The sequence below is a fragment of the Paenibacillus sp. FSL R5-0486 genome (assembly GCF_037975155.1).
In the GTDB taxonomy this organism is placed as follows: Bacteria; Bacillota; Bacilli; order Paenibacillales; family Paenibacillaceae; genus Paenibacillus; species Paenibacillus amylolyticus.
Window position 1 is genome coordinate 6,286,184 of sequence record NZ_CP150237.1, and the last position, 115,343, is coordinate 6,401,526.

The 115,343-nt window shown below is 48.6% G+C and carries 89 protein-coding genes, 13 tRNA genes, 4 rRNA genes and 1 other annotated feature (2 of these 107 running past the window's edge); of the genes, 5 read left to right on the forward strand and 101 right to left on the reverse strand.

Translation table 11 applies throughout. The features are described from left to right. The 13 genes from MKY01_RS27905 to ppc form a co-directional block, all read right to left on the reverse strand. Positions 1-11,746, reverse strand: the 5' portion of a protein-coding gene (locus MKY01_RS27905) for a non-ribosomal peptide synthase/polyketide synthase (RefSeq protein WP_339284377.1). The gene continues 7,139 nt to the left of window position 1, outside the view; the window shows 11,746 of its 18,885 coding nt (coding positions 1-11,746); the start codon lies at positions 11,744-11,746; the stop codon falls past the left edge of the window. Between the two features lie 85 nt (positions 11,747-11,831). Next, positions 11,832-13,565: an ABC transporter ATP-binding protein gene (locus MKY01_RS27910; RefSeq protein ID WP_339284379.1), complete on the reverse strand. Its 1,734-nt coding sequence runs from the start codon at positions 13,563-13,565 to the stop codon at positions 11,832-11,834. Beyond that, positions 13,562-15,388: an ABC transporter ATP-binding protein gene (locus tag MKY01_RS27915; RefSeq protein WP_339284381.1), complete on the reverse strand. Its 1,827-nt coding sequence runs from the start codon at positions 15,386-15,388 to the stop codon at positions 13,562-13,564. The genes MKY01_RS27910 and MKY01_RS27915 overlap by 4 nt, the downstream gene beginning before the upstream one ends. Further along, positions 15,378-18,656: a non-ribosomal peptide synthetase gene (locus MKY01_RS27920; protein WP_339284383.1), complete on the reverse strand. Its 3,279-nt coding sequence runs from the start codon at positions 18,654-18,656 to the stop codon at positions 15,378-15,380. The genes MKY01_RS27915 and MKY01_RS27920 overlap by 11 nt, the downstream gene beginning before the upstream one ends. Positions 18,657-18,808: 152 nt before the next feature. Next, positions 18,809-33,871 carry an amino acid adenylation domain-containing protein gene (locus MKY01_RS27925; protein WP_339284386.1) on the reverse strand — a complete coding sequence of 5,021 codons (15,063 nt, stop codon included), beginning with the start codon at positions 33,869-33,871 and terminating at the stop codon, positions 18,809-18,811. Positions 33,872-34,541: 670 nt separating this feature from the next. Beyond that, positions 34,542-35,825 carry a diaminobutyrate--2-oxoglutarate transaminase gene (gene ectB, locus MKY01_RS27930; RefSeq protein ID WP_017692123.1) on the reverse strand — a complete coding sequence of 428 codons (1,284 nt, stop codon included), beginning with the start codon at positions 35,823-35,825 and terminating at the stop codon, positions 34,542-34,544. 1,202 nt (positions 35,826-37,027) lie between these two features. Then, complete coding sequence (gene glmS, locus MKY01_RS27935; protein ID WP_036668148.1) at positions 37,028-38,860, reverse strand: glutamine--fructose-6-phosphate transaminase (isomerizing); 1,833 nt, start codon at positions 38,858-38,860, stop codon at positions 37,028-37,030. A 702-nt stretch (positions 38,861-39,562) separates the two neighbouring features. Continuing rightward, a complete protein-coding gene (glmM, locus tag MKY01_RS27940) occupies positions 39,563-40,903 on the reverse strand; it encodes a phosphoglucosamine mutase (protein WP_017692121.1) in 1,341 nt (446 codons plus the stop codon). A 73-nt stretch (positions 40,904-40,976) separates the two neighbouring features. Further along, complete coding sequence (locus MKY01_RS27945; protein ID WP_076328833.1) at positions 40,977-42,470, reverse strand: CdaR family protein; 1,494 nt, start codon at positions 42,468-42,470, stop codon at positions 40,977-40,979. Then, on the reverse strand, positions 42,463-43,299 hold the full coding sequence (gene cdaA, locus MKY01_RS27950) for a diadenylate cyclase CdaA (protein WP_017692119.1): 837 nt from the start codon (positions 43,297-43,299) through the stop codon (positions 42,463-42,465). Before cdaA ends, MKY01_RS27945 begins: the two co-directional genes overlap by 8 nt. Positions 43,300-43,614: 315 nt before the next feature. After that, complete coding sequence (locus tag MKY01_RS27955) at positions 43,615-44,229, reverse strand: zf-HC2 domain-containing protein (protein ID WP_036614042.1); 615 nt, start codon at positions 44,227-44,229, stop codon at positions 43,615-43,617. Between the two features lie 136 nt (positions 44,230-44,365). After that, positions 44,366-44,932 carry an RNA polymerase sigma factor SigW gene (gene sigW / locus MKY01_RS27960; RefSeq protein ID WP_036614044.1) on the reverse strand — a complete coding sequence of 189 codons (567 nt, stop codon included), beginning with the start codon at positions 44,930-44,932 and terminating at the stop codon, positions 44,366-44,368. A gap of 260 nt (positions 44,933-45,192) precedes the next feature. After that, the gene (gene ppc, locus MKY01_RS27965; RefSeq protein ID WP_127546705.1) at positions 45,193-47,985 is read right to left on the reverse strand and encodes a phosphoenolpyruvate carboxylase; all 2,793 of its coding nucleotides are present in this window, start codon (positions 47,983-47,985) and stop codon (positions 45,193-45,195) included. 577 nt (positions 47,986-48,562) lie between these two features. Here ppc and MKY01_RS27970 point away from each other — a divergent pair. Next, on the forward strand, positions 48,563-48,910 hold the full coding sequence (locus MKY01_RS27970; protein WP_076328832.1) for a WGxxGxxG family protein: 348 nt from the start codon (positions 48,563-48,565) through the stop codon (positions 48,908-48,910). A gap of 235 nt (positions 48,911-49,145) precedes the next feature. Here the strand turns inward: MKY01_RS27970 and MKY01_RS27975 are convergent. The 19 genes from MKY01_RS27975 to MKY01_RS28065 all read right to left on the reverse strand — a co-directional run bounded on the left by MKY01_RS27975 (position 49,146) and on the right by MKY01_RS28065 (position 56,986). Then, positions 49,146-49,216: transfer RNA gene (locus MKY01_RS27975), tRNA-Gly, on the reverse strand. A gap of 11 nt (positions 49,217-49,227) precedes the next feature. Next, positions 49,228-49,301: transfer RNA gene (locus tag MKY01_RS27980), tRNA-Pro, on the reverse strand. Positions 49,302-49,316: 15 nt separating this feature from the next. Further along, positions 49,317-49,393, reverse strand: a tRNA-Arg gene (locus MKY01_RS27985). An 8-nt stretch (positions 49,394-49,401) separates the two neighbouring features. Continuing rightward, positions 49,402-49,476: transfer RNA gene (locus tag MKY01_RS27990), tRNA-Gly, on the reverse strand. 10 nt (positions 49,477-49,486) lie between these two features. Next, positions 49,487-49,567: transfer RNA gene (locus tag MKY01_RS27995), tRNA-Leu, on the reverse strand. Between the two features lie 6 nt (positions 49,568-49,573). Next, a tRNA-Lys gene (locus tag MKY01_RS28000) sits at positions 49,574-49,649 on the reverse strand. A gap of 9 nt (positions 49,650-49,658) precedes the next feature. Continuing rightward, positions 49,659-49,733, reverse strand: a tRNA-Gln gene (locus MKY01_RS28005). 9 nt (positions 49,734-49,742) lie between these two features. After that, a tRNA-Val gene (locus MKY01_RS28010) sits at positions 49,743-49,818 on the reverse strand. A gap of 7 nt (positions 49,819-49,825) precedes the next feature. Continuing rightward, positions 49,826-49,897, reverse strand: a tRNA-Glu gene (locus MKY01_RS28015). Positions 49,898-49,907: 10 nt separating this feature from the next. Then, a tRNA-Thr gene (locus MKY01_RS28020) sits at positions 49,908-49,980 on the reverse strand. Between the two features lie 3 nt (positions 49,981-49,983). Next, positions 49,984-50,059: transfer RNA gene (locus MKY01_RS28025), tRNA-Asn, on the reverse strand. Positions 50,060-50,143: 84 nt separating this feature from the next. Beyond that, positions 50,144-50,260: ribosomal RNA gene (gene rrf / locus MKY01_RS28030) — 5S ribosomal RNA — on the reverse strand. Between the two features lie 73 nt (positions 50,261-50,333). Beyond that, positions 50,334-53,259, reverse strand: a 23S ribosomal RNA gene (locus tag MKY01_RS28035). Between the two features lie 205 nt (positions 53,260-53,464). Further along, positions 53,465-53,540, reverse strand: a tRNA-Ala gene (locus MKY01_RS28040). Positions 53,541-53,562: 22 nt separating this feature from the next. After that, positions 53,563-53,639: transfer RNA gene (locus MKY01_RS28045), tRNA-Ile, on the reverse strand. A 36-nt stretch (positions 53,640-53,675) separates the two neighbouring features. After that, positions 53,676-53,792: ribosomal RNA gene (rrf, locus tag MKY01_RS28050) — 5S ribosomal RNA — on the reverse strand. Positions 53,793-53,950: 158 nt separating this feature from the next. After that, a 16S ribosomal RNA gene (locus tag MKY01_RS28055) occupies positions 53,951-55,503 on the reverse strand. The 16S, 23S and 5S rRNA genes sit together here with 13 tRNA genes alongside, the layout of an rRNA operon. A gap of 479 nt (positions 55,504-55,982) precedes the next feature. Further along, the gene (locus tag MKY01_RS28060; protein ID WP_017692114.1) at positions 55,983-56,213 is read right to left on the reverse strand and encodes a hypothetical protein; all 231 of its coding nucleotides are present in this window, start codon (positions 56,211-56,213) and stop codon (positions 55,983-55,985) included. A gap of 155 nt (positions 56,214-56,368) precedes the next feature. Next, the gene (locus MKY01_RS28065; protein ID WP_282320146.1) at positions 56,369-56,986 is read right to left on the reverse strand and encodes a stage II sporulation protein M; all 618 of its coding nucleotides are present in this window, start codon (positions 56,984-56,986) and stop codon (positions 56,369-56,371) included. A 122-nt stretch (positions 56,987-57,108) separates the two neighbouring features. On the opposite strand from MKY01_RS28065, the gene pdaB reads away from it, so the two are divergent. Continuing rightward, positions 57,109-57,885 carry a polysaccharide deacetylase family sporulation protein PdaB gene (gene pdaB / locus MKY01_RS28070; protein ID WP_036607219.1) on the forward strand — a complete coding sequence of 259 codons (777 nt, stop codon included), beginning with the start codon at positions 57,109-57,111 and terminating at the stop codon, positions 57,883-57,885. Positions 57,886-57,983: 98 nt separating this feature from the next. Here pdaB and MKY01_RS28075 read toward each other — a convergent pair whose 3' ends face one another. Next, on the reverse strand, positions 57,984-58,616 hold the full coding sequence (locus MKY01_RS28075; RefSeq protein ID WP_047841115.1) for a KinB-signaling pathway activation protein: 633 nt from the start codon (positions 58,614-58,616) through the stop codon (positions 57,984-57,986). Between the two features lie 125 nt (positions 58,617-58,741). Here MKY01_RS28075 and gerD point away from each other — a divergent pair, with 125 nt between their 5' ends. Continuing rightward, positions 58,742-59,491: a spore germination lipoprotein GerD gene (gene gerD / locus MKY01_RS28080; protein ID WP_076254717.1), complete on the forward strand. Its 750-nt coding sequence runs from the start codon at positions 58,742-58,744 to the stop codon at positions 59,489-59,491. A gap of 88 nt (positions 59,492-59,579) precedes the next feature. Here the strand turns inward: gerD and MKY01_RS28085 are convergent, their stop codons facing one another. The 4 genes from MKY01_RS28085 to MKY01_RS28100 all read right to left on the reverse strand — a co-directional run bounded on the left by MKY01_RS28085 (position 59,580) and on the right by MKY01_RS28100 (position 63,469). Beyond that, complete coding sequence (locus tag MKY01_RS28085; RefSeq protein WP_282320145.1) at positions 59,580-60,680, reverse strand: Mrp/NBP35 family ATP-binding protein; 1,101 nt, start codon at positions 60,678-60,680, stop codon at positions 59,580-59,582. Between the two features lie 79 nt (positions 60,681-60,759). Further along, positions 60,760-61,515 carry an N-acetylmuramoyl-L-alanine amidase CwlD gene (gene cwlD / locus MKY01_RS28090; protein WP_036607212.1) on the reverse strand — a complete coding sequence of 252 codons (756 nt, stop codon included), beginning with the start codon at positions 61,513-61,515 and terminating at the stop codon, positions 60,760-60,762. Positions 61,516-61,583: 68 nt separating this feature from the next. Beyond that, complete coding sequence (gene sat / locus MKY01_RS28095) at positions 61,584-62,753, reverse strand: sulfate adenylyltransferase (protein WP_282320144.1); 1,170 nt, start codon at positions 62,751-62,753, stop codon at positions 61,584-61,586. 23 nt (positions 62,754-62,776) lie between these two features. Next, the gene (locus MKY01_RS28100; RefSeq protein WP_076320297.1) at positions 62,777-63,469 is read right to left on the reverse strand and encodes a phosphoadenylyl-sulfate reductase; all 693 of its coding nucleotides are present in this window, start codon (positions 63,467-63,469) and stop codon (positions 62,777-62,779) included. 202 nt (positions 63,470-63,671) lie between these two features. Here MKY01_RS28100 and MKY01_RS28105 point away from each other — a divergent pair, with 202 nt between their 5' ends. Continuing rightward, positions 63,672-63,863 carry a hypothetical protein gene (locus tag MKY01_RS28105; RefSeq protein ID WP_100528519.1) on the forward strand — a complete coding sequence of 64 codons (192 nt, stop codon included), beginning with the start codon at positions 63,672-63,674 and terminating at the stop codon, positions 63,861-63,863. Between the two features lie 399 nt (positions 63,864-64,262). On the opposite strand, the gene rpsI is transcribed toward MKY01_RS28105, so the two are convergent. From rpsI to MKY01_RS28400, 59 genes are all read right to left on the reverse strand, one after another. Then, a complete protein-coding gene (gene rpsI, locus MKY01_RS28110) occupies positions 64,263-64,655 on the reverse strand; it encodes a 30S ribosomal protein S9 (protein WP_017692105.1) in 393 nt (130 codons plus the stop codon). Between the two features lie 19 nt (positions 64,656-64,674). Then, a complete protein-coding gene (rplM, locus tag MKY01_RS28115; protein WP_024633564.1) occupies positions 64,675-65,112 on the reverse strand; it encodes a 50S ribosomal protein L13 in 438 nt (145 codons plus the stop codon). Positions 65,113-65,317: 205 nt separating this feature from the next. Then, positions 65,318-66,091, reverse strand: coding sequence for a tRNA pseudouridine(38-40) synthase TruA (gene truA / locus MKY01_RS28120; protein ID WP_076216861.1), 774 nt, complete (start codon positions 66,089-66,091; stop codon positions 65,318-65,320). Positions 66,092-66,250: 159 nt separating this feature from the next. After that, positions 66,251-66,616 (reverse strand): 50S ribosomal protein L17, encoded by a 366-nt coding sequence (gene rplQ, locus MKY01_RS28125; RefSeq protein ID WP_017692102.1) that lies wholly within the window; start codon positions 66,614-66,616, stop codon positions 66,251-66,253. A 34-nt stretch (positions 66,617-66,650) separates the two neighbouring features. Then, on the reverse strand, positions 66,651-67,595 hold the full coding sequence (locus tag MKY01_RS28130) for a DNA-directed RNA polymerase subunit alpha (RefSeq protein WP_017692101.1): 945 nt from the start codon (positions 67,593-67,595) through the stop codon (positions 66,651-66,653). A 136-nt stretch (positions 67,596-67,731) separates the two neighbouring features. After that, positions 67,732-68,127: a 30S ribosomal protein S11 gene (gene rpsK / locus MKY01_RS28135; protein ID WP_017692100.1), complete on the reverse strand. Its 396-nt coding sequence runs from the start codon at positions 68,125-68,127 to the stop codon at positions 67,732-67,734. 19 nt (positions 68,128-68,146) lie between these two features. Continuing rightward, positions 68,147-68,515, reverse strand: coding sequence for a 30S ribosomal protein S13 (gene rpsM, locus MKY01_RS28140; RefSeq protein ID WP_036607200.1), 369 nt, complete (start codon positions 68,513-68,515; stop codon positions 68,147-68,149). 20 nt (positions 68,516-68,535) lie between these two features. After that, entirely contained in the window at positions 68,536-68,649 is a 114-nt protein-coding gene (gene rpmJ / locus MKY01_RS28145; RefSeq protein ID WP_003333770.1) for a 50S ribosomal protein L36, read from the reverse strand. Positions 68,650-68,801: 152 nt separating this feature from the next. Further along, the gene (gene infA / locus MKY01_RS28150) at positions 68,802-69,017 is read right to left on the reverse strand and encodes a translation initiation factor IF-1 (RefSeq protein WP_017692098.1); all 216 of its coding nucleotides are present in this window, start codon (positions 69,015-69,017) and stop codon (positions 68,802-68,804) included. Between the two features lie 3 nt (positions 69,018-69,020). Further along, a complete protein-coding gene (locus tag MKY01_RS28155; RefSeq protein ID WP_282320141.1) occupies positions 69,021-69,329 on the reverse strand; it encodes a KOW domain-containing RNA-binding protein in 309 nt (102 codons plus the stop codon). 10 nt (positions 69,330-69,339) lie between these two features. Beyond that, complete coding sequence (gene map, locus MKY01_RS28160) at positions 69,340-70,092, reverse strand: type I methionyl aminopeptidase (protein WP_076320288.1); 753 nt, start codon at positions 70,090-70,092, stop codon at positions 69,340-69,342. 3 nt (positions 70,093-70,095) lie between these two features. After that, positions 70,096-70,740, reverse strand: coding sequence for an adenylate kinase (locus MKY01_RS28165; RefSeq protein ID WP_036607188.1), 645 nt, complete (start codon positions 70,738-70,740; stop codon positions 70,096-70,098). Between the two features lie 90 nt (positions 70,741-70,830). Continuing rightward, complete coding sequence (gene secY / locus MKY01_RS28170; RefSeq protein WP_017692094.1) at positions 70,831-72,129, reverse strand: preprotein translocase subunit SecY; 1,299 nt, start codon at positions 72,127-72,129, stop codon at positions 70,831-70,833. Further along, the gene (rplO, locus tag MKY01_RS28175) at positions 72,129-72,569 is read right to left on the reverse strand and encodes a 50S ribosomal protein L15 (RefSeq protein WP_017692093.1); all 441 of its coding nucleotides are present in this window, start codon (positions 72,567-72,569) and stop codon (positions 72,129-72,131) included. Before rplO ends, secY begins: the two co-directional genes overlap by 1 nt. Before the next feature lie 43 nt (positions 72,570-72,612). After that, complete coding sequence (gene rpmD, locus MKY01_RS28180) at positions 72,613-72,798, reverse strand: 50S ribosomal protein L30 (RefSeq protein ID WP_017692092.1); 186 nt, start codon at positions 72,796-72,798, stop codon at positions 72,613-72,615. Positions 72,799-72,811: 13 nt separating this feature from the next. Then, positions 72,812-73,309 (reverse strand): 30S ribosomal protein S5, encoded by a 498-nt coding sequence (rpsE, locus tag MKY01_RS28185; protein ID WP_017692091.1) that lies wholly within the window; start codon positions 73,307-73,309, stop codon positions 72,812-72,814. Between the two features lie 27 nt (positions 73,310-73,336). Beyond that, complete coding sequence (gene rplR, locus MKY01_RS28190) at positions 73,337-73,705, reverse strand: 50S ribosomal protein L18 (RefSeq protein ID WP_017692090.1); 369 nt, start codon at positions 73,703-73,705, stop codon at positions 73,337-73,339. A gap of 117 nt (positions 73,706-73,822) precedes the next feature. Continuing rightward, a complete protein-coding gene (rplF, locus tag MKY01_RS28195) occupies positions 73,823-74,365 on the reverse strand; it encodes a 50S ribosomal protein L6 (RefSeq protein WP_017692089.1) in 543 nt (180 codons plus the stop codon). A gap of 30 nt (positions 74,366-74,395) precedes the next feature. Further along, entirely contained in the window at positions 74,396-74,794 is a 399-nt protein-coding gene (rpsH, locus tag MKY01_RS28200; RefSeq protein WP_017692088.1) for a 30S ribosomal protein S8, read from the reverse strand. Between the two features lie 32 nt (positions 74,795-74,826). After that, positions 74,827-75,012 carry a type Z 30S ribosomal protein S14 gene (locus MKY01_RS28205; protein WP_013312154.1) on the reverse strand — a complete coding sequence of 62 codons (186 nt, stop codon included), beginning with the start codon at positions 75,010-75,012 and terminating at the stop codon, positions 74,827-74,829. Between the two features lie 73 nt (positions 75,013-75,085). Then, positions 75,086-75,628, reverse strand: coding sequence for a 50S ribosomal protein L5 (gene rplE, locus MKY01_RS28210; protein WP_017692087.1), 543 nt, complete (start codon positions 75,626-75,628; stop codon positions 75,086-75,088). A 32-nt stretch (positions 75,629-75,660) separates the two neighbouring features. Then, on the reverse strand, positions 75,661-76,014 hold the full coding sequence (rplX, locus tag MKY01_RS28215) for a 50S ribosomal protein L24 (protein ID WP_017692086.1): 354 nt from the start codon (positions 76,012-76,014) through the stop codon (positions 75,661-75,663). Positions 76,015-76,053: 39 nt separating this feature from the next. Next, a complete protein-coding gene (gene rplN / locus MKY01_RS28220) occupies positions 76,054-76,422 on the reverse strand; it encodes a 50S ribosomal protein L14 (protein WP_017692085.1) in 369 nt (122 codons plus the stop codon). Positions 76,423-76,457: 35 nt separating this feature from the next. Further along, positions 76,458-76,724 (reverse strand): 30S ribosomal protein S17, encoded by a 267-nt coding sequence (rpsQ, locus tag MKY01_RS28225; RefSeq protein ID WP_017692084.1) that lies wholly within the window; start codon positions 76,722-76,724, stop codon positions 76,458-76,460. 48 nt (positions 76,725-76,772) lie between these two features. Further along, entirely contained in the window at positions 76,773-76,970 is a 198-nt protein-coding gene (gene rpmC, locus MKY01_RS28230; protein WP_017692083.1) for a 50S ribosomal protein L29, read from the reverse strand. Continuing rightward, positions 76,960-77,394 carry a 50S ribosomal protein L16 gene (gene rplP / locus MKY01_RS28235; protein ID WP_017692082.1) on the reverse strand — a complete coding sequence of 145 codons (435 nt, stop codon included), beginning with the start codon at positions 77,392-77,394 and terminating at the stop codon, positions 76,960-76,962. Before rplP ends, rpmC begins: the two co-directional genes overlap by 11 nt. Positions 77,395-77,396: 2 nt before the next feature. Continuing rightward, positions 77,397-78,062 (reverse strand): 30S ribosomal protein S3, encoded by a 666-nt coding sequence (gene rpsC, locus MKY01_RS28240; protein WP_036607182.1) that lies wholly within the window; start codon positions 78,060-78,062, stop codon positions 77,397-77,399. A gap of 15 nt (positions 78,063-78,077) precedes the next feature. Then, complete coding sequence (rplV, locus tag MKY01_RS28245; protein WP_036607180.1) at positions 78,078-78,410, reverse strand: 50S ribosomal protein L22; 333 nt, start codon at positions 78,408-78,410, stop codon at positions 78,078-78,080. A gap of 35 nt (positions 78,411-78,445) precedes the next feature. Further along, positions 78,446-78,724, reverse strand: coding sequence for a 30S ribosomal protein S19 (gene rpsS / locus MKY01_RS28250; RefSeq protein WP_017692079.1), 279 nt, complete (start codon positions 78,722-78,724; stop codon positions 78,446-78,448). Between the two features lie 71 nt (positions 78,725-78,795). Continuing rightward, positions 78,796-79,626 (reverse strand): 50S ribosomal protein L2, encoded by an 831-nt coding sequence (gene rplB, locus MKY01_RS28255; protein WP_017692078.1) that lies wholly within the window; start codon positions 79,624-79,626, stop codon positions 78,796-78,798. A gap of 30 nt (positions 79,627-79,656) precedes the next feature. Further along, complete coding sequence (rplW, locus tag MKY01_RS28260; protein ID WP_017692077.1) at positions 79,657-79,947, reverse strand: 50S ribosomal protein L23; 291 nt, start codon at positions 79,945-79,947, stop codon at positions 79,657-79,659. Then, a complete protein-coding gene (gene rplD, locus MKY01_RS28265) occupies positions 79,947-80,570 on the reverse strand; it encodes a 50S ribosomal protein L4 (protein WP_017692076.1) in 624 nt (207 codons plus the stop codon). The genes rplW and rplD overlap by 1 nt, the downstream gene beginning before the upstream one ends. A 25-nt stretch (positions 80,571-80,595) precedes the next feature. After that, positions 80,596-81,219 carry a 50S ribosomal protein L3 gene (rplC, locus tag MKY01_RS28270; RefSeq protein WP_017692075.1) on the reverse strand — a complete coding sequence of 208 codons (624 nt, stop codon included), beginning with the start codon at positions 81,217-81,219 and terminating at the stop codon, positions 80,596-80,598. 46 nt (positions 81,220-81,265) lie between these two features. After that, positions 81,266-81,574 carry a 30S ribosomal protein S10 gene (gene rpsJ, locus MKY01_RS28275; protein ID WP_017692074.1) on the reverse strand — a complete coding sequence of 103 codons (309 nt, stop codon included), beginning with the start codon at positions 81,572-81,574 and terminating at the stop codon, positions 81,266-81,268. Between the two features lie 436 nt (positions 81,575-82,010). Next, positions 82,011-83,201 (reverse strand): elongation factor Tu, encoded by a 1,191-nt coding sequence (gene tuf / locus MKY01_RS28280; RefSeq protein WP_017692073.1) that lies wholly within the window; start codon positions 83,199-83,201, stop codon positions 82,011-82,013. Positions 83,202-83,296: 95 nt separating this feature from the next. Then, on the reverse strand, positions 83,297-85,375 hold the full coding sequence (fusA, locus tag MKY01_RS28285; protein WP_036607177.1) for an elongation factor G: 2,079 nt from the start codon (positions 85,373-85,375) through the stop codon (positions 83,297-83,299). A 49-nt stretch (positions 85,376-85,424) separates the two neighbouring features. Next, the gene (rpsG, locus tag MKY01_RS28290) at positions 85,425-85,895 is read right to left on the reverse strand and encodes a 30S ribosomal protein S7 (protein ID WP_017692071.1); all 471 of its coding nucleotides are present in this window, start codon (positions 85,893-85,895) and stop codon (positions 85,425-85,427) included. An 87-nt stretch (positions 85,896-85,982) separates the two neighbouring features. Continuing rightward, positions 85,983-86,405, reverse strand: coding sequence for a 30S ribosomal protein S12 (gene rpsL / locus MKY01_RS28295; RefSeq protein ID WP_017692070.1), 423 nt, complete (start codon positions 86,403-86,405; stop codon positions 85,983-85,985). A 150-nt stretch (positions 86,406-86,555) separates the two neighbouring features. Continuing rightward, positions 86,556-86,807 (reverse strand): ribosomal L7Ae/L30e/S12e/Gadd45 family protein, encoded by a 252-nt coding sequence (locus tag MKY01_RS28300; RefSeq protein WP_036607175.1) that lies wholly within the window; start codon positions 86,805-86,807, stop codon positions 86,556-86,558. A 204-nt stretch (positions 86,808-87,011) separates the two neighbouring features. Further along, the gene (rpoC, locus tag MKY01_RS28305) at positions 87,012-90,626 is read right to left on the reverse strand and encodes a DNA-directed RNA polymerase subunit beta' (protein WP_036607173.1); all 3,615 of its coding nucleotides are present in this window, start codon (positions 90,624-90,626) and stop codon (positions 87,012-87,014) included. 112 nt (positions 90,627-90,738) lie between these two features. Next, on the reverse strand, positions 90,739-94,284 hold the full coding sequence (rpoB, locus tag MKY01_RS28310) for a DNA-directed RNA polymerase subunit beta (RefSeq protein ID WP_047841125.1): 3,546 nt from the start codon (positions 94,282-94,284) through the stop codon (positions 90,739-90,741). Positions 94,285-94,696: 412 nt separating this feature from the next. After that, a complete protein-coding gene (locus MKY01_RS28315; RefSeq protein ID WP_339284390.1) occupies positions 94,697-95,299 on the reverse strand; it encodes a class I SAM-dependent methyltransferase in 603 nt (200 codons plus the stop codon). A 96-nt stretch (positions 95,300-95,395) separates the two neighbouring features. Further along, positions 95,396-95,755: a 50S ribosomal protein L7/L12 gene (gene rplL / locus MKY01_RS28320; RefSeq protein WP_017692065.1), complete on the reverse strand. Its 360-nt coding sequence runs from the start codon at positions 95,753-95,755 to the stop codon at positions 95,396-95,398. 72 nt (positions 95,756-95,827) lie between these two features. Further along, positions 95,828-96,331 carry a 50S ribosomal protein L10 gene (gene rplJ / locus MKY01_RS28325; RefSeq protein WP_047841127.1) on the reverse strand — a complete coding sequence of 168 codons (504 nt, stop codon included), beginning with the start codon at positions 96,329-96,331 and terminating at the stop codon, positions 95,828-95,830. Positions 96,332-96,354: 23 nt separating this feature from the next. Further along, positions 96,355-96,502: a sequence feature (ribosomal protein L10 leader region), on the reverse strand. Positions 96,503-96,570: 68 nt separating this feature from the next. Beyond that, on the reverse strand, positions 96,571-97,263 hold the full coding sequence (gene rplA / locus MKY01_RS28330) for a 50S ribosomal protein L1 (protein WP_017692063.1): 693 nt from the start codon (positions 97,261-97,263) through the stop codon (positions 96,571-96,573). A gap of 94 nt (positions 97,264-97,357) precedes the next feature. Next, positions 97,358-97,783 carry a 50S ribosomal protein L11 gene (gene rplK / locus MKY01_RS28335; RefSeq protein ID WP_017692062.1) on the reverse strand — a complete coding sequence of 142 codons (426 nt, stop codon included), beginning with the start codon at positions 97,781-97,783 and terminating at the stop codon, positions 97,358-97,360. 68 nt (positions 97,784-97,851) lie between these two features. Further along, on the reverse strand, positions 97,852-98,385 hold the full coding sequence (gene nusG, locus MKY01_RS28340) for a transcription termination/antitermination protein NusG (protein WP_036607165.1): 534 nt from the start codon (positions 98,383-98,385) through the stop codon (positions 97,852-97,854). Positions 98,386-98,406: 21 nt separating this feature from the next. Continuing rightward, a complete protein-coding gene (gene secE / locus MKY01_RS28345) occupies positions 98,407-98,598 on the reverse strand; it encodes a preprotein translocase subunit SecE (protein WP_017692060.1) in 192 nt (63 codons plus the stop codon). 17 nt (positions 98,599-98,615) lie between these two features. After that, the gene (rpmG, locus tag MKY01_RS28350; RefSeq protein ID WP_072735843.1) at positions 98,616-98,765 is read right to left on the reverse strand and encodes a 50S ribosomal protein L33; all 150 of its coding nucleotides are present in this window, start codon (positions 98,763-98,765) and stop codon (positions 98,616-98,618) included. A 304-nt stretch (positions 98,766-99,069) separates the two neighbouring features. After that, on the reverse strand, positions 99,070-99,714 hold the full coding sequence (sigH, locus tag MKY01_RS28355; RefSeq protein ID WP_017692059.1) for an RNA polymerase sporulation sigma factor SigH: 645 nt from the start codon (positions 99,712-99,714) through the stop codon (positions 99,070-99,072). Between the two features lie 171 nt (positions 99,715-99,885). Continuing rightward, positions 99,886-100,407, reverse strand: coding sequence for an NYN domain-containing protein (locus MKY01_RS28360; protein ID WP_036607162.1), 522 nt, complete (start codon positions 100,405-100,407; stop codon positions 99,886-99,888). Between the two features lie 5 nt (positions 100,408-100,412). Then, positions 100,413-101,159: a 23S rRNA (guanosine(2251)-2'-O)-methyltransferase RlmB gene (gene rlmB, locus MKY01_RS28365; RefSeq protein ID WP_017692057.1), complete on the reverse strand. Its 747-nt coding sequence runs from the start codon at positions 101,157-101,159 to the stop codon at positions 100,413-100,415. A gap of 43 nt (positions 101,160-101,202) precedes the next feature. Beyond that, the gene (locus tag MKY01_RS28370; RefSeq protein ID WP_076254727.1) at positions 101,203-101,682 is read right to left on the reverse strand and encodes a Mini-ribonuclease 3; all 480 of its coding nucleotides are present in this window, start codon (positions 101,680-101,682) and stop codon (positions 101,203-101,205) included. Further along, complete coding sequence (cysS, locus tag MKY01_RS28375; protein ID WP_017692055.1) at positions 101,679-103,079, reverse strand: cysteine--tRNA ligase; 1,401 nt, start codon at positions 103,077-103,079, stop codon at positions 101,679-101,681. Before cysS ends, MKY01_RS28370 begins: the two co-directional genes overlap by 4 nt. A 42-nt stretch (positions 103,080-103,121) precedes the next feature. After that, positions 103,122-103,781: a serine O-acetyltransferase gene (gene cysE / locus MKY01_RS28380; protein ID WP_036607155.1), complete on the reverse strand. Its 660-nt coding sequence runs from the start codon at positions 103,779-103,781 to the stop codon at positions 103,122-103,124. A gap of 538 nt (positions 103,782-104,319) precedes the next feature. Continuing rightward, entirely contained in the window at positions 104,320-105,777 is a 1,458-nt protein-coding gene (gltX, locus tag MKY01_RS28385; RefSeq protein WP_036607153.1) for a glutamate--tRNA ligase, read from the reverse strand. A 33-nt stretch (positions 105,778-105,810) separates the two neighbouring features. Continuing rightward, positions 105,811-106,287 (reverse strand): 2-C-methyl-D-erythritol 2,4-cyclodiphosphate synthase, encoded by a 477-nt coding sequence (gene ispF / locus MKY01_RS28390; RefSeq protein WP_017692052.1) that lies wholly within the window; start codon positions 106,285-106,287, stop codon positions 105,811-105,813. Beyond that, on the reverse strand, positions 106,284-106,979 hold the full coding sequence (gene ispD / locus MKY01_RS28395; RefSeq protein ID WP_076320294.1) for a 2-C-methyl-D-erythritol 4-phosphate cytidylyltransferase: 696 nt from the start codon (positions 106,977-106,979) through the stop codon (positions 106,284-106,286). Before ispD ends, ispF begins: the two co-directional genes overlap by 4 nt. Positions 106,980-107,061: 82 nt before the next feature. After that, positions 107,062-108,147, reverse strand: a complete 1,086-nt coding sequence (locus MKY01_RS28400) for a PIN/TRAM domain-containing protein (protein ID WP_047841132.1) — start codon at positions 108,145-108,147, stop codon at positions 107,062-107,064. Positions 108,148-108,320: 173 nt separating this feature from the next. Between MKY01_RS28400 and MKY01_RS28405 the strand changes: the two genes are divergently transcribed. After that, on the forward strand, positions 108,321-108,716 hold the full coding sequence (locus MKY01_RS28405; RefSeq protein WP_017692049.1) for a hypothetical protein: 396 nt from the start codon (positions 108,321-108,323) through the stop codon (positions 108,714-108,716). A gap of 126 nt (positions 108,717-108,842) precedes the next feature. Here the strand turns inward: MKY01_RS28405 and pssA are convergent, their stop codons facing one another. The 5 genes from pssA to MKY01_RS28430 form a co-directional block, all read right to left on the reverse strand. Beyond that, on the reverse strand, positions 108,843-109,574 hold the full coding sequence (pssA, locus tag MKY01_RS28410) for a CDP-diacylglycerol--serine O-phosphatidyltransferase (protein ID WP_017692048.1): 732 nt from the start codon (positions 109,572-109,574) through the stop codon (positions 108,843-108,845). 45 nt (positions 109,575-109,619) lie between these two features. After that, the gene (gene disA, locus MKY01_RS28415; RefSeq protein WP_047841130.1) at positions 109,620-110,696 is read right to left on the reverse strand and encodes a DNA integrity scanning diadenylate cyclase DisA; all 1,077 of its coding nucleotides are present in this window, start codon (positions 110,694-110,696) and stop codon (positions 109,620-109,622) included. Between the two features lie 13 nt (positions 110,697-110,709). Next, entirely contained in the window at positions 110,710-112,077 is a 1,368-nt protein-coding gene (gene radA, locus MKY01_RS28420; protein ID WP_036671578.1) for a DNA repair protein RadA, read from the reverse strand. Between the two features lie 272 nt (positions 112,078-112,349). After that, the gene (locus tag MKY01_RS28425) at positions 112,350-114,812 is read right to left on the reverse strand and encodes an ATP-dependent Clp protease ATP-binding subunit (protein ID WP_036607223.1); all 2,463 of its coding nucleotides are present in this window, start codon (positions 114,810-114,812) and stop codon (positions 112,350-112,352) included. A 185-nt stretch (positions 114,813-114,997) separates the two neighbouring features. Beyond that, a protein-coding gene (locus MKY01_RS28430; protein WP_036607140.1) for a protein arginine kinase crosses the window boundary here: on the reverse strand, positions 114,998-115,343 show its final stretch. The gene runs 725 nt beyond the window's last position; the window shows 346 of its 1,071 coding nt (coding positions 726-1,071); the start codon falls outside the window, past its right edge; its stop codon occupies positions 114,998-115,000.

Consider the following 115,343-nt stretch of genomic DNA (forward strand, 5'->3'; position numbering starts at 1 on the left):
CCTGCAGAACCAGTCCCCATACGGTCTGCATGAATGTATTAAGCGTCACCTGATGCTGGCGCGCCACCCGCTCGATTTGCCCAGTCAGTTCCTTGCTGAGTTCCACATCGATCTCAGCTGCTTCAAAAGCGCCCTGCTTCAGCCCTGTTTTCTCCCGAGGCAGCTTGGTCTGCTGATCATAACCCGCCAAATACTCGGACCAGTAACGCGAAGCTTTCGCGGCATCTTGAGCTTCCAGCCATTCGATATACCGAGAGTACGAGGTAACCGGAGGAAGCTCCAGCGTCCGTTGCTCCTGGAACGCGAAGTAGGTGTCGAACACTTCCTTGATCATTAAGGACATGCACCAGCCGTCCAACAAAATGTGATGGTGACTCCAGATCACTTGGTAGGACTCGTCGCCCGTACGCAAAACTGTAACGCGCATCAGAGAGCCTTGGGCCAAATCGAACTTGTTCGCTTTATCCGCGCTGACAAAATCTGCCATTGTCTTCTCCGGGTGTTCATCTCTTGCCGAGCGAATATCTTCAAAGTACACTTCACACTTCCGCTCGCGGAATACCACTTGAATAGGCTCGTCTCTCCAGCCGGTAATAAAATTGGTCCGCAGCGCCTCATTTCGCTGTACCAGCGTATCCAATCCGCGGGTGAAGGCTTCCACATTCAGGCTTCCATACAGATCGAAGGTCACCTGTTCGAAGTAAGCTTCCGAATCGGCATCCAGCAAGCTGTGGAACAACATCCCTTTTTGCAGCGGAGTCAGGGTGTATACATTCTCCAGTTGGCCGAGTGCCGCCGTATGTTCGGACAGCCGCTCCAGTTCCTCCACCGTCACATCTTGAAGCAGTACGTCACTAGGCGTAAGCTCCGGCCGCTCTTTCGATACGCAATGGCTGATGACTTCACGCAAACTCGATTGAAGTAGGGTGCCCAGGCGCTCAACCGTCTCCCGTTGATACTGGGTTTCCCCATAACGGATCGTAAGTTCCAACACGCCTTCCGATACCACACCGTTGATATCGAGGACATAATTCATCACAGCATTCGGGCTTGAATCGGAGCCCGGACTGAACGGAGACGGCTGCGAGCCGCTGCTTTCGTAATCCTGGTCGAACTGACCCAGATAGTTGAAACTGATCTCCGGCTCTAAAGCAAAGCGCTCGCCGTCATGCGGCGCCGACAAATAACGCAGGATGCCGTAGCCGATTCCTTTGTTCGGAATGCGGCGCAAGCTTTCTTTCACCTGTTTCACCTGATGACCGAGAGCCTGGACGTGACCCGGCTCCAGAACGACAGGGAATTGGCTTGTAAACCAGCCTACCGTCCGCGTAATGTCCACATCCGGCAAAAGTTCTTCCCGACCGTGGCCTTCGAGATTCACCAGCACGCGTTCCCGACCGCTCCAAGCTTGTATCGCGAGGCCAAGCGCAGCAAGCAGCAAATCGTTCATTTCCGTATGGTAAGCACGGTGTGCCTGCTTCAGCAGCTGTTCGGTTTCCTCCGCCGTCCAGCGGACGGTCACGAGCCTGCTGTCCTTCAGCTTGGATGTGCCTTGTTCAAAATCTTTCGGAAGCGGCTCATAGGTCAATTGCTCGATATGCTGCCAATACGCTCTCTCGATTTCCATCGCCGGTCCGTTCGCATAATCAGCGAGCTGTTTCGCCCACGTTTGGAATGAGTCCGTTTTGAGCGGCAGACGGATCAGCTTCCCTTGCAGCGCCTGCTCATAGCCGGCAGCAAAATCCTCAAGCAGAATCCGCCAGGATACGCCGTCTACGACCAAGTGGTGGATCGCGATCAGCAGATGATCTCCATCCGCACAACGGAACAAGCCGAGCTTCAGCAAAGGCCCTGCCTGCAGGTCAATGCTGCGCTGAAGCTCGTTCGCCTTGGCTTCGATCGCCTGCGCGCAGTCCGTCATTCCGCGGAAATCGATCACTTCTAGGCTGTAGAGCTCGCCGTCACTTTCCTCGATGGCCCGGTTCCATGCCGCATACCCGCTCTCGGTCCAGCTGAAGACGAGGCGCAGCGCATCGTGATGCTCGGCCAGCTTCCGCACGGCCTGACGAAGCGCCGCTTCGTCATAGCCTTCCTCCCGGTACAGCATCACCGCCTGGTTAAAGTGGTGCAGCTCGGCGAACGACTGCTCGAAGAACCAGCGCTGAATCGGCGTCAGCCCCGTCTCTCCCGTAGCTGCCCCCTGATCGGCGCGTCTTAAGACCGACTGGAGATACGGGCTTAATTCCGCTACGGTCGGATATTTGAACAAATGCTTAATTTCCAGCTTGTACCCGGCCTGATGTAGCCTGGACGACACCTGGATCGATTTAATTGAATCCCCGCCGAGTTCGAAGAAATTGTCCATCACGCCGATCGGACGACCCGTTCCCAGCACCTTTTGCCACACCGCAACCAACGTCTGCTCCGCCGCCGTCCGGGGCGCCACGTATTCCGTTCCAACGAGCATACTGCTTTCCGGTGCGGGCAGCGCCTTGCGGTCAAGCTTCCCGCTGTGTGTGAGGGGCATCCGCTCCAGCTGCACGAAGTAGGACGGAATCATGTACGCAGGCAGATCCTCCGCCAGCGCGCTTCGCAGCTCGCTCGCCGCAAGCGGCTTGTCCGCCACGAAGTACGCGCAGAGCTGCTTCTGACCGGCTTCGTCCTCTCTGGCGATGACAACCCCCTCTTGTACGGACGCCGCTTTCAGGACCTGCGCCTCCACCTCGCCGAGTTCGATCCGGTACCCGCGGATTTTCACCTGATGGTCGATCCGGCCCATATACTCGATGTTGCCGTCCGGCAGCCATCTGGCCAGATCGCCCGTCCGGTACATCCGCCCGCCCGGCGCGAACGGACACTCTACGAATTTCTCCGCGGTCAGCTCGGGACGGTTCAAGTAGCCTCTAGCCAGACCTTCGCCCGCGATGCACAACTCGCCCGGCACGCCGATCGGCTGCAGCGCTGTCGTCCCTTCCTTGACAATATGCAGCCGGATGTTCGAGATCGGCTTGCCGATCGGCACCGATACATACGCCTCTTCCGGTCCGCAATCGTAGTACGAGACATCAACCGTCGCTTCCGTAGGCCCATAAAGGTTGATCAGCTGCGCTTGATTCACGGATGACGAAATCCACTGCCAGAACCGGCTCACATGCGACGTCGCCAGCGCTTCCCCGCTTGCAAACACCCGTTTCAGCGAAGACAGCTTGTTACCCAGATCTTCGCTCGGCTGACGCTCGACATATTCGAGGAAGGCGTGCAGCATCGACGGCACGAAGTGCATCGTGGTGACGGCTTGCCGTTCGATCGTATCCAGAATCGTCTCGGGATTCTTCTCTCCGCCCGGCGGCAGCAAGCAAACTTTGGCCCCCGTCCAAGCCCACCAAAACAGCTCCCACACGGAAACGTCGAAGGTGATCGCCGTCTTTTGCAGAATCGTATCCCTGGAGTCGATCGGGTATGCATTCTGCATCCACAGCAGCCGATTGATCACCGGACGGTGCTCCACCATGACGCCTTTGGGCTTGCCTGTCGAGCCCGATGTGTAAATGACGTAGGCCAGATGCTCCGGTCCGCTGGCCAGCTCCAGATTCGAGCCGTCTTCGTCATACGCGGATGGATCGTTCAGATCGACGAGCGATAGATCACCAAGTGGCTCGGTCCCAGCAAATGACGCGCTTTCCCGCAAATGGCTTTGAATCAGCAGCAGCCTAGCGCACGAATCTTCGAGCATGTAGCGGATACGCTCCTGCGGGAATTGCGGGTCGATCGGCACGTAGGCGCCCCCGGCCTTCAAGATCGCATAGATGCCGACAATCATCTCCAGCGAGCGCTCGGCCATGATCGCGATCGGCTGATCGGCCTGCGCGCCAGAGGCACGCAAGGATCGCGCCAGCCGGTTCGCCCGCTCGTTCAACTCCCGGTAAGTCAGGCGGCTGTCCTCATAGACAACGGCCACCTGCTCCGGCGTTCGCTCTGCTTGCTCCTCGAACAGCTCGTGGATTGTTCTCTCTCTCCACGACTCATCCGCTTCCAAGCTTGGACCCTCTGAGGCGGATTGCTTCGCCAGAGCCGAAGACGACACGGCAAACCCGACCAGCAAATCATGCTTTTCGCTGTCCTTCAAGATGTTCAAATCCGAGATCCTCGCACCCGGCTGAGCCAGGATCGATGCCAAAAGTTGCTCGTAATGACCCGCCAGCCGTACCATCGTTTCCTGTCTAAACAACGAGGTAGCGTACTCGATCTTGCAAACCAGCTCGTTACCCTCTTCCACGATATCCAGGCTAAGATCAAACTTTGCTCTCTTTTCCTCGATGTCAAACAGCGACCATTGCAAGCCTTCCAGGGCTAAATCCAGGCTTTCGTGCTTTTGCAAAGAAAACATGGTGTCAAACAGCGGATTCCGGCTTAAATTCCGGCTCACCTGAAGAGCTTCTACCAGCTCCTCGAACGGATAGTCCTGGTGCTCGTAGGCTCCAAGCGTCGTTTCCTTCACATCCTGCAAGTAATCCAGGAACGTCTGCTCTGCCGTCGGACCCAAGCGAAGGGCCAGCGTATTGACAAACATGCCGATAATCGGTTGCAGGTCGGCGTGAGAACGAGCGGCAATCGGAGTGCCAACTACGATATCTTCCTGTCCCGCGTATTTATGAAGCAATACGGAGTAAGCAGCCAGCAGAAGCATGTACAGCGTCGCCCCCGAATCTCCGGCAAGCCGTTTTAGAGCTTCGCTTTTCTCCGCATCCAGCGCAAACGTGAGCGTTTGACCGTCAAACTGCCGGACGGCTGGGCGGGAAAAGTCGAGAGGCAGCTCAAGAACCGGAAGCTCGGAGCTGAATACCCCGCGCCAGTATTCCTCCTGCCGTTTGATACGCTGACATTGCTCGTCGGATTGCTGCCAAACGGCGTAATCCTTGTATTGAATCCGCAGCTCCGGCAATTCTTCCCCATTGTAAAGCCCCACAAATTCGCGTAGCAGCACGTCCATGGAAAGACCGTCGGAACCAATATGATGCATATCCAGCGCAAGCAGGAATTTCTCTTTCTCAAGTATGATCAGCAGAGCGCGCAGCAAAGGCGGCTGGGTCAAGTCAAAAGGCTGAATGAAGCCTTCCAGAATGGCCGCGACCTGATCTTTGCTTGCTTGAAGCTTCTCGACCTTGAAATCTACGAGCGGATGAATACGCTGAACCGGCTCTCCATTCACGATTTCAAAACCCGTGCGCAGCATATCGTGTCGGGCCACCAAAGTAGTCAGCGCCTTTTCCACTTTGGCCTCGTTCAAATTCCCTTTCAATTGCAAGGCGCTCGGAATGTTGTAATTCAGCTCCGAGCTATCTAGCTGGTGCAGGACATACAGCCTTTTTTGCGCAGAGGAAACTGGATAGTACGCTTTCTCTTCCGCTTTTGGAATCGAGCTGTGCTGTGATTCTTCCAAGCTGGCAATAGCTTCTGCCATAGATTCCACCGTCATATAGCGGAACACATCGCGCAGCGGAAGTTCAACGTTCATTTCCTTCCGAATCTTGCTGACAAGATTTGTCGCCCGCAAGGAATGCCCTCCGAGCTCGAAGAAATTGTCCAAGACTCCAATGCCGGAGTAACCCAGCACTTCCTCCCAGATCTGCACAAGCTGGGACTCAATAAGGTTACCAGGGGCTACGTATTCGATGCCCGTTTGCAGGCTACCTTGCGGCTCCGGCAGCGCTTTGCGGTCCACTTTGCCGTTAGACGTCAGCGGCATGCGCTCCAGCTGCACGAAATACGACGGGATCATGTATCCCGGCATTCCCTGTGCCAGCGAGGTTCTCATTTCGCTGACTGTCAGCGTCCGGTCTGCAACAAAGTAGGCAACAAGTGCCTTCTCTCCCTCGTTGTCCTGACGGGCGAGCACCACCGCTTCTTCCACGCCCTCCACGTTCAGAAGTTGCGTCTCGATTTCGTCCAGCTCGATCCGGTACCCGCGGATTTTGACCTGATGGTCGATCCGGCCGAGGTATTCAATGTTGCCGTCCGGCAACCAGGCCGCCAAGTCGCCTGAGCGATACAGTTTTTCCCCCTCCGCAAACGGGGAATCAACGAACTTTTCCGCCGTCAAATCCGGTCGATTCAGGTATCCTCTTGCCAGGCCTTCACCGGCCACGTACATTTCGCCTGCTACGCCGATCGGAACAGGACGACGGTTTTCATCCAGAACATACACGCTCAGCGTGGGGATCGGCTTGCCGATATTACTCTTTGCCGCCTCCATCTCTATCCATGTAATTTCCTTATACGTCACGTGAACCGTCGTCTCGGTAATACCGTACATATTGATCAGCTTTGTCTCCGGGTACTTCGTCTTGAAACCCTTGAGCAACAGCGGGCTGAGTGCTTCGCCGCCGAAGATGACGTTGCGAATCCGCAAATTGTACGGATGGTCCGCTAAAACCTCACGCAGCAGTTGGTAGAAATATGTTGGCGTCTGGTTCAAAATCGTGACCCGTTCGCGGCTCAGCAGTGCCAAGAACTCGGCTGGATTTTTCGCCGTAAGCGGCGGTACGATAACCAGCTTTCCTCCACTCAGAAGTGCTCCGTACATCTCCCAGACGGAGAAATCGAAGCAGAACGAGTGGAATAACGTCCACGTGTCGGACGCCCCAAAGTCGAACAGGTTCTTGTCGTTGAACAAAAGGCGCACGACGTTTTTATGCTCAATCAACGTGCCTTTCGGTTTGCCGGTCGTTCCCGATGTGTAGATGACATAAGCCAAGTTACCCGGGCCAGAAATTGGTTCCAGATTCGAAGCGTCCAGTGCATCAGCGGAGTCCGCCCCTTTGTCGCCCCAAACGAAATCGTCCAATTCAAGGCGCGTTCCTGCGAAATCGGTCTTCTCATGCAAATGCTTTTGAATCAGCAATAACGGTGCGCCCGAATCCTCAATCATGAAGCGGATGCGTTCCTCCGGGTAGTCGGGATCGACAGGCACGTAGGCTCCGCCCGCTTTGAGAATCGCCAGAATGCCGACGACCATATCAAGTGAACGTTCGGCCAGAATCGCTACCAACTGATCCGCTTCGACTCCTGTCTCCCGCAGCTTACGCGCAAGGCGGTTGGATCGCTCGTTCAGTTCGTGGTAGCTCAGCTGCCGCTCATTCATGACGGCGGCCACGTTATCCGGGTAAAGCTTCGCCTGCTCTTCGAACAAGCCATGAATCGTCTGCTGACGCGGGTAGTCTGCCTCCGAATCATTAAAACCGCGCACCAGTTCACGGATTTCCTGCTCGGTTAGCATTTCCAGCGAAGCAATATCCCCTTCCGGCGCTGCTGCGATAGTTTCGAGTAGGTTGTCATAATGTCTGGCGAACCGCTCCGCGGTCTCCTGTTTATACAAAGCCGTAGCGTACTCCAACCGGCATTCGAGCTGGCCATCCAGTTCCGAAATGTCCAGAAGCAGCTCGAACTTAGACGTTCGGTTTTCCAACGGATAAAACGATTGCTCCAGCCCCTCGATGACAATTTGCTCATTCTCCGTATTTTGCAGGGAGAAGAACGTATCAAAGAGCGGATTCCGGCCGGTCGCGCGCGGAATATGAAGACTTTCCATCAAATCTTCGAACAAATAATTTTGGTGTTCAAAAGCCCCGAGTGTGATTTCCTTCATTTCTTCCAGGTACTTAAGGTACGGCTTGGAACGCTCCGGATGGCTGCGAATGGCAAGCGTGTTGATAAACATACCTACGATTGGCTGCACTTCTTCCTGCGTTCTTCCGGCAATCGGCGTTCCCACGATCAGATCTTCCTGACCCGAATATTTATGCATAAGGATCGAGTACGCAGACAACAGCACCATGTACAGGGTCGTGCCCGTCCGTGCGGCCAGTTCTTTCAGCTTTTCCGTCCGTTCTTTCCCAATATCAAACTTCACGGTCCGGCCGTCAAAACTTTGCACCGCAGGCCGCGGGAAGTCCGTCGGCAGTTCCAATACAGGCAACTCGCCCGACAGCTGTTCCAGCCAGTACTCCTTCTGCGGCTGAATCAACTGCCCGTAGGCTTCGGAATGCTGCCAAACGGCATAATCTTTGTATTGAATACGCAACGGAGCCAGCTCCTCACCACGATACAGGCGGCTGAACTCGTCGAAAAGCAATGCTGTCGAGATGCCATCCGAGACGATGTGATGCATATCAAACAACAGGATGTGGCGATCCTCGGTGACTTCGATCAGGCCGATGCGAAGAAGTGGCGGCTTGGTCAGATCAAACGGGTGATAGTATGCTTCCACCACATGGTCCACTTCTAGCTCGCTCGCCTGGAAATAGTCTACAGCAAACTCCACCTCGTCATAGATGCGCTGCACAAGCTCGCCTTGAACCTGCTCGATCCCGGTACGCAGCGTCTCATGACGCTGAATCAACGCCCGGAATGCGTACTCTACGCGCGTGCGGTCCAGCTTGCCTTCGAGAAGAATCGCCGCCGACATATTGTAGCTACGCTCGCCCGCGTCAAGCTGGCGCAGGACGTACAGACGCTTTTGCTCGGATGAAACCGGATAGTACTCGGTCTCTGCCGCCTTTGTAATCTCATAGGTTTCCTGCTGCTTTAAACCGCTAATTCTTTGGGCAAGCTGTTCGATCGTGGTGTAGCGGAAAACGTCCCGCAGCGGAACCTCGACTTGTAGCTCTTTTCGAATCTTGGAAACAAGCGCGGAGGCCCGCAAGGAATGACCACCCAGGTCAAAGAAATCGTCTTGGACTCCAACTCGCGCAATACCCAGCACCTGCTGCCAAATAAGAGCAAGTCTTGTTTCCAGCGTTGTGCGAGGAGCCACATACTCACGGCCGGCTTCTATCTCTCCGGTCGGCTCAGGCAGCGCTTTACGGTCAATCTTGCCGTTCGGTGTGAGCGGAAGCTGATCAAGAGACACCAACCGGGCCGGAACCATATGCGCAGGCAGCTCTTGTTTCAATTGGGACAGCAGATCGCTCAGTTGCAAGGAAACATCCCCCGCCACGTAACCGCACAAATACTTTTGCCCCTGCTCATCCGTACGGTCAGTCACCACAGCCTGCTTGACCCCCGGGAAACTGAGCAGGGCCGTTTCAATTTCGCCGAGTTCGATCCGGAACCCGCGAATTTTCACCTGATAGTCGATCCGGCCGATGAAGTCAACGTTGCCGTCTTCCAGCCAGCGGGCCAAATCTCCTGTCCGATACAGACGTTCTCCAGGCACAAACGGGCTGTCTGCAAACTTCTCGGTGGTTAGGTCCGGACGGTTCCAATACCCGCGCGCCACCCCGGCGCCGCCGATGACAAGCTCCCCCGGAACCCCTACAGGAACCGGCTTTAACCCGGCATCTACAATGTAAAACCGGGCGTTCAGCCAGGCTTTGCCGATCGGCACATGACCCAACGATGGCAGCTTGTCCAGCGGCTCATCGTAAAAGCTGCTGTCAATGGCCGCTTCGGTAACGCCGTAGCTGTTGATGATGCGGAATTGTCCGCCGAATCTTTCCTGCAGCAATCGGTAATCGGTGACACTGCAAGCATCCGAGCTGGTAATCAGCAAATGCATGGAGCTGACGTCCAGCCCTTCTTCATAAATATGCTGCATGAACGGCAGGATAAGCGCAGGCGTCGATTCAAATACCGTAATGTTTTGCTCCCGAATCCAGCCGTATAAGCGGTTCGGATCAATCCGGTCATCCTTTGGCACAATTACCATCGTTCCTCCGTTATACAGCGTCCGCGCGATGTCTCCAACGAACACGTCAAACGAGAAGCTCGCCAGTTGCAACAACCGCACCGGGAACTGATCCAACCGGTACTCACGGCGGTACGCATCCGCCGTATTCACGAGACTACCATGCTCGATCATGACTCCTTTTGGGCGTCCCGTCGTACCGGAGGTGTAAATCACATAAGCCAAGTCATGTGGGGCACTGTCAGCGGATTCAAATTCCTCGGCTGAGGTATCCCCGTTATACATCTGTTCATCGTCCATCGCATAGACAGCTTGAAGCTTCAGCCGGTCATCGGCCAGCCAACCTCCGGCCCCCTCCAACAGATGACGCTGCGTAAGCAACACCGATGCTTCGCTATCGCTGAGCATGTACTCAATCCGCTCCGCCGGATAATCGGGGTCCAGCGGTACATAAGCTCCACCGGCTTTCCATACGGCGAGCACACCGACCAGAAGTTCCACCGAACGTTCTGCCCAGATCCCCGTAATCGTCTCCCTCCCCACTCCCTGTTCACGAAGGAGCGCAGCCAGCCGCTCAGCGCGTTTGTTCAATTCGCCGTAAGTCAGCTTTTTGTCCATGTAAACAACTGCCGGGTGATCCGGAATGTCTCGGGCAAACTTTTCGACATACCGATGAAACGCTATTCCCTCGCTCAGTGCTGCCACCGGCGGGTTAAACACGTCCAGAATACGGTGTCTCTCCTCATCGCTCAACAGAGAAATCTCGCGCACCCGCAGTTCGGGAGTCTCAAGAAACTGGTCCAAAACGGTTACATACTGTTCCATAATGCGATCAATCTCGGTCGTCTCGAACAGGCCGGTACGATAGGAAGCATGAAGAATGACATGGCCTTCATTCAGCATATGGTCGAAGCGCAGCAGTAGATCGTCCATCTCGTGTCTAGCAAAGTGAGCCTCCAGACGTACCTTGATTTCTTCGTACTCCACGATTTTCAAAGGTAGATATTCCAGAGACGTGCGGAACAACTCCGAAAGATCGTTGCGGCCGTGTTGTTCGCGTAAATCCTGAATCAATTGGTTATAAGGATATTTCTGATGCCGCAGATCCGCTGTATTTTCCTTGGAAACCGTTTGGATCAAGGAAAGCACGGACCCAACTGGATTCAGACTAATCCGCGTAGCCACGGTGCTGACGAACATACCGATCGTTTCTTTTTCCTTCTTGCTGGTGCGATTGGCAAACACCGTGCCGACTGGAACATCGGTGCTGTCGGTCAGCTTATACAATAAGACGTACATGGCGGACAAAAATAACGTATATAAACTAACCTGATATTGTTCGCTAAAAGCCAGAATGCGGTCATAGCGGGAACCATCCAAAGTGATGGAACGTTTATTCGATTCGCTGCCAATCGAGAATGGCGGAACCGATTTAATGCCGCTCGTTTCAGGCAAAGTGTTGTACTTGGTCAGCCAGTATTCCTTGCCTTTTTGATAACGCTGCGATTGCTCATATTCATGCTCAGTTGAAATATAATCCAGATAGGATGGGGCCTGGTAACTGCTGAAGATGCCATTGCGCAGTTCCAGGTATTTTTCCATCACCGCATGCAGCAAAGCAGTGACGGACAAGCCATCGGCGATAATATGATTTATAGTCAAATTAAGCCATACTTGGCCGTTCGCAAAATGGATCATCGTAAATTGATAGAGGTGTTCGTCGAACACACTCGCCGGTTTTTCGGTTACTTCTTTCACCCAAGCATAGAATTGTTCGGTTGTGCCTATTTCGAGGTGGCTTATCCTGGTTTGGACATTCTCCAGCTCTTCGAACCACTGCGTTGGATTTTGCATATCCCCGCTAATGCGGATTCGGAAAGCGTCATAGGTTTTGACAATCTCTGCCGCCGCTTGCTCAAGCAGCTTGGTGTCGATCTCGCCCGTAATCTGGTAGGTCGCGGAAAGCATCGTGATGGATGTGCCCGGATTCATAATTTCCATGAACCATATCCGGCGCTGGGCTTGCGTTAATCCATATTGCTTGTTCGTATTCTCTCTCACATCGACACACTCCCGTATTAGAGATTGTTTGTAGATAGGCTTTATACCTGAATATCAGCAGGAAGCCGCCCGCCGAAAAGCGGGTCTAGCCGTACAGCCGCGCGTAGTAACCTCCGAGCGCCAGCAGTTCCTGATGGCGGCCCCGTTCCACGACCGTTCCTTGATTCATGACCGTAATCAAATCCGCATGTTCCACAGTGCTGAGACGGTGGGCAATCAGAATGGTGGTGCGCCCCTTCATCAATACGTTCAGAGCTTGCTGTACCCAATGCTGGGATTCGTTATCCAATGCAGAAGTCGCTTCGTCCAGCAGTAGAATCGGGGCGTTTTTGAGAATCGCCCGGGCGATCGCAATTCGCTGCCTTTGTCCACCTGACAATGACGCTCCCCTCTCTCCCACCGGCGTTTTATACTGTTCAGGAAGTTCCTGAATAAAATGGTGAGCGTACGCCGCTTTGGCCGCTTCCACCACTTCTTCATCCGTTGCATCCGGGTTGCCATAGCGGATATTTTCCTCAATCGTGCCGGTAAACAAAAACGGTTCCTGCGGAACGTATGCAATCTGCCTGCGGATTTCTTCCAGCGTGTAATGGCCGAAAGGTTTACCCTGAAGCAGGATATCTCCGCTGTCCACAGGATAAAAACCGAGCAGCAGCTTGATCAGCGTACTTTTGCCGCTGCCGCTGGCTCCCACGATCGCAGCGACCTGACCAGGAAACACCTGCATGGACATGTCGACAAGCACCTTTTTATCTGTCTGATAGGAAAATTCCACATCGCGAAACTCCACCGCAGCCTCCGATACAAGCTCGCTATGAGAAGATCCCAAACGCTCCGGTTCCTCTTCCTCGCTTAGTACCTCTTGAATCCGGTGAGCACCCGCGAGCGAATTTTGGGTCATCGACAGAACCATCCCCAGGTTCAACAAGGCGTGCGTCAGATTCACTTGCAAAACTGCCAGAGCGGCGACACTTCCCATTCCCATCAATCCGTAAGCATAAAGAAGACTGCCGATGACGATGATGCCGCAGAACGTGACGTAGCTGATAAAATGGTTCACCGCAGCCTGCATACCGTTCTTTTTCGCCGTTTGCCGAAGCGTTTGCGTCATTTGCTCGTTCAACGCCTCGTACTGGCCGTAAATCGTGCGGATGCGAAACAGCTTCACAATTTGAATGCCGCCCATAAAATCTTTAAATTTTTCGGTCATTTTACCGAGCGTACGCAAGCCTTGTTCGGACAAAGCGCGGATATCCCGTGCAAATTTCAGGCTGACCAGAGAGGACAGCAGCAGAATGACGAAGGATACGCCAGCAAACCGCCAATCAATCACCGCCATAGAGACAATGGAGCCGATGCAGAAGACAACTTGAAGCAGCAAAACGAAGTAAACCTGCGAGAATGTAAACTCAACGGTCGTTACGTCGTTGTTCACTCGCGACAGCAAGTCCCCATGGTGGTTCTGCTCCAGGAATCTCGGCCGCACCCGGCACAGCTTGTCATAAAGACGTTTGCGGATATTCAGCACAGTCAGCTCGACACTGCGCTGGTATAAGTAAATGAACCAGGGAGAAATTATATTTTCCAGGAACAGGGCCGCGCCCAAAATAACAAAAGCTTCTACCATCAGGGACGTATCTCGGGACACGGCGAAATCAACCAAGTTATGTACGACCAAGCTGAAGGCGATCAGAAACAATGTCTGGGTGAGCGCCGTTACAGCAAGGCCAATCGCGTACTGGGTTTTGCGCTTGCGGTTCATAAACGTCAGCAAGTAGCCGAGTTCTTTCACTTGTGATAGCCTTCCGCCCTTTTTCATGTGTACGACACCTCCCTGCGTTCGGCAGACTCGGTAAACTCCTGGTAATACGACTGGGCGTACAGTCCCTTCCTCTCGAGCAATTGTTCATGAGTGCCCTTTTCGACAATACTTCCTTGTTCCATAACCCAAATTTCATCGGCGTTTTGTACCGTAGAAAGCCGGTGGGCAATAACCATGGTCGTTCTCTTCTTCATCAATACGCCCAACGCTTCCTGAACCGCGCTTTCCGACTCCGGATCAAGTGCCGATGTGGGCTCGTCCAACAGCAGAACGGGAGCATCCTTCAGAAACGCCCGAGCCATTGCAATGCGCTGGCGTTGCCCACCGGACAAAAACCCGCCGCGCTCTCCGACATACGTCTGGTAACCGTCCTCAAGCTGCATAATGAAAGAATGAGCCTGAGCGGCTTTGGCGGCTTCGATAATCTCGTCCATCGACGCTTCTTGCCGCCCATAGCCGATATTTTCGGCGATCGTACCGCTAAACAAATATGAATCTTGGGTTACCACGGAAAAATGTGACCGAAGCTGCTCCGGATCTGCACCGTGGATCAGGCTTCCGAACACGCGGATCTCGCCCTGATCCTCCGGAAGTGGATAAAAGCCGCATACCAGCTTAAACACCGTACTCTTCCCTCCGCCGCTCGCTCCGACAAGTGCAATCGTCTTGCCTTCCGGCACCGAGAAGCTAACATTCCGCAGAATCGGGGAACTCTCTTCATACCCGAAGGTTACGTTCTGAAACTGGATGGGGGCGGCGCTCGCTTTTGGAAGCAAACGGCCATTTTCCGTTTCGGTCGGCTGCTCGACGATTTCGGAGACCCTTCTCAGGGCACCGGTCATTTCGAACGTGCGCGTAATGAGCTCGGGAATATGCTCCAGCGGCTCCAGACACAGATTAAGCAAGTACAGGAAGGCGATCAGTTCTCCCGCGCCTAGCTGCCCGTTGTAGATCAAATAGCTTCCGTAACTGACGGCGAAAATGATCGGGCTAATCATCAGCGTAGAAAGCAGCGGGTTGACCCAGGCTTCCCGCTTTTTCACGGCCAGCTTTTTTTGAGCCGTCAATTGTAGCAGCACTTGGTAGGAGCGAGATAACATACCGGATAGCAGGTAGCTTTTTACAATAGGCATCCCCCCAAGCGTATCCTGGAGGTTGACGTTCATTCGGCCCATGTTCGCCTGGGCTTCCTCCGTCAACTGTTCCAACTGCTTGCCGATCCATTGGGAAACCAGCAGTGCTACGGGAAATAACAGCAGGCTGTACAGCATCAGCTCCCATTGGAGATACATCAAATAAGCGAAACAGCCGATAAATAATAGCGGATGATAAAACCACTGGGCGAGGTCCCGAATCATAAATTGCTGGATGAGCTGCAGATCGTTGTTGATCCGCGACAACACGTCGCCGGAGTGCTGCTTTTCCAAATAGGGGACCGGGAGTTTGCCGATATGACGCATGACATGGTTGCGGATATCCTGCACCGCAGAGGCACTGCTTCGCTCCACACCAAAGCTCATGAAAAACTTCGCCGGCACACCGATCAAGATGACCACAAAGACCGTGTACACGATCTGCAGAACGATAGGCCCCGCCCCATTCTCGGCCTGTGTGGTCAACTGCTCGACCAAACGTCCCGTCCATATCTCAATAACCGCGGCGGCAATTGCGGACAGGATACCGACGATCATCCAGCCTTTGTGACGGCTTACATAGGACATCAGCCAGCGGAACGCTTTCCAGGTGGCATAAGCGGTTCGGCGCTTGGAAGGCGCCGCTGTGCCTTGTCCTTGAACAGACGTCTGCCGGTCAGCTCCCATGCAGGACCCCTGCCTCCGCTTCGATCTGCTGCTTGATTTGCACTAAGATGTCACGGATGACAACGGCCGTTTCGTCCACGCGCGCGAGTTCCAGTAACTCCTCGTGTGCGCCCTCCAGCCGGTAATCGGCGTAAGCTTGCGTCGTTGCCCTCTGCCAAGACGGCAACTGGTGCTCCAGGCGGAACGCTTCACTGTCCTTCGCAATCAGTTCGTAAATTCGGGCAGTTATCGTTCCTGAATTAATAAGCTGCGCTTCGTACGTCAATGTGGCTTTGATCTTCCGATGAACACGCTCCCGCACGAGCGGATTGCTCATTAATTCCTTCTCTTCTTCGTCGAAATCCGCAAGCATCTCTTCAAGCTCTTTCTCAGACGTTTCATAAGGTGTGAGTGTGTCCTTAATCCACGAGTCCACCATGAGCATGTCCGTTACGGAGTACCCTCTTCTTTCCATCGATTTGGCTACCTCGAACGTCAGGTTGCCTCCGAAGCAGTAACCGAGCAACACGTAAGGTCCTTCAGGCTGGATACGAACAATCTCATCCACATAACGGTTCAGCATGGCCTCGTAATCGATGACATCGTCGATAAAATCAATGCCGTAAAGCACGAATCGGCCGTCTAGTCTGCTTGCAAGCTCTCGGTAACCGATGCCGAAGCCGCTGCCTGGAGGGAAGCAGAACACGTTCAGATCCCCTGTTTTATTTAGCTTAATGAAGGAGTCTCCCCCTTTATCCAGACCCAGATCCTCCTCTCCAAAAGCCATGGCTTCAACGGTTACATGATGGAATTGGCGATTCAGCGGTATCTCGATGCCCGTTTCATCGTAAACGGCTTGAACGAGCCTAATCAGACTTAAGGAATTGCCTCCCAGCTCAAAAAAGTTATCCTTTACGCCAACCTGTGGAATGCCAAGTGTATCCTGCCAGACACGGACAATCTTCATCTCGAGCAGCGTTCTCGGCGCGACATATTCCGTTCTTCCAGTGGCGGCTTCCTCTGGCGCGGGTAGCGCTTTGCGGTCGATTTTCCCGTTCGGAGTCAGCGGCATCCGCGAAAGCTGCACGAGGTACGAAGGAATCATATATCTCGGAAGTTGCTTGGCGAGCTGCTCCTTGAGTTCATGCGCCGCCAGCCTCGTTTCCGCAACGTAATAAGCAACAAGCTGCTTATGGCCGTTTGCGTCGTCGCGGGCGAGCACCACCGCTTCTTGCATGGCGGCGATCTTCAGCAGCTGCTCTTCAATCTCGCCGATTTCGATCCGGTAGCCGCGGATTTTCACCTGATGATCGATCCGCCCCCGGTATTCGATGTTGCCGTCCGACAGCCAGCGGGCGAGATCTCCCGTCCGGTAAAGGCGTTCTCCCGGCGCAAACGGATGTTCCACAAACTTCTCTGCCGTCAGCTCCGGTTGGTTCAGGTAACCTCTCGCAAGCCCCACGCCTGCCACGCACAGCTCTCCGTCCACTCCAGGAGGCACAAGCTGCAGGTGGGCATCCAAAATGAAAATCCGGTGATTGGACAGCGGGCGCCCGATCGGAATAACTCTGCGCTCCGGCTGCTGCTCAACCGCATCCCAAAGCGTCGTAACAATCGAAGCTTCGGTAGGCCCGTAAGCATTGAAATAGTGGACCTTCTCCTTCCACTGCTGCACAAATTCGGCCGATACCGCCGAACCTCCCGTTACAAGCTTCGTTAAGCTGGGAAGGCGGTCCGGGTTCAAATATGCGCTGTACGTCGGAGGCAAAATCGCCGCCGTAATCGCATGCTCGTTCATATAACTCTCGAACAGGCGGTTATCGAGAATCGTCTCGGCCATCGGGATGTACAAAGTCGCGCCAAAATAGAGCGCTTTGAACACTTCCCAGCAGGACGCGTCGAATGACAGGCTGGCGAATTGAACGATCCGGTCATGCTCCGTGATGCTCAGCCTGTCCGCGAACATCAGCTTCAAGCTGACCAAACCACGATGCTCCAGCATGACCCCTTTGGGTTTGCCCGTCGTACCTGATGTATAGATGACATAAGCCAGATCATTCGGACCGCTGGCCGGCTCCAGATTCGAAGCATCCAGCACACCAGTGGATTCCGCCCCGCTATCGCCCCAAACAAAATCGTCTAATTCAAGGCGTGTTCCTTCAAAGTCGGTTTTCTCGTGCAGATGTTTTTGAGTCAGCAATAACGGTGCGCCTGAATCCTCGATCATGAAGCGGATGCGCTCCTCCGGGTAGTCGGGATCGACAGGCACGAAGGCTCCGCCCGCTTTAAGAATTGCCAGAATGCCGACGACCATATCAAGCGAGCGTTCGACCAGAATTGCTACCAGCTGATCTGCTTCTACTCCTTTTTCCCGCAGCTTCCGCGCAAGGCGGTTGGATCGCTCGTTCAGCTCGCGGTAGGTCAATTGCCGCTCGTTCATGACGACGGCCACGTTATCCGGGCGATGCTCCGCCTGTTCTTCGAACAAGCCATGAATCGTTTTCCCCCGCTCGAACTCGGTTTCGGTGTCATTAAATCCCTTGAGCAGCATCTCCCTCTCGACTGGGAACAGCATATCGACTTGTCCAAACTCCAGATCTGGCTGAAATAAAAGCATGGACAGCAAACGAACAAGATGGTCGGCCGCCTGCTCCATAAATGCCCGCTCGTACCGCTGTCCGTCAAAGCTTATTTCCAGCTCGATGGAGTGGTTTTGGCGGTCGAAGCGAAAAACGGTATCAGCCGCCACACGGTTACCCAGCGGTCCCGGATGAATCGGGGCGAAGGATGCGATGGTGTTGACGACCGGGAGGCCATGCCCCGTATAGTCCAAATGGAGCGGCTCCACCATTTTTCGAAAAGGCAGGTGCTGATGCTCCAGCGCCTCGCCGATGGAGCCTTTGATGCCCCCAAGCAGCGTTTTCAGCGTAGTCTGGCTGCTTACCGATGTCTTGATCACCAAGATGTCATGCGGCGGCGTCTCGCCCTGGTCTGCGCTATACGAAGGCATGCCGACAAGCACTTGGTCCCGCCCGGTATATTTGAACAGCAGGCTTTTGACTCCTGCCAAAACAATCATGTACAGAGCCAAATCCGAACCGCTGGCGAGGCCAATGATTCTCTCCGAGAGTTCGCTCGGCAGAGTACGGTGAAGCAAGTCCGGCTCAGCCGCAGATTCACCGCCCTCGAATAATTTGGAGGATTGACTGTATGGAAGGAAGCTCAGGCTATCATCTGCGTCAAACTTGCCGCTCCAGTACCGTTCTTCCTTTTCAAATAAAGATTTCATTCGTACCTCCCCTAAAAATGAAGTGACCGCATACCCCGACGCAGGTCTGGAAAGGCTTGCTTTCGACCTGCGCGTTTACGGGCTTGCATGTTGTTCGCGTCTTCCTTGGGATACACGCGCTGTCGCTTGATGACGGAAGCGCGCTTGTAACATTAGAATGCGAATTCGATCGTATCGACGGCACTCTTTGCGCCTGCCGCCGGTTTATGACATTCAATTCGGCTTAGCTCGAGTTGTGGATTTTCCGCAATTTGAGACAGTACCCGCAGGTAATCCTCAGTCAAGGTGCGGATCATCGTTTCTTTGAACAGCTTGGTGGCGTAGAAGAAGCCCCCGCTCAACGCCCCTTCGTTTTCATACATAAACAGCGTCAGATCAAACTTCGCTTCTTCCAATGGGTCAAGCTCGTAATTCTTCAGGCTGACCCCTTCCAGTTCGGCGTCTCGTTCTTCAATATTTTGCAAGTCGAAAACGGCATCGAACAACGGGAAGCGGCCCGGCTCCCGTTTCACATTCAAACGTTCCACGAGATCTTCGAATGGATAATCCTGGTTCTCAAAAGCACCCAAAGCCGTTTCCTTCACTTCTTCCAGGTAGGACAAGAACGTTTTGTCGCCAGACGGACGATTGCGGAGCGCCAGCGTATTAACAAACATGCCGATGACCCGCTCCAAATCGGCGTTAGTTCTTCCAGCCACCGGGGTGCCCACGATCAAGTCTTCCTGACCGCTGTACTTGGACAGCAACACAGTATAGGCCGCAAGCAGCACCATGAACAGTGTGCTTTCACACTCGGCAGCCAATTCGCGTAACTGCGCAGAGAGAGAAGCTTCGACGTCGAACTCCACATGCGCGCCTTCGTAGCTACGAACGGCAGACCGTTCGTAGTCCATCGGCAGGTCCGCCGTGGGCAACTCGCCTTCGAAGGTTTGTAGCCAGTACGCTTCCTGCCGCCCGATTCGCTCTCGGTGGGCCTTCGACTGCTGCCAAACGGCATAATCCTTGTAATGAATGCGCAGGGGTGGCAGCTGTTCTCCGGCGTAGAAACTCGAGAACTCCTCCATCACAATCGCCATCGATACACCGTCGGACACGATATGGTGCATATCGAAAAGGAGAATACGCAGGTGCGGCTCCAGCTCGATGACCCCGGCGCGCAGCAGCGGCGGTTGGCCGAGATCAAACGGACGAACGAAGTTGCGGACGATCTGCTCGATTTGATCTGAATCCTCTGTATCCGCTTGATGGTGCTCGATAGCAAAATCGACCTGTGGGTATATCCGCTGAACCACTTCGCCCTTCATCATTTCAAAACCGGTGCGCAGCGATTCATGCCGTGTTATCAATTTCCGCAAGGCGGCTTCCAACCGGTCTAAATCAAACTCACCTTCCACCTGCACCAGTTCCGGCATGTTGTAAAGCTGATCTGCTCCATCCAGCGTGTGCTGAATGAACAGCCGTTTCTGCGCGGAGGACAGAGGGTAATACTCTCTCTGCTCCGCTTGAGGAATGGCCTCATGCTCCCGCCGTTCCATCCGGGCGATCGCCTTGGCCATCGCCGCAATCGTCGAGTGGCGGAATACGTCGCGCAGCGGGAGGTTGACGTTTAGTTCCTTAAATACCTTGCCTGCCAGTGACGTCGCCCGCAGGGAGTGACCGCCGATGTCGAAGAAGTTGTCGTGAACGCCAATCTCCTTCGTAAGCCCCAGCACCTCCTGCCAAATCACCGCCAGCTTCATTTCCAGCTCATTGCGCGGTGCGACATACTCCGTTCCACTTCCCGCTTCCCCTTCCGGCGCTGGCAGCGCCCTCCGGTCTATTTTCCCGTTCGGTGTCAGAGGCAGACGCTCCAGCTCCACGAAGTACGACGGGATCATGTAACCCGGTAGCTCCTGTGCCAGGGCACTGCGCAGATCATTCACTGCCAGCTTCGCTCCAGTATCCGGCGTGTAATACGCACACAGCACCTTCTGCCCATTCGCATCACTTCGAACCAGCACCACCGCTTCGCGCACACCTTCCACCCGCAACAGCTGCGACTCGATCTCACCCGTCTCGATCCGGTAGCCCCGGATTTTTGCCTGGTTATCGATCCGCCCGATGAAGTCCACGTTGCCGTCTTCCATCCACCGCGCCAAATCTCCCGTGCGGTACAACCGCTCGCCCACAGCGAACGGACTGTCTACAAACTTCTCTTCCGTCAGCTCTGGACGGTTCAAGTACCCACGTGCTACGCCAACGCCGCCGATGACCAGCTCGCCCAGCACACCGACGGGTACGGGATTCAGATGTGCATCCACGATGTAAAACTTCGCATTCAACCACGCTTTGCCGATCGGCACATGGCCTGTATGCGGCAGCTTCGTCAGCGCTTCGTCATAGAAACTGGAGTCGATACCCGCTTCCGTCACACCGTAAGCGTTAATGATGCGGAACGACGAGCCGAATCGTTCCTGCAAGGTTCGGTAATCCGCCACACTGCAGCTGTCCGAGCTTGTAATCAACAGCTCCATCCCGCTGAACTCCAACCCCTGTTCATGTACGTATTCCATAAACGGCACGATCAGCGCCGGTGTTGATTCGAAGATCGTCACTCGCTCCCGCACTATCCAGTAGTGCAGACGAGAAGGATCGATCCGGTCGTCCTTCGGCACAATCACCATCGTGCCTCCGTTGTACAGCGTCCGGGCAATGTCGCCCACGAACACGTCAAACGAGAAGCTGGCGAGCTGCAACAACCGCACCGGGAACTGATCTAATCGGTATTCCCGCTGGTAACCCGCCGCCGTGTTCACCAGGCTGCGGTGCTCGATCATCACACCTTTCGGCTTGCCCGTCGTTCCCGATGTGTAGATCACGTACGCCAGATCCTCTGGGCGGGCTTCATGGAAGCTGTCCATGCCAACAACATCAACATCAATATCATCCACAACATCCAGATGGTTCCGATCCGCACCGTTCACAGCCCCCGTTAGTTTGCCAGAGACCCGGCTGGAAGCCATGTTGGAGCCTTGATCAAAGCACATCGGAGCATTTGCCCGATCTTCGCTGTACGACACTTCGTCGTCGAGGTACAGCACCGACATCAGCGCCAGCTCCTCTTCGCGGAGCCAGGCCTCGGCACGTTCTCGCAGCGGCGTTTGTGTCAGCAGTACCTTCGCTCCGCTGTCTTCGAGCATAAACCGCACGCGGTCCGCCGGATAATCCGGGTCGAGGGGTACATACGCCCCGCCGGCTTTCCAGACGGCCAGCACGGCCACCAGCAAGTCCACCGAACGCTCGGCGAGAATGCCAACGATTGACTCCCGGCCGATGCCATTTGCACGCAGCGTGACCGCTAAGCGGTTCGCTCGCTCGTTCAGCTCCACATACGTTAGGCGGTTATTTTCATACACAACGGCCTCCGCTTCCGGCGTACACTCTGCCTGTTTCTCAAACAGACGGTGGAACGTAGCCGCAGGAGCCGCTTCTAGCTGCGCTGGATTAAACGCATTGAGAACTTGTTCTTTTTCCTCTGCTGTCAGCAAGTTCAGCTCGGCAATCTTCGCATCTGGACGGTTTACAATTGTCAGGAGCAACTGCTCGTAATGTTTTGCCAGCCGTTCAATCGTCTCCCTTTTGTAAAGAGCTGTCGCATATTCAAAGCTGTAATCCAAGCCGCCGTTCTCCTCGCCCACATCCAAGCTGATATCAAACTTCGCAGTATCAAGTACGCTCGGATAAGGAATCAGGCGAAGCCCTTCCAGCTCAAATTGCTCGTTCTCCGTATTTTGCATCGTAAACATCGTGTCGAACAGCGGATTACGGCTTAAGTCACGGGTGACTTGCACCTTGTCCACCAATTGTTCGAACGGATAGTTTTGATGCTCAAAGGCACGCAGCGTTGTTTCTTTGACTTCGTTCAGATATGACAGGAATGTTTTCTCCGAAGACGGATAACTGCGAATCGCCAGCGTGTTTAGGAAAATCCCGATCAACGGCTGCACATCTCCATGATTCCTTCCGGCAATCGGCGTACCAACGATTACGTCTTCCTGACCTGAATATTTATGCAAAAGCACGTTATACGCCGCAAGCAGCACCATAAACAGCGTCGTGCCCGTTTCCGAAGCCAGCTGTTTCAGGCCGCCGGTTTTTGAAGCGTCGAAGGAAAACTCCAGCGTTTGACCTTCGTAGCTCTGTACAGCCGGACGTGGATAGTCGGTCGGCATTTCCAGCACTGGAAGCTCGCCCTGGAACATGTCCAGCCAATACGCCCCCTGATGCTGAAGCCGTTCCTGCTGCTCCTGCGAATGCTGCCAAACGGTGTAGTCTTTGTACTGAATGCGTAGCGGCTCCAATTGCTCTCCACCATACAAACGTACGAATTCTTCAACAAAGATTTCCATTGAAACGCCGTCAGAAATAATATGATGCATGTCGTACATCAGAATATGGCGTTCCGGAGCCAGCTCAACAAGGCCTACCCTCAACAGCGGTGGCTTAGCCAAGTCAAACGGACGGACGAAACCGTGAACCACCGCTTCGACCTCTTGCTCATCCGCTTGATAGAACTCCACCGCAAAATTCACGTCCTGGTAAACCCGCTGTGATGCTTCTCCATCCACCATTTCAAACCCGGTGCGCAACATTTCATGCCGCGCCACGAGCTTACGGAACGTTTCTTCGAACCTTGCCCGGTCCAAAGCACCCTCCAGCAGCATCGCTTCCGGCATGTTGTAGCTAAGCTCCGCAACTTCCAGCTGATTCAGAATAAAGAGACGTTTTTGAGCAAAAGATTGCGGGTACACCTCTCGGCCATCCGTCACCGGAATGGAAACAAATATCTGCTGATCCAGCCGAGAAATGGCGGTAGCCATGCTCTCGATCGTGGAATGGCGGAACACGTCGCGCAGTGGCAGATCCACGTTCAACTCTTTATGAATCTTGCTGACCAACGTTGTCGCGCGCAGGGAGTGGCCACCGATGTCGAAGAAGTTATCGTGAACACCAATCTCCTTCGCAAGCCCCAGCACCTCCTGCCAAATCGCCGCCAGCTTCGTTTCCAGCTCATTGCGCGGTGCGACGTACTCCGTTCCGCTTCCCGCTTCCCCTTCCGGCGCTGGCAGCACCTTCCGGTCTATCTTTCCGTTCGGTGTCAGAGGTAGACGCTCCAGTTCCACAAAGTACGACGGGATCATGTACCCAGGCAACTCCTGTGCCAGCGCCCTGCGCAGATCGTTCACTACCAGCTCAACTCCGGTATCCGGCGTGTAATACGCGCATAGCGCCTTCTGCCCGTTCGCGTCACTTCGAACCAGCACCACCGCTTCGCGCACACCTTCCACACGCAACAGCTGCGACTCGATCTCACCCGTCTCGATCCGGTAGCCCCGGATTTTTGCCTGGTTATCGATCCGGCCGATGAAGTCCACGTTGCCGTCTTCCATCCACCGCGCCAAGTCTCCCGTGCGATACAACCGCTCACCAGCGGTGAAAGGACTGTCTACAAACTTCTCTTCCGTCAGCTCTGGACGGTTCAAGTACCCACGTGCTACCCCAACTCCGCCGATAACCAATTCGCCCAGCACACCGACTGGAACAGGATTTAGATGTGCATCCACGATGTAAAACTTCGCATTCAGCCATGCTTTTCCGATTGGCACATGACCTGTCTGCGGCAGCTTCGCCAACTCCTCGTCATAGAAACTGGAGTCGATCGCTGCTTCCGTCACGCCGTAGGCGTTAATAATGCGGAACGATGAGCCAAAACGCTCCTGCAAGGTCCGGTAATCCGCCACACTGCAACTGTCCGAGCTTGTGATCAACAGCTCCATCCCGCTCAACTCCAGCCCTTGCTCGTGCACGTATTCCATAAACGGTACGATCAGTGCTGGTGTTGATTCAAAGATCGTCACTTGCTCCCGCTCTATCCAGTGGTGCAGGCGAGACGGATCAATCCGATCATCCTTCGGTACAATGACCATGGTGCCTCCGTTATACAACGTGCGTGCGATATCACCCACGAACACGTCAAACGAGAAGCTGGCGAGTTGCAGTAGCCGGACTGGGAACTGATCCAACCGGTATTCCCGCCGGTAGCCCGCTGCCGTGTTCACCAAGCTGCGGTGCTCAATCATTACACCCTTCGGCTTGCCTGTTGTCCCCGACGTGTAGATCACGTACGCTAGGTCCTCAGGACGAGCTTCATGGAAGCTGTCCAAGCCAGCAACCTTCAGATGACTCGGATCATCGCTGTTCACAGCACCCGTCAGCTCGCCGGAGACTTTACCGGAAACCATGCTGGAGCCAAGCGGTGCATTCTCCCGGTTTTCGCTGTATGACATTTCGTCGTCGAGGTACAACACCTTTGCAAGTGCCAGTTCCTCTTGGCTGAGCCAGGCTTCAGCACGCTCTCTCAGTAGCGTTTGTGTCAGCAGCACCTTCGCTCCGCTGTCTTCAAGCATAAACCGCACGCGGTCCGCCGGATAATCCGGGTCAAGCGGTACATATGCCCCGCCTGCTTTCCAGACGGCCAGCACGGCCACCAGCAGGTCCACCGAGCGCTCGGCGAGAATGCCAACAATCTCCTCCCGGCCGATTCCACTTGCGCGCAGCGTGGCCGCTAAGCCGTTCGCCCGTACGTTCAGCTCCGCATACGTCAGCCGAACGTTCTCGTAGACAACGGCTTCCGCTTCCGGTGTACGTTCCGCCTGTTCCTCGAACAGTCGGTGGAACGCGGCCGCCGGAGCCGCTTCCGGCTGCGCCGGGTTAAACGCGCCGAGAATTTGTTCTTTTTCCTCTTCCGTCAGCAAGTCCAGCTCAGCGATCTTTGCATTCGGATGGCTTACAATCGCCGCAAGCAAATGTCCAAAATGAATCGATAGCCGCCGGATCGTGCTTTCTTTATAAAGAGCCGTTGCGAATTCAAAGTTGCACTCCAGTCCGCCATTTTCTTCCGTAACATCCACACTCAGGTCGAACTTGGCCATACCATATTCGCTAGGGTACGGGGACAATTTCAGCCCTTCCAGCTCAAACTCTGACTCCTCCAGGTTTTGCAGGGAGAACATCGTGTCAAACAGCGGGTTGCGGCTCAAATCCCGGCTAACCTGCACTTTATCGACGAGTTCTTCGAACGGATAATTCTGATGCTCGTAAGCGCCTAAAGTCGTTTCTTTCACTTCTTCCAGATACGACAGGAAGGTCTTCTCCGAAGCCGGATAATTGCGGATCGCCAGCGTGTTGACGAACATTCCGATCAAAGGCTGCGTGTCGCCGTGCGTTCTGCCCGCAATCGACGTTCCGACGATCAAATCGTCCTGACCTGTGTATTTATGCAAAAGCACGGTATATGCGGCAAGCAACACCATATATAGCGTCGTTCCTCTTTGAGCGGCCAGCTGTTTCAAGCCTTCGTTCGTTGCCTCGTCCACGAAGGACGTCAGCGTATGTCCCTCATAGCTCTGTACAGCAGGACGCGGATAGTCCGTTGGCATTTCCAGAACCGGCATCTCGCCCCGGTAACGGTCCAGCCAGTAAGCTTCCTCGCGTTTCAATTGAATTTTTTGCTCGTCCGATTGCTGCCATACTGCATAGTCCTTGTACTGAATGTGCAAAGGCTCTAATGACTCACCGCCATACAGACGAACGAGTTCCTCAACGAACACGTCCATCGAAACCCCGTCGGAGATGATATGGTGCATGTCAAACATCAGTAAATAACGATCGGCGGCCAGCTCTACGAGCTCGGCACGCAGCAGCGGTGGCTTCGCCAAGTCGAAAGGTCGGATAAAAGCCTGCACGACTGCAGATGCTTCTTCCTCGTTCGCATGTCGACACACGACGGAAAAATCAACGCTCTCGTAAATACGCTGTACCGCTTCGCCTTGCACGACCTCAAATCCGGTTCTCAACGTTTCATGACGTTGGATCAGTCCGCGGAAAGCTTTCTCCAGCAGGCTATGATCAATCGATCCTTCGAGCAGCAGCACACCCGGCATGTTGTAGCTCTGATCGGCTCCTTCCAGCTGATTCAGGATAAACAACCGCTTCTGAGCTGAGGAAAGTGGATAATACGCTCTTTCATCTGCCATCGGAATCGCCGAGAACAACTGCTGTTCAATCCGGGAGAGGGCGAGAGCCATCTGTTCAATCGTTGAGTAGCGGAATACGTCGCGCAGAGGCAACTCGACGTTCAACTCCTGATGCACCTTGCTCACCAGTGTCGTTGCCCGCAGGGAATGGCCGCCCAAGTCAAAGAAGTTGTCATGAACCCCGATGTGCTCCAATCCAAGCACACTTTTCCAAATTTCAGCCAAGCTGGCTTCGAGCGGAGTCCTAGGCAGAGTATGTCCTTCGCCCGGTTGCAAGCTCTCCTCCGGCGCCGGGAGGGAACGGCGGTCTACCTTGCCGTTCGTCGTCAGCGGGAGACGCTCCAACTGGATCAGGTACGCCGGGATCATATAGGTCGGCAGTTCCTGAGACAGCACGCTCTTCAGCTCGGCCGCCGGAAGCTCACAGTCCGCTTCATAATAGGCGCAAAGTTGCTTTTCGCCGGACACGTTTTCCCGCGCGAATACTGTCGTTTTCCGAATTCCCTCCACTTTCTGAAGCTGAGCTTCGATCTCGCCCAGCTCTATGCGGAAGCCACGGATTTTCACTTGGTCGTCCGTTCGTCCCACATATTCAATCGTGCCGTCCGGTAGCCATTTCGCCAAATCCCCCGTCCGGTACATGCGCTCTCCTGACGTAAAAGGATTGTGCACAAATTTCTCCGCCGTCAGTTCCGGCCGGTTATTGTAGCCCCGTACCAAACCTTCTCCGCCGACACATAGCTCCCCGACCACGCCGATCGGCAGCAACTTATTCCGGCTGTCGACGATATACACCGTCGTATTGCTGATTGGTCGTCCGATAGGAACGGTAAGCGCCGACTCATCAACGAAGTCGACCGGAAGGTACGTGGTAAATATCGTGCTTTCCGTCGGTCCGTAAACATGGTTGAGCCTACCCGCTCCAAGATGGGCGAGTGCTTTACGTACATGACCAACCGAGACACGCTCTCCTCCAAACAAAATCGCCCGGACATCCCGGAAACAATGGACATTCACATCTACAAGCACGTTGAAGAAAGCCGTCGTAATAAACATGACCGATATGCGCTGGCGCTGGATGAGATCCGCCAGTAGACCAATTTCCAGCAACGTCTCGCGGGGAACCAGCACCAGCCGCGCCCCGTTGGTCAAAGCACCAAAAATATCGAAAATCGCTCCGTCGAACGAATAGCTCGAAAGCTGGAGGACATGATCGCGATTGGTGATGTCTATATAATTTGTATTTTGCACAACGCGCACGATGTTGCGGTGTGAAACAAGGTTTCCTTTTGGCTTGCCCGTCGTGCCTGACGTATAGATCACGCAGGCCAGATCTGTCGCTTCAATCCCTGGATTTAGGTTTGTTCCGTCCTCGTGATAGAAGGACTCTTCATCCAGTAAGATCACCGAGTCCAAACCCGCCAGTCGCTCGCGCAAGCGGCTTTGTGTCAGCATGACCTGCGCTCCTGAATCCTCTATCAAGAAACGGATACGCTCCTCTGGATATTCCGGGTCAATCGGTACGTAAGCGGCTCCGGCTTTGTGTGTTGCCAGTATACCTATAACCATTTCGATGGAACGCTCAGCCATAATGGCGACCAGACGTCCTTGAGATATCCCGTGGCTGCGCAAGGTACGGGCAAGGCGGTTGACACGTTCGTTCAGCTCCCGGTAAGTCATCTCTTGCTCATTCATGGAGATGGCGGCTGCATCCGGGATGTACTCCGCCTGCTCTTCGAACAATTGAATGAGCGTCTGCCCGCGCGGAAATTCCGTCGTGGTGTCGTTAAAACGTCCGAGAAGGTCGGCCTTTTCTGCCTCCGTCACAAGTTCCAGCTCGCCCACGGTAATTTCCGGGTTATCCGTTACCTGCTCCAGCAGATGCACGAGATGCCCCTTGAGCCGCTCGATGCTGTCTTTATCGAACACTTCGGCGTTAAAGTCGAATCGAATTTCGATCTCGGCTCCCGGCATCACAGTCACGTTGAAGTTATAGTTCGTCTGCTCCTCCATCTGAACGTCAGCAATTGTCAGGCCGCCGTGCTGCTGGTCCCCCGCCTGCTCCATCTGCTCGTCCACCGGATAGTTCTCGAAAGCGATGATATGGTTGATCAGATTCTGCTTTTGCACGCTACGAGTTTGAATTTCATACAGCGGATAGTAATCATAACGCCCGGAATCCAGCGCCCGCTCTTGGAGCTTCGCCATCAGGTCGGCGAACACGGTGTCCACTTCGCTATTGACGCGGACCGGCACCGTATTGATGAACAGCCCGATCATAGACTCAATGCCCGGGATTTCCGCCGGTCTTCCGGCAACGACACTGCCGAATACGGCATCGTTTGTTCCGTTATATTTTTGCAGCATTACGCCCCAAACGGCTTGCAGCAGCGTATTGACTGTAACCAGGTGCTGTTTCGCCACCCGGTCCATCCGTTTGCTCAAGTCCTTGCCTAGTTCGGCGGTGACGTGATCAGCCGTAAATCTGCCGCTCGGCGCTGGTTCCTTTTGCCCCGGAAGTACGGTTTGCCCTTCGTAGCCTGCCAGGAACGCCGTCCAATAGCCGGATGCCGCCTGATCGTCCTGTTTCTCCAACCATTCGATATAATCGCCATAATCCGATCCTTTACCTCCCGCTGGCTGCTTCCCAGAGGTCAGGGCCGAGTATATCTCAAACAACTCCTGCGTCAGCTGAGCCAGGCACCAGCCGTCCATTAAAATATGCTGGAAACTCCACAGAACGTGATAACTTTGCTCTTCGGTGCGCAGAATCGTAAACCGAACGAGCGCATCATGTTCCATGTCGAAGCCACGAAACTTGTCCACCTCGGCCTTTTCATCCAAGTAAGCTTGTTTCTCGTGTACCTGCAAATGAAGCAGCTCTTCATATTCAAAGCCGACTGGCTTATCGCGGTATATGATTTGCAGCGGCTCGCCCGCTGGTCCATTCACAAAATTCGCCCGCAGCACCAGATGACGTTTTGCAAGCTCCATCCAGCTCCTCTCAAAAAGCTGGACGTCGAGCGCTCCCCGCATCGTAAACCGAGTCTGCTCAAAGTAAGCTGCCGTTTGCTGGTCAAGTGCGCTGTGGAACCACATACCCTTTTGCATCGGCGTCAGCGAGTAAATATTTTCGATTTCCCCGAGATGACTCGAGCGCTGGGCGATTTGCTCCAATTCTGTGATGGTCAAGCCTTTAAATTGCACGTCGCTTGGCGTCATTTCGGTGTTCTCTTTGCCTGCGCAGTGGGTAATGAGCTCTCGGAGACTTTGCTCAAGCCGCTGAGCGAAGGCTTCCATCGTTTCCTTCCGATACTGCTTCCGGCTGTAGCTGAGATCGAGCGATAAAGCACCGTCCAGCACCATACCGTTGATATCCAGCACAAAGCTGCGGGCCTGCCGGTCGCTAGCCGGGCTGCCACTGGAATAAGAAGATATGCCGATCTCGCCCTGGTTGACATCATCGTCGAACTGGCCGAGGTAGTTAAAATTAATTTCCGGCTCTGCGCCCCAAACCAAGCCTTCCTCCGATTTCGAAAGATAGCGGCATATGCCGTACCCAAGCCCCTTGTTCGGAATGCGGCGCAAGTTTTCCTTGACCTGTTTAATCTGATAGGTCAAATCCCGGTCAGTTTCCGGCTCTAGGACGACCGGAAACTTGGTCGTAAACCAGCCGACTGTACGCGTGATATCGATATCCGATCCGATCGATTCACGTCCGTGTCCTTCGAGATTGATCCGCACCCGTTCGTGCCCCGTCCATTTGCGTAAGGCTATGCCGAGCGCCGTTACCAAAATATCATTCATTTCGGTGTTGAAGGCACGGTGAACCCGCTTCAGTAGCAACTCCGTTTCTTCGGGAGCCAAACGGACAAACAGCGATTCGCTGTCCTGCTGCGTCGTAACGTCCGCCTCCATATCCTTCGGCACGGCCGGAACCTCCATTTGATCCACGGCCTGCCAATAGGCCCGTTCCTTCTCCATCTCCGGGCTTTGCGCGTAAGCAGCCAACTGCTCGGACCAAGTGCGGTACGCATCTGTTTTCGCCGGGAAACGAATTTCTTCGCTTTTGCCAGTCTGCTCGTAACCTAGAGCGAAATCCTCCATTAAAATGCGCCAAGACACGCCATCTACCACAGCATGATGAACCCCGAGCAGCAAATGATCACCGTCCGCGCACTGGAACAGTCCCGCCTTCATGAGGGGCCCGTTCTCCAGATCGATGCCCGCTTGAATGTCCGTTGCCTTCGCTTCCACAGTCTGCGTGGGATTCTCCGCATCTTTGAAGTCGAACACGTCCAGCGTGAACATCTCGTCTTCCTGAATCGCGCGGTTCCGTGCGCTAAACCCTTGTTCCGTTTTGCGGAACACCATCCGTAAGGCGTCATGATGCTCGGCCAGCTTTTGCAGCACCTGACGTACCATCTCTTCGTCGAAGCGTTCCTTCCGGTACAGCATCACCGACTGGTTGAAATGATGCGGGTCCGCAAAGGAGCTCTCGAAAAACCAATGCTGAATCGGCGTCAGCGCCGTTTCACCCGTAATTTCGCCTTGATCAATGGTACGTCCGATCGGTATCACATGCAGGCTAAGCTGTGAGATCGTCGGATATTTGAACAAATCCCGAATTTCCAGCTTGTACCCGGCTTGATGAAGCCGCGAAGATACTTGAATGGACTTGATCGAATCTCCGCCCAGCTCGAAGAAATGATCCGTTACCCCAACGCGATCGGCGTTCAATACCGCCTGCCACACATCGGCAAGTGTCCGCTCGGCTTCATTGCGTGGAGCTACGTACTCGCCACCGGTCAGTGCGTTTCCTTCCGGGGCAGGCAAAGCCTTGCGGTCGATTTTGTCGTTCGGGGTGAGCGGCATCTGCAGAAGCTGAACAAAATGTGCCGGAATCATGTAATTCGGCAATTTTTGCGCCAGCGCGCTTCTCAGCTCGCCGAGCGTAAGAGGGAGACTAGCGACCAGGTAAGCGCACAGTTCTTGCCCACTTTTGCCTTCCCGCGCAATCACAATCGTCTCCTGCACCGAGTCGATCTTCAGAAGCTGCTCTTCAATCTCACCGACCTCGATTCGGAATCCACGGATTTTCACCTGATGGTCGATCCGGCCCAAATACTCCATATTACCGTCCGGCAGCCAGCGGGCGAGATCTCCTGTCCGGTAAAGGCGTTCTCCCGGCGCAAACGGATGTTCCACAAATTTCTCTGCCGTCAGCTCCGGCTGGTTCAGGTAACCTCTCGCAAGCCCCACGCCTGCAACGCACAGCTCGCCGTCCACTCCTGGAGGCACAAGTTGCAGGTGGGCATCCAAAATAAAAATCTGATGATTAGACAGCGGGCGCCCAATCGGAATGACTCTACGCTCCGGCTGCTGCTCATCCGCATCCCAAAGCGTCGTAACAATCGAAGCTTCGGTAGGGCCGTAAGCATTGAAATAGTGAACCTTCGCTTTCCACTGCTGCACGAATTCGGCCGATACCGCCGAACCTCCCGTTACAAGCTTTGTTAAGCTGGGAAGACGGTCCGGGTTCAAATGAGCGCTGTACGTCGGGGGCAGAATCGCCGCCGTAATCGCATGCTCGTTCATATAACTCTCGAACAGACGAGTGTCGAGAATTGTCTCGGCCGTCGGGATGTACAAAGCCGCGCCAAAATAGAGTGCTTTGAAAACTTCCCAGCAGGATGCGTCGAAGGACAAGCTCGCAAATTGAACGATCCGGTCATGCTCCGTAATGCCCAGCCTGTCTGCGAACATCAACTTCAAGCTGACCAAACCACGATGCTCCAGCATGACCCCTTTGGGTTTGCCCGTTGTACCTGACGTATAAATGACATAAGCAAGATCATGTGGACCACTGGCCGCCTCCAGGTTCGAGCCATCGTCGCTATAGGCCTGCTTGTCATCTAGCGCCAATACGGTCCCTTCGAACGGGACTTGCTGTAAAAGCTCTCTTTGAGTCAGTAGCAGCTGCGCGTTCGAGTTCTCCAGAATGTAGCGAATACGTTCTTCCGGGTACTCCGGGTCGATCGGCACGTAGGCACCGCCAGCTTTCAGAACCGCCAAAATGCCAATGACCGTCTCCAGCGATCTCCTAACCATCAAGCCTACCAACTGATTGGGCAGCACACCGACCGATCGTAGCGTACGCGCCAGCTGGTTCGCCCGTTCGTTCAACTCTGCGTATGAAAGCCGCTGCCCCTCAAAGACAACCGCCGTCGCCTCGGGCACACGCTTCGCTTGCTCCTCCACAAGCTGATGAATCGTCCGATCACGAGGATAGTCCTTCTCGGTATCGTTGAAGCTTTGTATTAATTGAAATTTTTCGTCCTCCGACAGCATGTCCGCTCGTACGATGTCCAGCTCCAACTCATGAAGCCCCACGGACAGTAGGCGATTCAGATGGCCGACGACCCGATCCATGAACTCGGAGTCATATAAGTGCTCGTTATATGACAGCGCTAGCTGTATCGTCCCGCCGGCTAAACTGAATTCAAAGGAACAGTCCGTGACCACGTTTTGCCCAATTTCGTCCAGATGCAACTCCTTAAGGGATACTAGCGTATGGACGAAGGGTATCCCTTCTGCATATTGCAGATCCAGCTTCTCCGTCATTTTCAAGAACGGAATATGTTGATGCTGAATGGCTTCCGGCAAGGAAGTCCTCAGTTCGCTCAGAAGCGTCTTAAAAGTTGCCCCCACCGAAAGCGAGTTTTTCAAAATGACCGTATGATTAACGGATCGACGCGTCTCCCCCTTTTTCGGCACAACCGGCATGCCAACCAGAATGTCTGAAGCACCTGTATATTTATGCAAGAGTGCCTGAACACCTGCGAGCAAAATCATAAAAGCAGCCAGCGGAGCACCCTTGCTCATTTGAAGGACCCGCTGCGCCGCTTCCTCCGAAAGCGAACCGCCAACGGTTTTCACATTGGGCACCAGGGAGTTTGGAGCTTTGCTGTAAGGCAACCGCGTCAAGGTATAATCGTCACTACCGAATTTTTCGTTCCAAAACAACGTTTCTTTTTCAAAAGCCATCTGGATCGTTCCCCTCTCTTCATCGGTAAAAGCAATCCGGCGGAGCATATGCCGAAGCAACGCTCCAGCCTCGCTCCTCTCTTTTTCAAACATCTGACAACAATATCAATGGCTTGCGCAACGTCACGCTTCGATTGCCCGGTTGATCGCATACGGCAATCCTCTGCCTAGCAGCTGTACCGCTCGGCTCCCATGCGTAGAGGACAACAAACATCGTTCTACGCAAGAGATGCGGCTACTTCGGACTCCTCTGCTACAATAAGATTGCTGCGGACGAGCCACCCGAAGACGGGATTTGGTTTAACTTGGGTTCGGAATTGGATTTGGGGATAGACGACAAGGAATGTTCCTCCTGTCGATGTAAGGCTTGCCGCAGGGTTCCGGCCGTCTAGCAGGAAGTCGATCGTACCTCCTGATTTGGTACCCGATCTACCTTTGACGAAGCCTATGTTTAAGGGGTATTGATACACTCTATGTACGATTTGATTTTTCCCCCACAGCCCTGGTGTGGATAAGTAAAGATTCGGCTGCGGGGTAGTGAGCTTTTCCTGACGATTAAATTTAACGAGGGTACTGCATGAGGCTCAAAGAATGCTCCGTATGGCACGAACGGGACTGCGTTTGGATTGCCGGAGAATTCCATGCTGATTGACGTTACCGCAGGTAGCATGAGGTGAAAGCGCTACCTTAACATCAAGTCCGCACGCCCTCCGGAAGGCACTTTCGTGCCTCTTGCCGGGGGCGACCATCGGCTTGGCCAAGCTTAGGTCGTTACTAGTAAATCCTTGGTCTCCTGAGAGATCACCTGCTGCATACTGGACTTGATAATGTCGCAGCCGGCGGCCAGATGCTCCATCGAGACGGTCAGCGGAGGCATGATCTTCAGCACACAATCTCCTCTGCCGGCTCTTTCAATGATGAGCCCGTTCTCGAAGCTGATATCCGTCACCCGCTTCGCCCCGGCTTCATCCATGAACCCCGAGACGTCAATGCCCCAGATCAGGCCGAGTCCGCGGATGGCGATGGACGGATGCAGAGGCTTAATTTCTTGATCAAGGAACGAGCGCACATATTCTTCCTTCTGCTTCACCTGAGCTTCCAGTTCGGTTCTGTCCCGGAACTCGAGAGCAGCCTTCGCGGCCACAAAAGCCAGCTGGTTGCCGCGGAAGGTGCCGTTGTGCTCGCCCGGCGTCCAGATATCCAGTTCGGGCTTCAGCAGCAGGAGGGACATTGGCAGGCCGTACCCGCTGATCGACTTCGACAGGGTAATGAGATCCGGCTCGATCCCCGCACGTTCGAAGGAGAAGAATTCGCCTGTCCGGCCGCATCCTACTTGAATCTCGTCTGTAATGAGCAGAATATCGTGCCTGCGGCAAATCTGCTGCAGCTCACGTAGCCACTGCGCGTCGACAACGTGAATTCCGCCTTCGGCTTGTACCGTTTCAAGCAGGATCGCGGCCGGTTTGTCGATTCCGGAGTGCGAATCAGTCAGGATATTCTCGATATAACCGAGCGTATCCATTTCTGCGAAAGCCCCGCTCGGGTGCGGCATGAACGTAACTCCGTCCAGAGGAAGCCCCGCCCCTTCTCTCATGGACTTGGAGCTTGTCGCCGACAGACTGCCGAGCGACATGCCGTGGAAGCCACCCATGAATGCGAATATTCCACTTCTCTTCTTCGCCTTGCGTGCGAGCTTCAGGGCCGCTTCCACCGCATTCGTCCCTGTTGGACCGCAGAATTGAAGCTTGTAATTCAGCTTCTTCGGCTCCAGGATCCGCTCGGAGAAGCTCTGGATGAATTCACGCTTGGCCATTGTATACATATCCAGACCGTGCATAATCCGGTCGGAGGTCAAGTAATCGAGAACCCGGTCTTTAATATAATCGTTGTTATGGCCGTAATTGAGTGCCCCGGCACCTGCAAAGAAATCAATATATGCTCTTCCGTCCTCAGAATATAAAAGGTCTCCCTTGGCCCGGTCGAATACCACCGGAAAGCTTCTGCAGTAAGATCTTACGTTGGATTCCAGCTTTTCAAAAATGCTCACTCGCTTCATCCTCCATCGGAATTGGGATAAGGTTGGCTCTATCTTTCCGAACCTTCCTTTCTAAACCTTCTGACGTCATGGAGCAACATATTCTAGGCTGTCATTTTCCACAATTGTTGGTCCCCACATGCCGGCTTGTTGGTAAGCCAGTATACTGGTCTCTCGCACACAGCTTGGATGGGTATAAAAAACCCTACAATTCCATTTATTAGAATAATAGGGAATAAGACCTAGGTTGAATTATATCAAAATTTACAAGAATGTATAGTGAAATTTTTGTTAAATATAGTCATTATACTGTTAAATTTGGTTTATAAAACATTATGTGTTAACATTTTTCGTTAAAAATAGTGAATGGAGAAGAAACGTTGGGCATGATTTGACATCAATCAAGGAATTCGACGAGTGTTGACATTCAGTCATTTAACAGGTAAATTTGGTATATATTCCCTTTAAATATTCTTTGCCGGTGTTCCGATTCCTTGCACTTTGTAATTTTCAACATGATTACCTGACCAATTTCTGAAAGCCTGGCTGGAAACTGGTCACAGCGTCCGCACGGATGGTAGCCGACATCGTTTTGTATCACGCCTTCTTCTCTACGCCTCTGTTAGAGTAAAGGGTAAATATATTCTGCTCCTCCTCGTCAAACCGTAGGTGAGGTTTTCCCTTATACGCTTTCCGATGTCCTTCACTCATTTACATGCAGATTACAATCGCGTTCTGAGTCTGAATTGAACGGTCAATAATTTTACTTCGCGTAATAAGCTTCTTCATCGAGCGCATTGTTGCTTCTTGGTATACCATTTTGTGAGTTGCTGAAAGATGTACCCGTCACGTTCAGTCATCTTCCTTTACCATTCAAATGATCTTTTATGCCCGATCCGCATCCTTCTTGGGGATATATTTGCACTTACGAGTTGCGAAGGTTAATGATTCTCTTTAAGAAGTTGATTACATTCGTGCACGAAGAATATTTCAAATGTGAGAATTACAAAAGGATACTCTTCCTAAGATACTTTATAATCTGATGGATTTTCGTCCAATGAATGACCGCAATTTACAATGCAAAAACACAAATAAGGTGGTTCTAATATTTAGAACCACCCTCCGGAAACATCAAAAAAGTCCTGATGACTTAGAGTCATCAGGACCATTATTTTGTCCATACCATACTTTATTAGTTTACTGAATTCCTTACCTTACTCAACCGTTACACTTTTCGCCAGGTTACGTGGTTTATCTACATCATGACCCAGTGCCAGGGAAGCATAGTATGCCAGCAATTGCAGCGCAACTACAGACAAAGCAGGGCTAAGCAGTGGCAGCGTCTTAGGAATCGCAAACGCTTGGTCTACGGATTTCAGCAATGGTGCTACGTGCTCTTCATACGTAATTGCCAATACATCTGCGCCACGTGCTTTTACTTCCTTAATGTTGCTCACTGTTTTCTCAAGTACGTTCTCCTGCGTTGCCAGGGCAATAACAGGGATACCGTCTTCGATCAATGCAAGCGTACCATGTTTCAACTCACCCGCAGCATACGCCTCGGAGTGAATATAAGAGATCTCTTTCAGCTTCAAAGATCCTTCTTGAGCTACTGCATAGTCAAGACCACGGCCAATGAAGAAGAGATGTTCATGTTTGGAGATTTGCTCTGCATATCCTTTGATTGCTTCCGCTTGCTCCAACATGGATTCCACTTGCTCAGGCAATGCTTGCATTGCTGCCAGCGTGTGTTCAATCTCTTCTGCAGATTGAGTACCACGAACTTGTGCAAGGTACAGACCAAGCAAGTTAAACGCGATCAATTGCGAAGTATACGCTTTGGTAGAAGCTACTGCAATTTCAGGACCTGCCAATGTTGCGATAACATCATCTGCATCACGTGCAATGGAGCTACCCACTACGTTTGTGATTGCCAGTACATGTGCACCATTGGATTGTGCTTCACGCAATGCAGCAAGCGTATCGGCAGTTTCACCGGATTGGCTCACTACGATTACAAGTGTATCTTTGTGCACGATTGGGGAACGGTAACGGTACTCGGAAGCCACATCTGTTTCAACCGGAATACGCACCAATTGCTCAATCACTGTACGTCCAACTAGACCTGCATGGTACGCTGTACCACATGCAATGATTTGAACGTTACGGATATTTTTGATTTGTTCTTCAGTCATTTTCAACTCAGGAAGTTGAACTTTTTTGCCTTCATTATCGATGCGACCCAGCATAGTATCACGATATGCTTTGGGTTGCTCATGAATTTCTTTCAGCATGAAGTGCTCGAATCCGCCTTTTTCTGCGGTTACAGCATCCCAATCGACACGAATCATTTCCCGAGAAATAAAGTTACCTTCAATCGTCATCAATTCGACAGCATCATGTGTCAATACAGCCATTTCACCATCATTCAGAATGTACACGTTACGTGTATGTTCCAGAATTGCCGGGATGTCGGAACCAATGAAGTTCTCGCCTTCACCAATACCAATAATCAATGGGCTTGCTTGACGCACTGCTACGAGTTTCTCTGGCTCATGCTCTGTCAATACACCCAGTGCAAATGCGCCACGCAACAACGTGATCACTTTTTGTACTGTTTTGACGATATCACCATTGTATTCACGTGCGATCAGGTGAGAGATAACCTCAGTATCTGTCTCGGAAGTGAACGTGTGACCTTGAGCCATCAATTCGTCCTTCAGATCCAGGTAGTTCTCAATAATACCGTTATGCACAACAGAGAATTTCTGGCTTCCATCTGTGTGTGGATGAGAGTTCTCATCCGATGGTTTACCATGAGTTGCCCAACGTGTGTGTCCGATTCCGGCATTACCTACCAGTGGTGCACCATCCAGCTTGGCTTCAAGGTTCGCAAGACGACCAAGAGCTTTCGTGATTTGCAGACCTTCCGGTGTGAATACTGCGATACCTGCAGAATCATAACCACGATACTCGAGTTTCTTCAATCCTTCGACCAATACCGACTGAGTGTTCTTATTACCAATATATCCAACAATACCGCACATAATTTATTTCCTCCGTTTGTATATGAATACTGTGTCACGAAGAGAAACAGGCAGAGGCGGCATATCGGAAAAATGAGTGATTGCCTAGCGTTTCATGAATACTTGGTACTTATTCAATTATCAATGATCAGAGCGACCTCGTGTCGCCCCGCTGTCATCATAAGCTGTAATGAATGCAATCATGAATGTACATCATTTTCCCGTCCGCGTACTGTTTACGCTCTTCACGCACATTCATTTGAATTTTTAGTTTAACTCTTGCACCTGCACCGGCGCGTTGTGTGGACAGTCACCTATCCATTTTCCGCAATCCGGTTTACGGCTCTGGTGCTTCACCGGGAGGTCCCCGCCGAACAATCCGAACACCTCCACCTCGTCAGCTTGATTGCCGTTTGATCTTAATCAGCGTTCTTCAACCTAGAAGAAATCCTGATCAACATCATCCCGCGCAACTCCAAGCTCTGGCGCTTGTATAACTGTAACCTTACGTTCCTCACTTTCTGTGTCTGAATGACGACTCCACTCATTATATGCACGTCAGGTCCATTTTGCAATGGAGCAAAGTACCTGTGACAATTTTAGCATATTTACCTACAATCCCGACCGGATAAACGGACCTATGGTCTCATCAGGCCGGGATGCAGGAATATCCATGCATAAGTCCTAAATCATGTTATATTAAGCCTCTTACATCTTCCAGTCCTATACCAGCTCTTTTTGCACCACATCTGCGATTTGAGACACAAATTGTTCAAGTTCGTCTTTATCTGGTCCTTCCGCCATAACACGGATCAGAGATTCAGTACCTGAAGCCCGAACGAGTACACGTCCATTATCGCCGAGTTGCTGTTCTACTGTAGCAATAGCTTGCTCGATTGCAGCATTGCCCTCGTATTTGCTCTTATCTTCAACACGCACATTCACCAATACTTGTGGGTACTGGGTCATTAGCGCTTTTAGTTCACTCAGTTTTTTACCGGAAGCCTTGAGCGTATCCACGAGTTGAATCGCAGTCAGCATACCGTCTCCAGTTGTATTGTAATCCAGGAAAATAACATGGCCAGATTGTTCTCCACCCAAGTTGTAACCGCCGCGACGCATTTCCTCCATCACATAACGATCACCTACTGCCGTTTTAGCTGTTTTCAGTGCAAGTTTCTCTGTTGCTTTGTAGAATCCGATGTTACTCATAACGGTCGATACAACAGTACTGTCCTTCAACTTGCCTGCACGATTCATCGCATCACCACAGATACACAGAATGAAGTCTCCATCCACCTCAGCGCCTGTCTCATCAATAGCAATCAGACGATCTGCATCCCCGTCAAAAGCAAGACCCAGATCTGCTTTATGTTTGAGCACTTCTTGTTTCAGGTTCTCTGGATGAGTTGATCCACATTGCTCATTAATATTCAGGCCGTTAGGCTCAGCGCCAATGGCAATGACTTCTGCACCTAGTTCACTGAACAATTTTGGTGCCAGTTCATAAGCTGCTCCGTTTGCACAGTCCAAAACAATTTTAAGTCCAGAGAACGATTCATTTACAGTCGTTTTCAGGAAATCAAGGTAACGATAACGGGATTCTTCATCTGTCGTTACAGTACCCAGCCCGCCACCAACTGGCCGTGGCAATTGATCTGTCTCCGCATCCATCAGTTCTTCAATCCGGTTCTCTGTTTCATCAGACAGCTTGAAGCCATCTCCACCAAAGAACTTGATTCCGTTATCCTCAACTGGATTGTGGGAAGCCGAGATCATCACGCCCGCGTCAGCTTTCAACAAACGTGCAATATACGCCACTCCCGGAGTGGATACCACGCCCAGACGGATCACATCAGCGCCAATGGACAACAGACCTGCAACCAGTGCGGATTCCAACATCAATCCCGAGATACGAGTATCCATGCCGATAACCACTTTTGGTCTTTCCACACCACCTGCAAGCACGTAACCACCACAACGTCCAATGCTGTAAGCCAGCTCTGCCGTTAACTCTTTATTGGCAACCCCTCTTACACCATCTGTACCAAAATATTTCCCCATGATTTAACTCCTTCTATTCGCATCATATACGAGCACTATTATTATTTTTTTGAGAATTTTAAAATTAGAACGTTTACGGATTCGCGCCACTTTTACTGCCAGTACCGCTGTTATTATTATTTAAATTACCTCGACTGCTTGTGCTCCCCTGTTGACCCTGATCCTGAGTATCCGTATTCGATTCCGTTTCTTCTTCATCAGGAACAGGCTCTGTTTCCCCATTTTCAACCTCTGCTGGTGTTGGGTCAGGTGCTACCGTTCCCTCGTCCGTCGGTTCTTCGCCAGGAGTGGTCGTGGTATCTTCAGCCTTTTCGCTAATTTTGACCGTCGCACTCAATGCAGTGGATGATTCATCCAGTTTGGCATAACGGGGCAGGTCGGCTTCAAGCTTGATCTCATGCGTTCCGACCGCAAGTCCAGCAAGATCCCCAGTTAACGTGAGATCATCACTACTCAGACCCTCAAGCATACTTGCTGAGCCTGTAAGTGTGAGGTTCAGACCGCCGCTTCGAGGCGTAACCAGCGTCCCTTCCAGTCCATTCCCCGCACCGGTAAGTGTGATGGGGACGTTCGGAAAGACTTTGGTTGTCTCCTCTGCCTCGTCAAATGGTGATATGGTTACCTTGATCTGAATCGAACTAGGCTCGATTTTCTCAAAACCGGAAGGCGGCGTCAAGTCCACGTTAACTGTCGATGTACCCGACTGATCAAACTGTGTAAGATCAAGGGTTACTTGGTCGTAGGACTGTATACCTGCAAGCGCATCCTCTGATCCATAAACCGAGACTTCTTTCACGTTTGGCTCTACCGTGGAGAGTACCAGGCCTTCCGGAAGCTGTCCCGAATATTTGATTCTTAAGGGTACAGATGTATAGGGCTGATTGACCGGAACTCGGACTTCAACCGTTTGAGGCGTTATAATCGCATTTTCAAGGACCTTACCTTCAGCATCGTATGCTTGAAGTTTCACTTTTTTCTGTATGACATCTTCCTTGGCATCTTTCACGCTCACACTGCCCTGGACCTTCGCTACAGCCTCGAGTTGCCCTTCGGGCAGAGTTACCTTAACCGGCGTCGAAGGTTCAGTTACGGGCGTTCCAGCGCTGTATCCGGCGGATGGTTCCCCTTCGGGTACAATATTCACATTGAAGGATTTGGTGCCCAATTTTTCTACGTTCACCGTAACCATGGAAGGTTCCATGCTGACCACTTCTACCCCGGAAGGCAAATCAGGTACAAGTGGCAGTGTATTGGACCCATCTTTCACCTGACTCAGATCGACCAGTACCTTGTAATCGTCATTCGTAAAAATCGATGTTAGCATCGAGCGCTGTCCTTTAATCTCCAGCCGGACCTCATCCGTACTTAATGAAGTGAGCACATAGCTGTTGCTGTCTAATCCATAAGGTTGAACAGGCACCGTACGTTCCACAACCTTGTTGGTTGTCCCTGTTGTAATCGTAGGGGTGGTTGGTACTTCATCCAGATGAATCATGAACCAGAGCAACAGGCTCACCGCAAGCGCAAGTATTTTGGCAAAGTTATTATTGTTAAACCACTTATCCATTGTTACGTCCTCCCTTCCGTTTCCAGAAGGTTGTCCAGCCATTCTTTTTCAGATTGGATGTAGGGCGCAACTCCTCATACAGTTTGGCAATCAGCGATTCTTCCTTAATATCACGAACGACCTGTCCATTCATTGCAAGTGACACTTGTCCAGTCTCCTCGGAGACAACCAAACAGATCGCATCTGCAACTTCGGTAATCCCGATTGCTGCACGGTGACGTGTTCCCAATTCCTTACTGATAAAAGGATTCTCTGATAATGGCAAATAACAAGCTGCCGCCGAAATCTGTTTTCCCTGTATAATAACGGCTCCATCATGGAGCGGTGTATTTGGAATAAAGATGTTAATCATCAGCTCCGAGCTGACCAGAGAGTGCATCTTAATGCCCGATTCCGTGTAATCGTTCAGACCTGTTTCACGTTCAAATACGACCAAAGCGCCAATTTTACGCCGTGACAAATAATTAACTGACTTAATAATCTCACCAATTAACACGGTTAGTTCTTCATCACTCGCTGCCGCTGAACGTCCAAACAGCTTACCGCGTCCCAATTGCTCCAGACCACGACGTAGTTCCGGCTGAAAGATAATGAAGACCGCAACGACACCAAACGTAAACATCTGGTTCATTAACCATTTGAGCGTATACAAGTTTAGCCACGTACTTAATGCCCAGATCAGCACAAGGAACAGAATCCCTTTTAGGAGCTGAACCGCACGTGTCCCCCGCACAAGCAAAATCAGTTTGTACATAATATAGGTAACGATCAATATATCGATAACGTCCTTAATGGACTCTGTCCACGTTAAGTCAGCAAAATAATTCATAAGCCAGCCCCCGCTATCCCCATTGATGAGTAAACCCTGATCTCATATTAACCCATTAGGATTTTATATAATCCTTTGTCTCCGCATTTTTGCATTATTTGATTTGTGCAAAATGCTTATCTATATGTAGTAGTATGTTCTCTTTAGTATCTAGGTTATAACGTTAACGTTCAGGTTGCAAGTTACGGCAGTCTCAAACTGCACATAAACATCACATTTACCATGAATTACAAAGTTTGCGTATAAAAAAAGAGTACCCCGTGCAATCTGGAGGTACCCTGCTTGGTATATACCATTGAAGAATTTTACCCTGTTCTAGCGATAAGCCACTTCATTTACCATATTGGTTATTTTGTACCAGAACCAGTCCAGCGCCTGATCAATACTTTTCACCTGACCTGAAATATGCGCCGTTGAAGCCTGAAACAGTTGTCCGTCGATAACCGTCAGATTGCCGTTCACATCACCATATACTTGTGCGGTTCCATTTTCTATCGTAAGATCGCCAGCAATTGACTTACCTTCAGGAACAATAACCGTGTTACCCTGAATCACGATCTGGTCCAGATTATTTCCCTTAACAACCATTTCGTTATTCTGATTCCAGAAATTCAAGGCGCTAAAGAGCATCACGACCAAAAAGAAGGCTGCCGCCGTCAGCGCGGGATGTCCTTTGACCCATTTGAGCCATGCTTGCTGTCTCTTGGGCTGGGGCAGAGCATTCATAATTCGATTGGTCAGCTCATCAGAGGCAGACGGTGAATAGTGTTTCATGGCAAAGAGTAACATTTCCGTCTGTTCCAACTCTTTAAAGCGCATGCGACAATCCGGACAGATCACAAGGTGACTTTTCAGTTCAACCTTCTGGGCCGGGGACAACGACTCATCCAAACATTCATGCATTAAAGAGACGGCCGAGTTGCAATCCATATGAGAGCCAATCCTTTCTTAAATCACTTAGTCCATGTGCCATTAAAAAGCACGCATAAGACTTGCATACATTACATACGCATCCGTTTCGGATATGTTTCAAATAATTTCGCCCATATTTAAAGGCGCTTAACATTTATAACTTATACTCCAATTTTTTACGTAGAAAATCACGGCCCCGATGAACGCGTGTCTTGATCGTTGTTACGGGCATACCTGTCACATCACTGATTTCCTGTAGCGACAAGTCCTGTAAATATCTCAGAATCATAACGGACTTATACTTGGCTGGCAAACTGTCAATGGCCTCACGAATGAGTGTCTGCGTTTCTGACAGGAGCGCTTCACTCTCCGGTGTACGATCATCACTCGGGAGCATCGCATAACCATCAGATCCTTCCTGATCATTCAGTTCAGCATCCAATGAGTATGAAGGTTTCTTCCTGCGCAGTCGGTCAATACACAGATTCGTTGCGATCCGGTAGATCCAGGTTGAAAACTTCTGGTTCGGATCGTACTTCTCCATATTACGAAACACACGCAAAAACGTCTCCTGCACAACGTCTTCAGCTTCATGACGATTGTTCAGCATCCGATATGCCAAATGAAATAGCTTGTCCTTATATAGTTCAACGATTTCTGCAAAGGCTCTCTGGTCGCCCTTGAGCACCAGTTTAATAAGCCTGTTCTCCAAATTGTCCACCCTTATTCCCCCAGACATGCTGATGGGTCTTCCGTCTTCTGATACCCGTCCACACTTGTAATTCACCAATCAAATCGTAAATCAACTTTGGTCAAAAATCAAGACTGTATGACAAATATCCGCCAAAAACAGTAAAAACGGGAACTCCCGCAGGAGTCCCGTTTCATCTCTTACTCCGTAGAGCAGAGAATGGAGCTTTTTAGTTAACAAAGTAATGGGTACTTTGTTACATATAATCATCAGTCACAACAAATTGATAATCAACCTGTATTACGAAGTCCTGCAGCGATTCCATTGATTGTCAGCAACACTTCTCTAAGCAGTTCCGTATCATCCTCACCACGTTCACGCATATCTCTGAGCTCGCTCAGAAGTTGAACCTGCATGTAGGACAACGGATCCACATAAGGGTTACGAAGGCGAATGGATTCTTGAATAACCGGTACATCATCCAGAATTTCAGCTTCTCCCGTAATTTTCAGAATCAGCTCTTTTGTGAGCTTGAATTCGGCTTCAATCTGACCGTAGATGCGATCACGGGCTTCCTTGTTCGAAGTCATGGCTGAATATTCTTTGGCAATGACCAGATCTGCCTTGGCTACGGCCATCTGTACCGTATCAATTAATGTACGGAAGAATGGGAAGCTTGCATACATTTCTTTCAGGACAACCAGATTTTCCTCTTTATCCTGATAGTAACTTTGCAATCCTGTTCCTGCCGCATACCATGCCGGAAGCAGATAACGACTTTGCGTCCAAGCAAATACCCAAGGAATTGCTCTCAGATCTTCGAACTTGTCGCTACCCTTCCGCTTGGACGGACGTGAACCAATATTCAGTTCACCCACCTCTGGAAGCGGTGTGGATTCCTTGAAGAAGGTGAAGAAGTCCGGATCACGGAAAATCAAATCCTGATATTTCGTCAGAGATACTTCCGAAATCTCTTTGATGATGCTGTCCCAATGACGTTCGGATGCTGACTCTTGCGGCTCAAGCCCATTAAGTGCTGCTGTGATTAGAGCCGAAGTCGCCTGCTCCAGACTGCGGTATGCAATCCCCTGAAGGGAATAACGGGAAGAAATAACCTCTCCCTGCTCCGTAATCTTGATGCCCCCACCAATCGTATGTGGTGGTTGAGCAAGAATACTGCGGTTGAGTGGCATGCCGCCACGTCCAAGAGCCCCGCCACGTCCATGGAAGAACTTCAGCTTAACGCCGTGTTCATTACCTACAGCCGTGATGGCATTCATTGCTACGCGCAATTCCCAGTTGGCTGTAACCACGCCGCCATCCTTGTTACTGTCTGAATAACCAAGCATGATTTCATGCAGTTCATTCCGTCCTTTTACGCTTGCGCGGTATACAGGAAGGTTGAACAGCTTCTGCATAATGTCCGAAGCCGCATGTAGATCATCAATCGTTTCAAACAGCGGTACCGCTTGAAGTGTAGATACAACGTCACCATTGTGTCCTTTGGTGAATAATCCCACTTCCTTGGCAAATACCATAACCTCCAGCAAATCACTTGCGCCCTGCGTCATACTGATCAGGTAACTTGTGATACAGCCGTTCCCAAATTCGTTCTGGGCACGCTTAATGGTACGGAAGACATCCAGACATTCTTTGGTTCCCTCCGTGTATTGATGATAAGGAGAAGTAAGCGGACGTGGATCATCCAGCAAACGAGCAAGCAGATCGATTTTACCGTCTTCAGTCAGACGTGCATAATCCTCTACAATGTTCATTTTCGCCAAAATCTCCGACATCGCATTTTCATGTTCCTTACTGTGCTGACGCACATCCAATGCTGCGGTATGGAAACCAAACAACTCGACTTGACGAATCATTTTGCGAATGGTCGTATCTGCTACGTAATCCGCAAAATGATGGCGCAGACTTCGATCAATAATCATCAGTTCATCAATCAAATCCTGTGCGCTATGATAACGGTCAGGCTGACCTAATTTGTTTTCATCCAGTACATTGTTCAGCTTGGCAATCATATAAGCCAATTTGATGCGGTATGGCTCTTTTTCATTCCGCCAGATATCTACTTTTTTCAATGTAACAGAATTGCGATCCTGCTCAATCGACTGCACCAGCTCATCCGATACATGAATGATGTTTGTGCTGAAGCTGAGATGACCCATAAGTTCAATCATAATCCGTTGGTATTCACGCAAAGCGAGCTTGCGTTGCATCAACAACGTCTGCCATGTTACATCTGAAGTTACCGAAGGATTTCCATCCCGGTCTCCACCGATCCAGGAACCGAACCGCAAATACGTCGGCACATGCCAGTCATGGTCAGGATAAAATTTGTTCAGGCAACGTTCCAGCTCCTGATATACATCCGGAAGTACGTGGAACAACGTTTCGTGAAAGTAGTACATCCCGTTCCGCACTTCATCGAGTACAGTCGGTTTGCGGTCGCGAAGTTCATCTGTCTGCCAGAGTGTAATAACCTCATTCAGCAGTTTCTCACGCAACTGTTCACGTTCACGCAACGTCAGCGTAGGATTATCAAGAAGCATGACATCTTCAGATATCCGTTTATGGATGTCCAGAATAACCCGGCGCATGGCTTCGGTTGGGTGAGCTGTCATAACGAGTTCCAACGACAAATCGTCGAGAATCTCTTCCACCTCTGTATGAGACAATCCACGTTCCTTAAGATCCTGTACTGCTTTCTCAATCGATCCTGGCTGCACAGCGTTCCCTGCAGAACGTTCATAATCCCGTTTACGCCGGATCCGATGGTTTTGTTCAGCAATATTAACTAATTGAAAATAAATAGCGAAAGCCCGAATAACCTGATGACGATTGTCCGAGTCTAATTCCTGGATCATCGTTTTGAACTCTGCATACAGTTCTGGCAAAAATTCTGCACGTAACGATTTGCTCGTTTCCCGAATCTTCTCAACGATATCTAGAAGCTCCGTGCCGCCTTGATGGACAAGAACTTCTCCGAGTATATTGCCCAGGAACCGCACGTCTCTACGAAGCAGGTTGTTGGATTGGCTTTTGCTGGCGGTTACCATAGTTTCAGTCATGCTTATCCTCCCATCTGATCGTTCCATTCGTACACGTAAATTTGACACCTTCATAACATCATACAATAAAATGGTACGAAAATCTTTATTTTTCTACTAGAAAAAATGGGGATTATCCCCGATTTACAGCATAAAAACACGCTTTTTTATTCATTTTCTTGTTCTGCTTCATTTAATGGTCATATGCTGTCGCATGATACCTTTTTCACGTACTTTACATAAATCATATGTCTCATACCTATACTTAAAAATTCATAAATATACAGTTCTTTTAGATATGATCCCATGTACCTGATATTAAGGTTAAACCGCATAATTTCATTGTTTGAGAACAGATGATATACAAAGAAACATGACCGGCAAAGCAAGCTTTTGTATACTTTACCACAGTGACGCAATAAATTAAAGATGTAATTATAATTTTCTTCCCACTACAGTCTGCTTACTAGGCAAGTTTCTTATGTATGTTGTTATTCAATTGGACTCAAAGGTATATCTTAACAGACTATTTCTACATATTGTACTTGTCTTCTTGGGCAGATTAATCTGTAGCTCTTACTAAAAAGGAGGAATCCACATGATGAAGAAAGGTACAACAATTATTGCTTCTGTGCTTCTGGTGGCCGCGATGGCTGGCCCTGCTGCTGCTGATGGTCATATGTCCAAAGGAATGGATACAACCGGCTCACGTGTCCGGTCTTATCAGGACACCAACTATATGGACCGCACAAACACTAATTCTAACATGAATATGAACATGGATGGAAACTACCGCAACAATGGTGACTATCGTACCAACAATGTTCGGGCAAACGCCACAACAACCGACCGTGACAACGGCATGGATTGGGGCTGGCTTGGTTTGTTGGGACTGCTTGGATTAGCTGGCATGCGTAAAAGAGTGACGGACCACAACGAACGTTAAATTGTGCGCTCTTCACTATACAATAGCTGCTGCGTCTTAGAGGCAGCTCATCCACAAAGATAAACAGAAGAGCCAAGACCCCTTTACTATTGAAATAGGGAGGTCTTGGCTCTTTTTTTAAATAAACCTGTATTATACTTTACATAAATTATTATATAAAATAACTGCTGATTATTTCGTTAAATAAAATAAAAAAGCCTCTGCATCTGCAAAGGCTCTTTCATTACATTCTGTAAGCGGGTGATGGGAATCGAACCCACGCTATTAGCTTGGAAGGCTAAAGTTCTACCATTGAACTACACCCGCGTAAACAAAAATCGGGATGACACGATTTGAACATGCGACCCCCTGGTCCCAAACCAGGTGCTCTACCAAGCTGAGCTACATCCCGATACTAAAAAAATAATGGCGCGCCCTGAGAGATTCGAACTCCCGGCCTTTTGATTCGTAGTCAAACGCTCTATCCAGCTGAGCTAAGGGCGCAAAAATATTGGAGCGGAAGACGGGAATCGAACCCGCGACCCTCGCCTTGGCAAGGCGATGCTCTACCGCTGAGCCACTTCCGCAAATAAAGGATGCGCGTGGAGGGACTTGAACCCCCACGTCAAAGACGCTAGATCCTAAGTCTAGTGCGTCTGCCAATTCCGCCACACGCGCATATGATGGTGAGTCATGAAGGGCTCGAACCTTCGACACCCTGATTAAAAGTCAGGTGCTCTACCAACTGAGCTAATGACTCATACTAAAATGGCTGGGGATATAGGATTTGAACCTATGCATGACGGAGTCAAAGTCCGTTGCCTTACCGCTTGGCTAATCCCCAATAAAAATATGGTGGAGGCTGAGGGGATCGAACCCCCGACCCTCTGCTTGTAAGGCAGATGCTCTCCCAGCTGAGCTAAGCCTCCAACTATATGACCCGTAGGGGATTCGAACCCCTGTTACCTCCGTGAAAGGGAGGTGTCTTAACCCCTTGACCAACGGGCCCCATTTCCAAAGCTCTCAACCGGGATCGAACCGGTGACCTCATCCTTACCATGGATGCACTCTACCTACTGAGCTATGAGAGCAAATGGCTCCCCGAACAGGGCTCGAACCTGTGACAACTCGATTAACAGTCGAGTGCTCTACCAACTGAGCTATCAGGGAATAATATGCATTTGCAGGGCAAATGCAATTCATCGTACAACGTCCACATGCAGAGCCTGTTTTCTATGTATGATGAAAGAGTTCGCTTGGCGGCGTCCTACTCTCCCAGGACCCTGCGGTCCAAGTACCATCGGCGCTAGAGGGCTTAACGGTCGTGTTCGGGATGGGTACGTGTGGAACCCCTCCGCCATCGCCACCAAACGCGTAGCTTACATTTCAGAGTTGTTCTCTGAAAACTAGATTCGAAACGAAACATGCGAATTATCACTTGCTATTGGATAAGCCCTCGACCGATTAGTACTGGTCAGCTCCATGCATTGCTGCACTTCCACCCCCAGCCTATCTACCTCGTCGTCTTCAAGGGGTCTTACATACTGGGAAATCTCATCTTGAGGGGGGCTTCACGCTTAGATGCTTTCAGCGTTTATCCCGTCCGTACATAGCTACCCAGCGGTGCTCCTGGCGGAACAACTGGTACACCAGCGGTACGTCCATCCCGGTCCTCTCGTACTAAGGACAGCTCCTCTCAAATTTCCTACGCCCACGACAGATAGGGACCGAACTGTCTCACGACGTTCTGAACCCAGCTCGCGTACCGCTTTAATGGGCGAACAGCCCAACCCTTGGGACCTACTTCAGCCCCAGGATGCGATGAGCCGACATCGAGGTGCCAAACCTCCCCGTCGATGTGGACTCTTGGGGGAGATAAGCCTGTTATCCCCAGGGTAGCTTTTATCCGTTGAGCGATGGCCCTTCCATGCGGTACCACCGGATCACTAAGCCCGACTTTCGTCCCTGCTCGACTTGTAGGTCTCGCAGTCAAGCTCCCTTATGCCTTTGCACTCTTCGAATGATTTCCAACCATTCTGAGGGAACCTTTGGGCGCCTCCGTTACTCTTTAGGAGGCGACCGCCCCAGTCAAACTGCCCACCTGACACTGTCCCCGCACCGGATTACGGTACCAGGTTAGAACCTAGATACGATCAGGGTGGTATCCCAACGTTGCCTCCACACAAGCTGGCGCTCATGCTTCAAAGGCTCCCACCTATCCTGTACAGATCGTACCCAAATTCAATATCAAGCTGCAGTAAAGCTCCATGGGGTCTTTCCGTCTTGTCGCGGGTAACCTGCATCTTCACAGGTATTAAAATTTCACCGGATCTCTCGTTGAGACAGCGCCCAAGTCGTTACGCCATTCGTGCGGGTCAGAATTTACCTGACAAGGAATTTCGCTACCTTAGGACCGTTATAGTTACGGCCGCCGTTTACTGGGGCTTCGGTTCACAGCTTCGGATTGCTCCTAACCACTCCCCTTAACCTTCCAGCACCGGGCAGGCGTCAGCCCGTATACTTCGCCTTACGGCTTCGCACAGACCTGTGTTTTTGCTAAACAGTCGCTTGGGCCTTTTCACTGCGGCCCCCTCGTGCTATTCACACTACCGGGGCACCCCTTCTCCCGAAGTTACGGGGTCATTTTGCCGAGTTCCTTAACGAGAGTTCTTCCGCGCGCCTTAGAATACTCTTCTCGCCTACCTGTGTCGGTTTGCGGTACGGGCACCATCACCTGGCTAGAGGCTTTTCTTGGCAGTGTGAGATCATGACCTTCGCTACTATAATTTTCGCTCCCCATCACAGCTCAGCCTTACAATGTGCGGATTTGCCTACACATCAGCCTTACTGCTTAGACGGACATCCATCAGTCCGCGTCACTACCCTACTGCGTCCCCCCATTGCTCATAACGGCTTACGGTGGTACAGGAATTTCGACCTGTTGTCCTTCGACTACGCCTTTCGGCCTCGCCTTAGGTCCCGACTTACCCTGAGCGGACGAGCCTTCCTCAGGAACCCTTAGGCTTTCGGCGGATCAGATTCTCACTGATCTTTTCGTTACTCATACCGGCATTCTCACTTGTATAATGTCCAGCGCTCCTTACGGTACACCTTCAACCCTTATACAACGCTCCCCTACCCCTGATGCAAAGCATCAAGCCATAGCTTCGGTGGTGTGTTTAGCCCCGTTACATTTTCGGCGCAGAGTCACTCGACCAGTGAGCTATTACGCACTCTTTCAATGATGGCTGCTTCTAAGCCAACATCCTGGTTGTCTGTGCAACTCCACATCCTTTCCCACTTAACACACACTTGGGGACCTTAGCTGATGGTCTGGGCTGTTTCCCTTTTGACAATGGATCTTAGCACTCACTGTCTGACTCCCGGAAGTAAGTCTATGGCATTCGGAGTTTGACTGAGCTTGGTAACCCTTGCGGGCCCCGCACCCAATCAGTGCTCTACCTCCACGACTCTGTTTTCCGAGGCTAGCCCTAAAGCTATTTCGGGGAGAACCAGCTATCTCCGAGTTCGATTGGAATTTCTCCGCTACCCCCACCTCATCCCCGCATTTTTCAACATGCGTGGGTTCGGGCCTCCAGTGCGTGTTACCGCACCTTCACCCTGGACAGGGGTAGATCACCCGGTTTCGGGTCTACGTCCACGTACTAAGTCGCCCTATTCAGACTCGCTTTCGCTGCGGCTCCGGCTCTTCACCTTAACCTTGCACGGGAACGTAACTCGCCGGTTCATTCTACAAAAGGCACGCCATCACCCCTAAAACGGGCTCTGACTTTTTGTAAGCACACGGTTTCAGGTTCTATTTCACTCCCCTTCCGGGGTGCTTTTCACCTTTCCCTCACGGTACTGCTTCACTATCGGTCGCTAGGAAGTATTTAGCCTTGGCAGATGGTCCTGCCGGATTCATACGGGGTTTCACGTGCCCCGCACTACTCGGGATCCGTCTCGGAGGGAACAGACTTTCAACTACAGGGCTTTTACCTTCTTTGGCGGGCCTTTCCAGACCTCTTCGCTTAACCGGTTCCTTTGTAACTCCATGTGAGACGTCCCACAACCCCAAAGAGCAAGCTCTTTGGTTTGGGCTTCTCCGCGTTCGCTCGCCGCTACTGACGGAATCACTATTGTTTTCTCTTCCTCAGGGTACTTAGATGTTTCAGTTCCCCTGGTATGCCTCTGCATAACCTATGTATTCAGTTATGAGTAACTGGAAATTACCCCAGCTGGGTTTCCCCATTCGGACACCCCCGGATCAAAGCTTGCTTACAGCTCCCCGAGGCAGTTTCGTTGTTCGCCACGTCCTTCATCGGCTCCTAGCGCCTAGGCATCCTCCGTGTGCTCTTAGTAGCTTAACCATTTTGTTCCGGTTTCGGTCGCTCGCTTCCCTTGTTTTGCTTGCGCAAAGCCAAAAGTCGCTCTCACCCGATACCATCACAAAAGCAATTTAACTACCTTTATACACTTGACTTGTTTGCACAAGTTCAGCTTAAAGGAATGTTCTAATTCGCGTTTGTTTCGTTTCGATATCTAGTTTTCAAAGAACAAACTTGTAAATCATTTTGGTGGAGCCAAGCGGGATCGAACCGCTGACCTCCTGCTTGCAAGGCAGGCGCTCTCCCAGCTGAGCTATGGCCCCATATAAAGTTTAAAGGTATAGATGGTGGGCCCTGGTGGACTCGAACCACCGGCCTCACCCTTATCAGAGGTGCGCTCTAACCAACTGAGCTAAGGGCCCACATTATATATACTATTTGAACCCAAAATGGGTTACGCTTGGCGGCGTTCTACTCTCCCAGGACCCTGCGGTCCAAGTACCATTGACGCTGAAGGGCTTAACGGTCGTGTTCGGGATGGGAACGTGTGGAACCCCTTCGCTATCGCCACCAAACGTTTGAGAGTTTGAGCTCTCAAAACTGAGCAACGAGTGAGTTGCTTGTGCTCTTCATTTCATCCACACCGAAGTGACGGACCGAAATGAATCGCTGTTGCAGGTTCTAAGAACCTGCGTATTTGAATGTTTCCGTTGCAGGAAACGATTCTCCATAGAAAGGAGGTGATCCAGCCGCACCTTCCGATACGGCTACCTTGTTACGACTTCACCCCAATCATCTATCCCACCTTCGGCGGCTGGCTCCTTGCGGTTACCCCACCGACTTCGGGTGTTATAAACTCTCGTGGTGTGACGGGCGGTGTGTACAAGACCCGGGAACGTATTCACCGCGGCATGCTGATCCGCGATTACTAGCAATTCCGACTTCATGCAGGCGAGTTGCAGCCTGCAATCCGAACTGAGACCGGCTTTGTTGGGATTGGCTCCATCTCGCGATTTCGCAGCCCGTTGTACCGGCCATTGTAGTACGTGTGTAGCCCAGGTCATAAGGGGCATGATGATTTGACGTCATCCCCACCTTCCTCCGGTTTGTCACCGGCAGTCTATCTAGAGTGCCCATCCGAAATGCTGGCAACTAAATATAAGGGTTGCGCTCGTTGCGGGACTTAACCCAACATCTCACGACACGAGCTGACGACAACCATGCACCACCTGTCTCCTCTGTCCCGAAGGAAAGATACATCTCTGCATCGATCAGAGGGATGTCAAGACCTGGTAAGGTTCTTCGCGTTGCTTCGAATTAAACCACATACTCCACTGCTTGTGCGGGTCCCCGTCAATTCCTTTGAGTTTCAGTCTTGCGACCGTACTCCCCAGGCGGAGTGCTTAATGTGTTAACTTCGGCACCAAGGGTATCGAAACCCCTAACACCTAGCACTCATCGTTTACGGCGTGGACTACCAGGGTATCTAATCCTGTTTGCTCCCCACGCTTTCGCGCCTCAGCGTCAGTTACAGCCCAGAGAGTCGCCTTCGCCACTGGTGTTCCTCCACATATCTACGCATTTCACCGCTACACGTGGAATTCCACTCTCCTCTTCTGCACTCAAGTCACCCAGTTTCCAGTGCGATCCGGGGTTGAGCCCCGGGATTAAACACCAGACTTAAATGACCGCCTGCGCGCGCTTTACGCCCAATAATTCCGGACAACGCTTGCCCCCTACGTATTACCGCGGCTGCTGGCACGTAGTTAGCCGGGGCTTTCTTCTCAGGTACCGTCACCTTGAGAGCAGTTACTCTCCCAAGCGTTCTTCCCTGGCAACAGAGCTTTACGATCCGAAAACCTTCATCACTCACGCGGCATTGCTCCGTCAGGCTTTCGCCCATTGCGGAAGATTCCCTACTGCTGCCTCCCGTAGGAGTCTGGGCCGTGTCTCAGTCCCAGTGTGGCCGATCACCCTCTCAGGTCGGCTACGCATCGTCGCCTTGGTGAGCCGTTACCTCACCAACTAGCTAATGCGCCGCAGGCCCATCCCCAAGTGACAGATTGCTCCGTCTTTCCAGTTTCCTTCAGGCGAAGAAAACAATTATTCGGTATTAGCTACCGTTTCCGGTAGTTGTCCCAAACTTGAGGGCAGGTTGCCTACGTGTTACTCACCCGTCCGCCGCTAACTATCCGAGAAGCAAGCTTCTCTTCAAGTCCGCTCGACTTGCATGTATTAGGCATGCCGCCAGCGTTCGTCCTGAGCCAGGATCAAACTCTCCAATAAAGTATTGAAAAGAGCGATAAGCTCATTTTGAATCTGACGAGATTAAAAATCTCATTTGTGCTCCAGTCGATTCAAGCCAAGGCTTGTTTCAAACTTTCGCATTCATTCTGCAAGCAGAATGTTTACTCACTCGTTGTTCAGTTTTCAAAGATCAAACATTCAATTTATTGCTGTTTTTCATGTTGTCGTCGTTTCAGCGGCGACTTTTATAATATATCATGTTGAAGTTCTCTTTGCAAGCATTATTTTTTCGATTATTTTCAATCGCTTTATTTTCATGCTTGTTTCCGTGAACCGCTCCTAAAAAAGGAACGAAAATTAATTTACCATATGAAATTAGAAAGGTCAACCCTTTTTCGACAAAAAGTATGAACCCCTCAGCAATTTCACATTCTCATAGTTCAGAGGTACAGCACCCGCTATGAAGAGCCGCACCTCCCTTCCACTACTGTAAATCGAATATATGACCAGCTTCAGCATTATGGCTTCGACTTTTTCAGCTTCCCACCTCTGGCGTACTTGGACAACTCTTTTGGCGGGGCAAAGCGTGCATACATGCGGAACACAGTCTTATATCGGCTCGCGATAGCATATTTGATCTCTTGGTCAAGACGATTATCACTTAGATCGAAAAGCATCTCATCTAATTCTTTACGCAGCACATAGTCTAGTTCCTTGCATTCCTTCTCGTTAAACAACATACCCAGCATTAGAGTTCTCCTTTTTGTGCATAGCCTCTTTATCACACTTACACAAGTTTCATGCAACACCCCGTGCATTCTCGCTTTTGTGGGTGCTGCTGAAACCCGTTTTATTGTTATGGTCAACTTTCTGAAAATTTATGAATGCCAACCATCACAAAATTTTATCCTCTCACCAGAGTATACGTAAGTGTGCTTTCGATGATTGCTGCAACAAGAAGCAAGATGACAACCCAGAAGGATGCCGTTAACGTCCTATTCATGAATGCTCTCCACCGGGTACCCATCATATTTCGCTTGTCACTTCCAAGTTGTGCAAGGCTTTTGATAACCAGACCACCAAACTTCAGTCCGAAGGCGCAAGCAATAATTATGACCGGAATCTCAATAATTCCATGCGGAAGTAAACCTTTAACCACAATATCATAGAAGCTTGCTCCATAATTCATCGTGGTGTGCACCACAAATCCAAGGACCATCCCATTGATCAGCAGGAAGATGACAGGCAGAATTCCGAAGAATATACCGGCGTAGATGACAAGTACACTTTTGATGGCATTATTGAAAAAGATGAACAGAAAGAAGTTCCATTGCACATTGCCCCCCTGCTCCAGCCGTTCACTGACTTCACGTAATCCTCCGATTTGGTTCAACAACAGTTCTTCCAGCGGCCCTGTACTCACCCACCCTGCCCCTATACCAACAGCAAACAAAACTACGGACCAGATTAATGCACTGCGGATGGCACCAAGATCTTTAAGAAATGTACTGAATTTTAACATAATAACCTCCTGTAGAATCTAAAATGATGGACAAACAAGGATCAGTGACGAATAACTGGGCAGTACGAGCATACATTGGAGAGTAAACAAGCATTTCTTATGGGAGAGGGGCGCTTATTGAAATGAACTCGTTCTATGTATTTAGCGGCAAAAAGATTAAACGGTACCTGATTGTCCTCGTTGCTGCCATCTTTGCGATCGGTATTATCTATCTGGAGAGAGGCAATGTCTCCGTATTCTCGGAGGAAGCACCATCCGCCGTCTACAGCGTTCCAACCGAGAAGAAGGTAATCGCACTCACCTTTGACATTAGCTGGGGGGATAAACGGACGGAGCCAATTCTGAAAGTTCTTCAGGAGAATAAAGTGCAGAAGGCAACCTTTTTCCTTTCCTCCCCCTGGAGTAAGACACACCCCGAAATTGTTACTGCCATCAAAGAGGCAGGATATGAAATTGGCAGCCATGGTCACAGACATGAGAACTACAGCAGCCTGACTGAAGAAGAAATTCGCAAAGAAATTTCGACAGCTCATAGCATTTTAACCGATTTAACGGGAAAAGAACCGAAATTACTACGTCTGCCCAACGGGGACTTTGACAAGCGAGTGCTTCAGGTAGCCAATAGTCTGAATTATCAGGTTGTGCAGTGGGATACCGACTCCTTGGATTGGAAAAACCCTGGTGTACAGACCATTGTTGATCGCGTAGTAAGCAAGGCACATCCAGGGGACATCGTACTGCTGCATGCAAGCGATTCCTCCAAACAAACGCATGAAGCACTCCCTGTAATTATCGACAAGTTGAAAAATCAGGGCTATGAATTTGTTACCGTGTCTGAGTTGCTCAACCATTCCAGTGTGGAAGGTAAGGAAGTTCGTGACCAAGCCAGCGGTCAATGATTACTCAATTATGAGCTATAGCTCAAATAGGTGCTTAAAAGTTGAAAAGAGCTAACCAGGTTAGCTCTTTTTGGTATGTTTTTTATGCAAAATGAATTCTATGCTCGGCTTTCTTTCAACTGTTCTGCCTTTCCACTTACACTCCGGTTCGTCGATACATCCACCAGCCTGTGTAATATCAGCATTTGGTATGCATTACATAGGAGCAAGGGAACCACAATAAATATGGTTGCAGCATTCACATCAATACGTAATACGCCGATCGTCTCCACTATGGTGACGGCAATCATGAAAAAGAGTGTAGGTACAAGCGCGGAGATATGAGTCAGCTTTACTTTAACGTAAGCGGTAACAATTGCAGCTGCCAAAATAATGATACCTAACACAATATCCGATATACGCTCCCGGTCTCCCCCAACAAACAGGCGTAAAAACATCACGTCAAGCAGGGCTAACACCGTTAGTACAATCTGCACGATCTGCCAACCGCGCTTTGGAAATACACCTTTACCCATATAATTCAATATCAGATATGCAAAGAAACCCATTTGTGAATACACGCTGATCATAACCCCTGATCCAAATAAGATCAAAAGATACAGAAGAAAATCATTCAATCCATTTGTTTTCTCCCCGTTCACCAGCATCATAATCAATCCTGTACCCAATGCTCCCGCTGCCCCAATAAGCAAGGCTGTCCAAAACAGGAAAAACCATCTACGTAAATTCAAAAGTTTTCCACCCCCGAGTGTTTATTTTACCAACCTTCTCAGCAAAAAACCATCATTGCTCAACATATTTCCCCCTTTCCCATCACATACTACATCCAGTATCTAATCAAGGAGGGATTGTACACATGAAACGGCCTTTGTGGCAGCTATGCTGTGTCGTACTGGGGCTATCCGTCATGCTTGCCGGCTGCGGTTCAGATCAGAGTTCTTCGCCTCCTCAGGGCAGTTATAAAGAGATGAAAACAATGGTTGTAGATATTTTGAAAAGTGATGAAGGCAAGAAAGCGGTGGAGGAAGCTCTTACAGGTCAAAGCTCATCCAGCGGAAGCAGCGGTTCTGAAGAAGGCGGCGGTTCGGGTGGTGCTTCAGGATCCATTGGTATGAAAATGTTAATGCCTGTGCAATCTTCGGAACAAATACGTATTGCAGTAAAAGATACCATCACAGCTCCCGAATATAAGAAGGAATTCGAAAAGATCATGACCGATCCGCAGTTTGCGGGTGAATTTGCCAAAGTGATCAACGCACAAAGTAAACAACTTCATATGCAATTGATTAAAGATCCCACATATCAAAAGTCTGTTGAAGACATCATGAAGTCACCTGAGGTATCCAAGATGTTCATGGATATGACGAAGACTCCCGATTATCGTAAACAGACGATGACTGTCATGCAGGAAGTGATGCAAAACCCGTTGTTCCGTATGGAAGTACTCACTTTGCTTAAAAAGGTTGTGCAGGAGGAATTACAACCCAAAGTAGAAAGTGGCGGACAACAGGGGCAAGAGCAAGGCGGACAGCAAGAGGGTCAGGGCGAAGGTGGTGGTGATGGCGGAGATGGTGGAAGCAGTGGAGATTCGGGCGGCGGATCATAAACAGTAGGTGTTAATACGCACCACAGATACTGAAAAGCCTGCATCCAAATGGACGCAGGCTTTATTTGTATTTATAACACTCATACCATTAGAATTTGGATTCAATGGACCGGGCAACTTCATCGTAGATAGCCCCTATACGGGAATCTGCTTTGTAAACCGAAGGTGAGAAATCAGGCTCGGAAGGATGATTATCCGGCGTGCCTAATGGAATCTGGGCAAGCAGGCTTGTATGCAGACTTTCCGCAAGTCTTCCCCCGCCTCCACGACCAAAGACATAATCCTTCTCTCCGCAACTGCCACACTCATAATACGCCATATTCTCAACCACACCAAGTAACTCATGATCGGTCTGAATGGCCATCGCACCCGCACGTGCTGCGACAAAAGCTGCCGTTGCATGCGGCGTGGTAACGATGATTTCCTTACTCTGTGGCAACATCTGATGCACATCCAAAGCAACATCTCCCGTACCTGGTGGCAAATCCAGTAATACATAATCCAATTCGCCCCACTGGACATCCGTAAAGAATTGACGAAGCATCCGACCTAGCATGGGTCCACGCCAGATTACCGGGTTGTTCTCCCGAATAAAGAAGCCCATCGACATGACTTTGACGCCAAAACGTTCAACCGGTTGAATAACGCCATCCTCAACGACCGGATATTCTTCAATCCCCATCATGTCGGGTACACTGAAGCCATAGATATCCGCATCAATTAAGCCCACTTTCTTGCCTTGACGTGCCAAGGCTGCAGCCAGATTAACGGTTACCGTTGATTTACCAACGCCACCTTTACCACTGGCCACAGCAATAAAACGAACACCTGATTCAGGACTTAACAGCTCATGTCCATCCAGACCCGCTGCGTGACCTTTTACGAGCACTTCGTCCCGATCTGGCTCATTATCGGGTTGTCCCATATTCAGGCTCTCACGATCATGCTCAGAAGCTGCACGCACACGAATATGTACATCCTTCAGTCCGTGCTGGGACAACAGATTACGCGCTGCATCACTCAAAGCTGTTGTATCCTCAGGTCGATTTTCGAGTGTCACTATGGTCAGAGCCACATGATTTTCTTTCACCATAATATCTCGAAACCATTCCAGTTCGGTCAGACTTACTCCCAATTGTGGTTCTTGTAATGGCTGTAATAGTTCAAGTATCTGTTCTTTTGATAACATCAGACAGCACCTCAGCTTTATCTATTGGCATGTAATTAGGTATGCTGATCCAATTATATCATTACCTTTCTTGTTCTGACTAACTTTTAGGCCGTTCTCCTGAGGAATATCTGAGAATTCCATTATAGATCGATGCAGCTACCTTGCGTTGATAAGCTTCGTCAGCAAGCATACGTGCCTCTTCCGGATGAGAAAGGAAACCCACTTCTACCAGCGCTGAAGGGATCTTCAGAGCCTGTAACAGATAAACCGTATTCACCGTTTTGGCGATTCGATCTGTATTCTCCAGATTACGAACCATCTCTTGTTGAAGCAGATTAGCCAAACCTTCGTTATCCGGATGGTTAGTTGTATAGAAAACCTGCGCTCCACTCCATCGGTTGGATGGGACACTGTTCATGTGAATGCTGATAAAGAGATCTGCTTGCTTATCCTCTATCCGTCGTACTCTTTGTTTCAGATCTTCCGTCTTGCGTTTGGAGTACCCCTTGGTGTCCGATTCCGCCAAATCAGTGTCTATTTCTCGTGTCATAACCACTAAGGCCCCTGCCTGTTGCAAATAATCTCTCACATACAGGGCGATAGACAGGTTGATATCTTTTTCAATAACCCCCTGTTTACTTACCGCTCCTCCATCTGGACCTCCGTGTCCTGCATCAATGGCAATGACTTTACCCGCCATCGGCAAACTCCAATAACCTGACGTCTTAGCGGAAGGCAGTTCATAGGACATTACCGCCACTAACATGGCCAGTAGACAGAGACTCAGCATGACCCTTTTGATTGTTTTTAGCCTAATCCAGACTACAAAGTGTTTCCCCATATTTTTACGCATAAAAAAACCACCTCGTCCCTATAAATGACTCTAATCATCTATATGGGACAAGATGGACAATTATACCGCTAGGAGCGGACTTGCTCCGCCATTCCTTCAATCAGTACCTCAGCTACCTCAGGACGTGTAAATTCAGGTGGAGGGCACTGGCCGTCACGGAGCAACCCGCGTACTTTGGTGCCGGAAAGCGCCATATGATGTTCTTTATCATGTGGGCAAGTTTTGCTGGATGCCATGTTTCCACATTTGGTACAGAAGAAACTATGTTCGAAGAACAACGGAGTAATCCCCAGTTCCTCTGCTGTAAAGTTAGTAAAGATCTCCTGTGCTTCATATGTTCCATAATAATTACCAACACCCGCATGGTCACGACCAACAATAAAGTGGGTACACCCGTAATTTTTGCGAACCATCGCATGGAAAATAGCTTCACGTGGACCGGCATACCGCATGGCTGCGGGGAACACACCAAGAAACGCACGATCAGCCGGGTAATAGTTCTCCAGTAATACCAGATAACTCTTCATCCGAACATCTGCGGGAACATCGTCCGACTTTGTCTCTCCAACAAGCGGATTCAGGAAGAGTGCATCTACAATCTCCATAGCGCTCTTCTGAATGTATTCATGAGCCCGATGGACCGGATTACGTGTCTGAAAACCAACTACGGTCTTCCAACCCTTCTCCTGAAAAATCTTCCGGGTATCTGCAGGATCATAATAGAATTCCTCAAATTTCGAAGGTTTTGGACGGTTCAACACTTGGATTGGACCTCCTACGTATGTTGCAGGACGCTCCAAAAGTTTTTTAACGCCCGGGTGCTCGGGATCATCTGTTTTGAATACACGCCGGGCTTCTTCACCCTGATCCACCTGGTATATACTTTGGACTTCGAGCAATCCATAAGTGACTCCATCTTGGTCACCAACAAGTTTCACACGTTCACCAATCTGTAGGGATGCGGCTTGTTTATCGTCAACAGCAAGTGTAATCGGTATACTCCAGACTGTTCCATCGGCGAGACGCATGCGAGACACCACCGAAAGGTAATCTTCCTCATTCAAGAAACCTTGAAGTGGTGAGAACGCACCTACACCAATTAGATCCAAATCTGATATTGTCCAGGTATTAATACGCAAAGAGGATAAGTTTTTACTGTCTTGTAACAATTGCTCCCGTTCTTCTCCTTGTACGATACGTTGAACCAACGTACCTCCATGAGGCAGAATCGATGTCATCTTGTCAGCTCCTTGTATATCTATTATTTATGAAGGCCACATTCCGTTTTATCATTACCAGACCAGCGTCCGGCACGTGGGTCCTCTCCAGGCATCACTTGACGTGTGCAATGCTCACAACCAATACTTGGGTAGTTCTGATCATGAAGAGGGTTATATACAACGTTATTGTCACGAATATATTGCCATACATCCTCAGTCGTCCAGTGTGCAATCGGATTAAACTTCATCAGGCCAAATTTGGAATCATATTCAACCTTCTTTGAGTTTGCACGAGTTGGTGCTTGATCTCTACGTATACCTGTGATCCATGCATCATACTGAGAAAGAATACGTGTTAACGGTTCGACTTTGCGAATGTTACAGCACCCATTGGGATCAGACTTCCACAACTCTTCACCGTGCTCAGCTGCCTGCTCTTCCGGAGTAATCTTAGGAGACACACGTACAAATTCAAGATTGTAGTTCTCCTGCATCTTATCACGTGTTTCGTATGTTTCTTTAAAGTGAAAATCTGTATCCAGATAAAAAATATCTGTGGATGGGCTGATTTTCTGCACCATATCTACAAGTACAACATCTTCTGCACCAAAGCTACATGCAAAAGTGATATTTGGGAATGTTTCAATAGCATACCGAATAATATCCTCTGGACTGGCATGTTCCAGTTCCTCTGCCTTCGTCCGTGCCAAATCTTCTTTCTCCAACAAGTTCATCTGTGAATTTCCCCCATTCTGCATTTCAATACACCTAAAGCCGACTAATCTAATATGAATTATGTTTAGTATAAATCTTTCATTGGGGATGTCAATGCCTGCCATATGGTAAAATAAATCAGTTTTTAACCCTTTTTGATTGCCGCTATTACACAATATTTTGGTTCAATTTATCCATTTCTCTGTTAATGAGATAAAAACAATGATATTGGCCCAGGTCATTAGACAGGTAAAAATACAACGCTTAGCCTGGGAAACCTTTGCTGTTACTGGGTTTGGACAGTTCTTGTCGTCAAGAACAACATCAAAAAATCACTGGGCGATTGAAGTTGAAGGAAGAAAAGCTAAAGTTTTAAGGGGAGCAGCTTTGCGGATTTTAGCTGTTGATATGTAAGGGACTTTTATCGTTTCCATAAGAAATACTGATAAGGTTTGCAATAAAGAATTAAGTGCAAAAACATTAAGCCTAGTGCATTCAAAAAATCCGGCGTGAGTTCTAATCGATGATTTTATAGGAGCTGTTATAAAATGTGTGGTGAGCGATGGGTATGAGAGTATTCAATGATCTAAACGATTAGAGAGGTTCAGTGATATGTAGATGTATCAACGTACAGATTATAGGACTGTATTGAGGGACATTAAGAGCACAATGAAAAGGCAATGAAGGAAAAATGCACAAGCACGGGGAGAGACATCAGAGATATGAGAGCTATCGCACAAACTAATATAATATATGGCGTAATATTCATGAATATATAAAAAAGCCTTTGACCGAGGCCAAAGGCTTTTAATATTAACGTTTGGAGAACTGAGGTGCGCGACGAGCCGCTTTAAGACCGTATTTTTTACGCTCTTTCATACGTGGGTCACGAGTCAGGAATCCTGCTTTTTTCAGGGATGCACGGTATTCCGGATCTGCTTTGAGCAGAGCGCGGGAGATACCATGACGGATTGCGCCGGCTTGACCGGAGATTCCGCCACCATGAGCAATAACAAGAACGTCATAGTTGTTGAGCGTTTCTGTCAAGTTCAGTGGTTGTTTTACGATCAGTTTGAGTGTTTCCAAACCGAAGTATTCATTAATATCACGTTTATTGATGACAATGCGTCCTTCACCCGGTACAAGGCGAACACGTGCTACCGAATGTTTACGACGACCTGTCCCATAGTATTGTACTTGTGCCATGAAACTGTCCTCCTTTTAATTAACCGCGAAGTTCGTAAACTTCTGGTTTTTGTGCTGCATGTGGATGCTCAGTGCCTCTGTACGCTTTAAGTCTCAACTTCATTTTCTCGCCCATGCGAGTTTTAGGAAGCATACCGCGAACAGCCAATTCCAACATACGCTCAGGTTTGTTTTTAACCATCTCTTCAGCTGTAGTTACTTTCAAACCACCTGGGTGCATTGAGTGACGGTAGTATTTTTTACCTTGCATTTTCTTACCAGTCAATACGATTTTCTCAGCATTGATGATAACAACGAAATCGCCAGTGTCCACATGTGGAGTGAATTGTGGCTTGTGTTTGCCGCGAATCAAAGCTGCTGCTTCGCTCGCCAAACGTCCGAGGGTTTTGCCTTCAGCATCAATGATGTGCCATTGGCGCTCAACTTCGTTAGGCTTCGCCATGTACGTAGTACGCATGAAAAGTTCCTCCTTAAAATGTTCAAAATCATCATTTTCATTTATCTTCGTTCGTTAAGTTATAACTTTAGGTGTTGATGGATTGTAAATTTGATGTGAAACTCTTAATTGGGGCTGTGGGAAAGCCATTAAGAAAACACAACTTTTATATTACATGATAGGCGATTAAATCGCAAGTGTTAATTAAGCTTTTCACTCACCAAATTCAATCTTTTTTGTATTCAAGATCCCAGAGCATTAAACCGCAGCTAACTGCAGTAGGTCCTGCAGCAGATCGATTACATGCAGCAATCATATTTGGTACATCAGAGGCTTTCCGTTTGCCCTCTCCGATCTCCAGCAGTGTCCCTACAATGATACGAACCATATGCTGCAAAAAGCCGTTACCACTCACATAAATGTGAATGACACCCTGATCGCGCGGATGGTCTCTGCACATTGATCGGTCCACTTCCATCCATGCTTCGTACACCGAACGGACATGATTCTCTTTCTGAGACTTGCGTGAAGCAAAAGAGGTAAAATCATACGTCCCTATGAAATGTCGTAAGCCCTCCTGCATTGCCATAATATCAAGCTTCGCATGATGATGATATTGCAGTCTTCTGTTGAATACATCCGGAAATTGATTCGCATTGACTGTATAACGATACGTTTTCTTTTTCGCTGCATAGCGAGAATGAAAATCAGCCGAAACTTCAATCGCATCAATAACGACAATATCGGAGGGTAATCTGGAGTTGAGTGCAATACACCAACGTTCAATCGGGATCTGGGACTCCGTAGGAAAATTGAAGATTTGTCTGCGGGCGTGAACACCTGCATCTGTTCGGCCTGAACCTGTAATTTTAACCTTCTCACCGGTTAAAGCACGAATCGCATCTTCAAGATGATCCTGAATGGTATTCCCACCCGGCTGTACTTGGAAGCCGTAATAGGCAGTGCCATCATAAGTTAACGTCATACATAAGTTTCGCATTATTACCACACCTTTGTTCCATACTATACATATCCCTATCCCGAACAGCAAAAGAAGCCCCTTACGGAGCTTCTATTACAGCACGAATTCCGAAATGAAGAGAAAAAAAGGGTTAATCCAGAATCGTTGATTCTGTCCCCTTTCCTCATCTCATCTGTTTTACGCGCGGTCTACCAGTTCCAAGTAAACCATTGGCGCTGCGTCACCACGACGAGGTCCCAGTTTCAAGATACGAGTGTATCCACCTGGACGCTCAGCGTAACGACCGGACAATTCGCTAAACAGTTTTTGGATTGCATCTTGCTCACCATCGATAGTTTCGCGGCGAACATAAGCTGCCACTTGGCGACGGGCATGAAGATCTCCCTTTTTCGCTTTAGTGATCAGTTTTTCAGCAATAGAGCGAACCTCTTTTGCTTTCGCTTCAGTTGTCTGAATGCGTTCGTATAAGAACAGGTCGGTTACCAGGTCACGGAACAAAGCTTTACGTGCGCTGGAATTACGGCCCAACTTTTGGTATGCCATTGTTTTCCCTCCTTCACTTCAAGCACTCGGCTGTCTATTCTTCTGTACGGAGTCCCAAACCAAGTTCCTCAAGCTTCTCTTGAACTTCTTCCAAAGACTTGCGTCCGAGGTTACGGACTTTCATCATGTCTTCTTCCGTTTTCGTAGTCAGCTCTTGCACGGTATTAATACCGGCACGTTTGAGGCAGTTGTAGGAACGAACAGAGAGATCCAGCTCTTCGATCGTCATTTCGAGTACTTTTTCTTTTTTGTCTTCTTCTTTTTCGACCATGATTTCTGCATCTTTCGCTTCGTCTGTAAGACCCACGAAGAGCATCAAATGCTCAGTCAAAATTTTAGCGCCGAGGCTTACAGCCTCTTCAGGACGAATACTTCCATCAGTCCAAACTTCCAACGTGAGCTTGTCATAGTTGGTCACTTGACCGACACGCGTATTTTCCACAGCGTAGTTAACGCGACTGATCGGGGTGAAGATGGAATCGACTGGGATGACGCCGATCGGCTGGTCATCGCGTTTATTCCGATCTGCCTGGACGTAGCCGCGACCGCGATTGGCAAAAATACGCATGTGAAGTCTCGAACCTGGTCCGAGCGTAGCAATGTGCAAATCCGGATTAAGGATTTCCACATCGGAGTCAGCACGGATATCTCCAGCCGTAATTGCTCCTTCGCCTTCAGCATCAATCTCGAGCACTTTCTCCTCGTCTGAATGAATCTTAAGCGACAAAGCTTTCAGGTTAAGAATAACCTCCGTTACATCTTCCATTACGCCAGGAACTGTAGCAAATTCATGCAGAACGCCATCGATTTGAACCGAAGACACTGCCGCACCCGGCAGTGACGAGAGCAAGATTCGGCGAAGCGAGTTTCCAAGCGTCGTACCGTATCCGCGCTCAAGCGGTTCTACTACGAATTTCCCATAGGTGCCATCATCGTTGACGTCTACCGTCTCAATTTTCGGCTTTTCGATTTCAATCACTGCAATACCCCTCCTTCAAAACGTCGGTCCTCTATGAAACATTTACCTTCTCTTGCGAAAACATGTAGTAGTATGCCTAAACAACCATTATTAGCAGATTGTGCCGGAAATATACCACACGCAGGGGCAAATCTCATTAGACACGACGACGTTTTGGAGGACGGCATCCGTTATGCGGGACTGGAGTTACGTCTTTGATCAGGTTAACTTCAAGACCAGCAGCTTGCAAAGAGCGGATCGCTGCTTCACGGCCTGCGCCTGGTCCTTTAACCATAACCTCAACGGCTTTCATCCCATGTTCCATTGCAGCTTTGGCAGCAGTCTCAGCAGCCATTTGTGCAGCAAACGGAGTCGATTTACGGGAACCTCTGAATCCGAGGCCGCCGGAGCTTGCCCACGAAATTGCGTTTCCGTGAGGATCCGTAATAGTAACGATAGTGTTATTGAAAGTGGAACGGATATGCGCCACGCCAGATTCAATATTCTTACGGTCACGACGTTTAGTACGTACGACTTTTTTCGGTTTAGCCATTTTCTCTTATCCCCCCTTATTATTTCTTCTTGTTCGCTACTGTACGACGAGGACCTTTACGAGTACGAGCATTCGTTTTCGTACGTTGTCCACGAACAGGCAGACCACGACGATGACGAACTCCACGGTAACAACCGATCTCCGTCAAACGTTTAATATTCAAAGAGATTTCTCGACGCAGGTCACCTTCTACTTTGACCTCTTTATCGATACTTTCACGCAATTTGCTGACTTCATCTTCCGTCAAATCACGAACACGAGTGTCCGGATTGATGCCTGTTGTGCTCAGAATTTTCTGGGAAGTCGTTTTACCGATTCCGAAAATATAAGTCAAGGCGATCTCAACGCGCTTATCACGTGGCAAATCCACACCAGATATACGTGCCATTTTACGCTACACCCCCTTCTTTAACCTTGTTTTTGTTTGTGTTTCGGATTTTCACAGATAACCATAACATTCCCTTTGCGGCGAATGACTTTGCACTTTTCGCAAATCGGCTTGACCGAAGGTCTTACCTTCATGTGAATTACCTCCTCAAAGTTTTGCTAAGCAAAACCCTCTTCGTAAGCATTGACCTTGTTCTACTATTGTAAAACCGGCTTCGAAGCTTTCGCAAGTTTTGCCGGGCAAAACCCGCTACATAAGCTTCACAGTTCATTGCAACTGTCTACTACTATTTACGGTAAGTTATGCGACCTTTTGTTAAATCATAAGGCGACAACTGAACAACTACTTTGTCTCCAGTCAGGATACGGATAAAGTGCATCCGCAGTTTTCCGGAAACGTGAGCGAGAATTTGATGACCGTTCTCAAGCTCAACCTTGAATGTTGCATTCGGTAGCGGTTCGAGAACCGTACCTTCCACTTCAATGACATCTTCCTTAGCCATTAGTCAGTCTCCTTTCTCTTCAGATTGAATGTTGGTGGATTCCAGAAATGAATGAACCGCGTAACGGAGCTTTCCATTTGTCACCCGACCACTCTCGTTTAAACTGTTCACAACCTCGCTGCTAATCATGGGCTGGAGCTCAAGATGAAGAAGATTCTTCTTCTTTGGTTGATCAAACTTACGTTTGTCTCCATCCGCAATATATACGAACTTACCGTCCGCTATAGCAACAATTACTGCGGCTTGGTCCGCATTGCGGCCTTTACGGATCTTCACAAGTTGACCGAGCTGCGGATTAGACTGACTGTTCATGCCTCATCACCTACGCATTCAGTTTCGTGAAAATTTCCATACCATCTGGTGTAACTGCTACGGTGTGTTCAAAGTGTGCACATAACTTACCATCAACCGTGACGACAGTCCAGTTATCTTCCAACGTTTTCACATACCGTCTACCTACGTTAACCATCGGCTCTATGGCCAGCACCATGCCCGCTTTAAGCCGTGGTCCCCGATCGGGAAGACCATAGTTCGGAATCTGTGGTTCTTCGTGCAGATCTGCGCCTATGCCGTGACCGACATATTCACGAACTACGGAGAACCCTTCATCTTCAATATATTTCTGAATCGCATGAGATATTGTAAACAAGCGAACGTCCGGTTTTACCAGCGCCAGACCTGCGTATAACGAAGCCTCGGTAACGTCCAGAAGACGACGGGCTTCTTCGGAAATACGGCCGACCGGATAAGTCCAGGCGGAATCTCCATGATACCCCTGGTACTGCGCGCCAATGTCAAACGTAACGATATCGCCCTCGTTCAACTTGCGTTTGCCGGGAAATCCATGTACCAACTCTTCATTGACTGAAGCGCACACACTGGCAGGGAAACCGTTATAACCTTGGAAAGACGGCACAGCTCCTTGACTGCGGATATATTGATCAGCCATATGGTCAAGTTCTCCAGTCGTAATACCGGGAGCGATATGCTCTGCCAAGAGACGATGCGTTTCCGCAACAATTCTCCCTGCTTCCCTCATCAAGCCCAGTTCCGTTTCGGACTTACCAATGATCATCAATTAACCTCTCAGTAAGGACACGATTTCTTGAGAAACTTGATCGATATCCTGTTCTCCGTTCATTTGACGAAGAAGACCTTTAGTCTCATAGAACGTGAGGAGTGGTGCTGTTTTGTTGATATACTCGTCCAGTCGTGTACCTACACTCTCTTCATTATCATCAGAGCGTTGATACAACTCACCAGCGCATTTATCACAAATACCTTCCTGCTTAGGCGGATTGAATACCACATGATAAGTGGAACCACAGTTTTTACAAATTCGACGACCCGTCAAACGAGCGAGCAATTTGTTGCGATCCACTTTCAGGTTGATTACATGATCGAGACCTGAGTTCAATCGATCCAGAATGCCATCGAGCGCTTCTGCTTGCGAAAGGGTTCTTGGAAATCCGTCCAAGAGGAAACCTTCTCTGCAGTCAGGCTGCTGCAAACGTTCTTCAACGATGCCAATGGTTACATCATCTGGTACAAGCAATCCTTGATCCATATATTCCTTGGCTTTCATGCCAATGGGAGTTCCCTGTTTGATCGCGAGACGAAATGCATCGCCTGTTGAAATATGGGGAATACCGAACTCTTTCACGATGACGTCTGCTTGCGTTCCTTTTCCTGCCCCCGGAGGGCCCATGAATAGGATGTTCACGTTATGTCACTCCCTCCAAGACTACCCTACATCAACAAACAGCACAATAGGTGCCGGCAAGTAAATCTTCACTCGACCGGTACCTATTGCCTATTTATTGATAAAACCTTTGTAGTGGCGTTTGATCAATTGGCTTTCGATTTGCTTCATCGTATCCAGCGCAACACCGATAACGATCAGGAGGGATGTTCCTCCAATTTGCGCAGATTGAGGCAAACCAGACAGTGCCCCCAAGATTACAGGCAGAACGGAAATGACTGCCAAGAACATGGCACCGGCCATTGTCAAACGAGTCATGACACGGGTCAGATATTTCTCGGTTGCTTTACCCGGGCGAATGCCTGGGATGTAACCGCCGTTCTTTTTCATATTATCAGCCATCTGCTGTGGATTCATCTGTACGAAAGTATAGAAGAATGTGAAACCGAAGATCATCACGACATACAACAACATACCCAGAGGTTTGTGTGTAGTCAGGTTCTGTCCGATCCACTGTGCCCAAAGGCGATCTGCCCAGAAGTTGGCGATGATCGTCGGGAACATCAACAACGATGATGCGAAGATGACAGGGATAACACCTGCTGCATTAATTTTCAGCGGGATATGTGTATTCTGTCCACCGTACATTTTGTTACCTACGACACGTTTAGCGTACTGTACCGGAATTTTCCGAATCGCCTGCTGAATGTAAATGACCCCTATGATGATCAACACAATAACAATTGCGATGATAACACCTTTAAGAATATTCATAAACAGTTGGTCAGGTTGAATGAAGTCGGATTCGATCGTTTGTTTGATAATGTTAGGCACCGTAGATAGGATACCCGCAAAGATCAAGATCGAAATCCCGTTTCCTATGCCCTTCTCGGTGATCTGCTCACCAAGCCACATCAGGAATGAAGTACCGGCCGTAAGTACAATCGCGATCAAGATATAATCTGCAAATGTAGCGTTAGGAATCATGTCTGTATTGTACAAGCGGTTGAATCCGATCGACGTACCAAACGCTTGAATCAATGCCAGGCCAATCGTTAAATAACGGGTCAATTGTGCAGATTTCTTCTTACCTTGTTCACCTTGCTTTGCCCACTCCGCTAATTTAGGAATAACGTCCATGGAAAGCAACTGTACTATGATAGACGCAGTGATGTAAGGCACGATCCCGAGCGCAAATATCGAGAACTGGAAGAGCGCTCCACCCGAGAACGTATTGAGAAGTCCAAAAACTTCTTTACCCGCAGAATTTGTCGCTTCGAACACGTCTTTGTTAACTCCCGGTACGGGAACAAAGGAGCCGATGCGGTAAATGATCAGTACAAAAAGGGTAAATAATACCCTTTTGCGCAGATCTTCAACCCGCCAGATATTCTTTAGGGTCTTGAACATTAAATCACCTCGGTTGTACCGCCGGCAGCTTCAATTTTCTCAATAGCAGATTGAGAAAACTTGTTAGCTTTAACAGTCAGCTTCACAGTGACATCACCGTTACCCAGGATTTTGATTCCGGATTTAGCGTTTTTAACTACGCCGTTCGTCATCAAGAATTCTGGAGTTACTTCAGTACCCGCAGCAAAACTGTTCAGGTCTTCAGTATTCACAACTGCATATTCTTTGCGAGTTGGGTTTACAAAACCACGTTTTGGCAAGCGACGATACAATGGATTTTGTCCACCTTCGAAGCCTGGACGTACTCCACCGCCAGAACGAGAATTTTGTCCTTTGTGACCGCGACCTGATGTTTTACCTGTACCACTACTTGGACCGCGACCAAGACGTTTACGTTCTTTGCGGGATCCAGGAGATGGTGAAAGCTCATGTAACTTCATCGTTCGTTGCACCTCCTTAAAGATTTGTGGGATTAACCCGATATTAAGCTTCTACTTCTTTAACAGCAACCAAGTGGCTTACTTTGTTAATCATACCACGGATGGCAGGATTATCGTTTTGTACCACTTTGCTATTGATTTTGCGCAAACCCAATGTTTTCACAGTTGTTCTTTGCGTCTCCGGACGTCCGATCAAGCTGCGGACGAGGGTAATTTCTAATTTAGCCATGAGAATTCCCTCCTTAACCCAGAAGCTCTTCGACGGATTTTCCGCGCAGTTTAGCCACGTCTTCAGCACGCTTCAAACGGGACAAACCTTCCAAAGTCGCATTGACCATGTTCATGGAATTCGAAGAACCCAGAGATTTTGTCAAAATGTCACCTACACCAGCAAGTTCGAGAACCGCACGTACAGGACCACCAGCGATAACACCAGTACCTTCAGATGCTGGTTTCAACAGCACGCGTCCTGCGCCGAACTTACCTGTTACCAAGTGAGGAATCGATGTTCCTACGAGTGGAACGTGTACAAGGTTTTTCTTAGCGTCTTCAATACCTTTGCGAATTGCATCAGGTACTTCGCCCGCTTTACCGATACCAGCTCCAACCCAGCCGTTGCCGTCGCCGACTACAACCAGTGCGCTAAAGCTGAAACGGCGTCCGCCTTTTACTACTTTAGCTACGCGATTAATATTTACAACTCTTTCAGTCAGTTCCAAAGTATTCGGATCTACACGCAAGTCGTTAACCTCCTTTTGAAAAATATCTTAAAACTCAAGTCCTGCTTCACGAGCCGCTTCAGCCAATGCTGCGATACGACCATGGTACAGATAACCGCTACGGTCAAATACGATGTTGGAAACACCTTTGTCTTTCGCACGTTTAGCAACGAGTTCGCCAACTTTACGAGCTGATTCAACAGATGCACCATTTTTGATGTCAGTGCTCAATTCTTTGTCTACGGTAGACGCGGAAGCGATTGTTACACCAGCAACATCATCGATGATTTGAGCATACATATGTTTACCAGAACGGAATACGTTCAAACGAGGACGTGCTGCCGTTCCTTGGATTTTCTTACGAACACGAAGGTGTCTTTTCAGACGAGCCTTATTTTTATCTGGTTTCGTAATCATCTCAAAGATTCACTCCTTTCAGGTTACCTCGCTGGCTTCAAAGCAGAAGCCACGGGGTATATTAGAAACACACGAAGCAAGCAAGCCGAAAGCCGCGCAAAGGCGGTAAGAGAAATCTTATTTCTTCTTACCGGCTTTACCTTCCTTACGGATGATACGCTCGCCTTCATATTTAATACCTTTACCTTTGTACGGCTCAGGTTCACGTACGGAACGGATTTTAGCAGCGTAAGCACCTACACGCTCTTTGTCAATTCCGCGAACGATGATTTTTGTATTCGAAGGTACTTCGAATTCGATTCCCGCTTCCGGTGTAATTTCAACCGGGTGAGAGTAACCAACGTTCAGAACGATTTTATCTCCGGATTTGCTTGCACGATATCCGACCCCAACCAATTCCAGAGATTTCGCGAATCCTTCAGTAACGCCGCTCACCATATTGTTTACAACGCTACGCGTTGTGCCGTGCAAAGAACGGTGAGTTTTGTTATCGGAAGGACGCACAACTGTGATTTCGTTATTTTCAACTGTAACCTTCATGTCTTTATGAAGCTCACGAGTCAAAGTTCCTTTAGGTCCTTTTACCGTAATAACGGTGTTGTCCAGGGTGATGTCTACACCACTTGGTACTGTGATTGGTTTGCGACCAATACGAGACATATGTTGCACCTCCTATCTTGTGACGTTATATTACCAAACGTAGCAAACGACTTCTCCGCCGGATTTCGATTGACGAGCTTCTTTGTCCGTCATGATACCTTTAGATGTCGAGATGATCGCGATTCCCAGGCCACCAAGTACACGAGGTACTTCGTTGCTTTTCGTGTAAACACGAAGACCAGGTTTACTGATTCTTTTCAGACCAGTGATAACGCGCTCGTTATTTTGACCGTATTTCAGGAAAACACGGATAATCCCTTGTTTGTTATCATCGATAACTTCAGCGTCACGGATGAAACCTTCACGCTTCAGGATATCGGCGATTTGTTTTTTCATTGTTGAAGCAGGCATTTCTACCGTTTCGTGACGAACAGTGTTCGCGTTACGAATACGAGTAAGCATATCTGCAATTGGATCAGACATAGTCATTGTGAGTTAACCTCCTTCCCGTTCAGGACTTTTTACCAGCTTGCTTTTTTCACGCCAGGGATCTGGCCTTTATAAGCTAATTCACGGAAACAAATTCTGCAAATTTTGAACTTTTGCAGGACCGAATGTGGACGTCCGCAACGCTCACAGCGTGTATATGCACGTACTTTAAACTTAGGTGTACGTTGTTGTTTAACTTTCATCGAAGTTTTTGCCACTTAGCCTGACACCTCCTAAATAATTTCGGAGAAAAGGGAGTCTTTCCAGACACCCGGAAACGTTATGCCAACATTACTTAACGAAAGGCATTCCCATTTGCGTAAGCAATTCACGGGACTCTTCGTCTGTTTTCGCCGTTGTTACAATGACAATATCCATACCGCGGACTTTATCAACTTTATCGTATTCGATCTCCGGGAAGATCAATTGCTCTTTCAGACCCAGTGTATAGTTACCACGTCCATCGAAAGCATTACTCGATACACCGCGGAAGTCGCGGACACGAGGAAGCGTTACGTTGAGCAGCTTATCTAGGAAGAAGTACATACGCTCACCGCGTAATGTAACTTTCGCACCGATAGGCATATTCTCACGCAGTTTGAAACCTGCGATAGATTTTTTAGCACGAGTGATTACAGGTTTTTGACCCGCGATCAGTTGCAAATCGTTTACTGCAGAATCCAACACTTTAGAGTTTTGGACAGCGTCGCCCACACCCATGTTGATAACGATTTTCTCGATTTTCGGCACTTGCATTACCGTTGTATAGTTAAACTTCTGCATCAAAGCAGGAGCGATTTCTTGCAGGTAACGTTCTTTCATTCTTGATGCCATGAATCATAGCCCTCCTTTCTCATTCGGTTCAATTAGTCGATAATTTCTCCGGAACGTTTAGCAACGCGCACTTTCTTACCGTTATCCAAAACTTTGTAACCTACACGGGTTACTTTTCCGCTCTTCGGATCGATGTGCATTACGTTGGAAACGTGAATCGGAGCTTCCTTCTCGATAATGCCGCCTTGCGGATTTTGCTGGTTAGGCTTCTGGTGTTTTTTCACCATGTTAACACCTTCCACAAGGACGCGGTTCTCACGAGGATAAGCAGCGATGACACGGCCTTTTTTACCTTTGTCTTTACCGCTGATCACCATAACCGTATCTTCCTTTTTAACGTGAAGTTTGTTGTTATGGGATTCCAGAACTTTTTTCACTCTTGGCATTTCGTACACCTCCTGTTTCTAACATCACGAGATTAAGCTTTAGATAACTTCTGGAGCCAAGGAAACGATTTTCATGAAGTCTTTATCGCGAAGTTCGCGAGCAACTGGTCCGAAAATACGTGTTCCACGTGGGCTTCTGTCGTCTTTTACAACAACCGCTGCATTTTCATCAAAACCGATGTAGGAACCGTCTTTACGACGTACAGAACGTTTCGTACGAACGACAACCGCTCTAACTACATCACCTTTTTTGACAACGCCGCCTGGTGTTGCTTGTTTAACAGAACAAACGATCAGATCACCGATTTGAGCTGTACGACGTCCCGTACCGCCGAGTACGCGGATACACATCAGTTCCTTCGCACCGGAGTTGTCGGCCACAGTCAAACGTGTAAATGGTTGAATCATTTAGTATTCCTCCTTTCAGCAATGCTGCTGATGCATTAGATGATAACCGCTTTTTCTACGATTTCAGTAAGTCTCCAGCGTTTATCTTTCGAAAGCGGACGAGTCTCCATGATTTTCACCGTGTCACCGATTTTCGCAGTGTTTTCTTCGTCATGCGCTTTGAATTTTTTAGTAACCTTAATGCGTTTATGGTACAAGTTGTGTTTTTTGTAAGTTTCTACAGCAACAACAATCGTTTTGTCCATTTTATCGCTGACCACTTTACCAGTTTGCACTTTACGTGCGTTACGTTCTTCGCTCATTGTTGGCCTCCTTCCTGATTACGGACGGATTGTCCATCCTATCCCTAATTAACCGATTCCCAATTCTCTCTCACGGATAATGGTTTTAGCACGAGCTATTTCTTTCCGCACATCACGGATGCGAGTCGGGTTATCCAGCTGACCGGTAGCTAATTGAAAGCGGAGGTTAAAGAGTTCTTCTTTAAATCCGGCAATCTTTTGCTCGATTTCAGCAGAGGTTAGGTTGCGAAATTCACTAGCTTTCATTTGCTTCACCACCCAATTCTTCACGTTTCACGAACTTCGTTTTGATTGGCAGTTTGTGAGCGGCAAGACGCATTGCTTCGCGTGCAATTTCCTCCGGTACACCAGCAAGTTCAAACATGATCTTACCTGGTTTCACTACTGCAACCCATTTTTCTACGTTACCTTTACCGCTACCCATCCGAACCTCGAGAGGCTTTTGAGTGATTGGTTTGTCTGGGAAAATTTTGATCCAAACTTTACCACCACGTTTGATGTAACGAGTCATCGCAATACGAGCCGCTTCGATTTGACGGTTCGTAATCCAAGCCGGTTCCGTAGCTTGCAGACCGTATTCGCCAAAGTTCAGAGTCGTTCCGCCTTTAGCTTGGCCTTTCATATGTCCACGTTGTTGCTTACGGTGTTTTACGCGTTTTGGTACCAACATGATTAGTTGCCTCCTTCCTTAGCAGCTTGTTTCTTAGCCGTAGGAAGAACCTCTCCACGATAGATCCATACTTTTACGCCGATAAGTCCGTAAGTAGTATGAGCCTCTGCTGTACCGTAGTCAATGTCAGCACGCAGTGTGTGCAGTGGAACAGTTCCTTCGCTGTAGCCTTCAGAACGTGCGATCTCAGCACCGCCAAGACGTCCGCCTACTTGAGTTTTGATACCTTTAGCACCGGAGCGCATAGTTCTTTGAATTGCTTGTTTCAGAGCACGACGGAAAGAAACACGACGTTCCAATTGTTGTGCAATGCTTTCAGCTACAAGAACAGCGTCCAAGTCTTGGTTCTTAATTTCAGAAATGTTGATGTGTACTTTTTTACCGCCAGCAATTTTCGTAATTTGGTTACGAAGATTTTCAACTTCCGAACCACCCTTACCAATAACCATACCTGGTTTAGCAGTGTGAATCGTTACGTTTACACGGTTAGCCGCTCTCTCAATTTCTACACGAGATAAAGCGGAGTCTTTCAATTTATTTTTCAGGAATTCACGAATTCTCACGTCTTCCATCAAAAGATCACCGAAGTCTTTGCCTGCATACCACTTAGATTCCCAGTCACGGATAATTCCGACACGGAGTCCGACTGGATTTACCTTTTGGCCCACACATTTCCCCTCCTTCTACTTCTCAGATACCACCAAAGTAATGTGGCTAGTACGTTTGTTAATACGACTTGCACGTCCCATTGCACGAGGGCGGAAACGCTTCATTGTCGGTCCTTGGTTCACGTAAGCTTGCGAGATAACCAATTTGTTAACATCCAAAGAATAGTTATGTTCCGCATTCGCAATAGCGGAGTTAAGCAACTTCTCAACGATTGGAGAAGCAGATTTCGGAGTGTGACGGAGAATGGCAACCGCCTCACCTACTTGCTTGCCACGAATCAAGTCAACAACGAGTTGAGCTTTACGAGGAGCAATCCGGATAAACTTAGCATGTGCTTTTGCTTCCATTGTGTAACCTCCTTTCAAACATTAAAGATATTCATTTATCTTCTTGTTTTCTTATCATCAGCAGTATGGCCTTTGTACGTACGGGTTGGAGCGAACTCACCCAGTTTGTGTCCGACCATGTCCTCAGTTACATACACTGGCACGTGTTTACGACCATCGTAAACGCCAAATGTGTGTCCGATGAATTGCGGGAAAATTGTAGAACGACGGGACCAGGTTTTGATCACATTCTTCTTACCTGAAGCTTCCATCTCTTCTACCTTTTTAAGCATGTAGCCATCAATGAATGGCCCTTTTTTCAAACTGCGACCCATGTGGAGATCCTCCCTTCAAACATAGCTATTATGCATCCGCAGATGCCTCACGAAGTTATGCACAGTGTGTATTACTTCGTGCGGCGGCGAATGATGTATTTATCAGAAGCTTTATTTTTCTTACGCGTTTTGTAACCAAGTGTAGGTTTACCCCATGGTGACATTGGCGATTTACGTCCGATTGGAGCACGACCTTCACCACCACCGTGTGGGTGATCGTTAGGGTTCATTACTACACCACGAACCTCAGGACGTTTACCCAACCAACGGCTACGACCGGCTTTACCGATTTTGATGAGCTCGTGGTCTTGGTTACCTACAGATCCGATTGTCGCGCGGCAAACTTTCAAAATACGACGAACTTCTCCGGAAGAGAGACGAACGGAAACGTATTTTTCTTCTTTACCAAGCAATTGAGCTTCTGTACCAGCAGCACGAACCAATTGTCCGCCTTTACCTGGTTTCAACTCGATGTTGTGGATAACGGTACCTACTGGAATGTTTTCGAGTGGCAGTGCGTTACCGATTTTGATGTCTGATTCAGGTCCGGAGAACACTTGATCTCCAACTTTCAAACCTTTAGGAGCGATGATATAACGCTTTTCACCATCAGCATAGTGAATCAGAGCGATGTTGGATGTACGGTTCGGGTCATACTCAATCGTAGCAACGCGGCCCGGTATTCCATCTTTAGTACGTTTGAAGTCAATGATACGGTATTTACGTTTGTGTCCACCACCATGGTGACGAACTGTAATTTTACCTTGGTTGTTGCGGCCTGCTTGTTTGCTCAACGGGGCCAACAACGATTTCTCCGGCTGATTTGTGGTGATTTCCTCAAATGTAGAAACGGACATGTTCCGTCTTGCCGGGGATGTTGGTTTATACTTTTTGATTGGCACTGGGTTTCCCTCCTTACTTCAAAAATTCAATTATACAGTTTCAAAGAACTCAAGCGTTTTGCTGTCTTTTGTCAACGTTACAAACGCTTTTTTCCATTCGCTAGTATATCCGGAATAACGTCCGTACCGTTTCGGCTTAGCTGGAACACGAAGCGTGTTCACGTTTTTCACTTTTACATTGAAAATAGCTTCTACTGCCTTTTTGATCTCGGTTTTGTTTGCACGGATATCGACTTCAAATACATATTTCAAGTCGTTCATCATGTCAGCAGTACGTTCCGTAATAATCGGACGTTTTACAATATCACGAGGATCCTTCATTACGCGAGCACCTCCTCTACCTTCTGAACTGCTTCTTTCGTAATGATCAATTTGTCGTGCGAGAGCACGTCAAGAACATTAATACCGTCAGCAGCTACGAATTTCACGCCTGGAATATTCCGTGCGGAAAGAGCTACATTATCATCATAGCTAGGAGCTACGATCAAAGCTTTACGTCCCACTTTGAGGTTACTCAAGATGGCTGCAAATTCTTTAGTTTTAGGCGTACTCAACGTGAGAGCGTCCAAAACGATAATGTCATTGTCAAGCACTTTGGATGAAAGGGCTGATTTGATCGCCAAGCGGCGAACTTTTTTAGGCAGTTTATACGCATAGCTCCGTGGTGTTGGACCAAATACGATACCGCCGCCTTTCCATTGTGGTGAACGAATTGAACCTTGACGAGCGCGACCTGTACCTTTTTGTTTCCAAGGCTTACGTCCACCGCCACGAACTTCAGAACGTCCTTTTACTTTGTGGGTACCTTGACGAAGGGAAGCGCGTTGCATAAGAACTGCATCGTACAGAACGTGTTGGTTCGGCTCAATTCCGAAAACCGCATCATTCAATTCAACTTCGCCTACTTGGCTACCATCTACATTGTAAACTGATACTTTTGGCATTTTGTGTTCCTCCTTTCTTCAGTGGTTATTTTTTCACCGTTTCTTTAACTCTAATGAGACTGTTTTTCGGTCCAGGAATGGAACCTTTCACGAGCAACACGTTACGCTCAGCGTCTACTTTAACTACTTCAAGACGTTGAATTGTAATAGTGTCATGTCCCATGTGTCCTGGCAGGCGTTTGCCTTTAGGAACGCGGTTAGCTTGGATCGAACCCATTGAACCAGGGCCACGGTGGTAACGCGAACCGTGTGACATAGGTCCAGTGCTTTGTCCCCAACGTTTGATAACGCCGGCAAAACCTTTACCTTTAGAAATACCCGTTACGTCAACGAATTCGCCTTCAGCGAAAATGTCAGCTTTCAGTTCTTGGCCAACTTCATATTCTGCGATGTTGATACCGCGAACTTCACGAACGTAGCGCTTAGGGGCAGTGTTCGCTTTTTTAGCGTGACCTGCTTCTGGCTTGTTAGCATTTTTCTCTTTCTTATCGGAGTAACCGATTTGAATTGCTTCGTAGCCATCGTTCTCAATGTCTTTCTTTTGCAAAACAACACAAGGGCCTGCTTCGATAACCGTTACTGGAACGACGTTACCTTCAGGAGTAAATACTTGAGTCATTCCGAGTTTTTTTCCTAAGATTGCTTTCATGTTGACACCTCTTTTCCTTTATACATGGTCTTTGTTGTAGCTTATATTACAATTTAATTTCGATATCTACACCGGACGGCAGATCCAAGCGCATCAAGGCATCCACAGTTTGTGGAGTCGGGTTAACGATGTCGATCAAACGTTTATGTGTACGTTGTTCGAATTGTTCCCGAGAATCCTTGTACTTGTGCACCGCACGAAGAATAGTAATGATTTGTTTTTCAGTAGGAAGCGGAATCGGACCGGATACACCAGCACCCGAACGTTTTGCTGTTTCAACAATTTTCTCCGCGGATTGATCAAGAATTCTGTGGTCGTAAGCTTTCAAACGAATACGAATTTTTTGCTTTGCCATTTTAGTCCCTCCTTCTATCGCCCAATTTTTTATCGGACATACTCCGTGAAAATTTTCTAGCCACTCTCCCATGGCAAAGGGGCCGGGTGTGCCAGTAACCTCTCACATCATCGCAACGTCACAGAACAACATTCATTATTATATAGAAAAGATAGGCGTATTGCAAGCATATTTAAGAAAAACATTTAAACTTATCTTTTCTGATGAAATGACTTCGTTTATTGCAGTGTTAATCTTCAATATCCAGGCTGCCTTGCCAATCCTTCTAAACACGTAAATGATGTTCATTTCGTATGACGCAGGTTCCGAACTTTAAACATAATAAAAGAGTTCTCTATCCGATGTCGGATAAAGAACTCTTCCGAAGCTTCGTTACAATACAATGTTACTCGTTCCAGTACACTGTTACATATGCTTTATTCAGCGTTAAGCCGAATTATTTTTGGATAGATGCTACGGAACCGGCACCTACTGTACGTCCGCCTTCACGAATGGAGAATTTAGTTCCTTCTTCAATCGCGATTGGGGAGATCAGGGAAACAGTAACAGTGATGTTATCACCAGGCATTACCATTTCAGTACCTTCAGGCAAGTTGATGATGCCTGTTACGTCAGTTGTACGGAAGTAGAACTGTGGACGGTAACCAGTGAAGAATGGTTTGTGACGTCCGCCCTCTTCTTTAGTCAGAACGTAGATTTGAGCTGTGAATTCTGTGTGTGGCTTAACAGAACCTGGTTTTGCAAGTACTTGACCACGCTCGATTTGAGTACGGTCAACACCACGCAACAATGCACCGATGTTGTCACCCGCTTGAGCGGAATCCAACAATTTACGGAACATCTCAACGCCTGTTACAACGGATTTTTTAGTTTCTTCAGTGATACCAACGATTTCGATCTCTTCGCCGACTTTAACAGTACCACGCTCTACACGGCCAGTAGCAACAGTACCACGACCAGTGATGGAGAATACGTCCTCGACAGGCATCAAGAAAGGCTTGTCAGTTTGACGCTCAGGCAGTGGGATGTAAGTGTCGATCTCTTTGAACATCTCAACGATTTTTTGAGCCCATTCGCCATCTGGGTTTGCCAGAGCTTCACGAGCGGATCCACGAGTGATTGGAGTATCGTCACCTGGGAACTCATATTCGTTAAGAAGGTCGCGAACTTCCATCTCAACCAATTCCAACAACTCTTCGTCTTCAACCATGTCACATTTGTTCAAGAACACAACAATGTAAGGTACGCCTACTTGACGGGAGAGCAAGATGTGCTCACGAGTTTGTGGCATTGGGCCGTCTGCTGCGGATACTACCAAGATAGCTCCATCCATTTGAGCCGCGCCAGTGATCATGTTTTTAACATAGTCGGCGTGACCTGGGCAGTCAACGTGAGCGTAGTGACGAGTGTCAGTTTCGTACTCAACGTGTGATGTGGAGATTGTGATACCGCGTTCGCGCTCTTCTGGAGCTTTGTCGATTTGGTCGAATGCAATTGCAGCACCACCGTAAGTTTTGGACAATACAGTTGTGATTGCAGCAGTCAGAGTTGTTTTACCGTGATCGACGTGACCAATAGTACCGATGTTAACGTGGGGTTTATTACGTTCGTATTTAGCCTTTGCCATTTGAACGTGGCCTCCTTAAAATTATAATTTTATGTTTTCACTGAATGAAGTGCTCCGAATTTAATTCTTATGCACTTGCATCCAGTGTGAGAAAACTACTCGGTGCCTTTTGTTTTGGCAACGATTTCTTCAGCGATGCTCTTAGGAACTTCTTCATAGTGAGAGAGTTCCATGGAGAATACGCCGCGTCCTTGAGTACCGGAACGAAGAGTTGTAGAGTAACCAAACATTTCAGACAGAGGTACCTTAGCACGGATGATTTGAGCTCCACTACGGGAATCCATACCTTCGATGCGGCCACGACGGGAGTTCAACATACCCATTACGTCACCCATGTACTCTTCTGGAACAGTTACTTCTACTTTCATGATAGGCTCAAGCAGAACTGGTTTACACTTGTCTTTAGCCGCTTTAAGCGCCATAGATCCGGCAATTTTAAATGCCATCTCATTGGAATCGACATCATGGTAAGATCCGTCTACGATTGTAGCCTTAACGTCAACAAGCGGGAAGCCTGCAATAACGCCGTTTTTCATTTGCTCTTCAATCCCTGACAGTGCAGGTTGAATGTATTCTCTTGGTACGGAACCACCGACAACCTTACTTTCGAACTGGCTGCCTGTACCCGGCTCGAGAGGTTCGAATTCAACCCATACGTGACCGTATTGACCACGACCACCGGATTGACGTACGAATTTACCTTCAACGCGCGCTGGAGCACGGAATGTTTCACGGTAAGCTACTTGTGGTTTACCCACAGTAGTTTCAACCTTGAACTCACGACGCATACGGTCGATGATGATATCAAGGTGAAGCTCACCCATACCTGCCAAGATCGTTTGGCCTGTTTCTTCGTCAGTATGAGCACGAAGAGTTGGATCCTCTTCAGTCAACTTACCGAGAGCAACACCCAGTTTATCCTGGTCAGCTTTGGTTTTAGGTTCAACAGCGATTTCGATAACCGGATCAGGGAAGTTCATTGACTCCAGGATAACCGGATTTTTCTCATCACATAGTGTATCACCTGTACCTGTATCTTTCAAACCTACGGCAGCTGCAATATCACCGGAGTAAACTACAGTGATTTCTTGACGGCTGTTCGCATGCATTTGAAGGATACGACCGATACGCTCACGTTTGTTTTTAGTGGCATTCAATACATATGATCCGGATTGAAGAACACCAGAGTATACGCGGAAGAATGTCAATTTACCAACGTAAGGGTCAGTCATAATTTTGAATGCCAATGCGGAGAATGGCTCTTCATCGGATGACTTACGAATTGCTTCAGTTCCATCTTCAAGATGTCCCGTGATCGATGCAACATCTGTTGGAGCTGGCAAGTAGTCGATAACAGCATCCAACATCAGTTGAACACCCTTGTTACGATATGAGGATCCACAGATAACTGGGAAGATCTTAACATCTACAACACCTTTACGGAGTACGGTTTTGATCTCATCAATTGTGATTTCTTCGCCTTCCAGGTATTTCATTGTCAAATCTTCATCCAGTTCAGCAACGCGCTCAATCAACTCGTTGCGAAGTTCTTCAACTTGATCTGCAAACTCTGCAGGAATGTCGGTTTCTTCGATATCTTGACCAAGGTCATCTTTGTACATATGAGCTCTTTGTGCAACGATATCGATGATACCTTTGAAATCATTTTCAGCGCCGATTGGAAGTTGAATCGCAACAGCGTTCGCTTGAAGGCGATCACGCATGTCAGATACAACGTTCAGGAAGTCAGCACCGATGATATCCATTTTGTTTACATATGCGATACGAGGTACGCCGTACTTGTCAGCCTGTCTCCATACGGTTTCGGACTGAGGCTCAACGCCTTCTTTCGCACTGAATACACCAACTGCTCCGTCCAATACACGAAGGGAACGTTCAACTTCAACAGTGAAGTCAACGTGTCCCGGGGTATCAATAATATTAACGCGGTGGCCTTTCCAAGCAGCGGTAGTTGCAGCGGAAGTAATCGTAATTCCGCGCTCCTGTTCCTGTTCCATCCAGTCCATTGTCGCAGCGCCTTCGTGTACTTCACCGATTTTGTGCGTACGTCCTGTGTAAAACAGGATCCGCTCAGTTGTCGTGGTTTTACCCGCATCAATATGAGCCATGATCCCGATATTACGTGTATTTTTTAAGGAGAACTCTCTAGCCATGAAATGGGTCTCCCTTCAAAATTGAAGTTTTTTTATTGTGAACTGAATCCTACCAACGGTAGTGAGCAAACGCTTTGTTCGCTTCAGCCATTTTGTGCGTATCTTCACGTTTTTTAACGGAAGCGCCTGTGTTGTTGGAAGCGTCGATGATCTCAGCCGCCAAACGCTCTTCCATTGTTTTCTCACCGCGGTTGCGGGAGTAGTTCACGAGCCAACGTAATCCCAGAGCAGTACGTCTCTCTGGTTTCACCTCGATTGGTACTTGGTAGTTGGCACCGCCGACACGGCGAGCTTTAACTTCCAGGACTGGCATGATGTTCTTGATTGCTGCTTCAAATACTTCCATAGGGTCATTACCCGTACGTTCTTGAATCAACTTGAACGCATTATACAGAATGCTTTGAGCAACACCGCGTTTTCCGCCGATCATGATGCGGTTGATTAAACGAGTAACCAACTTGCTGTTATATAACGGATCAGGCAGAACGTCTCTTTTCGTAACTGGACCTTTGCGTGGCATGGATATCCCCCTTTCTTTCTTGTTCAGCAGATCCTGTACCTTCCAGACTTAGACCAGAAGGCTTTCAGGCTATCTGCCTATAATAGTTTAGGCTTTTTTAGCTTTTGGACGTTTAGCGCCGTATTTCGAACGAGCTTGCATACGGTTGTTTACACCAGCAGTATCGAGAGCTCCACGAACGATGTGATAACGAACTCCTGCAAGGTCTTTAACTTTACCTCCGCGGATCAATACCACACTGTGCTCTTGAAGGTTATGTCCGATTCCCGGGATATAAGCAGTAACCTCGAGACGGTTCGTCAAACGAACACGGGCATACTTACGAAGTGCAGAGTTTGGTTTACGTGGAGTCATTGTACCTACACGAGTGCAGACACCACGTTTTTGTGGGGCACTGATGTTAGTAGATTCACGTTTCAAAGCGTTGAATCCTTTTTGCAAAGCTGGAGATTTTGACTTCTCAACTTTTGCTTGACGTCCTTTACGAACCAGTTGGTTAATAGTTGGCATGTGATTGCCACCCCCTTCCTCAAATATTCATGTTTCTTTATAAACCTCTTTGCACTAAGTCCACAGACCCAGGCGGTTCATAAAAAGACAAATGAAAAGTTTTTGCCTTGGAGAATCCTTAAAAGTTCTCGGACAAAAACGTTCCTTACCCTATGATTTTACGACAGCAGCCATAGCTGCTCCTACTCCAATCCCGCAAGCCTTGCCGAGATTTTTCATTGTATCCACTTTCGTGCATTTCACATTGTGTTGTTCACACAAAGCAATGATTTTGGAAGTAAGCTGCGGATCACTATCTTCTGCGACATAGACTTCAGAAGCCATACCTGTCTGCACCATCCGCATGGTCTGTTTGGTACCTATTTTGACATGAGCATCTTGCAAGGCTTTTTCATTAGACATTGTGTATTCCTCCGAATAGAACCATGTACAATCAGCTGCCCACGCACCTTTGATATATTAGCATCTAGCGCAAGCATTGTCAATGCTAATCCTAAAACATTTTTTAAAAGTTTACGTACATCAGGATTCGTCCGCCTGTATCATACAAACGTCCGTCTCCTGACGCACAAAACTTTCACTCTCCTCTAATGAGGAGAAATATATTTAATCAACCGAAACTGGCTCAAGTTCTTCTACTGAAGATTGGCCATCTTCTGGCTCAGCAAATTTGATGCTGCGGTAACGGTGCATACCTGTACCTGCAGGAATCAATTTACCGATGATTACATTTTCCTTCAGACCGAGCAACTGATCGACTTTACCTTTGATCGCTGCATCTGTCAATACACGTGTAGTTTCTTGGAACGAAGCCGCCGAGAGGAAGGAGTCTGTTTCCAGGGATGCTTTCGTAATACCGAGCAGGATTGGTTTAGCAACCGCCGGCTCTTTATCACTAAGAATCGCAATTTTGTTAGCTCTTTCGTACTCATGCATATCCACGAACGATCCTGGCAACAGCGTTGTATCTCCTGCATCTACGATACGGATTTTACGCAACATTTGACGGATCATAACTTCAACGTGCTTATCGTTAATTTCTACGCCTTGGTTACGATATACGCGTTGTACTTCCTGCAGAATGTAGTTTTGTACACCACGTATGCCTTTAATCCGTAACATCTCTTTTGGATCAATGGAACCGTCTGTCAACTCGTCACCCGCTTCAACTTCCGCGCCTTCGCTTACGCGCACACGGGAACCGTAGGTAACGGCGTATACTTTGGATTCCGCTTCACCTTGAATTTCGATTTCACGACGATCTTTCGCTTCGCGAATCTCTTTAACCACACCATCGATTTCACTGATCGTTGCTTGACCCTTAGGATTACGAGCTTCGAACAACTCCTGGATACGTGGCAAACCTTGCGTAATATCGTCTCCGGCTACACCACCAGTATGGAACGTACGCATTGTAAGCTGTGTTCCTGGCTCACCAATGGACTGTGCTGCGATAATACCAACTGCTTCACCAATCTCCACGTGTTTACCAGTCGCGAGGTTGCGACCATAACACTTCTTGCAGACACCATGACTTGCACGGCAGCTGAGAACGGAGCGGATTTGCAATTTAGTAATACCTGCTTTGATAATCGCTTCTGCTTTATCGGAGTCAATCAATTCATTGCGACCTACAATGATTTCTTTCGTTTCCGGATGACGAAGAGTCTCGAAGCAGTATCTGCCTTCAATACGGTCGTAGAGGTCTTCGATAACCTCTTTACCATCTTGGATACGACTTACCGTAAAGCCTTTATCTGTACCACAATCATCATCACGCACGATTACGTCTTGGGCTACGTCTACGAGACGACGAGTCAGGTAACCTGAATCGGCTGTACGCAGGGCTGTATCCGCCAAACCTTTACGCGCTCCGTGAGTGGAGATAAAGTACTCGAGTACCGTCAGACCTTCACGGAAGTTCGATTTGATTGGGAGTTCGATAATTCGACCGGATGGGTTGGCCATCAGACCACGCATACCGCCCAATTGAGTGATTTGCGATTTGTTACCCCGTGCTTTGGAGTCTACCATCATCATGATCGAGTTGTAACGATCCATGGACTTCATCAGAATCTCAGTGATGTCATCTTTGGATTTTGACCAGATATCAATGATACGGTCATAGCGCTCTTCATTCGTAATCAGACCACGACGGTACTGATTCGTAACGATTTGTGCTTTTTCCTCAGATTGTCTAAGAATTTCAAACTTCTCAGGCGGAACGATAACATCAGATACCGCAACCGTAATACCGGCACGTGTAGAGTATGTGAAACCAAGTTGTTTAATTTTATCCAAAATAACGGCTGTTTCCGTTGTGTGATAAATTTCAAAACAACGTGCAATGATGGAGCCGAGGTATTCTTTACCGACACCGCCAGCCAGAGGAGCATTCATAATAGCTTCTCTGAGATCAGCACCTTTTTCATATACAAATGAGTGATCTGCAGTACCTTGGTACAGGTTAGCACGAGTCGCATCATTGATATACGGGAAGCTTGCCGGGAAAATTTCATTGAAGATAATTTTACCGACAGTTGTCAGCAACATTCCTTCTTGTTGTTCTTCCGTGAAGCTTGTTTTACCAAGCGCCTTAACAGGAATAGCTACACGCGCATGCAGACCAGCAGTACCACGTTGGTATGCCGATACAGCTTCGTTAACTGTACGCAAGATCATACCTGTGCCCTTTTCTTCCTTGTTATCCATAGTGAGGTAGTAAGAACCAAGCACCATATCCTGGGAAGGAGTAACAACCGGTTTACCGTCTTTCGGGTTCAAAATGTTACCCGATGCAAGCATCAGGATACGTGCTTCCGCTTGAGCTTCAGCGGACAACGGAACGTGCACGGCCATTTGGTCACCGTCAAAGTCGGCATTGTATGCCGTACATACGAGCGGGTGAAGACGAATTGCTTTACCTTCAACGAGAATCGGTTCAAATGCTTGAATACCGAGTCTGTGAAGCGTAGGGGCACGGTTCAACAGAACCGGATGCTCCTTGATTACTTCTTCAAGAACATCCCATACTTCAGGACTTACACGCTCAACTTTACGTTTTGCGCTCTTGATGTTGTGGGCAAGCCCTTTATTTACAAGCTCTTTCATAACAAAAGGCTTGAACAATTCAAGTGCCATATCTTTTGGCAGACCACACTGATACATTTTCAGGTAAGGTCCAACAACGATAACGGAACGACCAGAATAGTCAACCCGTTTACCGAGCAAGTTTTGACGGAAACGTCCTTGTTTACCTTTCAGCATGTGGCTGAGAGATTTCAATGGACGGTTACCAGGACCCGTTACCGGGCGTCCACGACGACCATTATCGATCAATGCGTCAACAGCTTCCTGCAACATCCGTTTTTCATTTTGCACGATAATATCTGGCGCGCCCAGATCAAGCAGGCGTTTCAGACGGTTGTTCCGGTTGATTACACGGCGGTACAAGTCATTCAGGTCAGACGTTGCAAAACGTCCACCATCCAACTGTACCATTGGACGAAGTTCCGGCGGGATAACAGGAAGTACATCCATGATCATCCACTCTGGCTTGTTGCCGGAGTTGCGGAATGCTTCGATAACTTCCAGACGTTTGATTGCACGATTACGACGTTGTCCTTGCGCAGTCCGGAGCTCTTCTTTCAGGAACTCGAGCTCTTTGTCTATGTCAAGGTCTTGAAGCAATTTTTTAACCGCTTCTGCGCCCATGCCAGCATGGAAACCATAGCCGTATTTTTCACGGTAGCTGCGGTATTCTTTCTCGGACAACAGCTGTTTTTTCTCCAGTGGAGTTTCTCCTGGATCAGTTACAACATATGATGCAAAATAAATAATCTCTTCAAGAGATCTTGGTGACATATCCAGAGCAAGACCCATACGGCTCGGAATACCTTTGAAGTACCAGATATGCGATACCGGAGCAGCGAGCTCAATATGGCCCATCCGTTCGCGGCGTACTTTTGCACGTGTTACTTCAACGCCACAACGATCACAGACAACGCCTTTATAACGGACGCGTTTGTATTTACCGCAATGACATTCCCAGTCTTTTGTAGGGCCAAAAATCTTTTCGCAGAACAGCCCTTCTTTTTCCGGTTTCAACGTACGATAGTTGATCGTTTCCGGTTTTTTCACTTCTCCGCGGGACCAAGAACGAATTTTCTCTGGGGAAGCAAGCCCGATCTTCATGTATTCGAAATTGTTGACGTCCAACAAGGAGCAACCCTCCTTAACCAATTCCTGATTCTAGGTTACGCCCACTCCGGCCGAAGCCGGAGCAAGACGTGAGCCTGATGAAAAACGCCGGTCATCATGCGCTCGAAGCGGTTTATTCCGCTCCGACCTCTGTACCCTCAAGGTTGAGGCTGAGCTTATCGCTCGCAGCGTCATCTTCATCGTCCATTTCTCTCATTTCAATCTCTTGCTCATCTTCGCTCAAAATCTTAACGTCCATACCCAAGCTTTGCAGCTCTTTGATCAATACTTTGAATGATTCAGGAACACCTGGTTCCGGGACATTCTCACCTTTGACAATGGATTCATACGTTTTAACCCGACCAACAACGTCATCGGATTTAACAGTCAAGATTTCTTGCAGTGTATAAGCAGCACCGTATGCCTCAAGCGCCCATACTTCCATCTCCCCGAAACGCTGTCCACCAAATTGGGCTTTACCACCCAATGGCTGTTGCGTAACAAGTGAGTAAGGACCCGTGGAACGGGCATGGATTTTATCATCAACCATGTGTGCCAGTTTGATCATGTGCATGACACCTACGGTAACTTCACGTTCAAACTCTTCACCTGTACGACCATCATACAGGACAGTTTTACCATTACGTTGCATACCTGCTTCTTCCATCGTATCGAAGACGTCATACTCCTTCGCTCCGTCGAATACAGGAGTTGCTACGTGAATACCCAGTTGCATCGCCGCCATACCCAAGTGAACCTCGAGTACTTGACCGATATTCATCCGGGAAGGTACGCCCAGTGGGTTAAGAACGATCTGAACCGGTGTACCGTCTGGCAGGAAAGGCATATCTTCTTCCGGCAAGATGCGGGCCACGACCCCTTTGTTACCGTGACGTCCAGCCATTTTATCACCCTCGGAAATTTTCCGTTTTTGAGCGATATATACACGAACGAGTTGGTTAACACCTGGAGGCAGCTCATCACCGTTTTCGCGGGTAAATACTTTCACGTCTACTACGATACCATCAGTACCATGTGGTACACGCAAGGAAGTATCACGTACTTCACGTGCTTTCTCACCAAAGATCGCATGCAAGAGACGTTCTTCTGCTGTCAGCTCTGTTACACCCTTAGGTGTTACTTTACCAACCAGAATGTCGCCAGCACTGATCTCAGCACCGATGCGGATAATACCGCGCTCATCCAAGTTACGCAACGCTTCTTCCCCAACGTTAGGGATGTCACGTGTGATCTCTTCAGGTCCAAGCTTGGTATCACGTGCTTCTGACTCATACTCCTCGATATGGATGGATGTGTATACATCTTCCTTAACGAGTTTTTCACTGAGCAAGATCGCATCTTCGTAGTTGTAACCTTCCCAAGTCATGAAGGCAACAACAACGTTACGTCCCAGAGCCAATTCACCCATTTCCGTTGAAGGACCATCAGCGAGGATATCGCCAGCTTTGACAGCGGCACCTCTTTTAACAATCGGACGCTGGTTAATGCATGTTCCTTGGTTCGAACGCATAAATTTGTGTAATTTATATTTAACGATATCGCCTTTAACTTCCTGACCGTCCACTTCTTCAACACGACGGACCCAAATCTCGTTCGCAGTAGATCGTTCAATAATTCCGTCATAATCGGAGACAATACATACACCGGAATCTTTCGCGGCTTTGTGTTCCATACCTGTTCCCACAAGTGGTGCTTTAGGAATCAAAAGTGGAACGGCCTGCCGTTGCATGTTTGATCCCATGAGCGCACGGTTGGAGTCATCGTTCTCAAGGAACGGAATCAGCGCTGTAGCGACGGATACAACTTGCTTAGGAGATACGTCCATGTAGTCAACCCGCTCACTCGGCATCGTAAGGATGTTATCCGACTGTTTGTTATAACGTACAATGATCGCTTCTTCTTCAAATGTACTATCTTCATTCAGCTTCGCATTCGCTTGCGCGATAACGTAGTTGTCCTCTTCGTCCGCTGTCAGGTAATCAATTTGCTCGGTTACAATACCTGTCTTCGGATCAACCCAACGATATGGAGCTTCAATGAAGCCATATTCATTCACACGAGCGAACGTAGACAAGGAGTTGATCAAACCGATGTTTGGTCCCTCTGGCGTCTCGATTGGACACATACGGCCATAGTGGGATGGATGGACGTCACGCACTTCCATACCTGCGCGCTCACGCGTCAAACCACCGGGTCCGAGTGCGGACAAACGACGTTTATGTGTCAACTCACCCAGCGGGTTCGTTTGATCCATAAACTGTGACAACTGAGAGCTACCAAAGAACTCTTTAATGGATGCAATAACAGGACGTATGTTAATCAAAGCCTGTGGTGTAATTACGTTAGCATCCTGAATGGACATTCTCTCACGAACCACACGCTCCATACGGGACAAACCGATACGGAACTGATTCTGCAGGAGTTCACCCACCGAACGCAAACGACGGTTACCCAGATGGTCAATATCATCCGTGCTACCAATTCCCTGCAGAAGGTTAAGGAAATAACTGATGGACGAAATGATATCCGCCGGCGTCACGTTTTTAACGGACTTGTCAATGATTCCATTGGCAATCAGTTTGACTACTTTACCATCTTCAGTTGGTGAGAACACATCAATCGTTTGCATAGGGATATCATTGGCATCCAAAACGCCGTTACCCACGTGATACGTGCGGAATCCAACGCTCTTCTCCAGATACGGCATGATTTCATCCAACAAACGACGATCAACCATTTGACCTGCTTCAGCAATGATTTCACCAGTCTCAGCATCAACAAGTGACTCAGCCAAGCGCTGGTTGAACAAACGGTTTTTGATGTGAAGCTTTTTGTTCATTTTGTAACGACCTACATTAGCCAGGTCATAACGTTTTGGATCAAAGAAACGTGCTACGAGCAAGCTTTTCGCATTATCCAGCGTTGGCGGCTCGCCCGGACGAAGACGCTCATAGATCTCAATGAGTGCTTTCTCCGTGGAATCCGTGTTGTCTTTGTCCAGTGTGTTGCGGATATATTCGTCATTACCGAGCAGATCCAGAATCTCAGCATCTGTGCCAAAACCAAGTGAACGCAGGAGAACCGTAACCGGTATTTTACGTGTACGGTCGATCCGGACATAAACAACATCCTTCGCGTCCATCTCCAGTTCCAACCAAGCGCCGCGGTTAGGAATAACTGTAGCGGTATACGTTTTTTTGGCGTTTTTATCTACTTTGGTACTGAAGTAAACGCTAGGAGAGCGAACCAACTGGCTGACAATAACCCGTTCCGCACCATTAATAATAAATGTGCCAGTGTTGGTCATCAGCGGGAAATCTCCCATGAATACTTCCTGCTCTTTGACTTCGCCGGTTTCCTTATTAATGAGCCGGACTTTGACCCGAAGCGGTGCTGCATACGTAACGTCACGCTCTTTTGCGTCGTCTACTGTATACTTCGGTTCACCGAGACTGTAATCGATAAATTCCAAAATCAAGTTACCTGTAAAATCCTGGATCGGCGAGATATCCTGGAACATTTCGCGCAACCCTTCCTCCAAAAACCAATCATAGGATTTTTGTTGGATTTCAATCAGGTTCGGAACTTCGAGTATCTCGTTAATTCGTGCATAACTGCGCCGAGTGCGTCGACCATATTGAACAAGATGTCCTGCCAACTTAAACTCACCCCTCAATGTCTACTCACTTTAAAAATTTCGTTGCGAACCTCTGTTTGTAACCTTATAATGGTACACATACAGAGCAAAGCAATGCATCCACAAATAAAGAAAAGCCCTTACTCGAAATGTCGTTCGAAAAAAGAGCAACTTTGATCGGCGGATGTCTTTCCAAATCATTCTTATCCCCAGTTTGCCCAAAATGTACATATTATACGCCAAACGTAGGCATAATAAGCCCGTTCGGCGTAAAAAAAGGTTGACATTTTTAGTTAGCTAAAGCCAAGTAGGGCATCTTAATACTGACATTTTACAACTATACCACGACCTGAATTTCAAGTCAATAGTCCTATTGCAAAAAAAATGATCCCCTGCTTACTTTACAAACTCGGATTCAGCTTTTAGTAGATACCTATTCCGATTTCACCGCTTTGAAAATCCGATATCCTTTATCCTTCGTCACTTCTCCCACTCTTCCAAACAAAGATTCCAATTTCGCTTTCGCTGACGGTGCTCCTTGTTTCTTCTGAATGACAATCCACAACGAACCGCCTACCTTCAGATGGCGATGTGCCTGTTCGAAAATAGTATGAACCGTCTCTTTCCCAGCCCGTATAGGCGGGTTGGTTAGGATAACGTCAAAATCTTGTTTTTTTACTTCAGACAGTAGATTACTTTGCAATACCGTAACATTGTTAATTCCGTTCGCTTTTGCATTTTCCCTGGAAAGTTCAACGGCTCTCTCGTTGATATCGATCATGGTGACATGCCCATCCGGTACAAGTTTGGCTGCTGTAAGACCCATTGGCCCGTATCCACAGCCCACATCGAGAACATGAGCCCCTGATGGCAACTCTATCGCATCAATCAATACTCTGCTGCCATAATCGATTCCGTTTTTGGAAAACACACCGGCATCCGTCACGAATCGCAGACTGAATCCGCGAAGAACCGCTTCAGTTGCTCTGCGATCATGCGCCACTTGCGGTTTGTCCGAATAATAATGATTGGACATGCCCTCACTCACTTTCCATTTACAATTACAGCAACAAACCCCTTGATATAAGTCAAGGGGTTTGTTGTTTTGTTCATTTAGCTTGTAATAGCTAAATTATTTAACTTCAACTGAAGCGCCTGCTTCTTCAAGCTTAGCTTTAACCGCTTCTGCTTCTTCTTTAGCAACTTTTTCTTTCAATGCTTTTGGAGCGTTGTCAACCAATTCTTTTGCTTCTTTCAGGCCAAGACCTGTGATTTCGCGAACTGCTTTGATAACGTTGATTTTGGAAGCACCAGCGCTAGTCAAGATTACGTCGAACTCGGATTGCTCAGCTTCAGCAGAAGCTACTGCACCTGCAGCAGCTACTGGAGCTGCAGCAGTTACGCCGAATTCTTCTTCGATTGCTTTAACAAGATCGTTCAATTCCAGTACAGTCATGCCTTTGATTGCTTCCAAGATTTGCTCTTTACTCATGAGTGAACCTCCATATATAATATTATTTTTTTTATTTCATTTGCCGCCTAAGCAGCATTCAGATCAAGTTGCTTACGCGCCTTGTTCTTCTTTTTCTGCAACTGCTTTAACCGCAAGCGCGAAGTTGCGCACTGGCGCTTGAAGCACGCTGAGGAGCATGGAGAGGAGTCCATCGCGGGATGGAAGTTCTGCCAATGCCTTAACTTCTTCTACTCCGATTACGCGACCTTCTACGACTGCACCTTTCAATTCCAGTGCATCGTTCTTTTTCGCGAAGTCGTTCAGAATTTTAGCTGGAGCCACAACGTCATCTACGCTGAATGCAATTGCAGTAGGACCTGTAAGAACATTTTCAAGTTCTGTCAGTTCTGCTGCTGCAGCTGCACGGCGAAGCAACGAGTTTTTCAGCACTTGGAATTCGATCCCTGCTTCACGAAGTTGCTTACGCAACTCAGTTACTTGGGCAACGTTCAATCCGCGATAGTCAACAACAACAGTTGTAACGCTCTCGCGCAATTTTGCTGTTACTGCATCAACGGATTCTTGTTTTGCTTGAATCACTTTTGCGTTTGCCAATCTGTACACCTCCTGATCAAATTTATCCCATTAAGAAAAGCCTCCGTAGAATCACGAAGGCTTGATATATACTCATCATCGATTTGCATCGTTCTAAGTTCTATAATCACACCTCGGCAGGAAATTAAGCCAAATGGCACCTACTGTCTACGGCAAGCATATTCAAATGTCAACGGTCAGTCACTCGGACTCACAACTTTTATATCTTATCAAAAACAGGACAAGCCTGTCAAGAGATATTATCTAAAAGCTGCTGCGTTCACGCGTGCGCCAGGGCCCATCGTGGAAGAAAGACTAACATTCTTCAGATAAACACCTTTTGCTGCCGCTGGTTTAGCACGATTCAGAGCTTCCATGAGAGCTTTGAAGTTCTCATTAAGTTGCTCAGAAGAGAAAGAAGCTTTACCAATCGGTGCATGAATTTGACCTGCACGATCCAGACGATATTCGATTTTACCGGCTTTAATTTCTTGAACAGCCTTAGTTACATCGAAAGTTACCGTTCCGGCTTTAGGGTTAGGCATCAGACCTTTACCGCCGAGCAGTCGGCCCAATTTACCTACTTCACTCATCATATCTGGTGTCGCTACGCAGACGTCGAATTCGAACCAGCCTTGTTGGATTTTGTTGATCATGTCTGCATCACCAACATAGTCCGCGCCAGCCGCTTCCGCTTCTTTCGCTTTGTCACCTTTTGCAAATACCAATACGCGTTGTGTTTTACCTGTGCCGTGTGGCAAGACAACAACACCACGTACAGCCTGGTCTTGCTTACGAGGGTCTACACCCAAACGAACTGCTGCTTCGATTGTTTCATCGAATTTTGCAGTAGCTGCCTTTTTCACAAGCTCTACAGCTTCTGAAGGCTCGTAAGTTGCTTCGCTGTCAATCAGCTTAGCAGCTTCCAGGTATTTTTTACCGTGTTTAGCCATGTTTTATTCCTCCTTTGTGGTGTTAGCGGATATACCTCCCACATCAACCGGTCGCGAATCGACCGGTTTTACGAAGCCATGTTTCTTATGAAAATTAGTCTTCGATGGTGATACCCATGCTGCGGGCAGTACCTTCGACCATACGCATAGCGGACTCAACGTCTGCTGCATTCAGGTCAGGCATTTTTGTTTCTGCGATTTGACGTACCGCATCACGTTTAACAGTAGCAACTTTTTTCTTGTTCGGTTCGCCTGATCCTTTTTCAACTTTAGCTGCCACTTTCAACAGAACTGCTGCTGGTGGAGTTTTAGTGATGAAAGTAAAGGAACGGTCCTCGAATACAGAAATTTCAACTGGAATAATCAATCCCGCTTGATCAGCTGTACGAGCGTTGAATTCTTTACAGAATGCCATGATGTTGACACCTGCTTGACCCAAAGCTGGACCTACTGGTGGTGCTGGGTTTGCTTTACCTGCTGGAATCTGCAGTTTTACCATTTTAATAACTTTTTTCGCCATGATTGACACCTCCTTGCAAAATAGTGGTTAACGGGTTTTTCAACCCTCCCACAAGAAACTTGAAGAAACTATATCTTCTCCACTTGCGTGTATTCCAACTCAAGCGGTGTTTCCCGTCCAAACATGTTCACGTGCACTTTCAACTTGCTTTTCTCTACCAAAATTTCTTCCACGGAGCCTACGAAATTCGCAAAAGGACCGACTTTAATACGCACGGATTCCTTAATATCGAACTCAATTTTCGGCTTAGGTTCAACCATTCCCATGTGCTTCAGAATTTGTTCCACTTCTTCAGGCAACAATGCAGTTGGTTTGGACCCAGAACCTGTCGAACCGACAAATCCTGTAACCCCTGGTGTGTTGCGAACAACATACCAAGAATCATCCGTCTGTACCATTTCCACCAAGACATAACCGGGGTAAACTTTACGCATAACGGTTTTTTTCTTACCGTCCTTGTTTACCACTTCTTCTTCCATAGGAACAAGAACGCGGAATATCTTGTCTTCCATGCCCATAGACTCTACGCGTTTTTCCAAATTGGCTTTGACCTTGTTCTCATACCCTGAATAGGTATGAACGACGTACCATCTTTTTTCCATATCAAGCCACCGGAACCCTTCTTAAATAATCGCTTCGATCACAAAGGAGATGCCAATGTCAATGACCCAAAAAAACAGCGTCATAACCACAACAGTACCAAGTACGATCAATGTGTAGTTGGTCAGCTCTTTACGATTAGGCCAGCGAACTTTTTTAAGTTCAGCCCAGCTTTCTGAGAAAAAGGAAATCAGAGATTTGAAACTTCGTTTCACGCCGACACCTCCAAAAACTATCTGGTTTCGCGATGAGAAGTCTGCTCGTTACAAAACTTGCAAAATTTCTTCATCTCCATGCGGTCGGGGTGATTACGCTTGTTTTTTGTCGTAGTGTAATTTCTTTGTTTGCAGTTAGTACAAGCCAAAGTAATAATTACCCGCATGATGTACACCTCCCGAAGACTTCCACATTCAAGCAGAGTCTCTAAATTGATCCTGAAAAAAAGCCATAAATTTAGGCCTACCTAAAACACTTTATCACAAGGGTATAACCATGTCAATGAAAGAATAGTCTTTCATTCATTGGGTATTACTTCCGTACAACGTACATTCGTTTCTCATCTCTGTTTTTCTCTTCTCCTGCTTGGACCGAGCGATTACTAGTATAAACATTCTTAGATTTTATAAACTTGAGACACTAAAAAAAGACTCAAACACCGAGCCTTTTCCGTCAACGACAACATGTGTTTAATTATCTCGAACTTCCAGGTACTTTTCAAGTTTGCGCTTGACGCGCTGAAGTGCATTATCAATGGACTTCACATGTCTGTCCAAATCTACTGCAATCTCTTGATAAGATCTCCCGTCCAGATACAACATCAATACTTTACGTTCCAGATCACTCAGAATCTCGGACATTTTATCTTCCAGGCCCACAAACTCTTCCTGATTGATGATAAGTTCTTCCGGATCACTGACCTGGGTTCCACAAATCACATCGAGTAACGTACGATCAGACTCTTCGTCATAAATAGGCTTGTCCAGAGATACATAAGAATTAAGCGGAATATGCTTCTGACGTGTTGCTGTCTTAATCGCCGTGATGATCTGTCTTGTAATACACAGTTCGGCAAAAGCCTTGAACGAAGCCAGTTTGTCCCCTTTGAAATCTCGAATGGATTTGTAGAGGCCAATCATTCCTTCTTGAATAATATCTTCCCGGTCTGCCCCAATCAGAAAATAAGATCTTGCCTTGGCGCGTACAAAGTTACGATATTTGTTAATTAGAAACTCTAACGCTTCGCTTTCGCCTTCACGGAAAGCTTCGACAATGTCTTCGTCACTTTGGTAATCATACTTAGATAACATGATATCTTTGAGGTCGACACTCACAGACAATCCCTCCGGCTGCAACGCAAGGTACCCCGTTACTCTACTCTATGAAATATAGGATCAGTATATATGATGGTACCTCACACCGTCAACCACGCTCTGCCTAAAAAAGAACATCAATAACATAAATGTCAAGAGTTTCAATATTCTAAATTTTGTAAAAACGTGCTGTTATTCCCGGCGCCATCGCTCAAACTCTTTCAATACATCGGGACTTAACTTACCCCCGAGTGTGTTACGCGTGGTCTTCGCCTGATCTTCTTCCAGTCGTTTTTTTAATTCTTTTTCGTTCTGCTCAACTTCAATTAGCAACTCCCTTGCAGATACACGTAGCGCTCCCTGTCCAAAAATGACATGTTGCTCTACCATATCGCTCGTAGCCACATAGATTTGGCGTCTTCGCATGCTTAGTTCCCGAACGAGTCTCTCAATGCATTCGTCTGCCGTCTCTTTTTCCTTTGTAAAATAGATCTGCACTTTGCTCTGAGTAAAGGATTTACCGAGTCCAGGCACGAGGTAGGCGTCAAACACAACAATGACTCGACGGCCGGAGAAAGCCTGGTAGTCTGCAAGACGAAAGAGAAGCCTGTTACGTGCCTCTTCGAGCCCACTTTCCGCCAGTTTGGTTAATTCCGGCCAGTCGCCAATCATGTTGTACCCGTCTACAAGAAGCACATCACGGGAATCAGCCATACCTTCTATTCCTGCGCTTGACGCGAGCGGAGCACTTCGTACATGACAACCCCCGCTGCCACGGAAGCATTCAGGGAATTAATCTGACCTTGCATTGGTAATTTGATAAGCACATCGCATTTCTCACGAATAAGTCGTCCCATCCCCTTGTTCTCATTTCCGATTACCAATGCCACAGGGCCAGTAAAGACTCCATTACCAAAGACACCTTCGTGAGCGGTGACATCTGTCCCTACAACCCATACACCTTCCTCTTTGAGGCGATCGATGGTCTGACCAAGATTACTTACACGAGCCACTGGCACGTACTCCACAGCACCTGCTGATGTTTTGGATACTGTCACGGTTACCGCTGCCGAGCGACGTTTCGGTACAATGACGCCATGCGCACCCGTGCAATCTGCTGTCCGCAAAATAGACCCCAGGTTATGAGGATCTTCAATCTCATCCAGCAGAATCAGGAAAGGATGCTCATTCTTCGCTTTTGCTGCGGCAAGAATGTCTTCTACCTCCACATAAGCGTAAGGTGCTGCTTGAGCAACTACCCCCTGATGCTGAATGCCTGGTACCGTTTGATCCAGCTTACGCTTGTCCACGTGTTGAATGACAATACCTAGTTTTTTAGCTTCCGAGATAATAGGTTGAGTCAGATGTTTCTGTGCTGTATCGGCAATCCATATTTTATTAATGGTCCGGCCTGAACGCAGCGCCTCCGTCACGGAGTGTTTACCGGCGATCCATTCTTCTTCCATCGTTGTTCGATCCTCTCTGTAATGCATTGTTTTGTTGAAATTTCTATTTTTTTGTCGGCGATGGCGATTGTTGTTCCGCGTGCTCAATGCCAAGCCCGATCAGTTCAATCATGCGATCATGATGACCACTGCTATAGAGGTAACCAATGAGACATTCAAAAGCCGTAGCATGTCTGTACTCCAATACATCTGCATTTTTGGGTACACTACCCGACTTGGCATTCCGCCCTTGCCGGACGATATCCCGTTCTTCCTCTGTCAGTTCATCCTCAATCGTTGTAAGTATGCGGCTCTGTGCCTTCGCTGATACCAACCCGGTTGCACTACGGTGCAAATGATTGGGACGCATGTTTGCCTTCGACAACAGATATTGACGAACAGCTACCTCATATACCGCATCACCAATATAGGCCAGTGCAATAGGTGGAATCAACCTCGCAGGTCTGGAAGGAGGATAAGGGAACCACCCTCCCTCTGTGACCTGGTCCTGTTGTTTTGGTGTATTTGGATGTCCTTCGCTCATTTGCGCCGCCATCTCATGCCCTGCGCCGTATCTTCAAGCAGAATGCCACGTGCAGACAATTCATCGCGAATTTCATCCGCTCTTGCCCAGTTTTTGGACTTGCGCGCTTCTACACGCTCTTCAATCAGACGTTCTACTTCCTCATCCAGAAGTTCTGGCTCTGCGTCAGTATAAATGCGCAGTACAGCATTCAATTCACTGAACAACTCGAGGAGTGCGCGAATGTCTGCCGCATTAACCACTTCTTGTTGCAACAGTTGGTTGGCTTCCCCTGCCCACTCAAACATCGCAGTAATTGCATCAGGAGTATTGAAATCATCCTGCATCTTCTCGTGATACTGCTGACGAATTTGGTCGAGTCTTGCCGCAAACTCTGCTGTGATGTCCTGATCAACAGTTACTGCATTCAGACGATGGTTCAGGTTACCTACCGCATTTGCAATCCGGTCCACACTGTTCTGTGCCTGCTCCATCGTATCATCCGTGAAGTTCAATGGATTGCGATAGTGGGTAGACAACATGAAATAACGAATCGCTTCGCGTTTATATTGATTGCGCAAGTCTTTAACCAGAACACCATTACCGAGTGATTTCGACATCTTCTCGTTATCAATCCGGATGAATCCATTATGCATCCAGTAGTTCGCAAGTGGTTTACCTGTTAATACTTCGGATTGGGCGCATTCGCACTCATGGTGCGGGAACTGCAAATCCTGTCCACCCCCGTGAATGTCCAGTGTATCCCCAAGATACTCCCTAGCCATGGCGGAGCACTCAATATGCCAGCCTGGTCGACCATCGCCCCAAGGACTGGACCAATAGATCTCACCTGGTTTGGCAGCCTTCCAGAGCACAAAATCTTCGGGATGCTCTTTGCGCTCGTCCACACCCACACGGATTCCAAATTGCAGCTCCTGCAGGTTTTGTTTCGAAAGTTTGCCATATTCGCTGAATTTGCCTGTGCGATAATAGACGTCACCGCCATTTTCATACGCAAATCCTTTTTCAACCAGCTCACGGATAAAATCAATGATCAGCGGCATGTTTTCCGTTACTCTCGGATTGCTGCTTGCCTTGGGAATACCCAATCCCTCAATGTCTTCATAATAGGCAGCAATAAATTTCTCAGCCACGTGAGGAACGTCTGTTCCAAGTTGTTCTGCTTTGCGGATCAACTTATCGTCCACATCCGTGAAGTTCACCACATAGTTCACATCATGTCCTGTCTGTTCCAGGTATCCACGAACCGTGTCGAAAAAGATAACCGGGCGCGCATTCCCGATATGAATGTAGTCATATACCGTTGGTCCGCAGACATACATTTTCACTTTCCCTGGCTCTTGGGGAACAAATTTCTCTTTGGTACGACTCATCGTATTATAAATCTGAAGCGTCATGGTCACTTATCCTTTCATCCTATACTGCCTTTATTTATTGTATCACGTATCACGCACAGTCTCATTTTCACGGGCATTTTGCAGTGTACGTACTTCTTCCTGCAATCGTTCGAGTTCTTTTTGCATACCGCGCAAGGAGTCAACGACCGGATCGGGCAATTGCTGACTGAGGCGATCTACCCGTCGGCCATCCTGTTTAACAATTCTACCCGGTATACCTACCACGGTACTATTGGAAGGGACCTCCTTAAGCACAACGGAGTTCGCACCAATGTTACATTGATCCCCCACGCTAAATGAACCCAACACCTTGGCTCCGGATGAGATAACCACATTATTACCAATGGTCGGATGTCTCTTCCCTTTTTCTTTCCCTGTTCCGCCCAGGGTAACCCCCTGATAGATAACGACATCATCGCCAATCTCACATGTTTCTCCAATAACGACGCCCATTCCGTGGTCAATAAACAACCGATTTCCGATCGTAGCTCCAGGATGTATCTCGATTCCTGTCATAAAACGGCTAACCTGCGAAATGAACCGGGCAACCGAGAACCATCTTCGCTTGTATAAAAAATGAGCGATCCGGTGTGCCCATATCGCATGCAGCCCTGAGTAGGTGAATACCACCTCAAACCAACCTCGGGCCGCCGGATCGTTTTCAAACACCGCCTGGATATCTGATCTGATCTTCTTGAACATGCTCGTTCCCCTCTTGTTCAGGTTCCCGTCCTCCGGCTTACCGGACGGCGCGTTCCTTGGTAGTGTACTGCACACTCGCCTAAACAAAAAAACGCCCCTGCAGCATTTAGCTGCAGAGGCGTTTATCGCGGTCCCACTCTGCTCGGTCCATTCTTAAATAGAATGAGCCCTCAAGCGGTTTGGTAACGGAAACCAATCGTCACAACCTATCCTAACGTTTTCCCATGTCATGATCGACAAAGGCGGGGCCGGATTCGGCTGTGCAGCTCACGGGCGCATTTCGACTGATGGACAGTGGATGGTTCACAGCCACCGCATCCAAAGAAATCTATCTTTGCTACGGGACCATCCTCTCTGAATCTGTCCGGGTCAGTCTACTCCTCCCGATCTTTGCTGTTCTATTAGATAAATCATATCAATTATTCGTTGTGTTGTTATTATAGCGAAAAGGCCTCAGACTGACAACAGCCTCCTACGTAATCTATCCATCGTAGGACTGTGTTCAGATTCCAAATAAACGGAATGTCTTCGACTAAGATTATTTTACTTGTGCAAGCAAACGTTCGATCACCGTATCACGACCCAGAAGCACGATCGTTTGGTTCAGATCCCGTCCATGCGTCTGTCCAGTCAAGGCTACACGAATTGGCATAAAGAGCTGTTTGCCCTTAAAGCCGGTTTCTTTCTGTACTTCCTTGATCAATGCAGCCATTTTGCTTGGAGTAAACTCTTCGCTCGCCTGTACTTTATCCGCAAATGCCTTCAGTACAGTTGGCACCTGCTCCTCCGCAAGCACTGCTTCTCCTTCACTTTCAAGCTCCAGATTGGAACGGAAGAATACTTCTGACAATTCGACAATATCGGAGGCAGAATTCATCTGCTCCTGGTACAGGTGTACCAGCGTATAAGCCCATTCTTTTTGTTCAGCAGACAGCTCGGAAGAAATACGTCCAGCCTTTTGCAGATGCGGAATGGCCATTTCGGCAATACGTTCCGGGTCAGCATGTTTGATATAGTGGTTGTTCAAGTGCGCCAGCTTGTGGGTATCAAATACCGCAGGGCTCTTGGACAGACGTTTCGTATCAAAAATGGAGATCAGTTGCTCTTGCGAGAAGATCTCTTCTTCCCCTTCCGGCGACCAGCCGAGTAAGGAAATGAAGTTAAACATCGCTTCAGGCAAATAGCCGAGCTGATCATACTGCTCAATGAACTGAATAACGGATTCATCCCGTTTACTCAGTTTTTTGTGATTTTCATTCACGATCAGCGTCATATGACCGAATTGCGGTGGCTCCCAGCCAAGCGCTTCATAGATCATGAGTTGACGCGGCGTGTTCGAGATGTGATCTTCCCCACGCAGGACGTGGGAGATCTTCATCAAGTGATCATCCACAGCAACGGCATAGTTGTATGTGGGAATGCCGTCTTTTTTCACAATGACGAAGTCACCGGATTCCTTGCTGTTGAACGAGATTGTGCCTTTAACCATATCATCAAACGTATATGTGCGCTCTTCCGGCACACGGAAACGAATACTTGCTACGCGGCCTTCCGCTTCAAACGCACTAATTTGCTCTGGAGTCAGGTCACGGTGTTTGCCAGAATAACGGGGTGTTTCTCCACGTGCTGACTGTTCCTCGCGCTCTTGCTCCAATTCTTCTTCCGTGCAGAAGCAACGGTAAGCCAGACCTTTATCCAGCAATTCCTGCGTATATTTACGATAGAGGTCCAGACGTTCCGTTTGACGGTATGGTCCGTATTCTCCGCCCACGTCAATACTTTCGTCCCACTCAATTCCGAGCCACTTCAGGTACTTCAGTTGGCTTTCTTCACCACCGGCAATATTCCGTTTCACGTCCGTATCTTCAATACGAATAATGAATTTACCGTTATTATGTTTGGCATATAAATAGTTAAACAACGCCGTACGGGCATTCCCGATATGCAGGTGTCCCGTTGGGCTCGGCGCGTAACGCACACGAATATCCGTGCTCATATGATCCCCTCCGTCACTAATTGATTGATGATATCACACACGTACAAGGCAAACAACGGATTGAGCGGCAATGCCCTCTCCCCGTCCCGGGAATCCCAGTTGCTCTGTCGTTGTTGCTTTCACGTTCACCTGTGTTACATCCGCTTCCAGTGCCTTGGCAATAACCTCAGCCATCTGTGGGATATAAGGAGCCATCTTTGGCTTCTGGGCAATAATCGTTGAATCGATATTCCCTAGCTTATACCCGCGATCCTTCACAAGCTGCCATACATGCTCCAGCAATTTCAGGCTGTCGGCATCTTTGAATTCCGGATCGGTATCCGGGAAGTGCTTTCCAATATCCCCCAGTGCCAGTGCACCCAAAATGGCATCACTGATCGCGTGCAACAGCACGTCTGCGTCCGAGTGACCCAGCAGACCTTTTTCATAAGGAATCGTTACTCCGCCAATAATACACGGGCGTCCCTCTACCAGCTGATGTACATCAAATCCCTGTCCTACACGTATCATCGCTTCTTCTCTCCCCCCAGCAAAAACGCAGCATATTTCAAATCTTCCGGCGTTGTTAATTTGATATTGGTATAATTGCCTTCCACAACCTTGACCGACATTCCCTGACGTTCAGCCAGCATGGCATCATCTGTTCCCAGAAATCCGTCCTGCTCAGCTGATTCGTAGGCGGAGAGCAGGGAAGAAAGACGAAAAGCCTGCGGGGTTTGAATGCTCCACAGACTGCTGCGGTCTGGCGTCGCCGTAACGACTCCTTCCGCATTCACTTGTTTGATCGTATCCTTCACGGGAACCGCCAGTACAGCTGCTCCACCACCGGCTATGGCGGCCGCCATGCATCCCTTGATCTGCTCATGGTTCACAAAAGGACGTACCCCGTCGTGAACGAGAACCCAATCCGTCCCAAGTGCCTCAAGGCCTTTATGGACAGAATGTTGTCTCTCTTTCCCTCCGGGGATAACACGGACACGTGAATCCAGTTGGTATTCTTTTACCCAATCCTGGCAGCGTTCAACATCTGCGGTTCCTGTGACCAGCACCATCTCGCGGATCTCGTCCAGCACAGCAAATACCTCAAGCGTATGTATGAAAACGGGCTTGTCCTGTAGCAACAGAAACTGTTTGCTCTCGGTCGTCCCCATCCGGGTTCCGCGACCTGCTGCCACAATGACAACGCCCCACCCTTTATCCATGCCGCAATCCCTGCCTTGTCTGTCAGTTTATCGCCCAAAGATATACAATATCATTCAACGATACACTACCCATCATACCGCTTTATTGGGCTTTTTCCAACAGTTTCGGCTTGGCAAAAATCATTCGTCCCGCTGAAGTCTGCAACACACTGGTCACCAGCACTTCCATCATCATGCCGATATACTCGCGTCCGCCCTCCACAACGATCATTGTGCCATCATCCAGATAGGCTACACCTTGACCATGCTCCTTGCCATCCTTGATGATCTGCACCATGATCTCCTCACCTGGCAGAACAACCGGCTTAACCGCATTGGCGAGATCATTAATGTTCAACACAGATACACCTTGGAGTTCGCACACTTTGTTCAGGTTAAAGTCATTGGTGACCACTTTGCCCTGAAGCACTTTAGCCAGTTTAACCAGTTTGCTGTCCACCTCGGAGATTTCCTCGAAATCCCCCTCGTAAATCAGGACTTTTACATCAAGTTCCTTCTGGATTTTGTTCAAAATGTCCAGTCCACGCCGTCCTCTATTCCGCTTGAGCAGATCCGATGAATCAGCAATATGCTGTAACTCCTCCAGAACAAATTCCGGAATTACGATCGTACCTTCAATAAATCCGGTTTTGCATATATCAGCGATACGCCCATCGATAATAACACTGGTATCCAGAATTTTATGTTCTTCCATCCGTCTGTCCTCGTCCACCTCGGGATGACCCCATCGTCCAGACATCCAGAAGGCCCCCAGATCGTCTTTCTTCGCCATGGCAAGGGTATAACCGGAATAAGCACTAATCACCGTCAGCGCCACTTGTAGCACTTCTCCTGCCGTCCCCATCCATCCCACAACAGGGTAAAGTAACAAGGCCACGAGCAATCCTGCAACGGTACCTGCAGCACCTGCAGCCAATTCGTTCATAGGTACTTTTGCCAATGAATCAATTCCACTATGCAGCCTGTCTGCCATCAATGTTCCACCAATATTACATACAGCCATAAACATTACAGCTCCCAGCAGCGTCGATATACCAGCTCCCAGTAATCCTGCTGACTGAATCCACTCCGCCATCCATGGGACCGATTTTCCTGCCAGATGATATGCCGTGTAGCCGAACCATGCACCGCACAATCCTGTAAAAGTTAAAATGCCTTTTTTCCACATTAGTCCCTGCACCTCCTTCAATGTATCTTGATCTTTATATCCAGTATGATCCAATTCCTGAATTGCTAATCCCATCTGGAAGAACTTTTTGGAAATGTTGCAATCGTCAGTTGAAAGTAGGTAAATTATTGGCATATAATGAATTCAATTCATATCCCGAGGTGAGTGGCAAAATGAGTACGCTAAGTTTACAGGCTTTCCAGGATCAAGTTTCTGAACTGTTGTTGCGTCATCGCAGCCTGATTGATGTACTGTCCAAAACGGGACAAGCCGGAGCGTCTGTTAACCGTGCCGTGTCCAAAGCCATTACCGAATGCGGCTGCATCGAGCTGCACGCCACCAAGCAGAAATATGCCCCGGAGAGCGATATCGCTCAAACCAAGGGCCTGCTGGAAACGCATGTGGAAGGTGAGTTGTGTGAGAACTGCAGAGAGGTCATCAGCTCTGAGCTAGGGCGGAACCTGTTCTACATGTCGGCTCTCTGCAATCTGCTGGACATTAACATGGAAGAGGTCGTAAATCACGAATCACAGAAGTGTTCAACGTTAGGGATGTTTAATCTGTCGTAAGAAGATATGTATGTCGTCCGTAAGGGTTTCTTTTACCGTAAATAGATCTCAATAAACAAAAAGCACGCATTCTCCAGTTCAGGAGAGTACGTGCTTTCTTTGTATAGTGTCTGTCCCCAAGGAGACTTAACGATCGGAAGGACGGGAAGATTTCTCATCCTTGCGCTTTTTCGCCCGACTACGCGAGGCCGCTGTTCGCACATTATGCTTCATTCCATACAAGGCGTATAACACCAGCGGAATAAAGATCAACTTGGATAACTGCTCTGGGAAAATAACGGCTACAGCTATGGCAAATAACACAACCCATGGCGCAATCCAGATTGCCTTGCGTGGCAAACCGACCTTTTTGAAATTGGGATATTTAAGCGAACTCACCATCAGATACGATAACAGCAATGTAGCAATCATCATGCTAACCGGGCCAATATCCTTATTGAACAAGGACAGTGTAGCCAGCACCCCGCCGGCTGCCGGAATCGGCAGACCTGTGAAGTACCCGGGGATTCCCGGACGAACATTAAACCGAGCCAGACGAATGGCTCCGCAGATCGGAAAAGCCGCTGTTGCGATCCAGGCGAGGATCGGCATTGAATCTTGAAACGACACCATAAATATGATCAGGGCTGGTGCTGCACCAAAGGAAACCATGTCAGACAAGGAATCCAGTTCCTTGCCGAATTCACTTTGGGCATTGAGTGCACGTGCCACTCGGCCATCCAGACCATCCAGCAGCATCGCTACAATGACCATAATGGCAGCCAAACTGTAATTTCCATCAATCGCAAGCAAAATTGCCATCATTCCAAGAAACAGATTACCCAGGGTAAAGAGATTCGGAATGAATCTGGTTAGCATCGTTGTTTCACCTCATCCATTTCAAGCCTTTATATAGGCAAACCCTTACATCTGTCTGTCGATAAACATTTGCTCCTGCAAACGTTTGAGGCCTTCCTTAATGGTCCGGGCACGAACTTCACCAATACCGTCCACTTCGTCCAGTTCTTCAATTGTAGCCATAATAACATGAGGCAATTGTTCGAATTGATCCACCAGATTATGGATAATGACATTGGGCAGGCGGGGGATCTTATTTAATACCCGGAATCCACGAGGGGCAACCGAATCCTCTGAAGTAGCCGCTGATGAAGGATAGCCGAGCAGACGGACAATATGATGTGCATCCAGCAACTCATCGTCCGACAATCTTTTCAGTCCCACGATAATTTCACGGATTTTGTCATCACTGTCGTCACGGGCATAGTCTTTATACAATAACCAGGCTTCTTCTTCCGTTGTACCCACGAGTTCTTCCATTTGCATGGAAATGAGTCGTCCCTCATTCCCGAGTTCATGAATGTATCGTTTGATTTCCGTTTTGATCCGCATCACCATTTCGGTACGCTGAATCACATTAACCACTTCAGGAATCGTCACCAGCTCCTCAAATTCAGAGGCACTCAGATTCGTAAGGGACTGTGTTAATACCGCTTTGTATTTCTCCAGGGTTTGAATCGCTTGATTCGCTTTGGTCAAAATAACCCCGATTTCCTTGAGGGAATAACGAAGTGTTCCCTGATACAAAGTAATGATATTCCGGCGCTGTGATATGGATACGACCAATTTACCCGTTTGCTTTGCTACACGCTCTGCCGTCCGGTGACGAATCCCCGTCTCTGATGAAGAGATCGAAGAGTCCGGGATTAACTGGGTATTGGCGTAAAGAATACGCTTCAAATCCTCGCTAAGAATAATGGCACCATCCATCTTGGCGAGTTCATACAGATAGTTCGGGGAGAAATCACAGTTAATCGAGAATCCCCCATCCACCACTTCCATTACTTCAGGGCTGTATCCTACAACAAGCAGTGCGCCCGTCTTGGCGCGCAGCACATTTTCCAGACCTTCGCGGAAAGGTGTACCTGGTGCGATCAGCCTTAACAATTCATTCATATTATCCAGTTGGCTCATATCTTTCATCTTGTTATGCCCCCTAATCTAAAGCAACCGCTAGTGCATCTGCCACGGTATTCACACCGATCAGTTGTATCCCGCGAGGATGTTTCCAGCCCTTTAAGCTTTTTTCTGGTAAAATGACTCGTTTGAAGCCCAGCTTTGCGGCTTCCTTCACTCGTTGTTCGGCCCGTGATACGGCTCGAACTTCACCTGTCAGACCGATCTCGCCAAAGATGACGTCGTCCGGCTTGGTCGGTACATCTCTCAAACTGGATGCAATGCTGACAGCAACCGCCAAATCTACAGCGGGCTCATCCAACCGTACTCCACCAGCCACGTTCAGATACGCATCCTGGGTCTGTAAAAACATCCCCATCCGTTTCTCCAGCACTGCAATGATCAGATTTAATCGATGGAGATCTACCCCTGTTGCCATACGGCGGGGAGAAGGAAAATGGGTCGTCGAGATCAACGCCTGCAATTCCACGAGCAGAGGACGTGTCCCCTCCATACTGGCAACTACCGTTGAACCTGCTACACCCAGTGGACGTTCCGACAAAAAGAGTTCGGACGGATTGCCCACTTCACGAAGTCCATCTTCGCCCATTTCAAAAATACCAATTTCATTGGTGGAACCAAAACGGTTCTTCACCGCACGCAACAGGCGATACGTATGATGCCGTTCTCCTTCAAAATAAAGCACGCAATCCACCATATGTTCTAACATACGTGGACCGGCAATGGCACCTTCTTTGGTAACATGCCCCACAAGAACCGTTGCAATGCCTCTGCCTTTGGCAATCCGCATGAACCTTGACGTACATTCCCTTACCTGTGCTACACTACCCGGCGCACTGGTAACTTCGGGAAGATATACCGTCTGAATGGAGTCGATGACAAGAAAATGCGGCTGGATCTGATCCACCGCTTCCTCTACACGTTCCATATTGGTTTCACACAGTACATACAACTCGGCAGAGAGTGCCCCGAGACGGTCCGCCCGCAATTTGGTTTGCTTGACTGATTCCTCTCCCGATACATATAAAACACGCAAACCCGAGTGCGTCAACGCATGGGACGTCTGCAACATCAACGTTGATTTACCGATACCTGGATCTCCGCCCACCAGAACGAGGGAACCTGGAACAATTCCGCCACCCAACACCCGGTTCAACTCTCCGATTCCAGTCTGTACACGCGGTTCCTGACCGCTATCTATATCTATGATAGGAAGCGGTTTATCTTTACTGTCAAACAGAGGAGAATTTCTCCCTTGTGTTTTGACCACCGTCTCTGTTTCTTCCACCATTGAATTCCATGACTGACAACCCGGACACTTACCGTACCACTTGGGGGCTTCATAGCCGCATTCCGTACATTGAAACTTGGTTTTAACTTTGGCCACTTCAGCACTCCTATAATTTAATTTTATAACAGCATTTTGCATTATTCGACGAATTTCACCCAAACTCCCTGACGTGCAGGGTTACTAAAAGTTTACCATTGTTTGAGATTTTTCGTAAAGGATTATCGCAAACTTTACACATGTTCCTGACATAATCATGTCCGTCTTCTGTCCAAAGTGCAAAAAATCCTCCCCGGCCGAAGCCGGGAAGGATTTGATTAAGGATTATGGATCAATACAAGCTGAAGTTTAACTCCAAAGCTTGCTAAATATTATTTAGTTTCGATTTCCTCATTGGACGGAACGACCACGTCTTTTTTCGTAACAGACAGTGCACCGTTCTCTTCGTCGATGAGCAATGAATCCCCTTTGGTTACGTTACCTGTGAGCAACTCTTCGGACAATTTGTCCTCGATATGCTTCTGGATTGCCCGACGAAGCGGACGCGCACCGTAAGCTGGATCAAAGCCTGACTTCGCAAGGAAAGACTTGGCATTGTCAGTGAGTTCGAAATCGACCTCATGTTCGAGCAGTCGTTTACGAAGTTCTTCACTCATAAGCGTAACAATTTCAGCGATGTGTTTTTCTTCAAGTGAGTGGAACACGATAATTTCATCAATCCGGTTAAGGAACTCTGGACGGAAGCTTTTCTTCAGCTCATCCATCACTTTCCCCTTCATGTTGTCATAATCTGCTCCTGCATCTACAACTGCAGTGAAGCCCAGTGTAGAGTTACGTTTGATCGCTTCGGCACCCACGTTGGATGTTAGAATGATCAGCGTATTGCGGAAGTCAACGACGCGACCTTTGGAATCCGTCAGACGACCATCCTCAAGCACTTGTAACAAGATATTGAATACTTCTGGATGTGCTTTCTCGATTTCATCGAGCAGGACTACGGAATATGGTTTACGACGAACTTTCTCTGTCAGCTGGCCACCTTCTTCGTACCCAACATATCCTGGAGGCGCTCCGACAAGTCGGGAAGTCGAGTGCTTCTCACCATACTCGGACATATCAATCCGGATTACTGCATTTTCATCGCCGAACATCGCTTCAGCCAGAGCACGAGCAAGTTCTGTTTTACCTACCCCTGTAGGGCCGAGGAAAATGAATGAACCCATCGGACGTTTTGGATCTTTAAGTCCCGCACGAGCACGACGAACCGCACGGCTGACAGACTTCACTGCCTCATCCTGACCGATGACACGTTCATGTAGAATAGACTCCAGATTCATCAGACGTTGTGTCTCTTCTTCTTTCAGTTGGTTCACAGGGATTCCAGTCCAGCTGGCTACCACTTGTGCGATATCCTCAGGAGTAACCTCGGAATCGGTGCGACCTTGTTTCTCTTTCCACTGGTTCTTCGTTACATCCAGCTCTTCACGGATTTTTTGTTCCGTATCACGCAGAGCTGCTGCTTTTTCGAACTCCTGACTTTGAACTGCAGCGTCTTTTTCCTTACGGATATCTTCCAGACGGCTTTCCAGTTGTTTCAGGTTTGGTGGGATCGTGTAAGAGTTCAATCTTACTTTGGAACCCGCTTCATCAATCAGGTCAATCGCTTTATCTGGCAGGAAACGGTCTGTAATGTAACGGTCAGACAGTTTAACCGCCTGCACAATTGCTTCGTCCGTAATTTTCACGCGGTGATGCGCCTCATAACGGTCACGCAGGCCGTGCAAGATTTGAATCGCTTCTTCCGGAGAAGGCTGATCTACAGTAATCGGTTGGAAACGACGCTCAAGCGCTGCATCCTTCTCGATGTATTTACGATACTCATCCAGCGTTGTTGCACCAATGCACTGCAATTCTCCACGGGCCAGAGCCGGTTTCAAAATGTTAGAAGCATCGATGGCACCTTCAGCTCCGCCTGCGCCAATCAAGGTATGCAATTCGTCGATAAACAGGACAATGTTACCTGCTTGGCGAATCTCATCCATGATTTTTTTCAGACGATCTTCAAACTCACCACGATATTTGGTTCCAGCGACTACTGAACCCATATCCAGGGTCATTACCCGTTTGTCGCGCAATGTTTCCGGAATCTCATTTGCAATGATTTTTTGTGCAAGGCCTTCAGCAATCGCTGTTTTACCTACACCTGGCTCACCGATCAATACCGGGTTGTTCTTCGTACGACGGCTGAGCACCTGGATGACACGTTCAATTTCTTTGCTACGTCCAATAACCGGGTCAAGGTTATTCTCTCTGGCGTATGCCGTGAGGTCACGTGCCAGACTGTCCAGCGTTGGTGTGCTGACATTGGCAGGTGTGCCATTATGGCTGGATACAGCTTCACTGCTACCAAGCAATTGCAGCACTTGTTGACGTGCTTTGTTCAGGCTAATTCCCAGGTTATTGAGCACACGTGCTGCAACACCTTCGCCTTCACGAATCAATCCGAGCAGGATATGCTCTGTGCCTACATAAGTGTGGCCCAATTTACGAGCTTCATCCATAGACAGTTCAATTACTTTTTTCGCACGTGGCGTATATGCAATGTTGGTAGGTTGCTCTTGGCCACGGCCAATTAGCGTTTCTACTTCATCCTGAATTTTTTCCAATCCGAGTCCCAGGCCGATCAGTGCTTTGGCTGCGATGCCTTCGCCTTCACGAATGAGGCCGAGCAAAATATGCTCAGTACCGATGTTATTATGACCGAGACGGACAGCTTCTTCCTGCGCGAGTGCGAGCACCTTTTGGGCCCGTTCCGTAAATCTTCCAAACATCATATCTCCTGCACCTCCATGGTTTTGGATAAAACGAGGGTCATATAATGAAATAACCGTCGTATTCTTCATATCATTTTTGTTTGCAGCCATGCTGCGAATAAAGTCATTCGGCATTTGTACATGCCTTATTATATAAAAGCCGCAATGCGGCATGAAACCATAATTCAATACTATATCAGGCTAAACTAGGACTGCTTCGCTGCATTGATCGTATCACGAATCAACTGAGCACGGTATATGTCACGCTCATCTGTGCGCATATCTTCCCCGAATGTTTTCTGCAAAAATCCCGGCTGTGTCATCACATTCAATTCATTCATTACCGTGATGGACAGTCCATCCAACAATCCGAGATCCACGCCAAGGCGTACATCCGATAAGCGCTGTGCAGCTTCCTTGGAATCAACAATAGCTGCATGAGACAATATGCCATAAGAACGCATGACCCGATCCGTAATCCGAAGTCTGGAGTCGGTAATTAACCGTTCTCTCGCTGTACGTTCATGACCAATCATCTGTAACACAACACCA

Bases quoted from the DNA above. Each gene is read 5' to 3' on its own strand.
- MKY01_RS27910 (WP_339284379.1), bottom strand. From the start codon at position 13,565: ATGAAAAAGGGCGGAAGGCTATCACAAGTGAAAGAACTCGGCTACTTG.
- MKY01_RS27915 (WP_339284381.1), bottom strand. From the start codon at position 15,388: ATGGGAGCTGACCGGCAGACGTCTGTTCAAGGACAAGGCACAGCGGCG.
- MKY01_RS27920 (WP_339284383.1), bottom strand. From the start codon at position 18,656: ATGAAATCTTTATTTGAAAAGGAAGAACGGTACTGGAGCGGCAAGTTT.
- MKY01_RS27925 (WP_339284386.1), bottom strand. From the start codon at position 33,871: ATGTTTGAAAAAGAGAGGAGCGAGGCTGGAGCGTTGCTTCGGCATATG.
- glmS (WP_036668148.1), bottom strand. From the start codon at position 38,860: ATGTGCGGTATTGTTGGATATATTGGTAATAAGAACACTCAGTCGGTA.
- glmM (WP_017692121.1), bottom strand. From the start codon at position 40,903: ATGGGGAAATATTTTGGTACAGATGGTGTAAGAGGGGTTGCCAATAAA.
- MKY01_RS27945 (WP_076328833.1), bottom strand. From the start codon at position 42,470: ATGGATAAGTGGTTTAACAATAATAACTTTGCCAAAATACTTGCGCTT.
- cdaA (WP_017692119.1), bottom strand. From the start codon at position 43,299: ATGAATTATTTTGCTGACTTAACGTGGACAGAGTCCATTAAGGACGTT.
- MKY01_RS27955 (WP_036614042.1), bottom strand. From the start codon at position 44,229: ATGGATTGCAACTCGGCCGTCTCTTTAATGCATGAATGTTTGGATGAG.
- ppc (WP_127546705.1), bottom strand. From the start codon at position 47,985: ATGACTGAAACTATGGTAACCGCCAGCAAAAGCCAATCCAACAACCTG.
- MKY01_RS27970 (WP_076328832.1), top strand. From the start codon at position 48,563: ATGATGAAGAAAGGTACAACAATTATTGCTTCTGTGCTTCTGGTGGCC.
- MKY01_RS28060 (WP_017692114.1), bottom strand. From the start codon at position 56,213: ATGCTGGGTATGTTGTTTAACGAGAAGGAATGCAAGGAACTAGACTAT.
- MKY01_RS28065 (WP_282320146.1), bottom strand. From the start codon at position 56,986: ATGTTAAAATTCAGTACATTTCTTAAAGATCTTGGTGCCATCCGCAGT.
- pdaB (WP_036607219.1), top strand. From the start codon at position 57,109: ATGAACTCGTTCTATGTATTTAGCGGCAAAAAGATTAAACGGTACCTG.
- gerD (WP_076254717.1), top strand. From the start codon at position 58,742: ATGAAACGGCCTTTGTGGCAGCTATGCTGTGTCGTACTGGGGCTATCC.
- MKY01_RS28085 (WP_282320145.1), bottom strand. From the start codon at position 60,680: ATGTTATCAAAAGAACAGATACTTGAACTATTACAGCCATTACAAGAA.
- cwlD (WP_036607212.1), bottom strand. From the start codon at position 61,515: ATGCGTAAAAATATGGGGAAACACTTTGTAGTCTGGATTAGGCTAAAA.
- sat (WP_282320144.1), bottom strand. From the start codon at position 62,753: ATGACATCGATTCTGCCTCATGGAGGTACGTTGGTTCAACGTATCGTA.
- MKY01_RS28100 (WP_076320297.1), bottom strand. From the start codon at position 63,469: ATGAACTTGTTGGAGAAAGAAGATTTGGCACGGACGAAGGCAGAGGAA.
- MKY01_RS28105 (WP_100528519.1), top strand. From the start codon at position 63,672: ATGATATTGGCCCAGGTCATTAGACAGGTAAAAATACAACGCTTAGCC.
- rpsI (WP_017692105.1), bottom strand. From the start codon at position 64,655: ATGGCACAAGTACAATACTATGGGACAGGTCGTCGTAAACATTCGGTA.
- rplM (WP_024633564.1), bottom strand. From the start codon at position 65,112: ATGCGTACTACGTACATGGCGAAGCCTAACGAAGTTGAGCGCCAATGG.
- truA (WP_076216861.1), bottom strand. From the start codon at position 66,091: ATGCGAAACTTATGTATGACGTTAACTTATGATGGCACTGCCTATTAC.
- rplQ (WP_017692102.1), bottom strand. From the start codon at position 66,616: ATGGCATACCAAAAGTTGGGCCGTAATTCCAGCGCACGTAAAGCTTTG.
- rpsK (WP_017692100.1), bottom strand. From the start codon at position 68,127: ATGGCTAAACCGAAAAAAGTCGTACGTACTAAACGTCGTGACCGTAAG.
- rpsM (WP_036607200.1), bottom strand. From the start codon at position 68,515: ATGGCACGTATATCTGGTGTGGATTTGCCACGTGATAAGCGCGTTGAG.
- rpmJ (WP_003333770.1), bottom strand. From the start codon at position 68,649: ATGAAGGTAAGACCTTCGGTCAAGCCGATTTGCGAAAAGTGCAAAGTC.
- infA (WP_017692098.1), bottom strand. From the start codon at position 69,017: ATGGCTAAGGAAGATGTCATTGAAGTGGAAGGTACGGTTCTCGAACCG.
- MKY01_RS28155 (WP_282320141.1), bottom strand. From the start codon at position 69,329: ATGAACAGTCAGTCTAATCCGCAGCTCGGTCAACTTGTGAAGATCCGT.
- map (WP_076320288.1), bottom strand. From the start codon at position 70,092: ATGATCATTGGTAAGTCCGAAACGGAACTGGGCTTGATGAGGGAAGCA.
- secY (WP_017692094.1), bottom strand. From the start codon at position 72,129: ATGTTCAAGACCCTAAAGAATATCTGGCGGGTTGAAGATCTGCGCAAA.
- rplO (WP_017692093.1), bottom strand. From the start codon at position 72,569: ATGAAGTTACATGAGCTTTCACCATCTCCTGGATCCCGCAAAGAACGT.
- rpmD (WP_017692092.1), bottom strand. From the start codon at position 72,798: ATGGCTAAATTAGAAATTACCCTCGTCCGCAGCTTGATCGGACGTCCG.
- rplR (WP_017692090.1), bottom strand. From the start codon at position 73,705: ATGATTACGAAACCAGATAAAAATAAGGCTCGTCTGAAAAGACACCTT.
- rplF (WP_017692089.1), bottom strand. From the start codon at position 74,365: ATGTCTCGTATTGGTCGCAAACCAATCACAGTACCAAGTGGTGTAGAC.
- rpsH (WP_017692088.1), bottom strand. From the start codon at position 74,794: ATGACTATGTCTGATCCAATTGCAGATATGCTTACTCGTATTCGTAAC.
- rplE (WP_017692087.1), bottom strand. From the start codon at position 75,628: ATGGCATCAAGAATGAAAGAACGTTACCTGCAAGAAATCGCTCCTGCT.
- rplX (WP_017692086.1), bottom strand. From the start codon at position 76,014: ATGCCAAGAGTGAAAAAAGTTCTGGAATCCCATAACAACAAACTTCAC.
- rplN (WP_017692085.1), bottom strand. From the start codon at position 76,422: ATGATTCAACCATTTACACGTTTGACTGTGGCCGACAACTCCGGTGCG.
- rpsQ (WP_017692084.1), bottom strand. From the start codon at position 76,724: ATGAGCGAAGAACGTAACGCACGTAAAGTGCAAACTGGTAAAGTGGTC.
- rpmC (WP_017692083.1), bottom strand. From the start codon at position 76,970: ATGAAAGCTAGTGAATTTCGCAACCTAACCTCTGCTGAAATCGAGCAA.
- rplP (WP_017692082.1), bottom strand. From the start codon at position 77,394: ATGTTGGTACCAAAACGCGTAAAACACCGTAAGCAACAACGTGGACAT.
- rplV (WP_036607180.1), bottom strand. From the start codon at position 78,410: ATGGAAGCAAAAGCACATGCTAAGTTTATCCGGATTGCTCCTCGTAAA.
- rpsS (WP_017692079.1), bottom strand. From the start codon at position 78,724: ATGGGTCGCAGTTTGAAAAAAGGGCCATTCATTGATGGCTACATGCTT.
- rplW (WP_017692077.1), bottom strand. From the start codon at position 79,947: ATGAAGGATCCTCGTGATATTGTAAAACGTCCGATTATTACGGAACGT.
- rplD (WP_017692076.1), bottom strand. From the start codon at position 80,570: ATGCCAAAAGTATCAGTTTACAATGTAGATGGTAGCCAAGTAGGCGAA.
- rplC (WP_017692075.1), bottom strand. From the start codon at position 81,219: ATGAAAGCAATCTTAGGAAAAAAACTCGGAATGACTCAAGTATTTACT.
- rpsJ (WP_017692074.1), bottom strand. From the start codon at position 81,574: ATGGCAAAGCAAAAAATTCGTATTCGTTTGAAAGCTTACGACCACAGA.
- tuf (WP_017692073.1), bottom strand. From the start codon at position 83,201: ATGGCAAAGGCTAAATACGAACGTAATAAACCCCACGTTAACATCGGT.
- fusA (WP_036607177.1), bottom strand. From the start codon at position 85,375: ATGGCTAGAGAGTTCTCCTTAAAAAATACACGTAATATCGGGATCATG.
- rpsG (WP_017692071.1), bottom strand. From the start codon at position 85,895: ATGCCACGCAAAGGTCCAGTTACGAAAAGAGACGTTCTGCCTGATCCG.
- rpsL (WP_017692070.1), bottom strand. From the start codon at position 86,405: ATGCCAACTATTAACCAACTGGTTCGTAAAGGACGTCAAGCAAAAGTT.
- MKY01_RS28300 (WP_036607175.1), bottom strand. From the start codon at position 86,807: ATGTCTAATGAAAAAGCCTTGCAAGATGCTCATGTCAAAATAGGTACC.
- MKY01_RS28315 (WP_339284390.1), bottom strand. From the start codon at position 95,299: ATGTCCAATCATTATTATTCGGACAAACCGCAAGTGGCGCATGATCGC.
- rplL (WP_017692065.1), bottom strand. From the start codon at position 95,755: ATGAGTAAAGAGCAAATCTTGGAAGCAATCAAAGGCATGACTGTACTG.
- rplA (WP_017692063.1), bottom strand. From the start codon at position 97,263: ATGGCTAAACACGGTAAAAAATACCTGGAAGCTGCTAAGCTGATTGAC.
- rplK (WP_017692062.1), bottom strand. From the start codon at position 97,783: ATGGCGAAAAAAGTTATTAAAATGGTAAAACTGCAGATTCCAGCAGGT.
- nusG (WP_036607165.1), bottom strand. From the start codon at position 98,385: ATGGAAAAAAGATGGTACGTCGTTCATACCTATTCAGGGTATGAGAAC.
- rpmG (WP_072735843.1), bottom strand. From the start codon at position 98,765: ATGCGGGTAATTATTACTTTGGCTTGTACTAACTGCAAACAAAGAAAT.
- MKY01_RS28360 (WP_036607162.1), bottom strand. From the start codon at position 100,407: ATGGCTGATTCCCGTGATGTGCTTCTTGTAGACGGGTACAACATGATT.
- rlmB (WP_017692057.1), bottom strand. From the start codon at position 101,159: ATGGAAGAAGAATGGATCGCCGGTAAACACTCCGTGACGGAGGCGCTG.
- MKY01_RS28370 (WP_076254727.1), bottom strand. From the start codon at position 101,682: ATGAGCGAAGGACATCCAAATACACCAAAACAACAGGACCAGGTCACA.
- cysS (WP_017692055.1), bottom strand. From the start codon at position 103,079: ATGACGCTTCAGATTTATAATACGATGAGTCGTACCAAAGAGAAATTT.
- cysE (WP_036607155.1), bottom strand. From the start codon at position 103,781: ATGTTCAAGAAGATCAGATCAGATATCCAGGCGGTGTTTGAAAACGAT.
- gltX (WP_036607153.1), bottom strand. From the start codon at position 105,777: ATGAGCACGGATATTCGTGTGCGTTACGCGCCGAGCCCAACGGGACAC.
- ispF (WP_017692052.1), bottom strand. From the start codon at position 106,287: ATGATACGTGTAGGACAGGGATTTGATGTACATCAGCTGGTAGAGGGA.
- ispD (WP_076320294.1), bottom strand. From the start codon at position 106,979: ATGGATAAAGGGTGGGGCGTTGTCATTGTGGCAGCAGGTCGCGGAACC.
- MKY01_RS28400 (WP_047841132.1), bottom strand. From the start codon at position 108,147: ATGTGGAAAAAAGGCATTTTAACTTTTACAGGATTGTGCGGTGCATGG.
- MKY01_RS28405 (WP_017692049.1), top strand. From the start codon at position 108,321: ATGAGTACGCTAAGTTTACAGGCTTTCCAGGATCAAGTTTCTGAACTG.
- pssA (WP_017692048.1), bottom strand. From the start codon at position 109,574: ATGCTAACCAGATTCATTCCGAATCTCTTTACCCTGGGTAATCTGTTT.
- disA (WP_047841130.1), bottom strand. From the start codon at position 110,696: ATGAAAGATATGAGCCAACTGGATAATATGAATGAATTGTTAAGGCTG.
- MKY01_RS28425 (WP_036607223.1), bottom strand. From the start codon at position 114,812: ATGATGTTTGGAAGATTTACGGAACGGGCCCAAAAGGTGCTCGCACTC.